At 70.6% G+C, this 113,823-nt stretch carries 97 protein-coding genes, 19 pseudogenes and 2 riboswitches (1 of these 118 only partly in view); of the genes and pseudogenes, 55 read left to right on the plus strand and 61 right to left on the minus strand.

Annotated elements, in window-relative coordinates; genetic code table 11:
* Positions 1-172: 172 nt before the first annotated feature.
* Positions 173-553 carry a winged helix-turn-helix transcriptional regulator gene (locus tag IE271_RS18815; RefSeq protein ID WP_190191519.1) on the minus strand — a complete coding sequence of 127 codons (381 nt, stop codon included), beginning with the start codon at positions 551-553 and terminating at the stop codon, positions 173-175.
* Positions 554-642: 89 nt separating this feature from the next.
* On the opposite strand from IE271_RS18815, the gene IE271_RS18820 reads away from it, so the two are divergent.
* Together IE271_RS18820 and IE271_RS18825 are read left to right on the plus strand one after the other, a co-directional pair.
* The gene (locus IE271_RS18820; protein ID WP_190191520.1) at positions 643-2,214 is read left to right on the plus strand and encodes an MFS transporter; all 1,572 of its coding nucleotides are present in this window, start codon (positions 643-645) and stop codon (positions 2,212-2,214) included.
* Between the two features lie 166 nt (positions 2,215-2,380).
* A pseudogene (locus IE271_RS18825) lies at positions 2,381-2,791 on the plus strand (Tn3 family transposase); the annotation flags it as partial.
* On the opposite strand, the pseudogene IE271_RS43970 reads toward IE271_RS18825, so the two are convergent.
* The 3 genes and pseudogenes from IE271_RS43970 to IE271_RS18840 form a co-directional block, all read right to left on the minus strand.
* Positions 2,786-2,896 (minus strand): annotated as a pseudogene (locus IE271_RS43970) (hypothetical protein); the annotation flags it as partial. The pseudogenes IE271_RS18825 and IE271_RS43970 sit on opposite strands and share 6 nt — an antisense overlap.
* A gap of 350 nt (positions 2,897-3,246) precedes the next feature.
* The gene (locus tag IE271_RS18835; RefSeq protein WP_190191620.1) at positions 3,247-3,615 is read right to left on the minus strand and encodes a VOC family protein; all 369 of its coding nucleotides are present in this window, start codon (positions 3,613-3,615) and stop codon (positions 3,247-3,249) included.
* A gap of 39 nt (positions 3,616-3,654) precedes the next feature.
* A complete protein-coding gene (locus IE271_RS18840; protein WP_190191521.1) occupies positions 3,655-4,428 on the minus strand; it encodes an oxidoreductase in 774 nt (257 codons plus the stop codon).
* Between the two features lie 80 nt (positions 4,429-4,508).
* Between IE271_RS18840 and IE271_RS18845 the strand changes: the two genes are divergently transcribed.
* Entirely contained in the window at positions 4,509-5,087 is a 579-nt protein-coding gene (locus IE271_RS18845; protein WP_190191522.1) for a TetR/AcrR family transcriptional regulator, read from the plus strand.
* Between the two features lie 377 nt (positions 5,088-5,464).
* Here IE271_RS18845 and IE271_RS18850 read toward each other — a convergent pair.
* Positions 5,465-6,081, minus strand: a pseudogene (locus IE271_RS18850) (IS256 family transposase); the annotation flags it as partial.
* Positions 6,082-6,356: 275 nt separating this feature from the next.
* On the minus strand, positions 6,357-6,920 hold the full coding sequence (locus tag IE271_RS18855; protein WP_190191523.1) for a TetR/AcrR family transcriptional regulator: 564 nt from the start codon (positions 6,918-6,920) through the stop codon (positions 6,357-6,359).
* Positions 6,921-7,058: 138 nt separating this feature from the next.
* Between IE271_RS18855 and IE271_RS18860 the strand changes: the two genes are divergently transcribed.
* The 3 genes from IE271_RS18860 (at position 7,059) to IE271_RS18870 (ending at position 9,740) form a co-directional block, all read left to right on the plus strand.
* Positions 7,059-7,784 (plus strand): SDR family oxidoreductase, encoded by a 726-nt coding sequence (locus IE271_RS18860; protein ID WP_190191524.1) that lies wholly within the window; start codon positions 7,059-7,061, stop codon positions 7,782-7,784.
* Between the two features lie 69 nt (positions 7,785-7,853).
* Positions 7,854-8,924: an aldo/keto reductase gene (locus IE271_RS18865; protein ID WP_190191525.1), complete on the plus strand. Its 1,071-nt coding sequence runs from the start codon at positions 7,854-7,856 to the stop codon at positions 8,922-8,924.
* A 69-nt stretch (positions 8,925-8,993) separates the two neighbouring features.
* The gene (locus IE271_RS18870) at positions 8,994-9,740 is read left to right on the plus strand and encodes an SDR family oxidoreductase (protein WP_190191621.1); all 747 of its coding nucleotides are present in this window, start codon (positions 8,994-8,996) and stop codon (positions 9,738-9,740) included.
* 318 nt (positions 9,741-10,058) lie between these two features.
* Here IE271_RS18870 and IE271_RS18875 read toward each other — a convergent pair whose 3' ends face one another.
* The 8 genes and pseudogenes from IE271_RS18875 to IE271_RS18910 all read right to left on the minus strand — a co-directional run bounded on the left by IE271_RS18875 (position 10,059) and on the right by IE271_RS18910 (position 17,630).
* Complete coding sequence (locus tag IE271_RS18875; protein WP_229919416.1) at positions 10,059-10,607, minus strand: Tn3 family transposase; 549 nt, start codon at positions 10,605-10,607, stop codon at positions 10,059-10,061.
* 34 nt (positions 10,608-10,641) lie between these two features.
* Positions 10,642-11,085, minus strand: a pseudogene (locus IE271_RS18880) (transposase); the annotation flags it as partial.
* Positions 11,058-12,677, minus strand: a complete 1,620-nt coding sequence (locus IE271_RS18885; protein WP_308435188.1) for an FG-GAP and VCBS repeat-containing protein — start codon at positions 12,675-12,677, stop codon at positions 11,058-11,060. The gene IE271_RS18885 and the pseudogene IE271_RS18880, both read right to left, overlap by 28 nt.
* Complete coding sequence (locus IE271_RS18890; protein ID WP_190191527.1) at positions 12,613-13,893, minus strand: phospholipase D-like domain-containing protein; 1,281 nt, start codon at positions 13,891-13,893, stop codon at positions 12,613-12,615. The genes IE271_RS18885 and IE271_RS18890 overlap by 65 nt, the downstream gene beginning before the upstream one ends.
* A gap of 145 nt (positions 13,894-14,038) precedes the next feature.
* Positions 14,039-16,243 carry a trypsin-like serine protease gene (locus tag IE271_RS18895; protein WP_190191528.1) on the minus strand — a complete coding sequence of 735 codons (2,205 nt, stop codon included), beginning with the start codon at positions 16,241-16,243 and terminating at the stop codon, positions 14,039-14,041.
* A 92-nt stretch (positions 16,244-16,335) separates the two neighbouring features.
* Positions 16,336-16,881, minus strand: coding sequence for a trypsin-like serine protease (locus tag IE271_RS18900; RefSeq protein WP_229919417.1), 546 nt, complete (start codon positions 16,879-16,881; stop codon positions 16,336-16,338).
* Between the two features lie 90 nt (positions 16,882-16,971).
* Positions 16,972-17,178: a hypothetical protein gene (locus IE271_RS18905; RefSeq protein ID WP_190191529.1), complete on the minus strand. Its 207-nt coding sequence runs from the start codon at positions 17,176-17,178 to the stop codon at positions 16,972-16,974.
* A gap of 41 nt (positions 17,179-17,219) precedes the next feature.
* The gene (locus IE271_RS18910) at positions 17,220-17,630 is read right to left on the minus strand and encodes a hypothetical protein (protein WP_229919418.1); all 411 of its coding nucleotides are present in this window, start codon (positions 17,628-17,630) and stop codon (positions 17,220-17,222) included.
* Positions 17,631-18,090: 460 nt separating this feature from the next.
* On the opposite strand from IE271_RS18910, the gene IE271_RS18915 reads away from it, so the two are divergent.
* Entirely contained in the window at positions 18,091-18,474 is a 384-nt protein-coding gene (locus IE271_RS18915) for a hypothetical protein (RefSeq protein WP_190191530.1), read from the plus strand.
* Positions 18,475-18,982: 508 nt separating this feature from the next.
* On the opposite strand, the pseudogene IE271_RS18920 reads toward IE271_RS18915, so the two are convergent.
* Positions 18,983-19,126: pseudogene (locus IE271_RS18920) on the minus strand (transposase); the annotation flags it as partial.
* On the opposite strand from IE271_RS18920, the pseudogene IE271_RS44350 reads away from it, so the two are divergent.
* A pseudogene (locus tag IE271_RS44350) lies at positions 19,112-19,762 on the plus strand (IS30 family transposase); the annotation flags it as partial. The pseudogenes IE271_RS18920 and IE271_RS44350 overlap by 15 nt on opposite strands.
* A gap of 343 nt (positions 19,763-20,105) precedes the next feature.
* Here the strand turns inward: IE271_RS44350 and IE271_RS18930 are convergent.
* From IE271_RS18930 to IE271_RS18965, 9 genes and pseudogenes are all read right to left on the minus strand, one after another.
* Positions 20,106-20,522 carry a nuclear transport factor 2 family protein gene (locus IE271_RS18930; RefSeq protein ID WP_190191531.1) on the minus strand — a complete coding sequence of 139 codons (417 nt, stop codon included), beginning with the start codon at positions 20,520-20,522 and terminating at the stop codon, positions 20,106-20,108.
* 47 nt (positions 20,523-20,569) lie between these two features.
* Complete coding sequence (locus tag IE271_RS42110) at positions 20,570-20,785, minus strand: NAD(P)-binding domain-containing protein (RefSeq protein WP_229919419.1); 216 nt, start codon at positions 20,783-20,785, stop codon at positions 20,570-20,572.
* Positions 20,715-21,179: an NAD(P)-binding domain-containing protein gene (locus tag IE271_RS18935; protein WP_229919420.1), complete on the minus strand. Its 465-nt coding sequence runs from the start codon at positions 21,177-21,179 to the stop codon at positions 20,715-20,717. The genes IE271_RS42110 and IE271_RS18935 overlap by 71 nt, the downstream gene beginning before the upstream one ends.
* Before the next feature lie 32 nt (positions 21,180-21,211).
* Positions 21,212-22,210, minus strand: a complete 999-nt coding sequence (locus IE271_RS18940; protein WP_190191532.1) for an alcohol dehydrogenase catalytic domain-containing protein — start codon at positions 22,208-22,210, stop codon at positions 21,212-21,214.
* A gap of 106 nt (positions 22,211-22,316) precedes the next feature.
* The gene (locus IE271_RS18945) at positions 22,317-23,069 is read right to left on the minus strand and encodes an SDR family NAD(P)-dependent oxidoreductase (protein WP_190191533.1); all 753 of its coding nucleotides are present in this window, start codon (positions 23,067-23,069) and stop codon (positions 22,317-22,319) included.
* A gap of 94 nt (positions 23,070-23,163) precedes the next feature.
* Positions 23,164-23,595 carry an Rrf2 family transcriptional regulator gene (locus tag IE271_RS18950; protein ID WP_190191534.1) on the minus strand — a complete coding sequence of 144 codons (432 nt, stop codon included), beginning with the start codon at positions 23,593-23,595 and terminating at the stop codon, positions 23,164-23,166.
* A 295-nt stretch (positions 23,596-23,890) separates the two neighbouring features.
* Positions 23,891-24,685 carry a Tn3 family transposase gene (locus tag IE271_RS18955; protein ID WP_268256207.1) on the minus strand — a complete coding sequence of 265 codons (795 nt, stop codon included), beginning with the start codon at positions 24,683-24,685 and terminating at the stop codon, positions 23,891-23,893.
* A gap of 73 nt (positions 24,686-24,758) precedes the next feature.
* Positions 24,759-25,235, minus strand: a pseudogene (locus IE271_RS18960) (DUF4158 domain-containing protein); the annotation flags it as partial.
* 911 nt (positions 25,236-26,146) lie between these two features.
* Complete coding sequence (locus IE271_RS18965; RefSeq protein WP_190191536.1) at positions 26,147-26,329, minus strand: hypothetical protein; 183 nt, start codon at positions 26,327-26,329, stop codon at positions 26,147-26,149.
* Positions 26,330-27,270: 941 nt separating this feature from the next.
* Here IE271_RS18965 and IE271_RS18970 point away from each other — a divergent pair.
* Complete coding sequence (locus tag IE271_RS18970; RefSeq protein WP_190191537.1) at positions 27,271-28,155, plus strand: MEDS and STAS domain-containing protein; 885 nt, start codon at positions 27,271-27,273, stop codon at positions 28,153-28,155.
* Complete coding sequence (locus IE271_RS18975; RefSeq protein ID WP_190191538.1) at positions 28,152-28,574, plus strand: ATP-binding protein; 423 nt, start codon at positions 28,152-28,154, stop codon at positions 28,572-28,574. Before IE271_RS18970 ends, IE271_RS18975 begins: the two co-directional genes overlap by 4 nt.
* Before the next feature lie 266 nt (positions 28,575-28,840).
* On the opposite strand, the gene IE271_RS18980 is transcribed toward IE271_RS18975, so the two are convergent.
* Both IE271_RS18980 and uvrA read right to left on the minus strand, forming a co-directional pair.
* On the minus strand, positions 28,841-29,020 hold the full coding sequence (locus IE271_RS18980; protein WP_229919421.1) for a hypothetical protein: 180 nt from the start codon (positions 29,018-29,020) through the stop codon (positions 28,841-28,843).
* A 193-nt stretch (positions 29,021-29,213) separates the two neighbouring features.
* Positions 29,214-31,682, minus strand: a complete 2,469-nt coding sequence (gene uvrA, locus IE271_RS18985) for an excinuclease ABC subunit UvrA (RefSeq protein WP_190191539.1) — start codon at positions 31,680-31,682, stop codon at positions 29,214-29,216.
* 692 nt (positions 31,683-32,374) lie between these two features.
* Here uvrA and IE271_RS18990 point away from each other — a divergent pair.
* The 4 genes from IE271_RS18990 (at position 32,375) to IE271_RS19005 (ending at position 37,467) form a co-directional block, all read left to right on the plus strand.
* The gene (locus tag IE271_RS18990) at positions 32,375-33,493 is read left to right on the plus strand and encodes a hypothetical protein (protein WP_190191540.1); all 1,119 of its coding nucleotides are present in this window, start codon (positions 32,375-32,377) and stop codon (positions 33,491-33,493) included.
* A 292-nt stretch (positions 33,494-33,785) separates the two neighbouring features.
* On the plus strand, positions 33,786-34,961 hold the full coding sequence (locus tag IE271_RS18995; protein ID WP_190191541.1) for a glutathione-independent formaldehyde dehydrogenase: 1,176 nt from the start codon (positions 33,786-33,788) through the stop codon (positions 34,959-34,961).
* Between the two features lie 395 nt (positions 34,962-35,356).
* Complete coding sequence (locus IE271_RS19000; RefSeq protein ID WP_190191542.1) at positions 35,357-36,295, plus strand: SRPBCC family protein; 939 nt, start codon at positions 35,357-35,359, stop codon at positions 36,293-36,295.
* Positions 36,292-37,467, plus strand: a complete 1,176-nt coding sequence (locus tag IE271_RS19005; protein ID WP_190191543.1) for a zinc-dependent alcohol dehydrogenase — start codon at positions 36,292-36,294, stop codon at positions 37,465-37,467. The genes IE271_RS19000 and IE271_RS19005 overlap by 4 nt, the downstream gene beginning before the upstream one ends.
* A gap of 216 nt (positions 37,468-37,683) precedes the next feature.
* Here the strand turns inward: IE271_RS19005 and IE271_RS19010 are convergent, their stop codons facing one another.
* On the minus strand, positions 37,684-41,379 hold the full coding sequence (locus IE271_RS19010) for a terpene synthase family protein (RefSeq protein ID WP_190191544.1): 3,696 nt from the start codon (positions 41,377-41,379) through the stop codon (positions 37,684-37,686).
* Positions 41,380-41,558: 179 nt separating this feature from the next.
* Here IE271_RS19010 and IE271_RS44355 point away from each other — a divergent pair.
* The 4 genes and pseudogenes from IE271_RS44355 to IE271_RS19025 form a co-directional block, all read left to right on the plus strand.
* A pseudogene (locus IE271_RS44355) lies at positions 41,559-42,026 on the plus strand (HalD/BesD family halogenase); the annotation flags it as partial.
* Positions 42,027-42,045: 19 nt separating this feature from the next.
* A pseudogene (locus IE271_RS44360) lies at positions 42,046-42,288 on the plus strand (IS701 family transposase); the annotation flags it as partial.
* 190 nt (positions 42,289-42,478) lie between these two features.
* Positions 42,479-42,784: a transposase gene (locus IE271_RS43975; RefSeq protein ID WP_373308794.1), complete on the plus strand. Its 306-nt coding sequence runs from the start codon at positions 42,479-42,481 to the stop codon at positions 42,782-42,784.
* On the plus strand, positions 42,687-42,974 hold the full coding sequence (locus IE271_RS19025; protein WP_190191547.1) for a transposase: 288 nt from the start codon (positions 42,687-42,689) through the stop codon (positions 42,972-42,974). The genes IE271_RS43975 and IE271_RS19025 overlap by 98 nt, the downstream gene beginning before the upstream one ends.
* Here the strand turns inward: IE271_RS19025 and IE271_RS19030 are convergent.
* Positions 42,931-43,467 (minus strand): annotated as a pseudogene (locus tag IE271_RS19030) (hypothetical protein). The gene IE271_RS19025 and the pseudogene IE271_RS19030 sit on opposite strands and share 44 nt — an antisense overlap.
* A 111-nt stretch (positions 43,468-43,578) precedes the next feature.
* The gene (locus tag IE271_RS19035; protein ID WP_190191548.1) at positions 43,579-44,385 is read right to left on the minus strand and encodes an NADPH-dependent F420 reductase; all 807 of its coding nucleotides are present in this window, start codon (positions 44,383-44,385) and stop codon (positions 43,579-43,581) included.
* A 79-nt stretch (positions 44,386-44,464) separates the two neighbouring features.
* Between IE271_RS19035 and IE271_RS19040 the strand changes: the two genes are divergently transcribed.
* The gene (locus IE271_RS19040) at positions 44,465-45,313 is read left to right on the plus strand and encodes a LysR family transcriptional regulator (protein WP_190191624.1); all 849 of its coding nucleotides are present in this window, start codon (positions 44,465-44,467) and stop codon (positions 45,311-45,313) included.
* A 41-nt stretch (positions 45,314-45,354) separates the two neighbouring features.
* On the opposite strand, the gene IE271_RS19045 is transcribed toward IE271_RS19040, so the two are convergent.
* Positions 45,355-46,260, minus strand: a complete 906-nt coding sequence (locus tag IE271_RS19045) for an oxidoreductase (protein WP_190191549.1) — start codon at positions 46,258-46,260, stop codon at positions 45,355-45,357.
* Between the two features lie 137 nt (positions 46,261-46,397).
* On the opposite strand from IE271_RS19045, the gene IE271_RS19050 reads away from it, so the two are divergent.
* Complete coding sequence (locus tag IE271_RS19050) at positions 46,398-47,297, plus strand: helix-turn-helix transcriptional regulator (RefSeq protein WP_190191550.1); 900 nt, start codon at positions 46,398-46,400, stop codon at positions 47,295-47,297.
* A 94-nt stretch (positions 47,298-47,391) separates the two neighbouring features.
* Here IE271_RS19050 and IE271_RS43355 read toward each other — a convergent pair.
* The 3 genes and pseudogenes from IE271_RS43355 to IE271_RS19060 all read right to left on the minus strand — a co-directional run.
* A pseudogene (locus IE271_RS43355) lies at positions 47,392-47,808 on the minus strand (helix-turn-helix domain-containing protein); the annotation flags it as partial.
* 203 nt (positions 47,809-48,011) lie between these two features.
* The gene (locus tag IE271_RS19055) at positions 48,012-49,094 is read right to left on the minus strand and encodes an SDR family oxidoreductase (protein ID WP_190191551.1); all 1,083 of its coding nucleotides are present in this window, start codon (positions 49,092-49,094) and stop codon (positions 48,012-48,014) included.
* A 304-nt stretch (positions 49,095-49,398) separates the two neighbouring features.
* A complete protein-coding gene (locus tag IE271_RS19060; RefSeq protein WP_190191552.1) occupies positions 49,399-50,502 on the minus strand; it encodes an alkene reductase in 1,104 nt (367 codons plus the stop codon).
* 238 nt (positions 50,503-50,740) lie between these two features.
* On the opposite strand from IE271_RS19060, the gene IE271_RS19065 reads away from it, so the two are divergent.
* The 3 genes from IE271_RS19065 to IE271_RS19075 all read left to right on the plus strand — a co-directional run bounded on the left by IE271_RS19065 (position 50,741) and on the right by IE271_RS19075 (position 52,076).
* On the plus strand, positions 50,741-51,118 hold the full coding sequence (locus IE271_RS19065) for a MerR family transcriptional regulator (RefSeq protein WP_190191553.1): 378 nt from the start codon (positions 50,741-50,743) through the stop codon (positions 51,116-51,118).
* Between the two features lie 410 nt (positions 51,119-51,528).
* Positions 51,529-51,813: a hypothetical protein gene (locus IE271_RS19070; protein WP_373308791.1), complete on the plus strand. Its 285-nt coding sequence runs from the start codon at positions 51,529-51,531 to the stop codon at positions 51,811-51,813.
* The gene (locus tag IE271_RS19075) at positions 51,810-52,076 is read left to right on the plus strand and encodes a hypothetical protein (protein ID WP_190191554.1); all 267 of its coding nucleotides are present in this window, start codon (positions 51,810-51,812) and stop codon (positions 52,074-52,076) included. The genes IE271_RS19070 and IE271_RS19075 overlap by 4 nt, the downstream gene beginning before the upstream one ends.
* A gap of 438 nt (positions 52,077-52,514) precedes the next feature.
* Here the strand turns inward: IE271_RS19075 and IE271_RS19080 are convergent, their stop codons facing one another.
* From IE271_RS19080 to IE271_RS19090, 3 genes are all read right to left on the minus strand, one after another.
* Complete coding sequence (locus tag IE271_RS19080; protein WP_190191555.1) at positions 52,515-52,925, minus strand: arsenate reductase ArsC; 411 nt, start codon at positions 52,923-52,925, stop codon at positions 52,515-52,517.
* Complete coding sequence (gene arsB, locus IE271_RS19085) at positions 52,918-53,934, minus strand: ACR3 family arsenite efflux transporter (protein WP_229919435.1); 1,017 nt, start codon at positions 53,932-53,934, stop codon at positions 52,918-52,920. The genes IE271_RS19080 and arsB overlap by 8 nt, the downstream gene beginning before the upstream one ends.
* Before the next feature lie 80 nt (positions 53,935-54,014).
* On the minus strand, positions 54,015-54,422 hold the full coding sequence (locus IE271_RS19090) for an ArsR/SmtB family transcription factor (RefSeq protein ID WP_190191557.1): 408 nt from the start codon (positions 54,420-54,422) through the stop codon (positions 54,015-54,017).
* A gap of 81 nt (positions 54,423-54,503) precedes the next feature.
* On the opposite strand from IE271_RS19090, the gene IE271_RS19095 reads away from it, so the two are divergent.
* On the plus strand, positions 54,504-54,998 hold the full coding sequence (locus IE271_RS19095; RefSeq protein ID WP_190191558.1) for an ArsI/CadI family heavy metal resistance metalloenzyme: 495 nt from the start codon (positions 54,504-54,506) through the stop codon (positions 54,996-54,998).
* Positions 54,999-56,282: 1,284 nt separating this feature from the next.
* Here the strand turns inward: IE271_RS19095 and IE271_RS19100 are convergent.
* Positions 56,283-57,269 carry a ferric reductase-like transmembrane domain-containing protein gene (locus tag IE271_RS19100; protein WP_190191559.1) on the minus strand — a complete coding sequence of 329 codons (987 nt, stop codon included), beginning with the start codon at positions 57,267-57,269 and terminating at the stop codon, positions 56,283-56,285.
* A 381-nt stretch (positions 57,270-57,650) separates the two neighbouring features.
* Positions 57,651-57,803: riboswitch (cobalamin riboswitch) on the plus strand.
* A 113-nt stretch (positions 57,804-57,916) separates the two neighbouring features.
* Between IE271_RS19100 and IE271_RS44365 the strand changes: the two are divergent.
* From IE271_RS44365 to IE271_RS19125, 6 genes and pseudogenes are all read left to right on the plus strand, one after another.
* Positions 57,917-58,396: pseudogene (locus IE271_RS44365) on the plus strand (hypothetical protein); the annotation flags it as partial.
* A gap of 61 nt (positions 58,397-58,457) precedes the next feature.
* Positions 58,458-58,943 (plus strand): hypothetical protein, encoded by a 486-nt coding sequence (locus IE271_RS42125; RefSeq protein ID WP_229919437.1) that lies wholly within the window; start codon positions 58,458-58,460, stop codon positions 58,941-58,943.
* Complete coding sequence (locus IE271_RS19110; protein WP_190191560.1) at positions 58,940-59,962, plus strand: cysteine synthase family protein; 1,023 nt, start codon at positions 58,940-58,942, stop codon at positions 59,960-59,962. Before IE271_RS42125 ends, IE271_RS19110 begins: the two co-directional genes overlap by 4 nt.
* Positions 59,959-61,230, plus strand: coding sequence for an ATP-grasp domain-containing protein (locus tag IE271_RS19115; protein WP_190191561.1), 1,272 nt, complete (start codon positions 59,959-59,961; stop codon positions 61,228-61,230). The genes IE271_RS19110 and IE271_RS19115 overlap by 4 nt, the downstream gene beginning before the upstream one ends.
* Complete coding sequence (locus IE271_RS19120) at positions 61,223-62,485, plus strand: MFS transporter (RefSeq protein ID WP_190191562.1); 1,263 nt, start codon at positions 61,223-61,225, stop codon at positions 62,483-62,485. Before IE271_RS19115 ends, IE271_RS19120 begins: the two co-directional genes overlap by 8 nt.
* Positions 62,454-63,203 (plus strand): class I SAM-dependent methyltransferase, encoded by a 750-nt coding sequence (locus IE271_RS19125; RefSeq protein ID WP_190191563.1) that lies wholly within the window; start codon positions 62,454-62,456, stop codon positions 63,201-63,203. The genes IE271_RS19120 and IE271_RS19125 overlap by 32 nt, the downstream gene beginning before the upstream one ends.
* Before the next feature lie 97 nt (positions 63,204-63,300).
* Positions 63,301-63,413, plus strand: a riboswitch (cobalamin riboswitch).
* Positions 63,414-63,707: 294 nt separating this feature from the next.
* Here IE271_RS19125 and IE271_RS19130 read toward each other — a convergent pair.
* A pseudogene (locus tag IE271_RS19130) lies at positions 63,708-63,968 on the minus strand (STAS domain-containing protein); the annotation flags it as partial.
* Positions 63,969-64,689: 721 nt separating this feature from the next.
* Between IE271_RS19130 and IE271_RS19135 the strand changes: the two are divergent.
* From IE271_RS19135 to IE271_RS19160, 6 genes are all read left to right on the plus strand, one after another.
* Positions 64,690-65,007 (plus strand): STAS domain-containing protein, encoded by a 318-nt coding sequence (locus IE271_RS19135; protein ID WP_190191565.1) that lies wholly within the window; start codon positions 64,690-64,692, stop codon positions 65,005-65,007.
* A 211-nt stretch (positions 65,008-65,218) separates the two neighbouring features.
* Entirely contained in the window at positions 65,219-65,329 is a 111-nt protein-coding gene (locus tag IE271_RS19140; RefSeq protein WP_190191566.1) for a keywimysin-related RiPP, read from the plus strand.
* Between the two features lie 34 nt (positions 65,330-65,363).
* Entirely contained in the window at positions 65,364-67,226 is a 1,863-nt protein-coding gene (locus tag IE271_RS19145) for a lasso peptide isopeptide bond-forming cyclase (protein ID WP_190191567.1), read from the plus strand.
* A 35-nt stretch (positions 67,227-67,261) separates the two neighbouring features.
* Complete coding sequence (locus tag IE271_RS19150) at positions 67,262-67,516, plus strand: lasso peptide biosynthesis PqqD family chaperone (protein ID WP_190191568.1); 255 nt, start codon at positions 67,262-67,264, stop codon at positions 67,514-67,516.
* A complete protein-coding gene (locus tag IE271_RS19155) occupies positions 67,513-67,938 on the plus strand; it encodes a lasso peptide biosynthesis B2 protein (RefSeq protein ID WP_190191569.1) in 426 nt (141 codons plus the stop codon). Before IE271_RS19150 ends, IE271_RS19155 begins: the two co-directional genes overlap by 4 nt.
* Positions 67,939-68,006: 68 nt before the next feature.
* On the plus strand, positions 68,007-69,917 hold the full coding sequence (locus tag IE271_RS19160) for an ABC transporter ATP-binding protein (protein WP_229919424.1): 1,911 nt from the start codon (positions 68,007-68,009) through the stop codon (positions 69,915-69,917).
* 247 nt (positions 69,918-70,164) lie between these two features.
* On the opposite strand, the pseudogene IE271_RS19165 reads toward IE271_RS19160, so the two are convergent.
* The 3 genes and pseudogenes from IE271_RS19165 to IE271_RS19175 all read right to left on the minus strand — a co-directional run.
* Positions 70,165-70,506, minus strand: a pseudogene (locus tag IE271_RS19165) (transposase); the annotation flags it as partial.
* Between the two features lie 78 nt (positions 70,507-70,584).
* Positions 70,585-70,950, minus strand: a complete 366-nt coding sequence (locus tag IE271_RS19170; RefSeq protein ID WP_190191571.1) for an STAS domain-containing protein — start codon at positions 70,948-70,950, stop codon at positions 70,585-70,587.
* A gap of 375 nt (positions 70,951-71,325) precedes the next feature.
* A complete protein-coding gene (locus tag IE271_RS19175; protein WP_190191572.1) occupies positions 71,326-71,670 on the minus strand; it encodes an STAS domain-containing protein in 345 nt (114 codons plus the stop codon).
* A 575-nt stretch (positions 71,671-72,245) separates the two neighbouring features.
* On the opposite strand from IE271_RS19175, the pseudogene IE271_RS19180 reads away from it, so the two are divergent.
* Positions 72,246-73,011: pseudogene (locus IE271_RS19180) on the plus strand (transposase).
* 69 nt (positions 73,012-73,080) lie between these two features.
* Here IE271_RS19180 and IE271_RS19185 read toward each other — a convergent pair.
* Both IE271_RS19185 and IE271_RS19190 read right to left on the minus strand, forming a co-directional pair.
* Positions 73,081-73,515 (minus strand): VOC family protein, encoded by a 435-nt coding sequence (locus IE271_RS19185; RefSeq protein WP_190191573.1) that lies wholly within the window; start codon positions 73,513-73,515, stop codon positions 73,081-73,083.
* A gap of 471 nt (positions 73,516-73,986) precedes the next feature.
* Positions 73,987-74,343 carry an STAS domain-containing protein gene (locus IE271_RS19190; RefSeq protein WP_190191574.1) on the minus strand — a complete coding sequence of 119 codons (357 nt, stop codon included), beginning with the start codon at positions 74,341-74,343 and terminating at the stop codon, positions 73,987-73,989.
* 1,664 nt (positions 74,344-76,007) lie between these two features.
* Between IE271_RS19190 and IE271_RS19195 the strand changes: the two genes are divergently transcribed.
* Complete coding sequence (locus tag IE271_RS19195) at positions 76,008-76,973, plus strand: helix-turn-helix transcriptional regulator (RefSeq protein WP_190191575.1); 966 nt, start codon at positions 76,008-76,010, stop codon at positions 76,971-76,973.
* Between the two features lie 814 nt (positions 76,974-77,787).
* A complete protein-coding gene (locus tag IE271_RS19200; RefSeq protein WP_190191576.1) occupies positions 77,788-78,540 on the plus strand; it encodes a GAF and ANTAR domain-containing protein in 753 nt (250 codons plus the stop codon).
* A 476-nt stretch (positions 78,541-79,016) separates the two neighbouring features.
* Here the strand turns inward: IE271_RS19200 and IE271_RS19205 are convergent, their stop codons facing one another.
* Complete coding sequence (locus tag IE271_RS19205; protein ID WP_190191577.1) at positions 79,017-79,787, minus strand: calcium-binding protein; 771 nt, start codon at positions 79,785-79,787, stop codon at positions 79,017-79,019.
* A 299-nt stretch (positions 79,788-80,086) separates the two neighbouring features.
* Here IE271_RS19205 and IE271_RS19210 point away from each other — a divergent pair, with 299 nt between their 5' ends.
* Positions 80,087-80,308 (plus strand): hypothetical protein, encoded by a 222-nt coding sequence (locus IE271_RS19210; protein ID WP_190191578.1) that lies wholly within the window; start codon positions 80,087-80,089, stop codon positions 80,306-80,308.
* A 460-nt stretch (positions 80,309-80,768) separates the two neighbouring features.
* A complete protein-coding gene (locus IE271_RS19215) occupies positions 80,769-81,443 on the plus strand; it encodes a lytic polysaccharide monooxygenase auxiliary activity family 9 protein (RefSeq protein ID WP_491591096.1) in 675 nt (224 codons plus the stop codon).
* A gap of 522 nt (positions 81,444-81,965) precedes the next feature.
* Here IE271_RS19215 and IE271_RS43980 read toward each other — a convergent pair.
* Positions 81,966-82,151, minus strand: a pseudogene (locus IE271_RS43980) (transposase); the annotation flags it as partial.
* Between the two features lie 26 nt (positions 82,152-82,177).
* Positions 82,178-82,867: a nitroreductase gene (locus IE271_RS19230; RefSeq protein ID WP_190191580.1), complete on the minus strand. Its 690-nt coding sequence runs from the start codon at positions 82,865-82,867 to the stop codon at positions 82,178-82,180.
* Between the two features lie 110 nt (positions 82,868-82,977).
* Here IE271_RS19230 and IE271_RS19235 point away from each other — a divergent pair, with 110 nt between their 5' ends.
* Positions 82,978-83,565 carry a TetR/AcrR family transcriptional regulator gene (locus tag IE271_RS19235; protein WP_190191581.1) on the plus strand — a complete coding sequence of 196 codons (588 nt, stop codon included), beginning with the start codon at positions 82,978-82,980 and terminating at the stop codon, positions 83,563-83,565.
* Positions 83,566-84,165: 600 nt separating this feature from the next.
* Here IE271_RS19235 and IE271_RS19240 read toward each other — a convergent pair.
* Positions 84,166-84,798: a TetR/AcrR family transcriptional regulator gene (locus IE271_RS19240; protein ID WP_190191582.1), complete on the minus strand. Its 633-nt coding sequence runs from the start codon at positions 84,796-84,798 to the stop codon at positions 84,166-84,168.
* A 32-nt stretch (positions 84,799-84,830) separates the two neighbouring features.
* Here IE271_RS19240 and IE271_RS19245 point away from each other — a divergent pair, with 32 nt between their 5' ends.
* Positions 84,831-85,505: an SDR family NAD(P)-dependent oxidoreductase gene (locus IE271_RS19245; RefSeq protein ID WP_190191583.1), complete on the plus strand. Its 675-nt coding sequence runs from the start codon at positions 84,831-84,833 to the stop codon at positions 85,503-85,505.
* 167 nt (positions 85,506-85,672) lie between these two features.
* Here the strand turns inward: IE271_RS19245 and IE271_RS19250 are convergent, their stop codons facing one another.
* Complete coding sequence (locus tag IE271_RS19250) at positions 85,673-86,365, minus strand: MFS transporter (RefSeq protein WP_308435189.1); 693 nt, start codon at positions 86,363-86,365, stop codon at positions 85,673-85,675.
* A 26-nt stretch (positions 86,366-86,391) separates the two neighbouring features.
* Between IE271_RS19250 and IE271_RS19255 the strand changes: the two are divergent.
* Positions 86,392-87,287, plus strand: a pseudogene (locus IE271_RS19255) (aminoglycoside phosphotransferase family protein); the annotation flags it as partial.
* Between the two features lie 118 nt (positions 87,288-87,405).
* Here IE271_RS19255 and IE271_RS19260 read toward each other — a convergent pair.
* The 5 genes from IE271_RS19260 to IE271_RS19280 form a co-directional block, all read right to left on the minus strand.
* Positions 87,406-88,068 (minus strand): class I SAM-dependent methyltransferase, encoded by a 663-nt coding sequence (locus IE271_RS19260; RefSeq protein WP_190191585.1) that lies wholly within the window; start codon positions 88,066-88,068, stop codon positions 87,406-87,408.
* Between the two features lie 75 nt (positions 88,069-88,143).
* Positions 88,144-90,525: a beta-xylosidase/alpha-l-arabinosidase gene (locus IE271_RS19265; RefSeq protein ID WP_190191586.1), complete on the minus strand. Its 2,382-nt coding sequence runs from the start codon at positions 90,523-90,525 to the stop codon at positions 88,144-88,146.
* A gap of 107 nt (positions 90,526-90,632) precedes the next feature.
* Complete coding sequence (locus IE271_RS19270; RefSeq protein ID WP_190191587.1) at positions 90,633-91,529, minus strand: carbohydrate ABC transporter permease; 897 nt, start codon at positions 91,527-91,529, stop codon at positions 90,633-90,635.
* A 1-nt stretch (position 91,530) separates the two neighbouring features.
* Positions 91,531-92,433 carry a carbohydrate ABC transporter permease gene (locus tag IE271_RS19275; RefSeq protein ID WP_190191588.1) on the minus strand — a complete coding sequence of 301 codons (903 nt, stop codon included), beginning with the start codon at positions 92,431-92,433 and terminating at the stop codon, positions 91,531-91,533.
* The gene (locus IE271_RS19280; protein WP_190191589.1) at positions 92,430-93,740 is read right to left on the minus strand and encodes an extracellular solute-binding protein; all 1,311 of its coding nucleotides are present in this window, start codon (positions 93,738-93,740) and stop codon (positions 92,430-92,432) included. The genes IE271_RS19275 and IE271_RS19280 overlap by 4 nt, the downstream gene beginning before the upstream one ends.
* A 761-nt stretch (positions 93,741-94,501) precedes the next feature.
* Between IE271_RS19280 and IE271_RS19285 the strand changes: the two genes are divergently transcribed.
* Entirely contained in the window at positions 94,502-95,527 is a 1,026-nt protein-coding gene (locus IE271_RS19285) for a LacI family DNA-binding transcriptional regulator (RefSeq protein ID WP_190191590.1), read from the plus strand.
* A gap of 325 nt (positions 95,528-95,852) precedes the next feature.
* On the opposite strand, the gene IE271_RS19290 is transcribed toward IE271_RS19285, so the two are convergent.
* Complete coding sequence (locus IE271_RS19290; protein WP_190191627.1) at positions 95,853-96,230, minus strand: VOC family protein; 378 nt, start codon at positions 96,228-96,230, stop codon at positions 95,853-95,855.
* A gap of 155 nt (positions 96,231-96,385) precedes the next feature.
* Between IE271_RS19290 and IE271_RS19295 the strand changes: the two genes are divergently transcribed.
* The 3 genes from IE271_RS19295 (at position 96,386) to IE271_RS43595 (ending at position 99,061) form a co-directional block, all read left to right on the plus strand.
* Entirely contained in the window at positions 96,386-97,426 is a 1,041-nt protein-coding gene (locus IE271_RS19295) for a family 78 glycoside hydrolase catalytic domain (protein ID WP_229919425.1), read from the plus strand.
* Positions 97,427-97,712: 286 nt separating this feature from the next.
* Positions 97,713-98,534, plus strand: coding sequence for an ANTAR domain-containing protein (locus tag IE271_RS19300; protein WP_190191592.1), 822 nt, complete (start codon positions 97,713-97,715; stop codon positions 98,532-98,534).
* 350 nt (positions 98,535-98,884) lie between these two features.
* Positions 98,885-99,061, plus strand: a complete 177-nt coding sequence (locus IE271_RS43595; RefSeq protein WP_190191593.1) for a hypothetical protein — start codon at positions 98,885-98,887, stop codon at positions 99,059-99,061.
* A 324-nt stretch (positions 99,062-99,385) separates the two neighbouring features.
* Here the strand turns inward: IE271_RS43595 and IE271_RS19310 are convergent.
* Positions 99,386-99,778: pseudogene (locus IE271_RS19310) on the minus strand (transposase family protein); the annotation flags it as partial.
* Between the two features lie 227 nt (positions 99,779-100,005).
* Here IE271_RS19310 and IE271_RS19315 point away from each other — a divergent pair.
* Complete coding sequence (locus IE271_RS19315; protein WP_229919426.1) at positions 100,006-100,422, plus strand: hypothetical protein; 417 nt, start codon at positions 100,006-100,008, stop codon at positions 100,420-100,422.
* Positions 100,423-100,963: 541 nt separating this feature from the next.
* Positions 100,964-101,371, plus strand: a complete 408-nt coding sequence (locus IE271_RS19320) for an excalibur calcium-binding domain-containing protein (protein WP_229919427.1) — start codon at positions 100,964-100,966, stop codon at positions 101,369-101,371.
* A 133-nt stretch (positions 101,372-101,504) separates the two neighbouring features.
* Here the strand turns inward: IE271_RS19320 and IE271_RS19325 are convergent, their stop codons facing one another.
* The 4 genes from IE271_RS19325 to IE271_RS19340 all read right to left on the minus strand — a co-directional run bounded on the left by IE271_RS19325 (position 101,505) and on the right by IE271_RS19340 (position 107,484).
* Positions 101,505-101,726, minus strand: a complete 222-nt coding sequence (locus tag IE271_RS19325; protein ID WP_190191597.1) for a hypothetical protein — start codon at positions 101,724-101,726, stop codon at positions 101,505-101,507.
* Positions 101,727-101,790: 64 nt separating this feature from the next.
* The gene (locus IE271_RS19330; protein WP_190191598.1) at positions 101,791-105,408 is read right to left on the minus strand and encodes a WD40 repeat domain-containing protein; all 3,618 of its coding nucleotides are present in this window, start codon (positions 105,406-105,408) and stop codon (positions 101,791-101,793) included.
* A gap of 69 nt (positions 105,409-105,477) precedes the next feature.
* On the minus strand, positions 105,478-105,894 hold the full coding sequence (locus IE271_RS19335; protein WP_190191599.1) for a hypothetical protein: 417 nt from the start codon (positions 105,892-105,894) through the stop codon (positions 105,478-105,480).
* A gap of 189 nt (positions 105,895-106,083) precedes the next feature.
* On the minus strand, positions 106,084-107,484 hold the full coding sequence (locus IE271_RS19340; RefSeq protein ID WP_190191600.1) for an MFS transporter: 1,401 nt from the start codon (positions 107,482-107,484) through the stop codon (positions 106,084-106,086).
* Between the two features lie 257 nt (positions 107,485-107,741).
* Here IE271_RS19340 and IE271_RS19345 point away from each other — a divergent pair, with 257 nt between their 5' ends.
* The 3 genes and pseudogenes from IE271_RS19345 (at position 107,742) to IE271_RS19355 (ending at position 109,820) form a co-directional block, all read left to right on the plus strand.
* The gene (locus IE271_RS19345) at positions 107,742-108,626 is read left to right on the plus strand and encodes a PaaX family transcriptional regulator (RefSeq protein ID WP_229919428.1); all 885 of its coding nucleotides are present in this window, start codon (positions 107,742-107,744) and stop codon (positions 108,624-108,626) included.
* Positions 108,627-108,916: 290 nt separating this feature from the next.
* Positions 108,917-109,271, plus strand: a pseudogene (locus tag IE271_RS19350) (fibronectin type III-like domain-contianing protein); the annotation flags it as partial.
* A gap of 30 nt (positions 109,272-109,301) precedes the next feature.
* Positions 109,302-109,820: a hypothetical protein gene (locus IE271_RS19355; protein WP_190191601.1), complete on the plus strand. Its 519-nt coding sequence runs from the start codon at positions 109,302-109,304 to the stop codon at positions 109,818-109,820.
* 228 nt (positions 109,821-110,048) lie between these two features.
* On the opposite strand, the gene IE271_RS19360 is transcribed toward IE271_RS19355, so the two are convergent.
* A complete protein-coding gene (locus IE271_RS19360; protein ID WP_190191602.1) occupies positions 110,049-110,345 on the minus strand; it encodes a hypothetical protein in 297 nt (98 codons plus the stop codon).
* On the minus strand, positions 110,342-111,811 hold the full coding sequence (locus tag IE271_RS19365; protein ID WP_190191603.1) for an FAD-dependent monooxygenase: 1,470 nt from the start codon (positions 111,809-111,811) through the stop codon (positions 110,342-110,344). Before IE271_RS19365 ends, IE271_RS19360 begins: the two co-directional genes overlap by 4 nt.
* A 66-nt stretch (positions 111,812-111,877) precedes the next feature.
* Between IE271_RS19365 and IE271_RS19370 the strand changes: the two genes are divergently transcribed.
* On the plus strand, positions 111,878-112,501 hold the full coding sequence (locus IE271_RS19370) for a TetR/AcrR family transcriptional regulator C-terminal domain-containing protein (protein WP_190191604.1): 624 nt from the start codon (positions 111,878-111,880) through the stop codon (positions 112,499-112,501).
* Positions 112,502-113,430: 929 nt separating this feature from the next.
* Positions 113,431-113,823 carry the 5' portion of a class I SAM-dependent methyltransferase gene (locus IE271_RS19375; RefSeq protein WP_190191605.1) on the plus strand. 357 nt of this gene lie beyond the right edge of the window, so only the first 393 of its 750 coding nucleotides appear in the window; the start codon lies at positions 113,431-113,433; its stop codon lies beyond the right edge, outside the window.

Raw genomic sequence — 113,823 nt, forward strand, 5'->3', positions numbered from 1 at the left:
TCCACCATCCACACCGGCACCGCACCCCGCGCCATGGCCACCCTCCGCAACCTCGCCATCGGCCTGCTCAAAACCCTCGGCGCCGACAACATCGCCAAAACCACCCGGGCAATCCGCGACCAACCCGAACGAGCCCCCCCCCACTCCTGGGCATCATCAACAACCTCGACGCTCAGGGAACTTGATCAAGCCCTGGGGGAGGGCCGGGCGGCGACTGCGGACGGCGCACCGTCTCCTGGTACCAACGGCCCCACTTGTCCAGCTGTTCCGTAATGGAGTCCAGGCTGTGTCCGACGTCGGTCAGCGCGTACTCGACCCGCGGCGGAACCTCCCGGTAGACGGTCCGCGTCACCAGACCGTCGGCCTCCAACTCCCTCAGCTGCCGAGTCAGCATGCGCTGGGTGATGGCCGGCATGGCGCGCCGGAGCTCGCCGAAGCGACGCTTCCCCGGAACCAACTGCTTCAGGATGGCCAGTTTCCACCGGCCTCCCAGAACCTCCATGGCGAACTCGATCGCGCAGTAATCCGGCGCTTCTTCGATGCTGGAACGCACAACTGACCTCCATTGGTATACCGAATGACAGTAGGGGACACGAAAGACCGTACTTGTGACTCGTGTCGATACTTACCGAAACTGAGACCATGTTGAACAGGGATGCGTCCGCGCCGCTGCGCGCGCCGCGCAAGGCGGAGCAGCCGGCCGCCGCGCCACGGCGGCGGTGGCTGGTCCTGGCCGTGGTGTCCGGCAGTCTGCTGCTGTGCGGTATCGACCTCACCGTGCTGCACGTCGCCGTGCCGAGCATGAGCCGCGATCTGCGGCCCAGCGCCGCGCAGCTGCTCTGGATCGTCGACGTGTACTCGCTGGCGCTCGCCGCACTGCTCGTCACCTGCGGGACACTGGGGGACCGCATCGGGCGCCGCCGCATGGTGCTGAGCGGCTTCGCCGTCTTCGGCCTCGCCTCGGCGGCGTGCGCCTTCGCGACATCGACCGGGCAGCTCATCGCCGCGCGCGCGGCACTCGGCGTCGCCGCGGCGATGATCATGGCGTCGACGGTGGCGATCATCAGGGTGGTGTTCACGGACGACCGTGAGCGGGCTCTCGCCATCGGCGTGTGGACCGCCGCCCACAGCGTAGGGGCGACGATCGGACCACTGCTCGGCGGACTGGTCGCCGAGGAGTGGGGCTGGGGCGCGGTCTTCCTGGTCAACGTGCCCGTCATCGTCGTCATCCTGGCCGTCGGAGCCCGCGTCATCCCGGAATCGAAGAACCCTGTGCCACGCCGCTGGGACCTGACCAGCGTGGCACTGTCCGTCACCGGCCTGGCCGGTGTGGTCTACGCGCTCAAGCAGGCCGGCGAGCACGCGGGCGTGAACACCTCGATCCTCGGCACGGCCTTCGGCGGGGCCGCACTGCTGTACGCCTTCGTCCACCGTCAGCGGCGCCTCGCGGAGCCGCTGCTCGACTTCTCCCTTTTCACCGAGCGCCGCTTCACCACCGCCACCTTGTGCGTCATCGGCTGCTTCGGCAGCTACGTCGCCCTGTTGTTCTTCCTCACCCAATGGCTGCAACAGGTGGGCGCCTACTCGCCGCTCCTCGCCGGCCTGTCGCTGATGCCCCTGGCCGCCGCGAACGCCGTCGGCGCGGTCACCGCGCCCCGGGCGGCGAACCAGTGGGGCAACCGCAAGGCGCTCACCGCAGCGCTGTCCCTCTTCGCCCTCGCGTACGCGGCCATCGCCGTCCTCAGCGACACCACCCGCTACGACCTGCTCCTCCTGCCGCTGCTCGCTGCGGGATACGGCGCCGGCATCGTCATGACCCTGGGGGCCGACGCCATCATGAGCGCCGCGGAGCCCGACCGCTCCGGCGAAGCCGCCGCCATCCAGGAGACATCCTTCGAACTCGGCGCCGGCCTCGGCATCGCCGTCCTCGGCACCGCCCTGACCGTTGTCTACCGCACCAGCCTGCCGCCGGTGCCGGGCCTGTCACCGGGCCGGCGAGCCGACGCCAAGGAGTCGTTCGCCGCAGCCGAGGATGTCACGGCACACCTGCCCTCCCCGACCGCTGACACTGTGCTGCACGCCGCACGGCAGGCCTACGATCACGGCTTCACCGCCGTCGCCGTCATCGCGGCAGTCGGCCTGACCGCCACAGCCCTCCTGACCGCCGTGCTGCTCCGCCCGCGCGAGGCTGGGCAGCACGCCACCGGAAAGTGACGAGCGCACCGCCGGCCCCGCGCGTACCAGGCCCCGATGAGGACCCGGGCCGGGGTCTGCTCCTGGTGGAGGAGCTGGCCGTCCGGTGGGGCTGTGACCGCCTGGGCGCCCACGTCCGGCCATGGGGCAAACGCACCTGGGCGGTGCTGGAAGCCAAGCAAGCGGCGGCGGCACCGGTGGGTACGGTCCGCTGGAGCCACCGGCCTGCAACAAGGCCAACCTGAACAAGGTGGTCACCCAGTGGCCGGACATGCTGCGGGTGGCCGGGTCCCTGGTCACCGGGCAGGTGCGGGCGTACGACCTGCTGCGGATGTCCGGCCGCGAGGGACGACCCACACCTCTCGGTACCGCGTTCGCCGAGTACGGGCGGATCGCCAAGACCCTGCACCTGCTGCGCGTGGTCGACCCGGTCGACGACACCTACCGACGGCCGATGAACCTGCAGCTCACCGTGCAGGAGTCCCGCCACAAGCTCGCCCGGGACATTCGCCACGGCAAGCGCGGGCAGATCATGCAGGCATACCGGACGGGGAGCCCGGCGGACCGCTTCGGCATGGACGGGAGAGCCGTCACGGCACACCACCTGGATGTCCGGATGCCCGCGCAGCCACTCCTCCAGGGTCGCAGTCTCACGATCGGGCAGGACATCGATGCGTTCCCGGGTGCGGGCGTCGACGAGGATCGTGCCGTAACGGTGCCTGCGCGCCGGAGCGAAGTCGTCCGCCCCACGGCCTCGGGGACCTCCCTCTTCGGCAGGGGAATGTCCATCAGCACGCGCAGGGCCGTGTGCCGCGACATCCTTACGGGCAACACCGTCAGCACCCGCACCGCCGCCCGGCCGGCCGGCTCCTTGACCAGCGCAGACAGCTCTGAAAACACCATGTCCACAGGGAGTTCACGAGCAACATGATCATCCATGATGCTCGTCACGCTCGGTTACCACCGGATGTGCGCCAGACCCGTTTAGTTGACACTCCCACGCCGACCTTTCGGCAGGCGTCGGCGAAGGCCCGGCTGCAGTACGGGGCGGCTTCAGGTCGCCCGTAGGCAGAAGGGGTGTCCCGCCGGGCTGGCGTAGACGCGGCTGCTGGTGCGGGTCTCGGGCGTGATTTGCTCAGTGGGCCGCAGTCGGGTGGCGCCGGAGTCGGTGGCCGTGCGGTCGGCGGTCGCGAGGTCTTCGACGTCGAAGTCGAGGTGTATCTGCTGGGAGGTGCCGTCCGGCCAGCTCGGAGCGACGTGTTCGGGGGCGGACTGGACGACGATGACCGGGAGATCGGGGGCCTGGATGAAGTGATGGGTCGGCGTGCGGGTGATCGAGCCGCCGAGCAGCCGGTGCCAGAAGGCGCTCTCCGCCTCGATCTCGGCAGCGTCGATGATCACGGAACTCAGGGTGATGGATATGGCGATGGTCCTGTTCTGGGCGCTGGTACTGGTCGGTGTTCAGACGGTCGGAATGATGCCGCCGTCGACGCGGAACTGCGCTCCGGTGATCCACTTCGCGCGGCCGGAGGCGAGGAAGGCGATCATCTCGGCGACGTCCTCGGGGTCCCCGGGGCGGCCCATGGGGACCTTGAGGTGGTCCACGATCTGTTGCGTGACCTCCTCGACGGTGACGCCCTGCTGGTCGGCCATGTGCTGGAGGTGGGCGGTGGCACCCTCGGTGGCGACGAAGCCGGGAAGGACACACACCACGCGCACTCCGTGCTCGCCGACCTCGGTGGCCAGTTCGCGGCTGTAGGCGTTGAGCGCGGCCTTGGCGGCGGCGTAGGACGCCTCCGTGCGCTGGGGCAGTTGGCTGGCGATCGAGGAGACGTGCACGACGACGCCGGAGCCCCGCTCGACCATCCCCGGCACCAGGACCCGGTCCAGGCGCACGGCGCTGAGGAGGTTCATCTCCAGGTCCGCCCGCCAGGACGCGTCGGACCGGCTCAGGGTCGGCGCCGGGGCGCTCGCCGCGCCGGCATTGTTCACGAGCACGTCCACTCCGCCCACCTGGTCGACGACTCGGCGGCCGAGTTCGGCCACCCCCTCCGGTGTCGAGAGGTCCGCCGGGATGAAGGCGGCGCCGCTGTCCTCCGTGGGCCGGCTGCGGGAGGCCGTCAGCACGGTCGCACCTGCGGCGACGAAGCGGCGCACGGTCGCCGCGCCCAAGCCCCGGCTGCCGCCGGTGACCAGCACTCGCAAGCCGTCCAGGCCCTCGTCGATGTTCGGCATGGGGTATCTCCTCCGTAAGATGAACCTGACTCCGGAAACAGTACACATAAACGGAACCGGACTCACCTTATGGAGGTTCCTTGCCGTCATCACGCCCACTGCGCGCCGACGCGCGACGCAACCGCGAAGCACTGCTGTCCGCAGCCCGCCAAGCGTTCCTCGGCGGCGACACCGACGCGCACGTGGAGGACATCGCCCGCAGCGCCGGCGTCGCCGTGGGCACGCTCTACCGCCACTTCGAGACCCGCGATGCGCTGATCAAGGAGGTCTACCGCAAGGAGGTCGACGACCTGTGCGCCGCGCCCGGCGACCTGCTGAACCAGTACGCCCCGGAGGAGGCACTGCGGCGCTTCCTGCTGCTGCTCGTGGACCACGCCGCTGTGGGCAAGGGGATGTCCGTCGCACTGGAGAACATCATGGCGACGGACTCACCGGTCTTCGACGACGCACGCACCCGCATGGCGGACGCCCTCTCCCTGCTGCTCGACGCGGGCAACGCGGCCGGCACCGTCCGCGGCGACGTCACCGGCCCCACCCTGCTGCGAGCCCTGGGCGGCATCTGCGCCATGCGCGTGTCCGAGGGATGGCTCGACGAAGCCCGGCAGATCACCAGCCTCCTCCTCGACGGCCTGCGCCACAAAGCCCCGCGCGGAAGCTGAATCGACCGCTGCCCCACCGTCCGCCGCGGCAGTTCAACGGCGGGCGGCGGCCTTGACGGCGCGGCAGTCGGGACAGCGGCAGCGCCCGTAGCGGTAGGCCATGGCGGTGCCGTGCTCGAGGTCGGGATCGCGGCCGGCTTGCAGGGCAAGGTCCAGGGCGTGGGCCCAGGCGGGTGCGTGGGGGCCCCGTAGCTGCGGGCGCGGTTGACGGTGATGCCCAGGCACCGACTCTGCGGAAGGTCCCGCACTCGCGTCATGTACTCGGCCTGCGACAGACCACCGACAAACTCCGTCATCACATGCCTCCCCAGGTCTTCGGGGGACGACGTCCGTCACCCCTCACGGAGAGTGTCGTCCCAACCCAGGGCCTACTATGAGTACTTCGCGCCCTCACCTCCGTCACCGGCCCAGATGCCCAAGATGTCGCGGGTACCCTCCACGGTCACCGCCATCACGACACAGACCGGGCGGTTGGCAACCTGCCCGTCCCTGATCCTGACGTTGATGGCATCGACGAACAAACCCGGATAAACACGGTCCAGCGGACGGCTCTGCCACTCCGCCATGCCCTCCACCACCTTCTCCGTGATGGTGGAAAGGGTCTGCTTGGACACCTCGGCGCCATGGACCTCGGCCAGATGCGCCGCGATCTCCCCGTGCGTGAGGCCCTTCACGGACAGCGACAGCACCATCTCGTCGACGCCGGTCAGCCGGCGCTGCCGCTTCTTGACGCTTCTCACGGCTCGAAGCCGCCCTCGGTGTCCCGCGGCACCCTCACCTGAACCGGGCCGACATCGGTCAGCACGGTCATGGCCCGGGTGCCGTTGCGACTGTTGCCACTGTTCTTCCCGGCCGGATCGTGCTTCTCGTAGCTGACATGGTCGGTGATCTCGCCCGCGAAGACGGACTCCAGCACCCGCTTGGTCAGCATCTGCAACAGCCCGCCCTCACCGGTCAGCCGCAGCCCCGCGCTCCGGGCCCGGTCGACCAGCATCGCGACGAACTGCTCGTCCGACGCGCCGCCGGCACCGCCTCACCAACCGGCCCTCCCGCAGGCCGGTGTTCGGCCATCGACTTGCCCACTTGGCGTCTCTCCCTCGATCAGCAGATCCGCCGTTGATCAGACACTCCCTCGCGAGGCGGGGAACGAGCCGGACGTAGGCAACCATCCCGACGGTCCTCACCAAGGTCTGGGGCGTCACGACCGCCGCGGCCGCAGCCATGCCGTCCGGCGTAGGCCGACGCCTCGCCGAACCGCTGGCGTATCGCTTAGCGGAGCCTGAGTCCGTCGACGACGACGTCCAGCATTCGGTTCAGCTGGGGGCGCTGCTCGGGTGCGCCGGCCACGGAGAGCAAACCGGCGAGGATGCCGCCTACCTCGACCGGGTCGATGTCGCTGCGCAGTTCTCCTGCTGTGGCGCCGGCCTCGAGCACCATCGCCAGGACCTGCTGGACCTCGTCGCAGACCGGTCCGGTGCCGAAGCGGCCGGAAGCGCTCATGGCGACCAGGGCCTCGCAGATGCCGCGTCGTTCACCGGCCCAGTCGGCGAATCGGAGCATCCACGCGTGGAGGGCCTGCGCGGGCGGCTTGGTGGCCAGCAGGGTGCGCGCATCTTCGCGCAAGGGCCGGATCTGGTCCCGGTACACCTCTTCGACCAGATCCTCTCGGGTGGGGAAGTGCCGGTACAGGGTGGCGTTCCCCACTCCCGCGCGCTTGGCGATCGCGTCCAGCGAGATCGCGCGTCCGGACGCGAAGGCTTCGGCGGCCGTGGCGATCAGCCGCTCGCGGTTGCGCTGCGCGTCGGTTCGCAGGGTGCTGCGTGGAGGTGTCATGACCGTCGCAATCGTGAGTGTCGGATGAGGCTCGGGAACGATTCGGGGATGTCCCCGGTTCAGTGTACGGTGAGAGAAACGGGGAGTTCCCCGATTACGGGTGGTCTCACCCGTCGCTTCAGCGACGAAAGGTTTGCCATGCCTACAGCCCTCATCACCGGGGGAACGACCGGGATCGGCAGAGCGACGGCCGAGCTGCTGCACGCCCGCGGCTACCAGATCGCGGTCACCGGACAGAATCCCGATTCCCTCGCACGAGCAAGATCCGAGCTCCCCGACGACGTGCTCGTCGTCCGATCCGACGGGCGCGTGCTCTCCGACACCGACGCCCTGATGTCAGCGGTGTCGGCGCGGTTCGGATCGCTGGACCTGCTCTTCCTCAACGCCGGGATCTTCCGTCCGGCACCGGTTGCCGAGGTGACGGAGGAATCGTTCGACGAGCACGCCGACCTCAACTTCAAGGGCCAGTACTTCACCCTCCAAAAGGCCCTTCCCCTCATGAACGACGGCGGCTCGATCGTGCTGACCGTCGGCATCGGATCCCGTCGCGGCACCCCTGGCGCCACGGTGGGGGCGGCGACACGCGGCGCGCTGCTGGCCATGCTGCCCTCGCTCGCGCTCGAACTGGCCCCGCGCAGGATTCGCGTCAACGCCGTGAGCCCCGGGGTCACCGACACCCCGCTGCTCAACAAGCTGGGGGTGCCCGAGAGCGGCCGGGACGCCATGCGCTCGAAGATCCCCTTCGAGCGCTTCGGATCCAGCCAGGAGGTCGCGGAAGCAGTCGCCTTCCTCGCCTCGGACGCCGCCGGCTACATCACCGGCCAGGACATCACCGTGGCCGGCGGCTACGGGCTCGGCGCCTGAAGCCCGGGCGAGCCGACCACCGATCCGCACCTCTCGAACGCCACGAACCGCACCTCACAGGAGAACACGATGGCACTCACTCTCGACACTTATCGGCTGCTGGGCCGTTCCGGACTCCGGGTCTCACCGCTGGCGCTGGGCACGGCGACCTTCGGCACCGAGTGGGGCTGGGGCGCCGAGCGCGACGAGGCGCGCAAGCTCTTCGACCGCTACACCGAGCTCGGCGGCAACTTCTTCGACACCGCCAGCACCTACACCAACGGCAGCTCCGAGCGGCTGCTCGGCGAATTCGCCCGCGCCAACCGCGACAAGATGGTGCTGGCGACGAAGTACTCGACGCTGCGCCAGCCCGGTGACCCGAATTCCGGGGGTACCCACCGCAAGAGCATGCTGGCGTCGGTGGAAGCCAGTCTGCGGCAGCTGAACACCGACTACATCGATCTGCTCTACGTGAACGTATGGGACTTCAGGACGCCGGTGGAGGAGATCCTGCGGGGCCTGGACGACCTGGTGAGGCAGGGCAAGGTGCTGTACGTGGCGATCTCCAGCGCCCCGGCCTGGCAGGTGTCGCGCATGCAGGCAATCGCCGACCTGCGCGGCTGGTCGCCACTGGTCGCACTGGAGACCGAGTACAGCCTGATCGAGCGCACCGCGGAGCGTGACCTGATCCCGATGGCACGCGAGATGGGACTCGGCGTGGTCCCCTTCTCCCCGTTGGGCGGCGGGGTGCTCACCGGCAAGTACAGCCGGGAGGACCAGAACCAGGCGGGCTCCGTTGCCGGCGAAACCGCCAGCAACCGCAAGAGCCTCAACGTCGCCCTGGGATGGGTCACCGACCGCAACCTCGCCATTGCCGATGCGGTGAAGGAGGTGGCCTCGGAGCTGGGCCGCACACCCGCCCAGGTCGCACTGGCCTGGACCCTGAACGCCCCGGGCGTGACGGCACCCATCATCGGCGCCCGCACCATCGCGCAGCTGGAGGACAACCTGGGCGCCCTGCAGGTCGACCTCACTCCTTCCCAGTTGGCCCGCCTCGACGAGGTCAGCGCCATCGACCTCGGCAATCCGCACGACCTGCTCGCCAGCGATCACATCCGCACGGTCACCGCAGGCGACATGAGGATCGAAACCCTCGGCTGATTCGCTTCATGAACGGCGACATCCAGATATATCGACATGTTTTTGATGATGGAACGGAGCAACCTCGGTATGGGTAGGTACAGCGACAAGAACGCGGTGATCACGGGTGGCAGCAGCGGCATGGGGCTCGCGCTGGCGGAGCTGCTGGTGCAAGGCGGAGCCCGCGTGGTGATCACCGGCCGTTCTCAGGTCAAGCTCGACGCGGCACGCGAGCGGCTCGGCGGGAATGCCGTGGCCGTCCGGGCGGATGTGGCCTCACTGTCCGACCTGGATATGCTCGCCGGCCGTGTAAAGAGCGAGCTCGGCTCGATCGAGGCCTTGTTCGTCAACGCCGGCATCTCACCCCTCACGCCCCTCGAGTCGACGACCGAGGACGTGTACGACGAGCTGTTCGCGATCAACGTCAAGGGCGCCTTCTTCACTGTGCAGAAGCTCGCTCCGCTGCTGAGCGCGAACGCCGGCATCGTCCTCACCACCTCGATCGCGAACGTCATCGGCATGGTGGACACCAGCGTCTATGCGGCCGGCAAGGCGGCGCTGCGCTCGATGGCCCGCAGCTTCTCCCGCGAGCTGCTTCCGCGGGGAATCCGTGTCAATGCGATCAGCCCGGGTCCCATCGACTCGGGGATCCTGGAGACGATGAACTTGTCCAAAGAGGCCGCCGACCAGTTCAGGGCGGAACGGACCGCGAGCAACCCCATGAAGCGCTACGGCACCGTCGAAGAGTTCGCCAAGGCGGCCGCATTCCTCGCCTTCGATGCCACGTACACCACCGGCGTCGAGCTGGCCGTGGACGGCGGCGAAACCCAGCTCTGAGCTCGTCTGCCGTCCCGCCAAGGGCGTAAGGCCCGCTACCACGGCGGTTTCGGGGGCGCTGCAACACGTGGTCGTGTCGTTCAGGCCGCGAGCAGTTCATGCAGGCGCTCGGCTGGGGTTTCCCGGCCGAGCGTTTTGCGTGGGCGGCCATCGAGTTCGGCGGCGACGGCGTCAAGGTGCTCGCACCAGGAGGTTGTCGCGGCCCACGAAACACGCCGACTGAACCTTCCCCCGTGAAGTGGACACCTGTTCGTGTCGTCATGCGGCGAGGGTGCTGGTGACCAGATGCTGTTCGTAGGCGATCGGAACCCCAGCTCCTCACCCCAGGGCCGCCGCCGGTCCACCCTCGGGCGCGCGCGGCCCGGGCACGGCGTCCCGGGCGGTCAGGTCCGGGTCGAGGCGTCTGTTCGTGTCCAGCTCGAACCGGCCGTAGGGATTCACATGGGTCCAGAACAGCGGGGGGAGCGCCCGCCGGTCCGCGCCGGTGAGGGTGCCAGCCCACCTCGGATCGGCGAGGACCTGCTGCATCAGCAGCGTGTTGACATGGACCGGGGCGGACTGGAGCAGATGCAGCGCGAGCATCGATACCTCCTGGGACTCCTTGTCCTGTCCGGCCAGGTCGCCGTCCTTGCCGTAGAAGAGGTCCTTGTTCGCGGAGTTCCAGTCCTCCACGCCCTGCAGGCCCTCGTGGATCTCCTGGCGCAGTTCGACGTCGGCGAGGTAGTCGCAAACGAACGCCGTACGCACCGCCCGGCTCAGCTCCTCGATCGCCTGGTAGGTGGGGTGCTTGGGGCCACCGCGGGTGAAGCGGCGCAGGACCTGCTCGGCTTCGGCGGTGCCCGGGCGCAGGGCGGTGGTGTACTCCACGATCTGGTCGTACTGCTGGCGGATCAGATCCCAGTCACTGGCCTTTTTGCCGTGGTGTCGTCAAGGTGAGACCGGTTCCGGCGAGGCAGCCGTTGATGGCGTCGCTGCGGTACTGGATCTGGCGGAGGCCGTGTCGGAGGCTACGCATCAGCTGCTCGGGATCGGTGAAGGCGGTGTCGGCCTGGCTGCTGCGCCGCAGCAGGGACCAGATTCCCTCGACGGGGTTCAGACCGGGTGCGTAGGCCGGCAGGAAGTAGTGGGTGATCCAGGCACGGGAATCGATGGACTTCCGCAGCCGGGTGTCTTTGTGCACGTTCAGATGATCCCGGACGAGCACGATCGGGGCACCGAGCTGTTGATGGGCGGCGATCAGCAGATCGCGGTACCCGCTCCAGGTGAAACTGCGTCTGCCACCTCGTCCGTGGTCGGCGTGCCGCTTCGGCCGGCAGATCACACGAGAGCGCTCGCCCTGCTTGTAGCCAGTGCGAGTACAGTGCCAAGTCGAGCGCCGGAGGTGGTGCCGATGGTGGTGCGGCCGTAGTAGACCCCGCTGGCCAGGTTGTAGACGCCGGCCGCGCTGTCGATCTGGAGGATGCTGCCGTCGCCGTCGTTCTCACCGCTGATGCCGATGGCCAGGTCGGGCCCGCCGGTGCCGGTGAGATCGGTGAGGACGACGTCGGAGCCGAATCGGTCGCCGGGCTCGCCGACGCCGGGGGTGGCACCGGTGTCCTGGGAGAGCAGGACGCTGCCGGTACCGGTCAGCCCGTCGCGTGTACCGGTCCCTGACAGCAGCAGGGCCATGCCGACGTCGGCGCCGTTGACGGTGTCCTCGCCGGGCAGGCCGGTGAGGACATCCATCCTGCCGTCGCCATTGAAGTCGGCGACGGCGACCGCGGATCCCATGGCGTCGCCGGCTTCGGCTGCGCCGGGGACTTCGGGGCTGTCCTGGTGAACAGTGCGCGCGGTCGCGGCGTCCAGAGCGATCTCGGTGGAGGCGCGGGCACGGCCGTACACCACGGTGACCTGACCGCCGGCATGCGCCTTGGACTCCGCGGTCGCGGCCTGGCCGATGACCAGGTCGTCGCGGCCGTCACCGTCGAGGTCGCCGACGGCGAGGGAGCGTCCGCCGGGGGTCTCCAGGAGCCGGCCGCTCTGCAGGCCGTACGGCGATCCGTGCTCGACCATGACGTACGACTTGCCCAGGTGGTCGCGGAAGTTGATCGCGACATCGTCGTAGCCGTCACCGTCGAAGTCGGCGCTGACGGCGGCGGTGTGGTCGATGGCGCCGTCGGAGAGCAGCATGGTGCTGCGGGTCCCGTCGTCGGCGCGGATCGTCTGGAAGCCCTGGCCGCCGTCGCCCTCGCCGACCGCGAGGATGTCGCCCTTGCCGTCGTCGTCGAAGTCGCCGACGGTCACGGCGGCGCCGACGCCGACTCCGGCCGGGGTGGACGGTGAGGTGGTGGTGAAGGAGAAGCCCTCGGTCATGCCGCTGGCGCCGTCCAGTACCGTGATCGCGCCGCGGTCGGCGTGGCCGCTGGTGTCGTCCTCGCCGGGGGCGCCGATGACCAGGTCGAGTCGGCCGTCACCGTCGATGTCGCCGGTGGCGGTTGCGGCGCCGAAGCGGTCGCCGGTCTCGTCGGCGCCGGGCACGCCGGGCGAGTCCTGAGTGAGGGTCTTGCGGGCAGCCGCGTTCGGACCGCTCGCGCTGCCGGGGAGCACGGTGACCCTGCCCGTGCTCGAGTCGTCCTGCGGTACGCCGACGACCAGGTCGGTACTGCCGTCGGCGTCGAAGTCGGGCCGGGAGGCGGCGGGGGCGCTGTCGGCGGCCTGGGCGGCGGGCACACCGCCGGCCGCGGTCAGTGCCACGGCTCCCGCCGCCAGCCACGTGCGGAACCGACCGGGGAGTGCGGTACGGGTGTGCCTGCCCATGGATAAGCGTCCCTCCTGATGATGCGGATGGTTCGGCGCGGGTGGTCCGCCGCCCGTCGGGCGGCGGACCACCCGGTCACGGAGCGGCGAGGGTACCCTGCTCGCGGGTGGCGACGGAGCCCCGGCACTCGGGGGTGTCATCGGCGATGCCGGGCCGCGCGGCGCCGAAGATGTCGGCGAAGCGGGCGGCGTACGCGTCGTGCACCGCGTCGTCGTCGATCTTCAGCAGCGCTTCGTCGTTCCGACGCAGCGCGGGGTTGCTGTAGTTGTGGCTGCCGGTCCACACGAGCTTGTCCGGCTTGCTCAGGTACGCGCCCTCGATCAGCAGGAACTTGGAGTGGATGAGCCTGCGGCTGTTGGTCGGGTCGGTGTCGTCCTCGTGGTTCTCGCAGCGGACGGCAGGGCCACCGCTGTAATGAAGCGTCTTCCAGACGGTGGCGCCGGCCGAGGAGTAGACGATCGAGACGCCGCAGCCCTGGGAGCGCAAGGCGGCGAGTTTCGTGGCGACGGCGGTGCGGGTGAACAGGAACATGCCGAGGCGGATCTCGGTGGTGCGCCGGACGCCGTCGGCGTCGGTGTACGTGCAGCCGGTGATGTTGTCGAGGATGCCGACCACGGTGTCCGTGCTCGCGGTGGTACCGGCCCGCGGGAAGAAGTACGGCTTGTACGGGCCGGAGGTGGGCTGGGTGGTGTAGGTCCAGGAGTCCCAGTCCATGCCGGCGAGCTTGGCGAAGTACGCGCTGTAGGAGGCGTGCAGGACCGGGTCGGCGGCGACGTAGGCGTCGTTGTACATCTTCGTCCAGCTGGCGGTGGTGAAGTTGGAGGATGTCTGCACCACCACGTCCTTGACGCCGCCGGTGTCGGAGAAGAGCCAGAACTTGTTGTGGTTGATGGAGTCGCCGAGCGCGGGATCACCGAGGCAGGACTTGCCGACAGGACACATCCCGGCGAACGAGGGCCGGCTGCGGTCGGTGCCCAGGGCGGTGGCGAGAATGCTGTAGGTGGTGGACTCGGGCCTGCTGCTGACGCTGCCCTCGTCGAGCATGACCTGCACGTCGACCTGGCGTTCGGTGTGCGCGGCGACCAGGGCACGGGCGACTTCGGCGTCCCAGAACTGGTAGACGGTCACCTTGATGTCCGAGCCCGGTGCGGCGTCGGCGATGAGGCCGAGGATGCGCAGCCGTATCGCCTGCTGTTCCTCCACCGCGCCGTCGGGCTGGTTGAACACCCAGCCGGTCCGGTTGGTGGCCGCCCATGCCGGCGGGGCGGTGCCGCCCAGCAGGCCGGCGAAGGCGAGCAGCAGGGTCGTCGCGGCGAGCGCGACGGGACGGACGAGGCGGTGCAGCGCGCCGGACATGTGGTCTCCTGGGTGGTGCGGGGGTGGGTGTCGACGGGGAGTCGGGCCGGTGAAGCCCGGAGGGCTCCCGAAGGTGTTCCGGGAGCCCCGTGCCGACCGGCCGACGACCTGCGGGAAGTGGCTGGTGGCCGACGGTCGTGCCGGCTCAGCGCGCGGCGTGGCCGAAAGCGGTGCCCGTCGCGGGCAGGCCGCCGGCGCCGGGCTGGTAGGTGGTCACCGTTTTGTCGGTGCCGCCGGGAACGACGTTGCCGACCGGCAGGGCGTGCAGGGCGCCGTAGGTGCTGGGCCCGTAGGGCATGCCGGCGTACAGATGGGTGCCGGTGAAGTGGATGCTCTGTCCCAGACGGCTGCCCGCGGCGGGGGCCCCGGGGATGCCGTCGCCGTCGCCGGCTTCGATCCACAGGTCGTTGTCACCGGCCGCACCCAGCATCGAGAAGACGTGGATCGCACCGGACTCGGCTGCGGTACCGATCGCCTCGCCCGGGGTGCCCACGGCGACCAGCAGGGTGGCGGTGGTGGCGACGTTGCGCGGAGCGGTGTTGATCGCGGTCAGGCTCTCGCCCATCCGGTCCCCGGTCTCCGAGGTGCCCGAGACCATGCCCTCCCCGTCGCGCTGACGCAGTTCACGCAGGTAGTCCCAGGTGCTGTCGGAGTTGATCCGAACCAGGATCGCACGGCCGGCGTCGGCCTTGTCGGCGCCGTTGACGGCGGTGGTCTCACCGGGCGAACCGATCGCCAGCATCGAGGAGTCGGCGGTGGCCGAACCGGTGGCGCGGTAGGCGGTCATGGCCAGGGCGGCGCCGAACTCGTCGCCCGCCTCGGCGGCACCGGTCACCGCGCTGTCGTCCTGGTCGATGCCTCCGATGGAGGTGGGCCGGCCGTCCGCGTCCAGGGTGTGGCTGAAGAGGGCCACTGTGCCGGAGTCGGCCGCGGTGCCGACGGCCTCGCCGGGCTCGCCGATGGCGAAGAAGTTCTCGTCGCCCGCGACGGCGGCACCGAACTCGTCGCCGGCCTCGACCACTCCGGGCACTCCGGTGGGCAGGTCCTGGTGGAGGGTGCGGCTGGTGTCGCCGCAGACGTAGAAGGCCATTCCGCCCTCGGCCTCGGTGCCGACGGACTCGCCCGGTACGCCGATGAGGATCCAGGGGCGGCCTGCGGCCGTGGTGCCGGCCGCGAGGGTCTGGCCCATGCGGTCGCCGGCCTCGGAGGCCGAGGCGAGGATCGAACCGGTGCCCGCGCCCTGCTCCAGGTGCTTGTTCTTCACCGCACCGGTTCTCAGTCCGCTGCGGCCTCCGAAGAGCACGTCGGCCATGCCCGCGTTCGCGGCGCCGTCCAGGGCCTCTCCCGGGGCGGCGACCACCAGGTCGGTGTAGCCGTCCTCGTTGTAGTCGACGGTGGCCGGCGCCTCGCCGAAGCCGTCGTTCGCCTCGGCCGCGCCGGGCGCCCAGTCCAGGTCCTGGTCGATCTGGGCGGTGCCCTTGCCGCCGCCGTACACGATCCGCACCAGGCCGGCACCGGCGTCCCCGCCCGCACTCGCCTCGGGATCGGCGACGGCGATGTCCTCGACACCGTCACCGTTGAAGTCGGTGATCGCGGGGGCGCCGGCCTCGGAGTCGATCCAGGGCTTCAGGTCGTCGACCCGGGCGGTGACGCCCGCGGTGCTGGTCCGGGTGGCCTCGGTGCCGAAGCAACCGCCTTGCAAGGACTGGCTGTTGAGGGCGACCAGCTGGACGGTGGAGCCGGTGCCGCGAAGGACCGGACCGTCGGAGTCACCCATGCTCGCGGCGGCGTCCTTGCCGGTGACGGCAGCCGTGGTGGCGGCGGCCGAGTCCACGGTGTAGGTGCCGGTGTGCAGGCTCAGCGGCACCCATTCGTCCTTGGTACGGCCGTAGCCCGCGAACGTCAGCTCCTCCCCGGCGGTGGGTGCGGTGGTGGCCAGGGTGGCGGGCGCGACATCGGTGACCGGCCGGTTCATGCGGGCCAGGACCACATCGCGGTCGGTGCGCGGCACCAGTTCCACGACCTGACGCACCGCGCCGGAGGCGCTGGCCGGATCGGTACGGCCGGTGGTGGCGGTGACCGTCTCCTTGGGCGCACCGGCGTCGACGGCGAGGCTCGTCGCCGGGTCGGCGGCGAAGCAGCTCGTGGCGGTGAGCAGCCATGCGGCGTCGACCAGGACACCGGAGCAGCCCCGTTCGTGGTCACCGATGATCAGCTGTGCGGTGTGGGCGTACGTGGTGCCGGCGGCTGGGGCGACGGCTTGGGCGGGTAGGACGGTGAACGCACTGGTGGCAAGCGTTGCGGCGAGCAGGGTGCTCGTCAGCGCAGCGCGCGGGCGTAGGTGAGGCACGGTGGTGTTCCCTGGTGGTTCAGTGGTGCGTGAGTGGTTTGAGGGGCTATTGAGCTGCTGAGCCCGAACAGCCCGAAGCACGCTTCAGCGGATCAGCCGATGGTGGGCCACATGGCGGAGCGGGTACCGACCGTGCCCCGGCCGTCGCCACCGATGCGCCCGTAGCCGGCAATGGTCAGTTCCTCACCGGTGACGGGCGCATCGGTGGCGACGGCAACGGGGGTGATGCCGGTGACCGGCCGGTCCAGGCGGGCCAGTGTCAGGTCCCGGTCGGTACGGGGATCCAGTTGGGTGACCTTGCGTACCTGCCCGGTGGTGGAGGTGAGGTCGGTGCGGCCGATGGTGGCGGTGGTGACGAGCTTCGGCGCTCCGGCGCCGAGGGCGGTCGGGTTGTTCGGGTCGTCGGCGAAGCAACTGGAGGCGGTCAGCAGCCATTGACTGTCCACGAGCACGGCCGAGCAGGCACGCATGGTGTCGTCCGCGCCGATGACGAGGCGGGCGGTGAAGGAGCGGGATCGGGCCGTGGCGCCAGGCCCGGTGACCGCCTGAGCCGACAGCGGGGGCAGAGCGGCCGCACAGGTGAGCGTCATGATCGTCAGACTGCTGGTCAGCGCTCTGCGGCGACGTGGAGAGGGCACAGTTGTTCCTGTTTCAGACAGAGGCGAGTGAGCGCATGCGGCGGGACTTGCCGTGAACCGGCGGAAGGCCTTGCGCCAGAGGAGGGTTGATCAGTCCGGGACGTGCGGTTTGACGAGTACCGTCGGATCGCCGGACTCGCCGCAGCCAGTGGAGCCGTCGGCAGGCGCGTTGACGACGGTGGCCTTCAGGGGAGAGAACGCGATCCAGATGCCGTAAGCCCTGGAGATCTCGACTGCGAGGAAGGCAAGCTCGGCCGTGATGTCGAAACGGACATCCTGTTGCCCGCTCCAGCTCATGATCCAGACGTCGTGGACGCCGTCGTCGGAGATCGATGCGCCTAGCCGGTGACGCGGATTTCGACCAGTACGGACCGGGCGCCGCCCACGGTGCCTTCACCCACGCTCCTGTAACCGCCCTCGGCGATGTCGACCGTGGTGGTCTCGCCGTTCGCGGTGAGGTCGGCGCTGATGGGATGCTCCCCCGTCTCCAGGGCGAAGACTCGTGGCAATTCGAGCGTCAGGTAGCCGCTTGGGGCGGTGGCCCGGAAACAGTAGTTGCCCTTCCGGCCGACCGTGTCGTCCTTGACCGTGTGGATCTTGATTTGGTCGGTCGTGGCGTCGCAGTCCGCCAGCAGGACGTGTCCGTCCCCCTTCTTCAGCTTGACGCCCTCGGTGGCCGGGATGTCGGCGGCGCCGGGGTAGCCGAATTGCTCCACTATGTAGGGCGGTGCATTTGTGGAAGTTCTCACAGAGGAATCGTCGGCGGCGGCAAGTGGAATTCCGGCGGCTGCACCGAGTGCGGCAACGACTCCGAAAGCAAGAAGGATCCGGGTGCGGGAAAACACCGCACACTCCTTTCGGGCGCGACAGTCTCGTATCGAAATGCCGCCCCCCGTTGAGCAACGGAATGCAAAGACGACCCACACCGTAACCTCACGGATGCTCACAGTCAACACACAACTTCCATGACGACCACGCAAGTTGGGCCGGAGATAGGCGCAGGCAGGAGGGTATGCAGCGCAAAAGCGCAAGGCGATCGCGAAGAATGAACAAATCGAATGAAACGTGCAATAAGGTCTTCTTGCGGCCATCCGGGCACCTTATTCACCATCGCGACTGCGAGGGTTATGCCCACCCCCTCAGATATTCGACGGCGAGCCGTATTCGACCGTCGACAACCGAAGATAGGTAGCCAGTGAATCCAATAATGTGGCGCTCAATGGCCGGGTGTACGACGGGTTCACCGGACGAGGCGGTCAGTCCATCGCCTACTACCCGACGACTACTTACCTGCTGGGATTCGACCAAGCCCGCGGCGGCAGCCTGCTGCACGGATTCAACGAATGGCTCACCGTACGCAAAGGTAAGCACAGCAGCGCTTCCTGGGTGGCGGAAGTTCCCAAAGAAGCCGTTCCTGACTTCAGCTTTCAGAGTTGGCTGCAGCTCAACCGTTTGACACCGGAGCAGAATGAGCGGGCCATGGAATGCCTTTACTCGCTGCTGACCGGTTTCTTGCGCGTCAGGGACAATGAACAAATAATGGCAGAGGTGTATCTGAAATACCAGTCACTGTCCCTGAACGCCGCCGATTGAGCTTCTTTGGTGAACGTTTTCCATTCTGATCAGCCGGCGAGTTCGAGGGCGACGACGGCCCGGAAATACGGCGGCGATCCGGGGGTGCTGCAGCGGAGATTTCGCAGGATTCTGCAGCCTTTCCGGACGGTCATGGCACGCTCGCCGAGGCTGCGGTTCTCTGCATGGTCACGGTTGTGGTGCCGGCGTCAGCCGCGCAGGGTCATTGCATGAAGCGATCTCCCGGCATCTGCGTCTGATAAGCCGTCGTATCGCATTTCAGTCGTAGTTGCTGCCGCGGAACGCAGTGCAGGCACGGGAACGGGTCATTATGCGAGTGTCCACCTCCCGTGAACACAGAGCGAGCCCGTGCCTGCCCCGCCATCCGCCCCCTCACGCCCTCCGTTTCGGGACATCCGACCCCATGCCGGCGCCGACGACAGGGAGAAATCTTCGGCAATCCATGCGGTCACTTCCCACCAGTTCGAACAGGGGTATGGCTCGTGCTCAGGTTCGATGACTGATCGTTTCAGAATGAGGTGCGGAGGCGGCTCAAGCAGATGCTGCTGCAGGCGAGTCGGAGCAGGGCCTGGTGGAGGTCGGCGCGTGTCTCGTAGCGGATGCGCAGGCGTTTGAACTGGTGGGGCCAGGCGAAGGTGCGCTCTACGACCCACGCCGGTGCCAGGCGATCGACCGCAGCCTCGCCCAGCGGCTACGGTCAGGAAGACCCATGCGCCGTCCGAAGATCGCCCGTCGGCCCACCGGGCGGGGCATTATCCGCGGCATGGTGCCCATCACCGCCCGCCCCGCCGAGGTCGAGGACCGCAAGGGCTCCCGGCCACTGGGAGGGCGACCTCGTGATGGGCACCCGCCCCTCGGCGGTCGCCACGCTCGTCGAGCGCACCAGCCGCTACACGGCCATCGTCGCGCTGCCCGACGGCATCAAGGCCGAGCAGGTCGCGCCGCACCTCACCAGAAGTCTCCTCGGCATCCCGCCCCAGTTGCGGCGCACGCTCACCTGGGACCGGGGCCGGGAGATGGCCGAGCACCAGGCCATCACCGCCGCAACCGGAATGCCGGTCTACCTCTGCAAGCCGCGCAGCCCGTGGCAGCGAGGCACCAACGAGAACACCAACCGGCTGCTTCGGCAGTACCTGCCCAAGGGCGCGGACCTCCGCACGTTCAGCCAGGCCGACCTGGACGCCATCGCCCACGAGCTCAACCATCGTCCGCGTAAGACTCACGGCTATCGCACTCCGGCAGAGGTCTACGCTGACTCCTGAACAGCGGTGATGCGCTGGCCGCTTGAGCTCGCCATCGTTTGCGAACACCATTCAGCCAGGCGAGGAGGCCGGAGACCGGCGGAACACGGTGGGGGGCGAAAGTTCGTGGGCGCCGGTCAAGTTCCCAGCGCGGCGGGCCCGGCGGGCGGCACGCTGGTCGACATGGCGACACCGGCCGATGGCCTGGCGACGCTGGGGGACCTGGTCGGCAGTCATCGCCGAAGGCCGACGGCCCCAACGTGCTGACCGGCAGCAATTGGCTGGGGGCGAGTTCTGCTCTCCGTTTCGGCTTCGGCTGTGTCTCGGCTGACCCTGTGCGTACATGTCCGGCCGGGCCGTCCCGGGCCGCGGGCCCTGAGTGCCCTCCGCTCAGCCGGCGTTGAACGCCTCGGCGACGGTCAGTGTGTCCTCGTACAGGTGCATGCGAACGATTCGGCCGTCCTCGACCGCCAGGTGCATGGCCACCGGTGTGGTGAACTCCTTGCCGCTGGCCACGGCGGTGTGCGTGAAGACCGCCAGCAGCACCACGTCACCACCGTCGACGATGAAGCGCTCCAGCACGACCTTGCTCTGGCCGTGCGCGAAGTGCGGCCACATGGTGGTGAAGTACGGCGCGACCTCCTCCCGGCGGGTACGGCGCCCGGTCCAGGGCAGTGCGTCGCTGCCGGGGACGTGCCAGTCGATCTCCTCGGAGAACAGTTCCTGGATGCCGTCGGGGTCCTGCCTGCCGAGGCGCTCCAGGAACTTCTCGGCCACGGTCCGCGAGGTCTGAGTATCTGGTGCCATCGTTCTTGTCCTTTGTCTCTTCGTCTCTTGAGGGTGTCGGTCGGGCCTCAGCCCTGGAACAGGAAGTGCTTGCCGCTCAGCGGCCCGCCGAGCTGCATGAGCGCCCCGCCTTCGCGCAGCGCGCCAAGGTCGACCGGCGCGAACCCGAATTCGGTCAGCAGCCGTGTGAAGGGGGTCTTGGCGCTCTCGTCGTCACTGGCGAGGAAGACGACCTGGTTGCCGTCCTGGTGCCGGGGATCGGGAGCCGTATAGGTGGCGAACACGGCGTTGGGCCTTGATCAGCGTGGCGCCGGGCAGTTGCTGGGCGACCCACTCGCTGCCGGTCAGCGGCGAGACGTCGGCGAAGCCGCGGTAGGGGTCGGACCGGGCGAACTGGTTGGTCGTGTCGACCACCACTCGGCCCGTCCAGTCCCCGAGCCGCCGCCCGACCGCGGGGACCGCGCCGAACGGGACGGCGAGCAGGACCAGGTCGGCCGCCGCCGCTTCTTCGAACGTGGCCGCCGAGGCGCCGGGCCCGATGGCTGCGACGGCGTCGCCGAGTGTGCTGGGGCCGCGGCTGTTGCTGACCAGCACCGGGTGCCCGGCGCGTGCCGCGTGGGCGGCCACGGCTTGTGCTGGTGCTCCCGCACCGATGGTGCCGATGGTCTTGGATTCCATGCGGTCACTGCTCCCCTGCGGTCCAGGCTTGGTCAGTTCAGCTTGAGCAGTACGGTGCCGGTGCCGCTGGTCCGCGCCGCCGAGATGGCGCTCGGCAGCTCGTCGAGCGGGTAGGCGGCATGAACGGCGAGAAGGTGTGGATGCTGCGCGGCGATCTGGAGGGCGGCCCGCCGATCGGCGGCCCGGATATCCCCAGGGCGGGTCGCCCAGCGCGTGATGCTCACCGCGCGGACCTTCAGTTCCCGCATGAGCAGCTCCAACGTCGAGAGCGTCCACGGCTGCGCGGCTAGATCGCCCCAGACGACCAGCGTCCCGCCATCGTCGACAAAGGGCAGGATCTCCCGCACGAAGGGACCGCCGTGCGCATCGGCGATGACCGGCACCGGCCTCCCGCCGACCGCCCCCTCCAGCTCGCGCTGCCAGCCGCCGCTTCCGGAGACCACGACGGGCACGTCCGGCCAGTTTGTGCGGACCGTTGACGCAGCACGGTCGCTGCGGACGACGGCGACAACGGGCCAGCCACGGTCGCGGGCCTGCTGAACGATGAGCTTGCCGACGGCGGACGCGGCCCCCGACACGAGGAGTGGAGAATCGCTCGGCGCTGCCGCGGCAGCCCTCAGCTCATCGACCGCACGGAGCACGTCACGAGAGGTGATGGTGTTGACGAGCAGGACGCTCGCCATTTCGTCGCTGAGGGAGTCCGGGACGGCTACGGCGGCCTCGGCCGGCACGGTGATGTACTCGGACCATGCGCCCGGGGCCGGAAAGACCGCTACCCGATCGCCGACACGAAGCGCCTGCACCGATGGACCCATCGCAGTCACCACGCCCGCCGCCTCGGTGCCCAGCCTGCGCCCCGCGGATCCGTCCGGCAGGCCGGTCTCCGTCGCGACCAGATCGCCGCGGTGGACCGGGGAGATGCTGACACGCACTTGGATTTCGCCGGCCCGAGGGGCCGGCGCCTCCGGCCGGTCCTCGATGTGTGCGACGGCTGCCGCATCGCCCGCCCGGTAGTGGACCACGCTCTTCATGACGCACTCCTTGTTGTGTTGAAGCCGTTGCCCTGGCGAGACGGTCGCGAGTACGCGGCTCGGAGGCCCTGGAGCGTCGATGCGTCCCGCCTCGCCGATTCGCCGCCTAGAGCTGTGTGACGCCGCCGTCGACGAGCAGTTCCGCGCCGGTGGTGAAACTGCTTTGGTCGCTGGCCAGGTAGAGGGCGGCAGCGGCGATCTCGTCGGGACGGCCGAAGCGGCCGAGCGGGGTCGGCGGGGCGGGCTCGGCCGCGGTGGGCCGATCGTCGCGCGGAAAAGCGGCGATGAGCTCGGCCAGGCCAGGGGTCTCGACAGGGCCGGGGGTAAGAGCGTTGACGCGGATTCCGCGGCCGGCCAGCTCAGCGGCCCAGGTGCGTGCGAGGCTGCGGACCGCGGCCTTGGAGGCGGCGTAAACGCCCAGGCCCGGGGTGGCCAGCAGGGCAGAGTTGGAAGAGATCAGCGTCACCGAGGCGCCGGCCGTCAGCAGCGGCAGCGCCTTCTGCACAGTGAAGACCGTGCCCTTGAAATTGATCGAGGCAGTGCGGTCGTACTCTTCCTCGGTGATCGTGCCGAGCGGGCTGTATTCCCCGACCCCGGCGTTGGCCACCACAATGTCCAGGCGGCCGCTGCGGTTCGTGATCTCGGCGAAGACCCGGTCGAGGTCGCCGAGATCGGAGGCATCGGCCTGGATGGCGATGCCTAGGGCTCCGACCTGTGCGACGGCGGCGTCGAGCTCGGTCTTGCGGCGCCCGGTCAGGTAGACGGTGGCGCCCTCGGCGGCGAAACGGCGGGCGATCGCCAGGCCGATGCCGCTGGAGGCGCCGGTGACGAGGGCGGTCTTGTCGTCCAGTTGTCCCATGAGATTCTCCCATTTCTTAGTGTAACTGTTTTGGTTACATCGGTGGCCGTGAAATGCGACCCCCCCTTGATCAGGGGAAGTCGACGGTTCGAGGTCAGGCAGCTTTCAAGACGTCCCGCAGCACGTCCTCCAGCGTGGTCTTGGCCAGCTCCCTGCGCAGGGCTGCCTCCACATCGTCGTACACGGCGGTCATCGCCGGCCCGATGCCGTGGCCCACGACGCACTCGGGGTTCGGTGTCGCGCGATGCAGGGCGAAGACCGGTCCCGGTTCGATCGCCTGGTAGACGTCGAGCAGGGTGATCGCCGCCAGGTCCCGCGCGAGCATCCAGCCCGCCCCCGCCCCCCGCCGTGAATCGGCCAGGCCGGCCTTGCGCAGCTCGCCCAGCAGGCGACGGATCACCACGGGGTTGGTGTTGACGCTCGTCGCGATCTGCTCGGAGGTGGCGACCTCGTGGCCACGCCGCTGATACAGCCCGATCCATGTCAGGGTGTGCGCCGCGATGGTCAGTCTGCTGTTGGCACTCACGTCGGACTCCACCTCCCTCGCCCCTCGACTTTAGTCGTAACTATAGCTATTACAACCCTACGCGGCAAGTCCTGCGGAGCCGGCTGGACCGGCCTCGTCAAGGAGCACGCCACCCGCGAGCACACCATCGCCGAGTTCTTCTCCGTCAAGCCGGGCCACCGTCCATCGACTCTGGAACGCACCCACGGCCAGCACCATACAGAAGCCGAACGGCGGTAGGGCCCCGCCAACCTACCGGCGGGTCCGGTGTCCCCTGGTCTCTGAGCCAGTAGGACTCCAGGGCCGACTCTCCTGGTCATGCCGTCTGGCCGTAGCCGTCCGGGGCGGGCGGGTCGTTGCCTCGGAGCGGGCTGAAGTCGACGTCCAGGTGCGGGTCGTACGCCTCGGGCTGAATGCCGAGTTCGTGGGTGGAGTACTCGCCGAAGCGGCGGATGTGCTCGGTCAAGTACGGCGAGATGTGGGCGAGGTCCTCAGGGTCGATGATGTAGCCCTCCTCCTGGAGCTGGCGCACGACCTCGGCGATGTCGAGGGCGTTGTGGAAGATCACCGCGTTCGTGAGCAGGGCGTTGAACTTCGCGGTCCTCTCCTGCTCGACGGGGTCGTTGTCGGTGATGACGCCGCCGTTGCCGAAGCCGATCCACTGGGAGAAGCCGTCGAATGCTTCGGCCTTGTTCGTGGCGGCGGTCACCCGCCGGCGCAGCGGGGCGTCCGAGAGGTAGCGCAGCAGCTGGACGGTGCGGATGATGCGGCCGACCTCCCGGAAGACCGTGTAGGTCGCATTCTTGCGTGAGCCCGCCCGCAGGCGCCGCAGCAGCAGCGTGGAGGAGATGGCACCCTCGCGCACGGAAACGGCCACCCGCATCAGGTGCCGGAACTGAGACTCGATCAGGTCGAAGTCGATGACGTTGCGGCCCGGCTCCCCGAACAGGGCGTCGATGTGCACGTATTCGGCTCTCTTCGTGGGCCGGTAGAAGGTCAGGTCCTTCCAGTTCCTGATCCTGGGCATCAGGTCGAAGCCCAGCAGGTGCGCGAGCGCGAAGACAGGGAAGCTCTGGCCCTGCGCGTCCGCGCGCACGGTGGTCGGTTTCAGCTCGGAGGTTGCGGATTGAGGCGTTCACCTCGGTGCGGACCTTCGCCGCGAGCGCGTCCGGCGCGGTGAAGCCCAACAGCTCCAGCCCGGCTTCGACGACCTTCTCCAGCGCGATGTTGATCAGGTCCGCCGGGCGGTTCTTCGAGACGGCCTCGCTCCGCACCACCGCCTCGGCGATCTTCCGGGCCCGCGCCTTGTCGTACGACAGGCCCGTTCGCTGCCGTACGGCGGTCCGCTGCCGCTCCGCCGTACGGTTCGCGGCTCCCGGCATGGTGCCCTCCGGCAGGTCCAACGCCCGGCGGACGAAGCCGACGACCGTGTCGGGGATCTCGTCCAGCTTCGGGAAGCACCCCATTCGCTGGTACGACTTCAACATCAGAAGCTGGGCCAGCAGATGCTCATCGCCGTCGGTACGGGCAGTAGCCCACTCAACCTCGTCACGGCTCGGCGCGAGGAACGGATGCAGCTCATGCGCGGTGATCAGCCGCTCGAACCGCGGATACGCGGTCCGCTCGATCGAGGTCACACCCCACCGCGCCCCGGACGACATCCAACGTCACCACCAACGACGCCGAGCCGAACGGGTGACGGACGGACCCGCTCAGGCGTTCAAGATCATCCCGCGGCGGGTTTCTGGCGTATCCGGGTCATGCCCCTCACCGGCCTGCCCGCCCTCAAGCCCATCGCCACCGACGCCACCACCCGCCCGGACACCGCCTGCCCTCCCCACCACGCCACACAGACCAGGCGGGAAACCGGCGACACCACCCGACGGCCACACCAGGAAGACACCAAGCCCGAAACACCGGCACCGCCAGCCCGACACCGCCGCGTGCCCGCCGGGGACGTTCCGCTGCCGCCCAATCGCAACGCCTGCCGCAACAGCCTGTCGCGCGTCAGCCAGTCCGGGCACCGGGCAGCTGCCCGCCCCTCCCCGGCTCCAGCACCCGGAGGCCTCGCCGACGCGCAACGGGCCGCAGGCTTCGTCCCCGAAGCCGCCCCGCACTCCCGCACCCACCTCATTTTCAGTGGCCGAGAAGGGCGGCACAGGGGACGTCATACCGTCCACCGAGGCGAACAGATGGCCTGACCTGCGGCGACTCCCGAGCCTGTCGCGCCGGGGGTTACCGGTTGTTTGATCCGTTGTCGTGCCGGGCGACGGGAGGGTGCGCAGCGGCCGAAGAGCCAGCCCCAAAGCCGGGGTCGCCGCCTCAGGACCCCGGCCGGCTCTCGGACACACGTGGCGCAGCGGTCGCCGACCTGCAGGCCGGGGCCGGAGCAGGGGCGGGCGCCACGTCTGGGGCAGGGCCAGGCGGTGGCCTCGCGGCGCCGGCGGACGGCTCGAGCACGCTGACGATCGGCGGCGGCAGGCGGCCAGGTCATCGGGGTCGGCAAGGGCGGCGGTGAGGGTTTCCCAGTCCTTGTGGCCGTAGCGCCACCAGATCGACCCGTGCGGGCCTTTCACGGCCAGCAGGCCGAGGGGCGGGGTACGGCCCTCGAAGTCGCGGTAGCCATGGTGCCCCCGCCCTTCTCTTCTGGGCGCACCTCGCTGTGCCAGGTGCGCTTCCAGTGGTGCCGGCAGAGCCGGTTGAGGTGGCTGGTCCGGTTCAGCAGCGCCTTCTCGCCGACGCTCCTGGTGAACACGACCGCGACCGGGGATACGCAGGCCGCTGTCCGCGGCCGGGGGCCGCGTACGGCCAGAAGGCGTGCCACAGCGCCGGGCCCGCAAGGCTCCGGCTGCGGGCCGGGCGCTGGAGAAGGCCGCTCTTGTGCGTCAGGACCTACGACCTCCCGGTGCCATTGTCGACCTCGATGAACGGCAGCTCGGGGCTGGCGCCTGGCGGAACGTGGACGAGGTCGACGTGTGGCGAGCCGCGCGCGAGGCGAACGTCTCGGCGACGGGCAGGGCGACCTCGGTGGTCCAGGCGGCCAGTGAAGCCGGTCCCGACAGGCGTCCCTCGAGGACCGGCGGCACAGCGGCCGGGGTGCGGGAGCCGGGCAGAGGCGGCTCCGGCGCCGTCTGCGCAGGAAGGCTGCGAGAGTGCCGGCGGCTTCCCGGGCCTGTGCGGTGCCGGAGGCGGCAGCGCACTTGGCGGTGCCGCCCGTCTCGCGTGGGAGACGGGCCAGCGCGCGGACGCGGTCGCCGGTCCGGCCCGCATCAGGTGCCGCAGGGGGTGCGCGACCAGGCGGCGGTCCCGGCCTGTGAGCCGGCCAGACGCATTCAGCTGTCCGCCCACTGCCCCTTTGCCCCACGTCGCCGGACAGGTCCAGCCGGGCGATCACCGGCCGGCCAGTTGCACTTGTGCCTCCCCAACGGCATCGCAAGACACCGCAAGTTCGCAAGGAGCCCGGCATCGTGCCGGAACGGAAGGAGCCTGACGGCCGGTGGCGGCCGGGCGCGGGCAGAAACGGTCCGGTGAGCCGCATAAGCAGTCGCTGAGCGAGCCGTCCGGGGTGGCGATGTGGCAATTGCCTTCGGTATGGGCATCTTTGCCGGGCCGTGCGCCGGGGCTGGCTAACCTCCTTGAGTGCAGTGGCTGTCCCGCCCGTTTCCAAGAGGTGCGGGGATGAGGAAGGCAGGGATCATGCCGGTTGCAGTCGATGCCCACACCAGGGCGGTTGAGGCCATGGGCCTGGGCGATCACGCTTTCGCGCACTACGGCGACGACGACGTCCGCTGGGAGGTGCCGGCCGCCTTCACCCAGCTCGGGCTCGCCCGAGGGGACAAAGTGATCGCCATGGCGGATCCGGCCGTCCCCCACGCGCAGGTCCTCGAGCGGCTGGCCACCTGGTCGCCGGCGGCCGAGGAGGCGGTGTCCCGGGGCCATCTGGAGATCACCAGCATGCGTGCGCTCATCCATCCCCAGCGGCGCTTCACCGCCCAGCGCCAGATCAGCCGCCTGCGCGAGGAGACCGTACGCGCCCGCCGCGAGGGCTACACCGGGCTGCGCTCGGTCATCGACATGGCCTGGGTGGGAGACCTGGACATGGACGTCGAGGGAGTGATGCACCGCGAGACGCACGCGGACGCCCTCTTCACCGACCGCCACTACGCCGAGATCTGCACCTACGACCGCCGCCGCTTCACACCGAAGGTGCTGGAGGCGATGCGCGTCGGCCACCCCGTGGTCCTGCTGGAGCGGCCCGGCGAGTTGGCCGTCCACCACAGCGTCAACGGCCTGCACCTGATCGGCGACGCCGACCTGGCGACCGCCGCACGGTTCCAGGCCGCCGTGCGCGAGGCACTGACCGGTGCGACGGGAGACGGCTTCCTGCAACTGGACCTGTCGCGCGTGTGCTTTTTGTCCATGACCTGCGCACGCGCCCTGGTCCACCTGCTCACGGACGCCGCAGAACACCGGCGCGTGGAAGTCCACTGTTCGCCCTTCCACGCGCGCCTGCTGCACAAGCTGGGCGCGGGGAGCCTGACGCAGGTCGCCCTGCCCCCTTCAGAAGGACGCGCGCGGTGACCGCCACCTCAAAGACCTATGCCTTCTTCGACAACGGCCCGCTTCAGATCGCCTTCACCGCCCCCTCGCTGTCCTACCTACGGGCCCAGGTCCGCGCATGGACCGCCGAGGCCGGGCTGCCCTGGGAGCGCTGCGAGGAGTTCGTACTCGCCGTCGACGAAATAGCGGCCAACGCCGTCCTGCACGGCGGCGGCCACGGCATATTGACGATGCATCAACACCACGGCACCCTGCACTGCCAGGTGGCCGACCAGGGCCCGGGCTTCACCGACAGCGCCGCCGCGCCCGCCTGCAGCACAGAGACCGCCGAGAACGGGCGCGGCCTGTGGATGGTCCAGCAGCTGACCGACCACCTGGACATCACCACCAACATCCGAGGCACCACCGTCACCATCACCGTCACCCTCCCCACCTCCTGACCACACCCGTGCCGGCCGGTCCGGACACACTCGCCCCCGGCCCTCCCCGCACTCGGGACAGCCGCCGGCCAGGGCCGACCGTGGTGATCGCGCCGGTGCAGCTCATCGCGCTCCGCAGGGGCGGTCACCGTGCCCCTCGTGCACCCACAGACCGTACAGAGCGGCATCAGCGGGCAGGCCACGACCAGGACGCGCCGGGAACTGTCCGGACACGCACCGAAGACCACGGGTGCCGACAGCGATCACGGTCCGTTGTCCTGCGGGGCTTACTCCTTCGGTCCCGACTTTCCCGGCTGCTCACCGGTGCTGCCGGGCGGGGGCAGCACCACCCCGGCATCACTGATGCCCAACAAGTCCATGCAGTGCTCGGTGACCCGATAGAGGAACTCCACCGGATCGAAGCCGGCGACCAGCACATCGGCCGGACCGATCAACGCGGCCGTCACACGCCGCTCACGCGGAAGGGTGGGCTCTTTCCCCCGGCAGATCAGAGGCAGGGGCAGGCATGGTCAAGGCGCTTTCCGCATCGCCGGTGTCAGCGACCGCAACCGGAGACGCGCGCACGGGGACTGGGTGGAAACCACCCGCCCGCCGGGTCGCGCCGCAGGTGTCCGGGGATTCGCGATCGCGGTTCTGCCGTCAGGAGCGCGCGAGCCGGGCCGCGAGATAGGGTGCGGTGGCGCTGCGGCGGGCCCTCGCCACCTTGGCCGGTGGGCCCGCCGCGACGACCCGGCCGCCCGCGTCGCCGCCGCCCGGACCGAGGTCGATGACCCAGTCGGCGGTGGCGATCGTGTCCAGGTCGTGCTCGACGAGGACGACCGTGTTGCCGGCGTCGACGAGCCGGTGCAGCTGTCGCAGCAGTAGCACGATGTCGGCGGGGTGCAGCCCTGCCGTCGGCTCGTCGAGCAGGTAGAGCGCGTGCCCGCGGCGGGCTCGCTGCAGTTCGGTGGCCAGTTTGATGCGTTGCGCCTCACCGCCGCTGAGTTCCGTCGCGGGCTGGCCCAGCCGCAGGTATCCCAGTCCCACCTCGCGCAACGTCTCCAGACTGCGGGAGGCGGCCGGGACGGCGGAGAGGAACCCGGCGGCGGCGTCGACGGACAGCGCCAGAACTTCCGCGATGTTCTTGCCGCGGTGGGTGACTTCCAGCGTTTCGGCGTTGTACCGGGCGCCTTCGCAGGTCGGGCACGGCGCGTAGGTGCCGGGCAGGAACAGCAGTTCCACCGCGACGAATCCTTCGCCCTGGCAGGTCTCGCACCGGCCCTCGGGCACGTTGAAGGAGAACCGCCCGGCCGAGTAGCCGCGCGCCCTGGCTTCGTCCGTCGCCGCGTACAGCTTGCGCACCGCGTCGAACATCCCGGTGTAGGTGGCCAGGTTGGAACGGGGAGTTCGGCCGATGGGCCGTTGGTCGACCCGGACCAGCCGGTCGAACGACTCGACCCCCGAGGCGTCCTGGACGTCGACCTCCAGCCGCACCTCGTCGGGCTCCTGGGGTGCGAGTCCGAGGTGGCCGCGGACGACCTCGGCGAGCACCTGCGTCACCAGCGTCGACTTTCCGGAGCCGGACACGCCCGTCACCGCCGTCAGTACGCGGAGCGGTACGTCGACGGACACGTCGTGCAGATTGTGGCGGGAGACGCCGCGCAGGCGCAGCCAGCCGTGCGGTGTGCGCGGGCGGTGATCGAGCGGCTGGGCGCGCCCGGACAGGTACTGGCTCGTGGCCGACTCCCCGACCCGCTCAAGACCGGCGACCGGGCCGCTGTACAGCACGCGCCCGCCGCCGTCGCCCGCACCGGGGCCGATGTCGACGACCCAGTCCGCCCGCCGTACGACGTCCATGTCGTGCTCCACGACGAACAGTGAGTTGCCCGCCGCCTTGAGGCGGTCCAGCACGTCCAGCAGCGGTTCCGCGTCAGCCGGGTGCAGACCCGCGGAGGGTTCGTCGAGGACGTAGACGACGCCGAACAGCCCCGAGCGCAGCTGGGTGGCGATCCGCAGGCGCTGCGCCTCGCCGGGCGACAGGGTCGTCGAGCGGCGCCCGAGGCTGAGATATCCGAGGCCCAGGTCGAGCAGTACCTCGACCCGCGCGACCAGATCGCGGCAGATCCGGACCGCGACCTCGGTCGTCTCCCCGGATCGGGCGGTCGACGTGGTGGCGTCGGCCTCGGACCGCCCCGCGACGGGCCGCAGCAGCGCCACGACCTCGGTGAGCGGCATCGCGTTGATCTCGGCGACGGACCGTCCGGCGAAGGTCACCGCGAGCGCCTCGGGTCGCAGTCCGCTGCCGTGACAGGCGGGGCAGGGCACACTCCTGACGAACCGGAGCGCCCGTTCGCGCATCCTCTCGCTCCTGGAGTCGGCGAGGACGTGCATGACGTGCTTGCGGGCGCTCCAGAACTTGCCCTGGTAGCCGTAGTCGACGCGGTCCTCCTCCGGCTCGATGTACACGGAGGGCTGCTCGTCCGTGTACAGCAGCCAGTCCCGGTCCTTCTTCCTGAGCCTGCGCCACGGCCGGTCGATGTCGATCCCCAGGCCGCTCACGACACTGCGCAGGTTGGCGCCCTGCCAGGCGCCCGGCCAGGCGGCGATCGCCCCCTCGCGGATGCTCAGCGAGGGGTCCGGGACGAGCAGGTCCTCGGCGACGTCGTGCACGACGCCCAGTCCGTGGCACTCCGGGCAGGCGCCGGCCGCGGTGTTGGGAGAGAACGACTCGGCTTCCAGCCTTGCGGCCCGGGGCGGGTAGGTGCCGGCGCGGGAGTACAGCATGCGCAGCAGATTGGACAACGTGGTGATGGTACCAACCGTCGAGCGCGAGCTGGGCGATCCGCGTCGCTGCTGTAGGGCCACGGCCGGTGGCAGTCCGGTGATTTCCTGCACGTGCGGTGCGCCGACCTGCTGCAACAGCCTGCGGGCGTACGGTGCTACGGACTCGAAGTAGCGCCGCTGGGCCTCCGCGTAGAGCGTGCCGAACGCGAGCGAGGACTTGCCCGAACCGGAGACTCCGGTGAAGGCGACCATCGCGTCCCGCGGAACGTCGACATCGATGTTCCGCAGGTTGTTCTCACCGGCGCCCCGGACATGCACGAATGGGTCGGTCGCGTCCTTGTTCACCGTTCCTGATTACCTGATCGCGTCGGGAACCGCACGACAGGCGCCGTCACCGGGCCCCGCTCCCACGAGCGCTGTTCGGGAGTGCTTCGCCCTTGATCCGTATGTGGACGTGAAGGGAAGTGTGTTCCCGGGCCTCACTCTCTGCCCCTGAGGAGGATCGTTCGGCTGAAGCCTTGTGGAGCCTCCGCCCTTATGGAGCCCGCGCCGCGGGGCGACCGCCCTTCGCGCCCCCTCTCGATCCGCCCCGGCTGGGGATCCCCCCGTACCAGTCGGGGCCTTCGCCTGCCCCGTGCCGGCGTGCTTCGGCGACCGCGGTGGTCCGCCTCCCGGTGGCGCACTCGCCCGGCGGCTCAGCCCCAGGTCGCGAGCAAACGCACATGGCGGCCATGACCGAGGGGGTCGAGGGCTGCCGGCACGGCACCGTCGAGCCGCTGCTCCCGGGCCCGACATCGAAGCGAGGCGGCCGGTGGCGCGGTGTGCGGTGCCGCCCGGGGTGGCGCGGAGGTGGTGTTCGTGGTGGCGCACCCGACCGTGTGGCCCAGTGGTGGGGCAGGTCCTGCACGGGAAGCACGAGGAGATCTGACCGTACCGCCTGCACCGGTCGGCGGGAGCCAGGGTGTCACGCGGCGTCGGCGTTGCCTCGGGGCATCCTGTGGGCACTCGCGATCGGGGGCAGCCGACGAGAAGGAGCCATGCGGGTGTCGTCACAGGACGTTACGGTCATGGCCCTCCTGGCGGATCCGGACGCGCCGACGCAGATCGCTCAGCGCGTGGCCCGGATGCTTCCTGCCCGGCTCGCCGGCACGTCGGGCCGGGGGCGGCGGTTCGACGTCGAGGTGGTCAGTGAGCCCTTCACCGCGGGGACCGAGGACCTGCCCACGCTGACGCGCCGGATCGTGGAGCGCAGGAGTGCGGAGAACGGGGACGTCGTCGTGGCCCTCACCGACCTTCCGCTGCGCGCCCATGGGCGCAAGCTCGTCATGGATCTCAGTCATGAACACGGCTTGGCGCTGCTGTCCCTCCCGTCGCTGGGGAGCCTGCGTCTTCGCAGGAGGGCTCTGCGGGCGGTCGAGGAAGCCGTGCTCAGCCTGGCGGGCCCGCGAGCCACTGAGGCCGGGGAGCCTTCGCAGCATCAGCCGCTGGGACGTTTCACCGGTCGTCTTGCGCCTGTTCACCCGGGCCCGATCGGCGAGGAGGAGACCGCTGATGTGCGGTACGTCGTCACCGGGCCGCGCGGTTACCTGAGGGTGCTCGGCGGTATGGTCCGCGCCAACCGGCCGTGGCGGTTGGTGCCGGGCTTGTCGAAAGCCCTGGCGGCCGCACTGGCCACGGGGGCTGTCGCCACCGTGAACTCCACCGTGTGGAGTCTGGCCGCATCCCTGAGCACGCCACGCCTCGTGATCGCCACGGTCGGATCTGTCGCAATCATGATCAGCTGGCTGATCATAGATGCGGAGTTGTGGCATCGATCAGCAGAGGGCTCGCCGGAGGCGAGGAAGAGAGCGGCTCTCTACAACGCCTCGACGATCGCGACCGTGGGTATCGGGGTGCTCGTCTGCTACGTGGGTTTGATGGTCATCAACTGGGTGTGGGCGCTGTTCATCCTCAATGACCGCGTGTTTGCTTCCATGACGCGAACTCCGTTGCACGCCGAGGAGTACTTGACGCTGGCCTGGTTCGTCGCTTCGGTCGCCACCGTGGGCGGCGCGCTGGGATCAGGCTTGGAGAGCGACGAGGCGATCCGGGCGGCTGCCTGCTCCAAGCGCGAACAGGAACGTCGCCGCATGCTGCAGGACGACCACGACGAGTAGCTGATGGCGTGAGTCGCAGACGCGTCCGCGGTCGGCGGCCGGCCGGGGGCGAAAAATCCGCGGACCGAGCGGTGTGCGGTTGTTTCGCCTCGGAGGCAGGCGGGGACTCGGACGCCACGCCGCCGGGCCGGCCGGCAGCGGCACCGATATTCCATCAGACCCGGGTGGACAGCCCGCCAAGGCGTGCCGGAGCCACAGACTTCCGCCGTACCAGCTTCCGAAAGCCGGTCTCTTCGTACCGTCTTCCACACCACCGTGTCGCGGTCATGCCGTGACACTAGGAGAAGCCGTCATGAAAGCAGCAGTCTACGAAGGACCGCGAACGGTTACCGTGAAGGACGTACCGGACGCGAAGATCGAGCACCCCTGCGACATCATCGTCAAGATCACCGCCACCAATATCTGCGGTTCGGACCTGCACATGTACGAGGGCCGCACCTCGTTCGAGTCCGGCCGCACCCTGGGACACGAGAACATGGGCCAGGTCGTGGAGGTCGGCTCGGCCGTCCGCAAGGTCCAGGTGGGCGAGTATGTGGTCCTGCCCTTCAACATCGCCTGCGGCTTCTGCAAGCAGTGCGAGCGGGGTCTGACCAACTACTGCCTGACCATGCAGCCGGAACCGGACCTCGCGGGAGCCGCCTACGGATTCGCCGACATGGGCCCCTACCAGGGCGGCCAGGCGGAGCTGCTGCGCGTGCCCTACGGCGATTTCAACGCGCTGCGTCTGGGCGAGGACGCCGCCGAGCGGCAGACCGACTATGTGATGCTCGCCGACATCTTCCCCACCGGCTATCACGCCACCGAGATGGCCCACGTCAAACCGGGTGACCAGACCATCGTCTTCGGGGCCGGTCCCGTCGGCCTGATGGCGGCCTACTCCGCCCTGCTCAAGGGCGCCGGCCGTGTCTGGGTGGCCGACCACCAGCCCGACCGGCTGCGCAAGGCCGAGGAGATCGGGGCCATCCCGATCAACACCGCCGAGCAGGAGCCGGCGGAGGTCGTCAAGGAAGCCACCCTCGGCCTGGGCGCCGACAACGGCTGCGAATGCGTCGGCTACCAGGCACACGACCCCCAGGGACGCGAGGACGCCGGTCTCACGCTCAACGGACTGATCGACTCGGTCAGGTTCACGGGCGACATCGGTGTGGTGGGCGTGTTCCTGCCCCAGGACCCCGGCGGCGCGGAGGCACAGGGGGAGCTGGAGGCACAGGGCAAGGTCCCGATCGACTTCGGGAAGATGTGGTTCAAGGGCCAGCGCATGGGCACCGGGCAGGCGCCGGTGAAGAAGTACAACCGTGCGCTGCGGGATCTGATCGCCGGCGGGAAGGCGAAGCCGAGCTTCATCGTCTCCCACGAGTTCGGCCTGGACGAGGCCCCCACCGCCTACGAGCACTTCGACGCCCGTGACGAGGGCTGGACCAAAGTGGTCCTGCACCCCGACGGACACGGCAACGGCCACAAGCAGTAGGAAACCCCGGAGCGGCCGTCCGCCCGCCGCCCCGGACCGGTCCGGGAGAGCGGGCGGCGATCGGCCCCGGCTCCGGCCGGGGCCGGACGGGCGTCGTCGCCCGCACTGCGGTCGAACCACCAACGGTGCTCGCCCGCGTCCGGTCCGTCAAGCCGTACTCGACAGGCCGAATCCCAACCCGCTCTTGAGGTCGACCCGTGGGTGCGGCGGTGAGGACGCTTGTGGAGCCCACGGCGCGCGTCACGTCCACGCCGCGACCGGACGGCCGCGCCGCTTCGGTGACGGATCCGAGGGTTGAAGGCGCCCCACGCGGAAACTCCGGCATGGTCCGCCATACGTGCTTCGCCTTCCCCCTCACGTGGCCCGTCTTCCCCTCACCGCACGCGGGAGCACCCATGAAGACAGACACCCCCTCCACCTCTCCCCTCCAGCACGACCGGCTCGTGCGTGGCCTGGGCTGGGCCAGCGCGCTTCTGGGCGTGCCCCAGGTCGTCGCCCCGGTCGGCTTCGCCCGGGCCCTGGGCGTGGACGACACCTTCCGGCACCGCTCGGCCACGACCGCCGTCGGCGTGCGCGAGCTGGCGGCGGCGACCGGGCTGCTGGGGCGGCCTCGTCCCGCCTGGCTGTGGGGCCGCGTCGGCGGCGACCTCATGGACCTGACGATGCTGGCCCGGGCCCTGAAGAACCACGACGGCCGCGGCCTGGGCCGCACCGTCGCCGCGACCGCCGCGGTCACCGCCATCACGGCCACGGACGTCTACGCGGCCGTGACCCGCACCCACAGGAGCACCCCCATGGAACTGACCGCGGCCACCACCGTCACCGCACCCCCGGACGAGGTCTACGCCCTCTGGAGCGATCTGGAGCGGCTGCCGGACTTCATGGCGCACCTGGACGAGGTGCGCGTCACCGGAGCGCGCACCAGTCACTGGCGGGCGAACGCGCCGTTCGGCAAGGCGGTCGAATGGGACGCCGAGACCACGCAGGACGTTCCCGGCCGGCTGATCGCCTGGCGGTCGGTGGACGGTGCCGACATCGACAACTCCGGCGAGGTCCGCTTCGTGCCCGCCCCCGGTGGCCGGGGCACGGAGATTCGGGTGACCCTGCGTTACGACCTGCCCGGCGGGGCGCTCGGCAAGGCCGCGGCGCGCTACTTCGGCGAGGAACCGCACCAGCAGCTGGACGACGACCTGCGCCGCTTCAAGCAGATCGCGGAGACCGGCGAGGTCGTCCGCTCCGAGGGCGCACCCGGCGGCAAGCGGGCCCGCGGGGAATTCCCGCAGCACCCGGCCCGGCCGCTGACCGAGAACGAACTGAAGGAGGCCCTGGCATGAAGGCGAACTGCTGGACGGGACGCAACTCGGTCGAGGTGCAGGACGTGCCCGATCCCTCGATCCTCAACAGTCGCGACGCCATCGTGAAGATCACCTCGACGGCGATCTGCGGCTCCGACCTCCACCTGCTCGACGGCTACGTCCCCACCATGGAAAAGGGCGACATCATGGGCCACGAGTTCATGGGGGAGATCGTCGAGGTCGGCCCCGGCATCAGCGACGGCACACTACGCGTCGGCGACCGGGTCGTCGTGCCCTTCCCCATCGCCTGCGGCGCCTGCGCGTCCTGCCGCGCGCAGCTGTACTCGTGCTGCGAGAACACCAACCCCAATGCCGGCATCTCGGAAAAGCTCTTCGGCCACCCCACCAGCGGCATCTACGGCTACTCACACCTCACCGGCGGCTTCGCCGGCGGCCAGGCCGAATACGCCCGGGTGGCATTCGCCGACGTCAACGCCCTCAAAATCGAGTCGGACCTCAGCGACGAGCAGGTGCTGTTCCTGTCCGACATCCTGCCCACCGGGTACATGGGCGCCGACATGTGCGACATCCAGGAAGGCGACGTCGTCGCCGTCTGGGGTGCCGGGCCGGTCGGCCAGTTCGCCATGGACAGCGCCCGCGTCCTGGGCGCGGAAAAGGTCATCGCCATCGACAAGGAGACCTACCGTCTCGACATGGCCGCCGCCCAGGGCTACACGACCGTCAACTTCGAGGACGTGGACGTACGGTCGGCACTGCTGGAACTCACCGGCGGCCGCGGCCCCGACAAGTGCATCGACGCGGTCGGCCTGGAAGCCACCCACGGCGCCTCCCACGTCCACCTCTACGACCGCGCCAAGCAGGCGGTCCGCTCCGAGACCGACCGGCCACACGTTCTGCGCCAGGCCATCGTGTCCTGCCGCAGCGGCGGCACAGTGTCGGTCATCGGCGTCTACGGCGGGCTGATCGACAAGTTCCCGGCGGGCGCCTGGATGAACAGGTCCCTGACCCTGCGCACCGGACAGTGCCACGTGCAGAGGTACATGCAACCGCTGCTGGGCCTGATCGAACAAGGCACGATCGACCCCACCCGGATCATCACCCACCGCCTGCCCCTGACCGAGGCACCAACCGGCTACGACCTGTTCAAGAACAAGAAGGACCACTGCGAAAAAGTCGTCCTCACACCGTGAGAACCGCGCCGGCACTCCGAACCGGTCGACCAGCCGTCCGACCATCATCGGCACCGGTAGGGTCAGCGCGGTCGTCACACCGACCAGGACACCGATCGTCGCCAGGTCCAGGTGGGTGGCCCTCAGGAAGTACAGCATCGACAGGGGCAGATACAGGCCCGTGCCCGCGGAGTCGACCGCCACTGCCACCTACGGCCGCGTGGTGGGTGCTGGCGCTCATCGGCCGGTCGGCCGGCCTGTGACCGCTTGGGGGAAGGTGAACAGCTGCTCCGGGTCGTGGGCGGCCTTGACGCGTTGCATCTTCGGGTAATTCTCACCGTGGTAGGCCGCCTGCCAGTCGGCGAGTTCGGGGTCCATGCCGTTGGTGTAGCCGCCGGTGCCGAGGTGGGGCTGCATGGTGGCGTGGATGTCGCGTAGCCAGTGAAGTCGGCGATCGACGTGCGCGCGATCGGTGAACTGGTGCCAGTAGGAGTGGTATTGCACGACGCCGACGGCTGCCCGGTGCGGAAAGGCCGTGGCGTTCGGGGGCCGGTCGCTGACAGCGCCGCCGAGGGCGTCGATGAGCAGACCGCCGGCTCCGCCCACGCCGGTGAACTGGTGCAGGTGATCGAGGGATGCCGCCATCTGGGCTGCTGATGCCGGACCGAGTGGTTCGCGCACGATGTGCGACTTGGCGGCGAAGGCGACCCGCGGTCCCCAGGTGCCGCCGCCCCAGCGGTCCGTCTCGTTGGCGGCCCGTGCGTAGTCGCAGGGGACGATCATCCGGTCGGTTTCGGGTCTGCCCACTGCGGCGACCAGCCGGTCCAGCACCGGATCGAGGTCGCTGGGCGTGCCGATGAAGGTTCCGGTCACAGTGGGCTGCGAAGGCGTGCCGGAGTCACTGAGCTGCTCGAAGGCACAGGTCACCGTACGTGGTGTGGCCGGGTCGGCGTTGAAGAGCGTCCAGCCGCGCAGTACCGCCGCGGTATCGGCGGTGGACCAGCTGACCAGGAACCTGGCGTAGGTGAGGCCGCGAATGTCTTCGGTGCCGAACTCGAACGCGGTGACCGCGCCGTAGTTGCCTCCGCCTCCCCCGCACAGAGCCCAGAACAGGTCGTCGTCCGGGGACGGTGAGTCGGCGCGCACCCGGCGGATGCGGCCGTCGGCGGTGACGATCTCGACTTCTTCCAGATGGTCGCAGGCCAGGCCCCAGGCTCGGGTGAACGCGGACAGTCCGCCGCCGAGGGTGACCCCGGCCAGTCCGATGGTGGGGCACCGGCCCAGCGGCAGGCCGGCTCCGGCGGCGGCCAGCGCCTGGTGGGCCTGCCGGCCCTTGACACCGGCGCCGAACCGCGCCCGTCCGTCGCCGACGGTGCTGGAGTTGAGGGAGCTGGTGTCCAGGACGAGTCCAGGGCCGGTGGAGTATCCGGCGTAGCTGTGCCCGCCGGAGCGCAGTGCCAACGGAACACGGCTCATGCGGGCGAAGTTGACGCATTCGACCACGTCGTGGGCATCGGCCGGGTAGGCGATCGCCTGCGGACGGATGCCATCGAAACGTTGGTTGACCAGCAGGCGGGCTTGTTCGTAGGCGGCATGCTCGGGCCGGAGCAGCACACCGCGCAGGCTCGCCTCCAGTGCCGGCCAGTTCGCGGTGGAAGCGCTGGGGGCGGTACGGCGGGCCGGGATGGCCGGCAGTCGGGCGCTGCGCAGGGCGGAGAGGGTGTGGAGGTCGGTGAGCACCGGGTAGTCGAACGGCAGCGGCCGGGGGCCGACCTGATCGGGCGCAGAGGTGAATCCGCCATCGGTGTCCTGCTGCTTCAGCAGGTACGTGACCGCTCGGCCGAGGGCGAGCTGCTCGCTGTGCCGGGCGAGCACAGGGACGGCCTGGGCGGTGGAGAGCACGTCGCTGGGGTCGCCGGGAAGTTGGCCCCAGCCGCCGTCGGTGTGCTGCGTCGCGACGAGGCGCGCCACTGACCGGGCGGTGGCAGCGGCGATCCGGGCAGCGAAACCGGTGCTGGGCGCGGGGACCGCGTCCAGGGCGTCCAGGGCGCGCAGGATGGCGCTGGACTCGCTGACCGTCCAACTGCGCTCGAACGTGCCGTCGGACAGCTGGGCGTTGAGCACGAATTCGAGTGCACCAGCCAGAAGGCGCTGGTGCTGGTGCGCCCGGGGGGCCAGAGCGAGGATCGCACCGGCGGTCATGTCCAGGTCCGGGGCGTCGCCGCGGACCCAGGTGGGGAATGCGCCGTCCGGGCCGACGATGCCGGTCAGGTACCGGGTCGCCCTTGCCAGGGGTTCACGGTAGCGGTCGGGGTCGATGGCGTGCAGGAACTCCATGCAGCGGGCGGTGGTGTCCACGTCGGTCTGCTGCATGCCGGTGGCGAACGGCCAGCCCCCGTCCGGGGCCTGCCAGGACGCCACGAGATCAGCCATCCGGGGCACGAACCGTGCCAAGGTGTCCTCACCGGTGAAGGCAAGGCCCGCCACGGCGGTCAGCCACACGTCCTGGCTGTCCAGGAACGGCATACCGTCGTCGGCGTTGACGGCCAGGCACAAACGCAGCAGACCGTCCTCGAGGACGGGGCTGCCGGGCCGGAACGTGCGCAGCGCGTGCAGGCCCAGCAGGTAGGTGGTGGCGCTGGCCTCCCACAGCACCCGGTTGCGGCCCGCCGACATCAGCGACACCAGACGGCTCCGCTCCGCCTCGGTGACCATGTGCGGGCGGCCGCAGGCGTGCGCGTGAATGATACGAGTCGACAGCACGTGCACGTCGGTGAAGGTCGTGATGCCCTCCGGACCCACCGGAGCGGGAGCATCGCTGTCGTCCAGGGCCGAGCCACACAGCAGATGCAGCACCGTGTTCAGCATGACCGCCTTGAGCCGCCCGCGCCCGGCAGTGCCGCTACCGACCGACATGGGCAGACCGGCGGCTTCGTCCAGCGCGCGATCGGCCATGCCCGCCGGGTCGAGGCAGGCGTCGATCAGCAGGGCATCCAGCCTGCTCGCCCCGGGCCGGCGCCGGCGCAGGAAGCCGGTGAGCCCAGCCTGCTCACCGGGCTCAGCTCCTTGGGCACGCAGCAGGGCCAGCAGCAGAGTGGTCTCCAGCACGCGGCTGCCGCACCGGTCGTCCACATGGCCGGCCGCATCCACAGCGACGGCCAAGTGCTGCGCCAGCGCACGAACGCCGCGCTCGGGAACATCGGCGGTGATGCAGCCGCCTGCGGGGTTGCGGTGGGTCTCTCGTTGCCAGGCAAGACAGCCGTCCCGTACGCGACGGATGATCGCGGCCCGCCCGCCGTGCGCGGCCCGGTCGAAGTCGTCCATGCGCTCGGCCAGCATGTCCCGGGCCAGTGCCGCGGCCCGGGAGGGGCTGCACCGGTGGTGGCGGGCGAGCACGCTGATGAGATTCTCCGTGCCCTCGTCCACCTCCCGCGGCGCGGAACGCAGGTCGTTGGCCCAGGCGATGATGTCGGCGGCCGCCTCCCGCAGTCCGTCGAGCCCGTCCGCTGCGGGCAAGGCCCGCTCCACCACGGCGCACACCGGCAGCACCGTGATGGTGCGGCGGCGCAAAGCCAGGTAGTCGTCGAGTCCGAGGCGTTCGCCACGGGCGCGCAGCCGGATCTCGGTGACTGTGGCGTCGGCGAAGTCCCGGTACAGCGCGAGGAAGCGCTGCCTCCAGGCCGGTCGGGCCGCGATTCTGGTGCGCTCCCACAGATCGGCGAGTGCCCGTACCGCCGGCGGGGCCGACACCGGGTACCTTGTTCCGTCCGCGGCGCTGAGCACGTCCAAAAGCCGGTCCAGCACATCCCGGGCCTGCTGCGGTGACTGGCCGTGCCGGTCAAAGCCGTCGTCGACCGAAGCGATGAAGGCGCTCCACTGCGCGACCAGCACCAGCTCCGCCTGGACAGCCTGAGGAGCCAGCCAGCCGGCCATCCTCCCGTGCCCCATCCGCGCCAGCCGCCGCGTCTCCTCCCCACCAGTCACAAGGCCGTGGCGTGCCGCCCAAGAACGCACCTCGCGTTCGGCATGCACCCACTGGGAACTGCATACCGTGACCACGTGCCCATTCAGGCAGGCATCGATACCTGGGCGGTCGACAGACCCGGTGAGCAGTGTCTGGCTCATGCCCCACTGACGGCTCATGGCACCACCGGCGCGAGGAGCGCGCCCGTCCTTCGCACCCCGTCGTCGGCGACGTCACCGTCATACACCGAGAAGCCAAAGGGCGGTACTCGCTCTCGCATCTCATCCTCCATGCCGTCCGTTCGCGGCATGCGCCGCTCACCCCAGGACACCCTGACCAGGCCCGCCGGGGTCCAGGCCGCAGCGGTAAACCACCCCTCCGTGCGAATTCACCCCCTCGGCGGTCATGGCATTGCCCGGGAGTCCCGACTGATCCCCCGCCTTATGAGGACCAGGGGCTGCTGTTGCTCGTCGGCCTTGCCGTCGGTGAACGCGTCGTCGCCGTCCCGGACGCGCTGGAGCGGCACGTACTGAACATCCTGCACCGCGAGGGCGACACCCACGGCGCCCATACCGACGACTACCCCTGCGCCCTCGTCCTGTTCCTCGAGGCTCCGCACCACCCGCTGGACGGTGGCCTCGCCGAGTCCACGTCCACCGGCCGACCTGACCGAGATCGCCCGCCTCCACGGCCTGCGGCCATGGATCGAGCAGAGCTGACAACAGATCAAGGACGAACTCGGCTGAGCCGACTTCCAAGTCCGCTCCAACCGTGCCATCGGCCGCCACCAGACCCTGGTCAACTGCGCCTTCTCCTTCTGCTGGGACCAGTGGTTCACCCCGCCCGGCCCCCTGGACGCCATCGCGCCGGGCCCCTGCACCCATCCGCTGAGGGTGAAGGGGTTCGCCCACCGGCGGGTGAGGAACGACGAGGGGGACGCCGCCGACCCGGCGGATCTGTTGCGGCTGGGACGGCTGCCGAAAGCATGGCCTGGCCCGGGAGTTCCACGACCGGCTGCACGGACAGGTGCGCGAAACGCTGGGCCGCGACGCGGCACCGACGGCCGGTGTGATCGACTCGCAGTCGGTCAAGGCGGACGCCGTCGTCGCAACGGACAGCCGCGGCTTCGACGGCGGCAAGCTCATCAACGGCCGCAAGCGGCACGTCCTGGTCGACACGCTCGGCCTGCTGCTGGACGTGAGGGTCACCGCCGCGTACACCGGTGACCGCACCGCGGCCCACGTGCTGCACGGGCAGGTCCGACATGCACCACCAGATGGAACTCCTCTGGGCCGACAGCGGCTACACCGGCGGCTTCGCCGCCCACTGCCTGGCCACGCTCGCGCTGGTCCTGCCGATCGTGAAACGCAGTGACGACATGCGCGGCTTCGTGGTGCTGTCCAAGCGGTGGATCGTCGAGCGGTTCTTCGCCCACCTGATGCGCATCCGCCCTCTGGTGCGCGACTTCGAACGCCGCACCGCCAGTGCCGAGGCGATGGTCTACTGGTCGATGACCCTGCTCATGACGCGCCGTCCTGCCCGGCCACACCCTGAGCGAGGGTGAACCGACCCGGCCGCCACTCGGCCGGCCAGCCCCACGAGATCAGGCGTTTCACCTTCGACCGCAGTGCCTCAACCGAGGCCGGCACCGCGTCCAGGCCGAACGCCACGGCCAACTCCTGCCAGGTCAGCGGCGCTTGGCAGAGCCGATGCCGGTCCGCGAGCGCGGTGAGGATGCGCTGATAGTCCACCGACAGCACCGATCAGACCAGCCCCTCACGCCGCATCGGTACCTGCGACTTCGGTTTCGCGGCCTGCTCAGGCATCGAGCGCGTGCCCTCGGCCTGCGGGCCGGAGGCGGCCTCTTGACCAGCGGCCATGCCCATGTCCGGAGCCAGGACGGCGCCCACCTGCCTGCGGGCAGTCGCCCACTCCTGCCATTCCTGCTCGGCCGCGGACAGTTCGGCCTGGAGGCGGTCTGCTTCCTCACGCACCCCGTCGACTCGACGGCGAGCGGCGAGTTCGCGCTGTTCCAGCAGTCCGACAACCGACGGCATCCGCGAGCTCCCGGGAGCGATGACACGACACGTCACCACTCCCGCCAAACCACCAACCCCATGCCTGACCAGCGAAAACTCCGCCTACAGATTCGGAACGGCAACAGCCGCTTACATCCGGAAACCTGCGGGTCCGCGTACTGCGGCCACAGCGAGTTCCTTGATGCGGGCGGCCGGGACGGGGATGCCGGTGGCCTGCTGGGCCCAGGCCACGAATTCCTGCGGAGCGAGACCTGACGGCGGCTGCCCGATGTACGGAAGGGCGTACAGGGGGGTGTTGGGTTCGCTGCGCCAGCTCTCGGCCAGTGTGCCGAGGTCCACGGTGTCGAAGCCGAGAACGTCCAGCAGGTCGGCCACCTCCTTCTTGGCGTTCGCGTCGTCCCCGGACAGCGGCAGCGCGGTGCGGTCACCGGCTCCGGCAGGGCGGAACAGCTCCAGCAGCTGCTTGGGGCCGATATTGTGCAGTGCCTTCACCACCCGGCTGTCTGCGAGGTGGCGCTGCACCAGTTCACTGGAGGTCAGCTCGTTGCTGTCGAGCTGTGGAACCGAGAAGCCTGGATACAGCGCGTAGTTCATCGGGTCGATCACGGTCTTGCCGGAAAGCTCGGCTCGGGGCAGCCGCTCGTGGGCTGCCAGCGGCACGGCGGCGAGGACCACATCACCGGCGCTCGCCGCTTCGGCCGCGGTGGCCGCGCGGGCCCGACCACCGAGTCGTGCGACCGGACCGGCCAGCGTCTCGGGACCGCGGGAGTTGCTCAGGACGACGTGCAGGCCCGCGTCGACGGCACGGCGGGCCACCGCGACGCCCACCATGCCGGTTCCGATGATTCCCAGGGTCATTTGGCTCATGCGTGTTCTCCGTTCAGGTCTCTCCGCCCCGCGGCGGTCGGCGAAGCGGCCGCTGCGGAGGGCTCGCACCCATCCCAGCGGTGACGGCCCGGGCGAACAAGGACCAAGGCCCTCCAGCAGCGATCACAAAATGTGATAGATCAGAGTGATGGAACTGAGGGCACTGCACTACTTCGTGACCGTCGCCGAGGAACTGCACTTCGGGCGGGCGGCACAACGGCTGAGCATCGTGCAGTCAGCAGTGAGCCAGCAGATCACCCGACTCGAACGCGAACTCGGGGTGCGGCTGCTGGAGCGCACCTCGCGGCGAGTGCGCCTCACCGCGGCCGGTGAACGAGTGTTGGCCGCAGCCCGGGAGACCCTCGCCGCGGCGGCCCGAGTGCAGGTAGTGGCCGGTGAAGGCGCCGCGGTCCTGCGGATCGGGACGGCCTCCTGTGCCACCTGGCGCCTTGACCGCGCGTTGGACCGCCTGCGCGTGAGTGAACGCCCTGCCGAGCCGAAGCTGATCGATCTCCCGGTGAGCGCGCGCTTGGCCGCCGTCCGCAACGGCGAGCTGGACCTGGCGCTGGTACGGGGCGCGATCGCCTCGTCATCCATGACGGTGGTGCGTGCTTGGTCCGAGCCGGTGCACGCGGTGCTCGCGCGCGATCACCCTGCCGCCGGCAGGCCGGCGGTCAGCCTGCATCACCTTGATCCACGCGGACTGCGGCTCCCCGCCCGTGACAGCGACCCGCCACTGCACGACGCGTTCCTCGCCGCCCTGCCCGTGGCCCCGCTGCGCCCGCCCGCCGGAGACCTGTCCAACGTGCTGTTCGAGGTGGGCCGCGACCCCGGGGGCTGGACACTGATGCCGGCCGAGCAGCTCACCGGGTCCCGTTCCGAGCGGTTGATCCATGTACCGTTCGATCCGCCCGTGGCCGTCGACGGCCACGTCGTCACCTCACTGGCCACCCCGAAGCCGTGCGTGACATCGTACGTGGCCGCATTCGCGGACTGATGCCCAGAAGTCGACGACCGACGGGCGTCCCGGTCCCGGGATCACAGGTAGCTGACTCCGGTCAGTTCTTCGGCCGCTGCCCAGAGTCGTTCGCCGACGGCCGGGTCGGCCGCCTCCCGGCTGAGCCGGGCCTCGGTGACCCGGCCCCGTGTCTCGAAGAGTCCGGCCGGCCCGAAGAACTGGCCGCCGCGCACACCGGGCGCGGTCGCGGCCCGCAACTGCGGCAGCGTGCCCTGCTCCACCGGCTGGGTGGCAAGCAGACCGAGCCGCGCGACCACTCGCCCGAGTCGGCCGCGGTGTTCCCAGGCACGCGGCGTCAGGTTGGTGCGGGTGAGGCCGGGGTGGGCCAGCACGCTGATGACCGGCGATCGGGCGGCGCGCAGCCGGCGGTCCAACTCGACGCCGAAGACCGTGGTGGCGAGCTTGGACCGGCCGTAGGCGGATGGGGCCCGGTAGCCGCGCTCGGACATCAGGTCGTCGAAGTCCAGGTGCGCGCTTTTGTGGGTGATCGAGCTGAGGCTGACCACACGGGCTTCCGGCGCTGCGGCCAGCGCGCCGAGCAGCAGGCCGGTCAGCGCGAAGTGGCCCAGCATGTTGGTGGCGAACTGCAGCTCGAAGCCGTCGGCGGAGGTGCGGCGCGGGCCGAGCAGGACCACGCCGGCGTTGTTGACCAGCAGATCGACGACCGGGTGATCGGAGACCAGCCCGGTGGCGAAGGCATGTACCGAGTCGAGACGGGCCAGGTCCAGTTCGCGCACCTCGACGTCGCCGCCGATCCGGCGGGCGGCCTCTGCACCGGCGGCGGTGTTACGGACGGCGAGCACCACGTGGGCGCCGTGGCGGGCCAGCTCGGCCGCGGTGACCAGGCCGAGACCCGAATTCGCTCCGGTGACGACGGCGATCCGGCCGTGCTGGTCGGGGATGCTGTCGGCGTTCCATCCGGTCATGCGCTGCTCCTGGTGGTCGTAGGCGTCGTGCGGTGGAGCAACGACGCTAGGAGCACAGCGGGCGGGTTCGCTGGTTCGCGGTTGCCTAGGTCTGCGAGACCTACCTTGAACGCGCGGAGCGGCGGCATACTTGCGGCATGGCCCATCCGTACGCTCGTGAGCTCGGTGATTTCCTGCGCGCCCGGCGCGGCAGGCTGCACCCTGGTGACGTCGGCCTGGAGCCGGGCGGCCGGCGTAAGGTCACCGGGCTGCGACGCGAGGAGGTGGCGCTGCTGGCCGGGCTGAGCACCGACTACTACCAGCGGATGGAGCAGGGGCGGGAGGTACGTCCGTCCGACGGAGTCCTGGACGCGCTCGCCGATGCGCTCGTCCTCGACGACGAGGAGCGCCAGCACCTGTTCACCCTGGCCCACGCCGTCCGCCGGCCCGTGCTCGCCCGAGTGGAGCGCGGTCTGGAGCAGGTGCCGGAGAACACACGGCGGCTGCTGCGGGTGTTGGACACCCCGGCCGTCGTACTCGGCAGGCACCTGGACCTGCTCGCCTGGAACCCGATGGCGGAGGCGCTGCTCGGCAGCCCGGCCGGCCACCCGTCGCACCGGCTCAACATGCTCCTGCTGATGTTCGACGACACGCCGACCGGCGAGCGGAGCTGTCCGGACTGGGAGCGGCAGGCTCTGGACTACATAGGCATGATGCGCACCGCCGTCGCCGCCGACCCCACGCATCCGCGAGCCACCGCGGTCGTCGGTGAACTGAGCATCCGCAGCGCCGAATTCCGGCGGTTGTGGGCCCGGCACGATGTAGGCACGTCGGTCAGCGGCACCAAGACCTTCCACGTCCCCGGGGTCGGCGACATCGTTCTGGACTGGGACACCTATCCGCTGCCCGGTACGCCCGGCCCGGTCATGCTGGTCTGGACGGCTGAGCCGGGCAGCGTCGACGCGGACCGGCTGCACCTCCTGGCATCACTGCACGCGACCCGCTCGACACCCGCCGACAGACGTTGCTCCAACGGCACGCCTGATGCCCCGCGCTGAAGCCCACAACCAGGGGGCGTTCACCAGGCTCCTGTCGTGCCGCCCGCCCACGGACCGCGCTGCGGCACACCAGGCCCCGCCGGATCCGCGACACCGTCGAGTGCGACAGCCCCGTCTCCATCGCCATCGCCCGCGTCGACCAGTGCGTGGCGTTCTTCGGCTTGCTCTCCCGTGTCCGCTTCACCACCGCGGCGACCTGCTCGTCACCCACCGACCGCGGACCGCCCGGACGCGGCAGGTCACCCAGCCCTGCCATGCGCTCACGCACAGAACGCGCCCGCCACTCGCCGACCGCGCGCTCCTCCGCCCCGACCTGACGCGCCACCTCCCGATGGGTGATGCCCGCAGCGCGAGCCAGGACGATCCGGCAGCGCAGAGCCGGCGCGTGCGGCGTCGCTCCGCGCCGGACCAGATCCTCAAGCCGTTCACACTCTTGAGCAGTCAGTACCAGTTCGGTCTTGGGCCGTCCCGTCCGAGCCGTGCATCGGCTCCACTCTTGAATCGGAATCATGACTCGGAAGACCAGGTCTGCGTGAGGGCGGGCACGCTCCGGCCGAACGGCCGCCACTCCTGCGGGCCGTGTGAGGCCGGCCGGAGGCGGCCGGTGTGGAAGCCGGCGAGCCCTGCGGGTCCGGACGGGACGGGGAACCAGCCGCAGACCGTCCTGTCCGTCCCATCCGTCCCGGGTTCGGCGGCCCGCCGGCACGAGAGGAGTCAGGCGGGGATCACCTTCTGGTTGCGCAGTGTCTCGAAGAGGGCCGCGAAGGAGGTGAGGGTGTCGACGTAGTGGGCGAACCCGGCGCCGCGGCTGCGGCTCATGTCGGTGAAGCACTCCACCGGGCGGTTGAGATCGCTGTCGGTGTGCCACCACGACGCGACTCGGGTGAGATCGGCCTCGACGAGTCCCTCGCGTTCGGCGAGGCGACGCCACAGATCCTCCTTCCCCGCCATCTGCTCCTCCAGCGGGCGCGGCCGGCCGGCGTAGCCCTCGGGCTCCACGCCGAGCAGCTGCGCGATCCGCGGCCACATCCAGCGCCACCGGAAGACGTCACCGTTGGCGGCGTTGTACGCCTGGCTGGGCAGACCCTCGGTGGTGGCGGCCCAGACCATCTGGCGGGCCAGCAGACCGGCGTCGGTCATGTCGGTGACGCCGTTCCACTGCACCTCGTTGCCGGGAAAGGCGAAGGGCCGGCCCTCGGCCCGGCACAGCGCCGCCTGCGCGGCCAGGGTCTGCCCCATGTTCATGGCGTTGCCGACCGCGTAGCCGATGATGGTGTGCGAGCGGTGCACGCTCCAGGAGAACCCGTGCCGCTCGGCGGCCGCCCACAGCTCGTCCTCCTGGGCGTAGTAGAAGTTCGGGGCGTCCAGGCGGGGCTCGTCCTCGTGGAACGGTGTGTCCCGCGTCGTGCCGGTGCCGTACGCCTCGAACGGGCCCAGGTAGTGCTTGAGGCCGGTGACGAGCGCGACGTGCCGCACTGTTCCCGCGTGGCCGGCCGTGTCCAGGACGTTGCGCACCATGGCCGCGTTGACGGTGATGTTCTCCGCCTCGGTCGGCCGGCGGCTCCACGCCGTGACGAAGACATGGGTGGGGGCCGTGTCGGCCAGGGCCGCCTGCACCGACTGCGGATCGGTCAGGTCCGCACGCAGCATCGTCACACCGTCCTGGGCGGCGGTCTCCCGCCGGGAGAGACTGGTGGTGGGCCAGCCCTTCGCGACCAGTTCCCGGCACAGGGCCCGGCCGGCGATCCCGGTACCGCCGACCACCAGGGCGCTGCGCCGGTGTACTGCTGTGTTCATGCCTCTCCTTGCTGTCTTCCTCTGCGCGGGCCGGCCGACGGGCGGCCGGGCGCGAAAGGTCGTCTTGTCATCGTCGGGCCGGAACGCACCAGGCACGGCGCGCCACGCTGCGCGCCACGGCCGGTGCGGCCGCGGGTGCGGGGTCCGGCTGCACGGGCCGCCTCCCTCGGCGCCGGTCAGGCGTGACCGGCCCTGTGCTGCCGCACGGTCCAGGCCGGACGCCGCTCCCCCGGCACGGTGACCGGGTGAGCACCGGGCCGCAGGCCGGTTCGGCGCTCGCCTCGCCCCCTCCGGTCAGCGGTCGCTAAGCCTTCAGGAACGGATAGTCGACGTAGCCGTGGTCGTCACCGCCGTAGAACGTCGCGCGGTCCGCCTCGTTCAGCTCGGCTCCCTCGGCCAGGCGCGCGGGCAGGTCGGGGTTGGCGATGAAGGCGCGGCCGAAGGCCACGGCGTCGACGGTGCCGCTCTCCACGGCACGCAGGGCCGTCTCCCGGTCGTAGCCGCCCGCCGCGATCAGGTGCCCCGGGTAGCGCTTGCGGACCCAGGCGCTGTCGATGCTGTCGGCCGGGCGCTGCCCGGCTGCCGAGTCGTCGCCCACGATGCCCGGCTCGACCAGGTGCAGGTAGGCGAGGTCGCGCTGGGCGAGCGCGTCGAGGACGTGGGTGAACAGCGCGACCGGGTCGGAGTCGCTCATGTCCTGGAAGGTGCTGCTCGGGGAGAGACGGACACCGACGCGGTCCGCCCCGAAGGCGTCGATCAGCGCGTCGACCGCCTCCAGGAGCAGGCGCGCTCGGTTCTCGATGCTGCCGCCGTGGCGGTCGGTGCGCCGGTTGGCGCTGTCCTGGAGGAACTGGTCGATCAGGTAGCCGTTGGCGGCGTGCAGTTCGACGCCGTCGAAACCGGCGGCCGCCGCGTTCCTGGCGGCCCTGCCGTACTGGTCGACGATCGCCGGGATCTCCTCGGTGGCCAGCGCGCGGGGCGTCACGTACGGTGTGCGGCCGTTGCGGGCGAAGGTGAGGCCGTCGATGCCGATGGCGGAGGGGCCGACGGGGTCCTTGCCGTCGGGCTGGAGGCTGGGGTGCGAGGCACGCCCGGTGTGCCACAGCTGCGTGACGACGGCCGCGCCGGCCTCGTGCACCGCGTCGGTGACGGGCTTCCACGCCTGGACCTGTTCGTCGGTCCACAGTCCGGGGATGCCGGGGTTGCCGACGGCCTCGGGCGAGATGGCGGTGCCCTCGGTCACGATGAGTCCGGCCGAGGCGCGCTGGGCGTAGTAGAGCCTGGCGGAAGGCCCGGGGCGGCCGTCCGCCAGGGCACGGCTGCGGGTCAGCGGCGGCATCACGATGCGGTTGGACAGGGACAGGGCCCCGAGCTGGACGGGATCGAACAGGGAGGGGCGGTCGGACATGCGTTCACTCCGGAAGAGCTGAGGTGGTGCGCCGGACGCGGTGACCGGCCGGCTCTCCCGACGCTAAACGTTCACGTTGACGTGAAGGTCAAGCGTGGTGTGCATCGCCTCCCGCGCCCGGTCGCATCGCTCCGGCCGGCCGCGCCGTGCCGTCCGTCCGCGCACGGCGCGCACGTACACTCCGATGCGTATGTGAAGCCTGGCCCGGCGGGCCGGCACCAGCGGAAGAGTGCACGCCATGAAAATCGGTGAACTGGCACGCCGCACCGGCGTGACCACCAGAACCCTGCGCTACTACGAGGAGCAGGGCCTGCTGCATCCCGAGCGACAGGCCAACGGCTACCGCTCCTACCCCGAGTCCGCCGTACTGCGGGTCGAGCAGGTGCGCGACCTCCTCGCCGCAGGCCTGTCCACCCGTGTCATCCGGGTCGTCGTCCCCTGCTTCGAGGGCTCCGGCCCCCGGCTCCGGCCGCAGGTCGACGCGGAACTCGCCGCCAACCTCGCCCGCGAGGTGGAGCAGATGAACGTCCGCATCGATGCCCTCACCCGCAACCGCGACGCCGTCTGCCGCTTCCTTCGCAGAGCCACCCCGGCCGCCCCCACCGGAAAGGAGTAGCCGCCAGAGGTGGGGACCTGTCCCCGAGTGGTGGACACCTCCGGTTCCGGTCCCGGTGGGGGTCGGGCAGGAGGCGTCGTTTGGATAGTTATCAAATCAACCGTTCAGTCCTGGCTTTCGAAGGCGTGAGACCGCAAGGATGCCTTCAAAAGCAAGACTTCCGTTGGTGTTACGGCCGAGCAGCTCCGTATGCAGGCTCCCTGTCCGTACAACGCCGTTGGCGTGTGCTGCCGTTTCCGTAATTGCGTAGAGCTACGGGGCGGCCACGCAGAACGGGTAGGGGAGGGAGCCCGGCGCCGTAGGGGCGAACGAGGGCTGGCGGGGAAGGCGGCAGGGCCCTCACCGGGGTCTTTCCCCCATGGCGCGCCGCCGGGGGTAGCGTCGTAGACAGCGACGAGGAGGAGGTCACCGTGACTGCACAGCCCGGCACCGGCCCGTTCGCCCCGCCGATGCGGACGCTCGCCGAGCTGCGCGAGGCACTGTCCACGTGGGGCTTTCCCGGTGACCGGCAGCAGTTCGAGGCGGAACTCGACGCGATCGAGCTGGACGACCTGACCCGGGTGCGCGAGATCACCCAGGCATACCGGCACCGCGTCCTCATCCGCTACAGCCCCGGCGGCATGGCCGCCCTGGCCCGTCCCACCCAGGACGTCGAAGCGGAGCTGCGCCGCAAGCTCGCCGAGGCCGCCCGGTGAGCCACGCGTTCCTCAGCGATCCCGCCGAGAAGATCCTGACGGAGCTCAGCCGCCCCGAGCGGGCCGCCGCCGAGAGCGTCCGCCGCGCGCTGGAAGAAAACCCCGCGCAGGGGCGCGGCCTGCCGGGCACCGATCCGCACAGCCCGACCCGGGTCGTGGAGCTGCTGCCCGAGCAGACCGGCGGGCGCGGCATCAGCGTCGTGTACCGCTACAGCCAGGACCTGGACGCCGCCCTCGTCCTCTGGCTGATCGCCGGGCCGTAGGCATGCTCCCGCCGTCCACCCGCCCGGTGGACGGCGCACAGGCGCTGCGGTGCGCGACGCGCAGCCCCGGATGCGGCCACCAGCCGGATGCGGCCACCAGTACGTCCGGGCCCTGATCGACGTCGAGCCGTCGAGGTCGACGCTCACCTGGTAGGCGGTCCGGCCGCCCGGCCAGTCCTGCCGCGCCCCGACGGTGTGGCGCAGCGCCGGCGTCCGTGCGGTCTCTCGGCTTCCCGACAGTGCACGACCTGCGCATCTATCGCTTGGTGACCGCGGTAGCGCACCGGAACTCTCACGCAAGGACAGTGCCTGCACCCACCAAAGCAGCCGCTGACCAGCGCCACGGCACGAAGCTCCACTGTCTTTCACATCACCGTCATGAAACCGAGAGATCGCAGCTGGACCCTGTGGCACGCCACTGGCAGAGCCGTGTGGTCGTCATCGAATGCCGAGCTCGAGCATCAGGGCTCGGATGCGCTGTTCGATGTCGTCGCGGATGGGGCGGACGGCGTCGATGCCCTGTCCGGCCGGGTCCTTCAGTTGCCAGTCGAGGTAGCGCTTGCCGGGGAAGACAGGGCAGGCATCACCGCAGCCCATGGTGATGACGACGTCGGAGGCCTCGACGGCTTCGACGGTGAGCACCTTGGGCACTTCGGCCGAGATGTCGATGCCGGCCTCGCTCATGGCGCCGACGACGGCCGGGTTGACGGCGCCGGCGGGGGCGGAACCGGCGGAGCGGACCCGGACGCGGTCGCCGGCGAGGTGGGTGAGGAAGGCGGCGGCCATCTGGGAGCGTCCGGCGTTGTGGACGCAGACGAACAGCACGGACGGCACGGAGGTGTCAGGCATGCGCGGGGTCTTCCTGGAGCGCGGGGGCAGTGGTGGGGGTGGGGAAGTGGCGGCGGGCGCGGAGAGCGACGTGCACGAGGCCGATCAGGACGGGGACTTCGATGAGGGGGCCGACGACGCCGGCCAGGGCCTGGCCGCTGGTCGCGCCGAAGGTGGCGATGCAGACGGCGATGGCCAGCTCGAAGTTGTTGCCCGCGGCCGTAAAAGCCAGTGTGGTGGTGCGCGGGTGGTCCAGGCCCGCCGCGCGGCCCAGGACCATGGATCCGGCCCACATCAGTGCGAAGTACGCCAGCAGGGGCAGAGCGATGCGGGCGACGTCCAGGGGCTTGGAGGTGATGGCGTCGCCCTGGAGGGCGAAGAGGACGACGATGGTGAACAGCAGCCCGTACAGGGCGAACGGGCCGATACGCGGAATGAGCTCGGTCTCGTACCAGGCGCGGCCACGGATCTTTTCGCCGAGGCGGCGGGTGAGGTAGCCGGCGGCCAGGGGGATGCCGAGGAAGATCAGCACACTGCGGGCGATCTCCCACACCGACACCTCCAGCGCGGTCTGTTCCAGGCCGAGCCAGCCGGGCAGCACGCTCAGGTAGAACCAGCCGAGCGCGGCGAAGGCGATCACCTGGAAGACGGAGTTCAGGGCGATCAGCACGGCGGCGGCTTCGCGGTGGCCGCAGGCCAGGTCGTTCCAGATGATGACCATGGCGATGCATCGGGCCAGTCCGACGATGATCAGCCCGGTGCGGTATTCGGGCAGGTCGGGCAGGAGCAGCCAGGCCAGGGCGAACATCAGGGCCGGGCCGATGATCCAGTTCAGGACCAGGGAGAGCGGCAGCAGGCGCCGGTCGCGGGTGACGGTGGTGAGGCGGTCGTAGCGGACCTTGGCCAGCACCGGGTACATCATCACCAGCAGGCCCAGCGCGATCGGCAGGGACACCCCCGTCACCGTCACCCGCGCCAGGGCGTCGCCCAGGCCTGGGACCAGGCGGCCCAGCCCGAGGCCGGCGGCCATCGCCGCGCAGATCCACAGGGCGAGGTAGCGGTCGAGGAACGACAGGCGGCCCGCGACGTTCCGCTCCGATGCGGGTGCGGTCACGAGGCGGCTCCGGCCGGTGCAGTGCGCTCGGGCAGTGGTTCGCCGGCGGGGCGGGTGAGGAGGGCGGCCAGGCGGTCGGTCATCTCCGGGATCAGCCGGTAGTAGACCCAGGTGCCGCGCCGCTCGGAGTCGATCAGCCCGGCCTGGCGCAGGAGCTTGAGATGGTGGGAGATCGTGGGCTGGGACAGGTCGAAGGCCGGGGTCAGGTCGCACACGCAGACCTCGCCGCCCGCCCTGGAGGCGATCATCGACAGCAGGCGCAGCCGTACCGGGTCCCCGAGCGCCTTGAACACCTTCGCCAGGGTTTCGGCCTGCCCCTCGTGCAGCGGCGCGGTCAGCAGCCCCGGGCAGCACGCGGCGGTCCCGCCGTCCTGGCCCAGCACCACAAGCTCTTGATTCGACATGCGTCTATGTTGACAGGCTTCGATCCAAGCCGCAATGCTGCATCGACAGACGTCAATGCAATCCGGATGGGAGTCCTCGTCATGTCCCGTGCCCAGCTCGCCCTGCGCGTCAGCGACCTCGAAGCGTCGGTCACCTTCTACTCCAGGCTGTTCGGCACCGAACCGGCCAAGCGGCGCGAGGGGTACGCCAACTTCGCCCTCACCGAGCCCCCGCTCAAACTCGTCCTCATCGAGGGCGAGCCCGGACAGGACACCCGCCTGGACCACCTCGGCGTCGAGGTCGACTCCACCGAACAGGTCGAGGCGGCCACCAGCCGTCTGAAGGACGCGGGACTGGCCACCTTCGAGGAGAACGACACCTCCTGCTGCTACGCCCTGCAGGACAAGGTCTGGGTCCACGGCCCCGGCCAGGAACCCTGGGAGGTCTACGTCGTCAAGGCCGACGCCGACACCCTCGGCAAGAGCGCCACGAGCACCGGCGACGCAGGCGCCGGCGCCTGCTGCGCCTCCACCGACACCCCCCGCACCGAGAAGCAGGCCACCCCCGCGGCCGCGGATTGCGCCTGCGGCAGCTGAACCCCGCGCAGTCCGCCTCTCCACCGGCGCCCCTCCCCCGCCGGTGCTCGGCGCCTCTCCCCCGCCGGTGCTCGGCGCCCCGCGCGGAGGTCTGGCCGACGCGCAGTGAGCACCCGACGCGCCCGATCCCCGTCGGCACCGCCCCTGCCCGCCCGATCCGGCCACCACACACCACCAGATACGGACAGCGGGGCCGGCCGAGAGGATGTCGGCTTTCCGCACCGCACCGAAATAGCCAGATGACCTGCAGAAACGCCCGGACGACGGGAAGGGCGAGCGCAGGGCCCTGCCCAGGCCGTACTACAGGAGGTCCGTCGGGAGGACGTCTCACCCGTGTCCGTGGCCGACCGCGGGCACGGAGCGGGCACCGCCCCAGCCGGGAGCCGGACCGACACCCGCGACGTCGCGGCCGAGACCGAGGTTCTGAGCCGTGCCGGCGAAAGAGCCAGCCGGAAACATCCTGCGCAAGCCGAGGGAACCGCCTCCCCGTCCAGGCGCCCGGTGGCGGCTCCGCGACGCCTCGCCTCCCCCAAACACGGAGGCTTCACCGACGCGCCGGAAGAGCCTTGCGCGCCCCGACCACCAGAACGGAAGACTCCCGGGGGCCGCTGCCCGCCCGGCCCGTCCCCCACCTCGCACTCCAGCCGGGCAGCAGGGGGCGCACGAGGGGTGCCAGGATTTCGACCACGCCTCAGAATGGGCCCTGAACTGCAGTTGTGCTTGATCCACTCGGTGGGGAAGCGCAACAGCTGTCGCAACCAGATCATCGGCGCGGCCCGGCCGGGTCACCCGTACGGATGGTGGCAGTCAACTTCCGGTAGTGGGAGGCTCCGAGGGCTTCGTTGAAGGCTCCGGGGTCCGGGCGCATGGTGCGGCCGGGTCCATGCCGTGCGCGGGAGCCTGTTCCCACCTCGTGTGCCTCCTGCGTACGGCACAGATCCGGTGACCTGCTCCGGGACGCGGCGCGCAAGAGGGCGGCGTCCACTGCGGGGCGGTCCGGATGACGTAGTGGACACCGTGGTACCCGGCGCATGGTGTTCATGGTCGTGCGGCGCAAGCGTGGAGACAGCGTCCGGGACGCCTCGGTCGGCCCTCACCGCTCTGCGGTATGCGGGAGGCCCCGCCTTGAGACCGAGGTCGCGGACTCGGCCCGTCCGACGGTGCGGGCCGGGTTCGCGGGCCTTTGGAGTCGGATTTCGCAGTGCCCGCCTGGCACGTTTCGCAGTGCCCGCGTGGCACGTTCCGTGGAGAGATGCGCACTCCTGCCCACACCGCGCCGAAGAATCAGTCCGATTCCTTGGGGTGCGGGCTGCTCGCGGGCGTCTCGGCCGGACGGTCCCGGCCGCCGTCGTGCCCGGACGCGACCACGACGAGGAGACCGACGACGACGGCCGCGGCAGCCACCCTGCCCGCGGCCCGCAGTACCCAGCCCGGCACGGAGCCGCCCGCCCGCCGGCCCGGCACGCCCAGCCGCTCCGCCCGCCGGGCCGGCCTCAGCAACCGGAGCAGCAGCAGGACCGCGACCGGAAGTTGCAGCAGCCACAGGACGGTGCGGGGCCACTCGCCGTACCAGACGTTGGTGCCGTACAACAGCGTGTGCCACACGCTCAGCACGTACACGACGATCACGAACCGGTGCAGTCGGCGCCAGGTGTTCGCGCCGATGCGGTGCCGGACGTAGAACAGCAGCCCGAGCGGGATGGCCAGGTAGAGGGCGCCCTGGCCGATCGGGATGGCGATCCGGCCGGTCCCGGAGTCGTACCAGCCGGGGACGAAGGAGTCGGCGAAGCCGGCCCACAGCCGTCCCGCCCATGCCAACTTGTCCTCGTAGCGGACCAGTTCCGCCGCGAACATCAGCGCGTGCGCGAACATCAGGGCCATCGTCGTCAGGCTGGTGGTGCGGTGCCAGCGCTCCAAGGTCTGCCGGGAGGCCGGCAGCCGGGCAGGGCGCTGACCGGACAGCAGCAGCCCGAGCATGACCGTGCCCCACGCCCACAGCAGTCCCGACCAGCCGAACGCCTGGCTGAGCAGGTACATCCAGTACGTGCCGGCATCGTCCATGAACGGCATGACCGCGACCGTCGCCGAGGAACCCGACTCCATACGCGCCCACAGGAACGCGAACACCGCCGCCGTGACGGCGACCGCCGCGGTCGCGTCGGGCAGTGCGGACCGCAGGTCGGCCCGCAGGCGGATCGGCTCGGCCGATCTCCGGTCGCGCGAGGACGGTGCGGCCGTGCCGCCCTCGTCGGGCGTCGCGTCGGGAAGCATGCCGGGCCTCCTGGGCACTGGTCACCCGCGTTCGGTGCGGACGAGATACCGATGCACCAGTGTGTCCGGAAGGAATCGGTGTTGCAGAGGCTCGATCAAGCCAGAGCGGAGGGGCGATCAGGCCGGACGCCCGCTGCCTCCGCGTGCCGGAGCAAGCAGCGAATGTCCGAGCTTCACGGCGCCCGGATCGAGGTGACGCACGAAAGGCACGGCGGTCCACGTCACACCCGACATCTCTCTCGCGTGCGGCACTTCAGCCATCCACCACATCAGGACAACCCGTGAACAACCTCTGTCGTAACGTCACAGGTGCCCCTAGCCTGAGGAACGCAGTCGGTTCGCGTCCGGCGCCCCACCGGACGTGCGACGGCGCGACGCAAGAGGGAACCCGGTGCGCATCCGGGACTGTCCCGCAGCGGTGAGTGGGAGCGAACGCCGTCAACGCACCGGGCTCGTCAGGGCCGGGGAAGCGACGGTGGTAGGTGCCCGCAGGGCCTGGACTCTCGGCGGACGTGCCCACGAGTCCGAAGACCTGCCCCTGCGCCCGTGCGGGCAGGTGCGGGTTGTGCACGGTGACCTCGCGGACCGGGTTGGCGGTACGGACGACGGCACGGCGTGCGTGCGGCCGCGTCTCCTTCCTGGTCGGCATGCGGTGCTGGAGACCGACAGGAGGACGTGTCCGTGATCACGCGAGCCCTCGCCGTCCGCACCAGAACGCGGCCTGCCCGCGCCCGGGGCGAGCGGAACGGGCTGTGCTGACGCTCGCCGGAGAGCTCCGCGCGGCACCCGACCCGCCGGGCCGCACCGTGTCCGGTGTCTGCCACGGCACCCTGGGCGAGCTCTACCAGGGTCCTCTGCGGGCGGCCCCTGATCCGGACATCGCAGTGGTGTCCTTCCCTGTCGACCGGCATTCGTGGGTGTACTTCACCCGGAGCACCCGGGACATCCGGAGCACACGAGGCACCCTAGGCACCCGGGAAGCGCACGCGCCGGGCCCGCCGCCTCTCGGGGAGAAGTCGGCGACAGCGGCCCGGCTGTTCCTGGAGCACTTCGGGCTCGCCCTGCCGCCGGGCCGCTGGACCACCCACTCCGACCTGCGGGTGGGGGTGGGCATGGCCAGTTCGACCGCCGACATCGTGGCGACGCTGCGCTGCCTGTTCCGGCTCTTCCGCCTGCCGTACGACACGGATGTGGCGGGCCGACAGCGTGTTCCTCGACGAGTTCGCGCTCCACCTCAGCGGCCGGCACCGGGTGGTGCGGCGGCTGGGGACGGACATCGGCTTCCACACCGCCCACGTCACCGAGCCCGGCACGGTGGACACCGCCGCCGTCACCGGCCTGCTGCTGGCGCACTACCGACGGTACGGCGAGGAGTACGAACGGTGCCTGGCCGACCTCCTGAAGGGTTTCGCCTCCGGTGACCCGGCCGTCGTCGCCCGGGCGGCCACCACCAGCGCCGTCCTGTCCCAGCGGGTGCTGCCCAAGTCGACGTTCGACAGTGTGCTGGCGCACCGCGAGCGGTTCGGGGCCGACGGTGTCTTCGTCGCCCACACCGGCTCCCTGATCGGCTACCTCTTCCGCCGCCGTCCCGGCGCCGGAGTCAAGTCCGACCTGTCCGCGTTCTTCCACTCGCTCGGCCACCAGTGCTCATTCGCCCAAGGAGGCTACGGGTGATCCACCCCCACATCGCCGACGCCCTGAAGGTCCCCGACCTGGTCCGGCTCACCGACGGCCTGGTTCTGCTGCGCTTCGAGTCGATGAAGATCTACTCGGCGCTCGCCGCCGTCCGCCGTCTGCTCGACCGGGGCACGGTCCGCCCGGGACAGACCCTGATCGACAGCTCCAGCGGCATCTACGCCTACGCCCTGGCACTGGCCTGCCACCGGTACGGCATGCGGTGCCACATCGTGGCGTCCACCACCGTCGACACCACCACCCGCGCCCAGCTGGAGATCCTCGGCGCCACCGTCGAACAGGTCGCACCGTCGCAGAACCTCGGACTCGACCAGGAGTTACGGGTGCGGCGGGTGAAGGAGATCCTCGCCGAACGCCCCGACTGCCACTGGATGCGGCAGTACCATGACGACGTCCACTACCTCGGCTACCACGAGGTCGCCGACCGCATCACCGCCGCGTTCCCCGGCCGCCCGCTGACCGTGGTCGGCGGAGTGGGTTCCGGAGCCTCGACCGGGGGCGTCGTGGAACGTCTGAGAGCCACCGACCCCTCGGTGCGGCTGGTGGGAGTGCAGCCGTTCGGCAGCGTCACCTTCGGCAGCCAGGACCACCACGACCCGGAGGCGATCATCGCCGGCATCGGGTCGTCGATCGTCTTCGACAACGTCCGCCACCACCTCTACGACGCCGTGCACTGGCTGGACTTCACCCACGCCATGTCCGGCACGGTCGCCCTGCTGCGCGAGCACGCCGTCTTCGCCGGGCTGTCCACCGGCGCCGGGTACCTGGCCGCGACGTACGAGGCCCGCGGCCACCCCGACCGGCTGCATCTGGTGATCGGCGCCGACACCGGGCACCGCTACGTGGACCGCGTCTTCGCCCGCCACGCGGAAGCCCTCGACCCGGCGGCGCTCAAGCCCGTCGAGGTCGCCGCGCCCGAGGAGATGACCATGCCCTGGTCCAGGATGGCCTGGCAACGCGCCGCCTGCCCCGCGCGCTGGAAGGAGCGAGCGGCGTGAGCGTCGTCTGCCTGGAGTCCCTCACCTTCGGCCTCGGACACCTGGTCCGCGCCGCCGACGCGCTCGGCGAGCGGCTGGTCCTGCTGACCCGCGATCCCGCCTACTACGCGTACGAGCTGGACCGGTCGCCCGCGGGCGCCGTCGACGTCGTCGAGACCGACACCTTCGACGTGGAGCGGGTGGCGGACGCGTTGCACCGCGTCCCGGACCTGCGCGGTCTGATCAGCTCCACCGACACCTGGACACTGGTCGGAGCTGATCTCACCGCCCGGTTCGGGCTGCCCGGGCTCGATGCCGCCGTTCTGCGGCTGACCCGTGACAAGGCCGCCGTGCGCAACCGGCTGCACGATGCCGGGCTTACGCGCGGGCGGGCCGTCGAGCCCACCGACACCGGGACCGAGGCCGGGACAGGGCTGCGGGAGCTGCTGCTCAAGGAGGTCGGACTGCCCGCGATCCTCAAGGACACGGCGGGCACCGGCAGCCAGAACGTCTGGCTGGTGCGCGACGAGACCGAACTGGACACGGCCCTTGCCGAGGCGGCCGGGCGGGACCTGAAGGGGCGGCTGTTCGCCGAGCCCTACTTCAGCGGTCCGGTGTACAGCGCCGAGACCCTCACCTGGGCGGGCGGCACCCGGCTGCTGGGCGTCTCCAGCCGGCTGATGTCGCCCGAGCCGCACTTCCGGGAGGAGATCACCGCCTTCCCCGTGGCCTTCCCGGAAGCGCGGCGGGCCTCGCTGGAACGGTGGCTCGGCCAGGTGCTCGCGGCCATCGGCTACACCGACCGCTTCGCGCACGTGGAGTTCGTGCTGACCGCCGACGGCCCGGAAGTCGTGGAGATCAACCCCCGGATCGGCGGCGCCCTGGTGGGCGAGGGCCTGTGCCGGGCGCTCGGCGTCAACGTGTACGAGGCGATGATCGAGGCCGCGCTGGGCCGCCGCCCCGGTCTGATGGACGCGGACCTGCCCGGTGGCCCGGCCGTCGCCTTCGTCCTCGGCTATCCGGCCGCGCCGGGCGTGTTCACCGGGGTCGCCGGGCTCGACCGGCTGGCGGACATGCCGGGCTCCCCGGCCTGGTACCCGGTCAAGCAGCCCGGCGACCGCATCGAGCACCTGGACGACAGCCGCGGGTACGCGGGCATCGTCTACGCGGAGGCCGAGACCGCCGAACTCGCCACCCACCGCGCGGTGGCCGCCGCCAACGCCGTCCGCGTACGCACCGAGCCGTTCCCGGTCCCCGGGCCGGCGGGCCGGGAAGCGTCCGGTGGGTGAACGCGCCGGGGAGAGCGTGCGGTTGCGGGCGGCGCTGGCCACCCTCGACGGTCCGCTGCGCTTCCTGCTCCTCAGCTCGTTCCTGATCCCGCTCGGCAGCTTCATGATCCTGCCGTTCATGTCGGTGTTCCTGCACGAACGGCTCGGCATGGGGCTCGGCACGGTCGGTGTCGTGCTCGCCCTGGCGTCGCTCGTGCAGTTCTCCGGCGGCATCGCGGGCGGGGCACTCGCGGAGCGGATCGGGCTGCGCCGCACGATGCTGTGGGCGCTCGTCGTGCGCACGGCCGGGTTCGTCGGGCTGCTGCTGGCCCTGCGCTGGCCTCCCCTGGCGGTCGGTGCCCTGATCCTCACCTGCTGCGGCGCCGCACTGTACCTGCCCGCCAACAAGGCGTACCTGGTGCACGGCGTGGACGACGAACGCCGCCCGGCGTTCCTGTCGGCCGGCAACGCGGCGCTCAACGCGGGCATGGCAGTGGGCCCGCTGGTCGCCGGACCGTTCGTGCTGTCCTCGCCCGGCTGGCTGTTCCTGGCCGTCACGGCACTGTTCGCCCTGGTCACCGCAGGCCACGCACGGCTTCCCGCAGCGGCCGACCAGCGGCGACCGGACCCGCGGGAATCCCGGCAGGGCCTCATGGCCGGTGTGGCGGTGCTGCCGTTCGCCGCCACCGTGCTGGCCTTCTACCTGTACTTCCACTTCCAGCACTACCTGGCCGTGTACGCCGTCGAGCGGGCCTCCAGCGCGTTCTACAGCCTGGTGCTGCTGCTCTGCTTCACCCTGGTCATCGTCGTCCAGCCCCTCGCGTCCGACCGGATCCGGCGCATGCGGTACGCGGCGGCCCTCGCTGTCGGTTTCACGGGTCTCGCGGCCGGTCTGGCCGTGCTGGCCGTCGGCACCCGGCCGGCCCTCCTGGCCGGCGGCGCACTGATCACCCTCGGCGACATCGTGCTGTTCCTCAAGAGCGATCTGGAGGCGCTGCGCCGCAGCTCACGCTCCGATGCCGTCGTCTTCGGTCAGCAGCGGCTGGCCGCCGGGCTCGGCGCCGGCGCGAGCGGGCTGCTGGGCGGGCAGCTCTACGGCCTCACCGAACGCGCCGGGAACACCGGCTGGTTCTGGCTGCTGGCCGCCGCCCAGTGCGTGCTGCTTCCCCCCGTGCTGCTGACGCTGCGCGGCCGCACGGCACCCCTCCCCCACAGCGACCACGACAAAGGAGCGCTGCCTACCCATGACAAGGACGGGCGGATTCCAGGACGATGACTTCTGGACCGAGTTCCACGACTTCCTGTTCTCCGAGCAGCGCCACGCCCAGGCCGCGGAACTGCTCGACACCTCACCCCTGCTGTCCTTCCCGCCCGGATCGCGGGTGCTGGACCTGTGCTGCGGTCCCGGGGTGTTCACCGTGCCCCTCGCCCGCCACGGCCACGACGTGACCGGGGTGGACCTGAGCCCGGCCATGCTGGACCGGGCCCGGAAACGGTCGGCCGACGCCGGCGCCGAGGTCACGTATGTACGGGCCGACGCACGCGAGTACGAGGCGCCGGGCCGCTTCGACGTCGTCCTCAATCTGTTCACCTCGTTCGGGTACTTCGAGGACCCCGCCGACAACGCCCGCGTGCTGCGCACCCTGCACACCTGCCTGGCGCCCGGCGGCACCCTCGTCCTGGACCTCGCCGGCAAGGAACTGCTGGCCCGCAGGGTCACCCCGCCCAAGGTGGTGCGGCGCGGCGACGACCTGATGGTGCAGACCGACACCGTGCTGGACGACTGGGCGCGGCTGCGCAGCGACTGGGTGCTGGTCCGGGGCGAGCGGGTGACCAGAGCCACACTGGTGTGGTTCGTGTACAGCGCCGTGGAGTTGCGGGCGATGGTGGAGGAGGCGGGTTTCGGCCGGGTGGAGGTGTTCGGCGGCTTCGACGGCCGCCCTTACGACGAGGACGCCGAGCGCCTGGTCCTGCGGGCGGTCCGCGAGGAGTGACGGGAGCGCAGGAGGTGTACGGCCGGACGAGCAGGCCCTTTCGCCCTCGCTCCGGGGGGCCGTGCCATCACCGGGTCATCACCGCGACGGGAGACAGGAAGCCGGGGCGATTCCGGCACGGTCCCGCCACTGTGACCGGGGAGTGCACCCCTTTTGCACGCCACTGCGCGCCGCGCGGGAAGGTCGACCAGGGCTTCAAGAACCGGGGGATCGCCCACGGCGCAGGAGGAAGCCGCCCGAGCCCTGACCGACGACCTGCGAGAACAGATCGACGAACTGCAGGCGCGGCGGCGGCCGGAACGCGGGCGAGCGGCCGGCCGGGTGTCCGTACAGGCAAGACCGTACGGACACTCCCGTCAGGACGGGCGTCAAGTCCGCGCGCTTACCGCCGCCTTGGCCGTCGCCCGCGATCACCGCTCGGACGCTGTGGCGACCGGGGCCAGCCGGTGTCTTCGGCACGGCCCCTTGCCCGCTTCGCCCGCATGCCGCGAACAAGGGCGAGGCTCAGGCCGTGAGCGCCTGCTGCAGGGTGGGATAGCAGCCGATGACGGCCTCCAGGCCGCTGAGCCCGACGACCCGCTGCACGGTCGCCCGCACCCCGGCCGGACGCACCCAACCGGACGCGGACCTGACGGCGCAGTGCAGCCTGACCAGGGCGTTGATGCCGGAGGAAGCCATGAAGCCGACCCACCTGCAGTCGACCACCACCCGCACGGGATACTGCCTGCGGTCGACGGTGAGCACCTGGCGCAGCCGCCCGGCGGTGTGCGGGTCGGCCTCGCCCTACAGACGCAGGACAGTGATGCTGTCGCGGAAGGCGCGGATCACGGAGAGCCGACTGGGACCCGCCGCACCACAGGAGTCGCCCACCGGTGCCTTCTGGATGATCAGCAGCAGATTCCTCCTACGCCCCCTTGCGAAGGGGGCGGCCTTTCGACCCTAGGGGCGCTGCGCGCACCCGGTCCACCCGAACGCATGATGCCCCACCGAACGCCCGGGCGCACCGCCCCACCATGGGGCGCACAGCCGAAGCGAGCGCAACCGACGCCGCATGACGCGCCCCGCCGCTGGGCCGCTGAACACCGAGGCCGCGCCCGCGGAAGTCCTCCCCCGGCTCGGCACCCGGCCCGGATGAGGGCCCGGACCCGCAGCCTCGGGCCCACACCACCCGCTCGGCCCGACCGGGCCCGGGGCCCCTCGTCTCCCACGCACGGCCGGGAAGAGCGACCGCCTTTCCCCGCCCGGCCGCACCCTCTTGCCGGCTCGCCGACATCATGACCACAGCGCTGCCCCGGCCCAGCCGCCCAGAGAACCGCTCGCAGGGTGCCAGCAGCCGGACGCCGTACGTCCGAAAAGGGACCACCGGCGTACATCACCTTCCCGGCGCAGACGAGACCCCGTCCCAAACACGCCTCTCGCCCCTGCTCACCCACCGGCCGCTGGAGAGGAACCGCGGCAGGCACTCCCTACCGCGCCACCGCGCACTGTGATTGATCCGAGCGAGGTCACCATGGACTCCACCGGCCTCAACGCCCTCGTCATCGGCTACCGCGCCACCCGCGGCACGCCCGGCTGGATCCGCCTCGCCCAGGCCCGGCCCTGCGTGCTGCGCGTCCTTCGCCTCTCCGGCCCGGACGCCTTCATCGACTGCTACCCCACCCGGGGAGCAGGCGGACCGTCCGTCACTGCCGAGCCGGGATCCACGTGCTTACCGGCTCTCGTCCCGCGGTCGGTGTGCGCCCCGTCGGCTCCCCTCTGCCTCCGGCCGGGCCTCTGCGTCTCCGTCAGCCTCTTTCCCACGTAGAAACGTTTCTCTGGCGCGCTCTGCAAACAAGTGCAATGCACACCGACGGTGACAGACGCCCGTAGATCAACCGAACACAACCCCAATATCCCCTTTTCCTAGATTATATGACTTTTTCCATACGCCTTGTTGTCCCATCGCGGTATCCGGCTAGCTGATGGGGCCAACCCGCCCTCGCCGGGTGGACGGTCAACTCGAAGGAGAACAGGTCATGAAGAAGGCATACGAAGCGCCGACCCTGGTCCGTCTGGGTTCCTTCCGCAAGGAGACCGGGCTCCTGCGCAGCTCGGGCAACGACCGGCTCATCCTGAGCAAGAACTGAGCAGGCGGCGAACGACGGTCCTTGACGTAACGTCATGACTGATCTGCACGCACGTGCAGGGACGGGCCCCGGCGACGCGCACTTCGCGGTCTTCACCGACCGTGCGGACGCGGCCGCCGTGGCCCGCTCCTTCGCCCGCCCCGGCACGCGCACCCTCGCCCACGCTTCGGGCCGGCCCTGGCTCGTAGGTCACTGGGCCGACCAGGAGATCGTCAGCGCACATGCCGGCTCCGCCGCCTTGGCCGTCATCGGCTGCGCCCCCGTCGCAGCCGCCGAACTGCAGCGGGTGGCCGGCTCCCTGCGCGACCTCGCCACCCTGGATGCGTGGGCACGCTCCCTGCCGGGCAGCTTCCACCTCGTTGCCGCCCTGGACGGACGGATCCGGGTACAGGGCACGGCCTCGGGCCTCCGGCTGGTCTTCCACGCCCTGCTCGACGGCACGGCAGTGGCCTCGACGCGCGCGGACGTGCTCGCCGCCGCCCTCGATGTCCAGCCCGCGCCGGAGCGGCTGGCCGTACGGCTGCTGTGGCCCGTCCCCCATCCCCTGCTCGACGAACCCCTGTGGCCCGGTGTCACCGCCGTCGCCCCGCACAATGCACTGATCGTCGCGCCGGACGGACGCGGTGTGCGCCACTCCCCGTGGTGGACCCCGCCGGAACCGGTCCTCCCGCTGCGCACCGGCGCCCCCCGAGTCCGTGAAGTCCTCGCCGAGGCCGTCGACGCCCGCACCCGGCACGGCGGCGTGGTCAGCTGCGACCTGTCCGGCGGGCTGGACTCCACCTCCGTCTGCTTCCTCGCCGACCGGTCCCCGGCCCGCGTCGTCGCCTCCACCTGGCCCGGACGCGACCCCGCCGACACCGACCTGTATTGGGCGAAGCGGGCCGCCGCGGCCGTGCCGGACGTCGAGCACGTCGTCTGGGACGCCGAGGACTCGCCCCTCGTCTACACCGGCCTGCTCGGCATCGACGACGTACTGGACGAGCCGACCATCGGCGTCATGGACCGCGCGCGGGTCCTGCACCACCTGCCGGCCATGGCCGAGCGCGGCAGCCGAGTACATCTGACGGGCATCGGCGGCGACCACGTGGCCTGGTGCTCGGAGGCCTACTACCACCGGCTCGCCCGACGACGCCCACTGTTCGCCCTGCGGCAGCTACGCGGCTTCAAGGCGTTGTGGCAATGGCCGCTGCTCCCCCTGCTGAGCGTCCTGGCCGACTCCCGGCCCTACGGCACCTGGCTGGCGGACGCAGAGCACCGACTGCGCGACCCGCTGCCCCCCGCGGTGGTCAACAGCCTCGGCTGGGGCATGAGCCCACGCCTGTTCACGTGGGTGACCCGGGATGCGGAGCACATGGCCCGCACGGCGCTGCGCGCGACCGGCCGAAGGGCGCAGCCCCTGCATCCCGACCGGGGACTGCACGCCGACCTGGAACAGATCCGCGACTGCACGCGCATCATCCGGCAGTGGGATCACATGGCGGCCCGCTGCGGACTGCCCATGGCCTCACCGTTCCTGGACGACCAGGTCATCACAACCTGCCTCGCCGTCCGCCCCGAGGAACGCGTCTCGCCCTGGCGGTACAAGCCCCTGCTGACCGAGGCCATGCGCGGCGTCGTGCCCGACGACTGCCTGCGGCGCACCACCAAGGCAGCCGCCGCCATGGACGCGGCCGACGGGCTGCGCCGGCACCGCGGCGACCTCATGGAACTGTGGGAGGACTCCCGCCTGGCGCGGCTGGGACTGGTAGACGCTGAAGCTCTGCGCCGCCTCGCCGAACGCCCCGCCACCCGCGACCTGCGGCAGGCCGTCCTGTACTCGACGATCGCCGTCGAGGTGTGGCTGCGGGCGCTCGACCGCAGGATGCACAGCATGACAACGCATGACGCACCGACGTGATGCGGATCCGTCGGACCACAGAAGGGAAAGTTTCCATGGCCTTGCGATTCGGTGCCGACGTCTGCACCGCGAAGACCGGCTACGGCACCGTCCTCCTCGACCAGCGCTCCGGCGCGTACTGGGAGTTGAACCCCACCGCGACCCTGGTGGTCGACATCCTGCTGACGGGGGGTGACGAGGCGGCCGCCGCGACGGCCGTCACGGAGGCGTTCGACGTGGACGCCGACCGGGCACGGGCCGATGTGGACGCCCTGGTGGAACAGCTGCGCGCCGGAGGGCTGGCCGTATGACCACGCCCAGCGCCCTGGAACGGCCGACCGGAGTTGCCCTCGGCCGCCGGCTCGCCGCCCGCCTGGTCCTGGCCCCGGCCGTCCTGCTCTCCTTGCTGCCGCCCCGCCGTATCCGTACCGCCCTGGAGCTGCTCCGCCAGGGTGCCGGGCCGGCCACGGTGGCACAAGCCCAGCGCGCCCGCGACGCCGTGTGCGCGGTGAGCCTGCGCTGCGCCGGCCCCAAGGGCTGCCTGCCGCGCTCCCTCGCTGCCGCTTTGCTGTGCCGCCTCGGCGGCACCTGGCCGACCTGGTGCACGGGGGCCAGCGTCGTACCGCCCTTCACCGCCCACGCCTGGATCGAGGTGCAGGACCGGCCGGTGGGCGAAACCCTGCCCGACGACTACTTCGTCCGACTGATGTCGATCGGCCCGGCCGCCTCCTGATGACACGCCGTGAGCAGACGCAGGAAGAGGGCCGGGCCGGTAAGCGGGCACAGATCAGGAACGGCGGGGTGGCCGAGAACGCCGGGCAGGTCCGGGACAGCGGCTCGACCAGGACCAGTGAGCTGAAGCAGTCCCATGACGACAAGCGCATCAAACCCGGCGGGTTTGAGCAGGTCGAAGAGGGTGAGCGCGCCGGCAGACGTACTGGACCCTCCACCTGGGCCGCGGTTGTCGCCGTCCACCGGCTCACCGCCCGGCACCGGGGTGCAATCGCATGGGCCACCCTGTTGACTCTGGCGGCGTCCGCGCTGGGGCTCGCCCAGCCGCTGCTGGCCAAAAAGGTGGTGGACGCAAGCGGCGGTCAGCACCCGCTGTGGCCTCCGCTGCTGCTGCTTGCCGCGCTGTTCGCCGCCGAGGCCGCCACCGGCGCCCTCGGCCGGTTCCTGCTGGAACGCACGGGCGAGGGCGTCGTACGACAGCTGCGCCACGGCCTGGTAGAACGACTACTGCGCCTGGAGATGCGGGAGTACGACCGGCAGCGCGACGGTGATCTGGTCGCCCGCGTCACCTCCGACACCACCCTGTTGCGCGAGGTGGTCGCCCAGGCGCTCGTGGATCTGGTCACCGGGGCGCTGATCGCCCTCGGCGCGCTGACCCTGATGGCCTGGCTCGATCCCCTGCTACTGCTCCTGGTCACGGCGACCGTCCTGGCGGCGGCAGCCGTGGTGACCCTGCTGCTGCACGGGATCCGCACCGCCTCCGAGCGCGTGCAGACGTCCGTCGGCGCCGTCGCCGCCGACCTCGAACGTGCCCTCGGAGCCCTGCCCATGGTCCGCGTGCACCGGGCGGAGGACCGCGAGGCGGCGCGCATCGGCGTCCGCGTCGAGGACGCCTACACCGCCGGGGTGCGCACTGCGAAACTGGCCGCGGTGATGAGCTCGGCCGTCGAACTGGCCGTACAGGGGTCCTTCCTCCTCGTCCTCGTCATCGGCGGGCTGCGCGTGCACCGTCATGGCCACTCCCTCGGCGACCTGGTCGCGTTCCTGCTGTATGCCTCCTACCTCGTCATCCCCCTGTCCTCGGTCTTCCGTGCCGCCGGTCTGATCCAGCGGGGCATGGGTGCTCACCTGCGCGTCCAGCAGGCACTGAGCCTCCCCGTAGAGCCCGCCGCCCCGGCCGTGCCCGTCGCTCCTCCGCCTCCGGTCCCGGGCGAGCCCGCCCTCGCGCTGTGCGACGTCCACTTCGCCCACCGGCCGGGCCGGCCAGTCCTGCGCGGAGTCTCCTTCACCGTGCCCCAGCGGCAGCAGGTCGCCCTCGTCGGCCTCTCCGGAGCAGGCAAGAGCACGGTGTTCGCGCTGGTCGCCCGGTTCTACGAGCCCGACGCCGGGCTCCTCCGCTTCCATGGGCGGTCCGCCACGGAACTCGGCCGCGACGCCTGCCGCGCGCAGTTCGCGATCGTGGACCAGAACAGCCATGTCGTCCGGGGAACGCTCTTCGACAACATCACCTACGGCCGGCCGAACGCCACGGCCGAGGAAATGGACCGGGTGGTCCGGCTGGCCCGGCTGGAACAGGTGGCCGAGCGGCTGCCCGGGGGTCTGCACGGCGCCGTCGGAGAACGCGGCGCCACGCTCTCGGGCGGCGAGCGCCAGCGCGTCGCCCTGGCCCGCGCCCTGCTCACCCGCCCCGCGCTACTGCTGCTCGACGAGCCCACTTCCCACCTCGACGCCCTCAACGAGGCAGCGCTCGCAGCGGCTTTGAAGGACGTCAGCCGGGAGTGCGCCGTCCTGGTCATCGCCCACCGGATCTCCACGGTCCAGCACGCCGACCGGATCATCGTCCTGGACGAAGGGCGTATCACCGCGTGCGGACGCCACGAAGAACTGCTCACCACCAGTGCGGTCTACCGGCAGCTGGCGGCGGCCCAGATGCTCCGGCCCGCGGAGCCGTCCGCCACGGCATCATCCACCACTCGTTGACCACACAGAACCAAGAGGTCCGCCCCACCGGGTCCCCCTGAATCCGAGCTCGGACGGCAGAAGCCGTGGACCTCCCCAGGTCACGGCTTCACCGTCCCCGCTCATGCCACGAAAAATCGTGGACCGAGGAAGCCGCCCAGCGGATCACCACCCTCAAGCAGCGGACTGCAAGCTCACGGGCCGACAACCACACTCTCGACGAGCGGCTCAAGGCAGCCCGATCCGACTTTCGCTTTTACTGATCGTTTCAGAATGAGGTGCGGGGGCGCCTCACGCGGATGGTGCTGCAGGCGAGTTGGAACAGACCTTGGTGGAGGTCGGCGCGTGTCGCGTAGCGGATGCGCAGGCGTTTGAACTGGTGGAGCCAGGCGAAGGTGCGCTCGACGACCCAGCGGGTCCTGCCCGGTCCGGAGCCGTGCACGGTGCCCCGGCGAGCGATCTCCGGCACGATGCCGCGGGAGCGGAGCAGGCGCCGGTAGGTGTCGTAGTCGTGGCCGCGGTCGGCGAACAGGCGCCGGGGCGTCGGCGGGACCGGCCGCGCAGGCAGCAGCGGGGTTATGCGTTCCCACAGGTCATCAGGCACAAGCTCAGCAGACTCCCGGCAGATCATGCCGATGCATGACTCAACTGCCAAGCCACCACACCGGTCCCATTTCGAAACGATCAGTTAGACGGTGAGCGCGTGATGCACGGTGGGGTAGCAGTCGAAGACGGCGTCCAGGCCGGACAGCTCGATGAGGCGCTGCACGGCGGGTTGTATGCCGGACAGGCGGATCCAGCCCGGCTTGTCGCGGGTGGCGTCGTGGAGGTCGAGCAGGGCGTGCAGGCCGCTGGAGTCCATGAAGGTCACCCGCTTCAGGTCGATCACCATGCGGGCCGGGAGGTCGTCCCGGTCGGCGGTGAGGACCTGGCGCAGCCGGCGGGCGGTGTGCAGGTCGATCTCGCCCTCAAGGCTCAGGATGACGGTGGTGCCGGTGGTGGTGCGAAGGGCCGAGAGCCGGCTCGGCTCGCTCGCACCGTCGTGGTCGGTCACGCGGTGCCTCTGCGGTCGGAGGAAGGAGCCGCGCTCGCTTGGTGTGCATACGCGGCCCTTACGACCGTAGAGGCGCCGTCCGCGTGTGGTCCAGCGGTACGCGGCATATATGCGCCACCGTCCGCGGTGGCCCATCCCGTGGGTCCATGCCCGCGCTGGGGGCGCGCATCCCAGGCGTGCGAGGGGGGTGCGAGCGGCGATGGCGTGACTGGCCCTCGTGAGCGGGTGTTGGGCACGGGGCTGCACATGAGGGGTCATCTCATGGTCACGGCAGACACGCGGCCGGGCGAGGGTCCGCACACCGATGCCCGCTCCCGGGCCCTCGCCCCTTTCTCCGCCGACCGCCGCACCCGCCCATGACCGTGCTGGCGGACGTCACCGCTGGTAGAACGGGAGCCGCTTGTCCAGGTGCGCACCCTCGAACGCGACCTGCGCCATGGTGCTCACCTCCGCGAGAGCGACGCTGATCCCCGCCGTCCGGAACCCCGCGCACATCCCCCACAACGTGAATGCCGCATCATGGCCGCAGTAGGAGACATCCGACAGGTCCAGCACCACCTGCCGCTCCCGTCCCTTCTTCTCCTGCGCCAACTGCACAACCGTCTCGGTCAGCAGCTGCACCTCATCCAGCCCCAGCTCACCGACCACCCCCAGCCACACCGCGTCATCCCCCACCCTCACCTCACGCAGCACCAGCTCACACCCCGAACGCTGGACCATGCCCGCCCCCTCTTCTTCGATCAGACTCCATGGACCTCGGCACCCCTCCCCGACCCCGGCTCCTTCGAGCCCGGCACCCCCACCCGGCCCTCTGTCAGCCGACCGTCCCCATCCCCTCGGGCCGGCCATCGGCCGCACAGTGGCCAGGCCGCGACCGTTGATGTCCCGGCTGTTCCATACCACTACGCCGCCACCATGACAAGCCGCCCTGACGTGCGGAGGGCTCGCTGCCCTCTTCTGTCTTCTGCGCGCGACAGACCCCGAGGACCCGCCCTGGAGTGTCCTGGTGGAGAGGGTGCGGCGTCCACGGCAGGGCGGTTTGGACGCCGTAGCCGACACGGTCGTGTTCCGCGGGTGGTGTTCACGGCCGCGGAGCGGGAGCGTGAAGGCGGTGAGGTCGCCTCGGCCGGCCTTCGCTCGCGTCGCGGCTCGCGGGAGGCCACATGTCTCGGGCCGAGGATGCGGGTCCGGCCCGCAAGGCGCGCGGGCCGGACCCGCGATGGGCATCCCCTGCCAGACACCCTGTGCCCAAGGACTGTCCCGTAACTGCTGGTCATGGACGAGATGATCTTGTCATGTCCGGTGTGATCACGGCGTCGGAGCCCTCCTGGACAGCTCCGTTCACCGGGCTGGGCCCACGTCAGTTAGACAGGCTCATGACTGCTTTGCAGCGTGAGGGCGCAGATCCGGTCCGCCGGGGACGACCGTGAAGCCTGCCGCTGGAGGACCGGGTGCTGCTGGTCGCCGCGTACTGGCGCACGAATCTCACCCCGCGCCGGCCGGCCCCGTTGTTCGGGGTGTCGAAGTCGGACGCCGACCGTGTCATCGGCCACCTCGGGCCGTCGCTCGCACTCCGGCGACGCAGAAGCTTCCGCAAGGACGCCGTGCTGATCGTGGACGGCACCCCTGTCCCGACCCGGGACCACACCATCGCCGAGCAGTCGAAGAACTACCGGTACTCCACCAACCACCAGGTCGTCATCGACGCCGGCTCCCGACTCGTCGTCGCCGTCGGCCGCTGCCCGGCAACCGCAACGATTGCAAGGCGTGGGAATTTTCCGGTGCGAAGGCCGCCGTGGCCGGGGCACGGCCATCGCGGACGGCGGCTATCGGGGCACCGGTCTGCTCATTCCGCACCGCCGTGAACGCGGCCAGACCGAACTGCCGGCTTGGAAAGAGGGGCACCACCCCTCCCATCGCAAGGTCCAAGCCCGCGTCGAGCACGTCTTCGCGCGGATGAAGGCATGGAAGATCCTTCGCGACTGCCGTCAGAAAGGCGACGGCGTTCACCCCGCCACGCTCGGCATCGCCCGGCTGCACAACCTCGCCCTCGCGGGGTAACTCCCGACCTGTACGAGACCAGAGAGGCCCAAGGGAGGGGGCTCCCCGCCTCCCCGGCTCAAAGGATGTTCAGTCGATACAGAACTCGTTGCCCTCGATGTCCAGCATCGGGATGCACGACTCGTTTTCCTCATCGGCATACAGCGTTTGCACGTGGGTCGCACCAAGCGCGACCAGTCGTGCGCACTCGGCTTCGAGCGCGGCGAGGCGCTCGTCTCCCACGAGCCCGGTACCGACCCGGACATCGAGATGCACCCGATTCTTGACGACCTTGCCTTCAGGGACGCGCTGGAAGTACAGGCGCGGGCCCACGCCTGAGGGATCACTGCAGGAGAACCATGATCCCTGCTTCTCAAGAGGCAGGGTGCGGTTGAAATCGTCCCAGGTGGTGAACCCCTCGGGTGGCGGCGGCATGACGTATCCCAGCACTTCACACCAGAAGCGGGCGAGGCGCTCGGGCTCTGCGCAGTCAAAGGTGACTTGGAACTTCTTGATCTCTGACATCGGTGCACCGTACCGCGTACCAGGGGGTCCCGCCGCTCATTTCTCCAGGCGGATCCGCCCGCCACCCGTCGCATCCTGGGCTGCCTCGGACACCAAATGATCAAACCGAACAGTCCGGAAGAACGACTCGACCGTGGCGGCGGAGCGCCCCACTGGTCCCCAGGATCCAGTCCTGACCAACCGCCTTCAGACCAATACCAGTTGCGGGAGAACCCTTAGGTGCGGTGGCCGAACAGTCGCCGCGGCCGTGCGGCCGCTTCCGTCTCGTCCTGCGCAGCCTGGATCTCGGTCGGCTTTCGGGCGCACGTGGTGCAGCGCTCGCCGGCCTTCAGGCCCGGGGCGGAGTAGAGGCGGGTGCCGCATCCGGGCAGGGCAAGGCGCTGGCCTCGCGGCGCCGGCGGGCGGCCTCTTCTTCGGCCGCCCGCTGCTCGCGGATCTCCTGAGCGCGCAGGCGGTCGGGGCCGCGCGGGCTCACGCGGTGAGCGCGTGGTCCACCGTGGGGTAGCAGTCGAAGAAGGTGTCCAGGCCCCTGAGCTCGAAGATCTGCTGGAGGGCGGGCGGTATGCCCGCCAGGCGCAGCCACCCGGCCACGTGGCGGACGGTGCGGTGCAGATCGGCCAGGGCGGCAAAGCCGCTGGTGTCGACGAAGGCGACCTTCTCGAGGTCGACCACCACGCGGGCGAGGAGGCCGGCCGGGTCGGCGACGACGGCCCGGCGCAGCACGGTGACCGTCCGGACCGTCAGCTCGCCCTGCAGACTGAGCACGGTGATCGTGCCGGCGAAGGTGCGGGCCACGCAGAGCTGTCCGGCATCCTCTGCTCCGTGCATGTGACTCACGCTCGCCTCCGCAACACTCGGCGGACCGTCTCCGTCTGCGCCCCGCCCCAGGGGACGCTTCCTGGACCCTATGCACGGTGCAGGCACATGGCCTATGCCTTGTGCCGCATACGGCACAAACGACTGGCGTATCCGCTGGGGTGCCGGGTTCTGCGTCCTTCGTACCGCTCTTGAGCGGCGATGACCGGCTGCAGCGCCGCCCGTTGCCGCCCCGGCCCTGGTCTGACCCCGGCCCTGGCCTGAGATGCCAGTGCCGGCGGCGGCGCCGGATTCGCGCCCAGCCCCGGGCCGGCTGTCCACGCGTAGCGCTTTCGCATGGCGTAGCCGAAGCACGCAGCACCCCGGGGTGGTGTTCCTGCGGACGCGGCGTGACAGTGGAGCGGACGCTCCGGATCCGCCCTCGCGGCTGGTGCTCACTCGCTCGATGACCGCGAGACCTGCATGGCGGATCCGGGGCGGCCCGGTCCGTACAACGGTGGCGGGCCGGGCCACCACGACCGCCGCTTTCACGGACCGGGCCGCCTGCCCGCCGGTGACCCGAGCCTTGCGAGACATACGGTCAGGGCCGAAGCGGAGTCCGGGTCGTGATCGGTCGGGCCCGCTGCTGCGTCCGCCCGGCCGCTGTCCCGTATCACAACAGCACCCCGGCGCACGCTCCGTACGGCCGAAGGCCGCCCCCCACGTGGCCGGCGTCGCTACCGTGGCGCGCCCCACGTCCTGCTGCTCCACGCTCCCGGACGGACGCGGGGAGCAGCACAGCGACCTTCTCCAACCGATATTCGTGCACCGCAGTAGGTGATGACCGTGACAGCTGCACCACACCGGCCGACGTGGGCCGTGACCGCGCCGTCCGTCTCCAAGGCACTGCACGCGGCGCAGCAGCGCGCGCGGCAGATGCGCAAGGAGGCCGAGGCGGTGAGGGCCCGGGCCCGGCAGGCGCGACAGACAGCCCGGCAGATGCGTGCCATCGCCCACGCGCTGCGCGCGGCCGGTGCCGTCGAGTGGCTCCAAAGCCGTCGCCGTGACGCTTCGCCCCGGGTGCGGGAGCGTCCGACAACCGACTCTTCCTGTCAGATCCTGGTGCCGGTCGCAGCAGCCGACGAGTTCGGCGCCCTCGGCGCTCTGGTCCGCTTTCACGCCCTTACGGATAAGGCGTCGCGGGCGAACGACACAGGTGCCGGGAGCCGCCCGGCAAAGGGCAGGGCGCGCCGTCACTCGGGCGGTTCCGAAGCGCGTGCCGAAGGGCCTGTCGGGCCGCGTGAAGGAGAGTAGCGTGGAAGCACCGGTGCGGCCCGCCCGCCGGGCATGGGACGGACCGGCGAAGTGGAGGCGGCCGTGTCCACATCCCGTGCGCTGCTGGGTGAAGAGCCCGGCCCGGTGATCGCCGGCTCCGGCTTGGTACAGGTGAAGACGGCTGCGCAGCGTCCGACCACCCGGACCCGCCCTATGCAGCGGAAGAATCCCGGTACGCAGATGGGCCGGGCGCGGGCGGTCGGTCCGCTGCGCAGGCCGGAGTTCGTCTCCGCGGCTTTCGAGCGCAGTCCACGCCGTCCGCGCACCACTGCACTGTCCCGTCCGGCGGCACGCCGTCCTTGCCGGGCCTGCCTGCGGCCGCCTCCTGCTCCACCTGCGCATTGCGCCCGAGGGGGATCGTGATGGAGGCACTCGACTTCGACAGCGACGATCTGGAGCTCACCGAGCAGGTCCTGAGCAAGGCCTACACGCGGATGCGGATCGGCAGCGACGGCGGGCCCACCCGGGCCCGCGTCACGCGCGATGTGCTGGGGCCGGTCGGTATCGACCAGCTCGAGTTCACCTACAACGTGGGGCACCACGCGGACGTCATGGGCAAGATCTGCGTGTGCAGCGTGCAGAGCGGCACCATCGTCCGGCAGTACTTCCCCGACGGGGACGAAGGCACCTTCGGTCCCGGCGACGTGTTCCTGTACACCCCGCACGACCAGTCCTACGCGGGCGTCGTCCACCGCTCGCGCTACAACCTCATCATGCTCGATCCGGACCTGCTGACCAGGGTGGCCGCCGGCCTTCCCGGGCGCAGGCCCGGACCGGTGCGCCTGACCGGTGACCGGCCGGTCTCACCGGCCGCCGCCCGGCGTCTGCGGGACGTCAACGCCTGTCTGCGCGATGCCATCCGCACCGACCGGACCATGTGCGAACACCAACTGCTCGTCTCCACCGCCGCCCAGTACATGGCCGCCAACGTGCTGCACACATTCCCCAACACCGCACTCACCGACCCCACCATCGAAGACCGTCACGACGCCCACCCCGCCACCGTGCGCCGCGCCGTCGCCTTCATCGACGCACACGCCCACACAGATGTAAGCGTGGCCGACATCGCCGAGGCCACCCACGTCAGCATCCGCACCCTGCAATACGCCTTCCGCCGCCACCTGGACACCACCCCCATGAGCTACCTGCGCCGGGTCCGCCTCGCCCACGCCCACGCCGACCTGCTGGCCGCCGACCCCTCCACCGGCATCACGGTCACCGCGATCGCGACCCGGTGGGGCTTCCTCCAGTCCGGCCGGTTCGCCGCCGCCTACCGCACCGCCTACGGACGCCCCCCGCACCAGACCCTCCTCGAAGACGGACCGTAAAGGTCTGCCCACCGGCCCGGCCGGGCGGACCCGCACCACCGCCACGCGGCCGTTCCCGCCCCTGCCGGACCCGCCGCTCACCGAGGTACTGCGTCCGGCTCTGCCTTTCGCCCCCCTGACAGGCACGCTTGCGGCGGATCCTGCACCCGGTGCCGGGAGCCGGCCATGACGGACCGGTCCGCTGCCGCCGGCACGGCCAAGGCGCAAACGGTGCCTCGCGGACATGCGAACCGCCGCACACCACTGGTGAGCACGTCATTCCACGGCTGCCGCGCGGCCCCGGAAAGCCCGTTTCGACCTCCCGCAAACCCATTCTGCGCATGAAGCGTTTCAGCGTCTTGCACCGGCCCCTCGAGAGCCGGCAGGAAGCCGGGATTGCACCCCGGCCCTTCTTCCCGCCGCATCGCCGTGAAGAGGCCCGGCCGCCCGCTGACCGGCCACCACGGCATCAAGAGCCCATTGACGTCCGACAAGCCCCCGTGGAGCGCGGAGTTCTGCGTTTTCTGCACGCTCGACGCCGTGAACCACGTTTTCTGCATATCGCAGTCGTCCGCGGCCGGTCTTCACTGAACGGTGTGCAGCAGACACCGGAGGTCGTCCCACCTGCCGGAAAGCCCGACGCCGTGCGTGGACTCATACGGCTCGCAGCACGGCATCGGCCACACACCTCGAAAGAAACGCGCGGCCGGCGAGCAACCCCAACCCCAAGCCCACGAGCCGGCAGGCGGCGCTGGCGCCCCAGGCATCACGCCGGTTGCAGTAGGTCTCAGCGTAAAGCGGGGGTGCGGACTTCGCGGACCGAAGGGAACTGCCGATGCCCACTACAGAACGTGAAACGCTGGTCGCCGAAGCCGTGATCGACCTGACCGTCCACGCGGGCGGCCGCGATTTCCTGGACGTCCTGCACGATCTCACCGCGCACCTGGTCACCCTGCTGGACGTGCGCGCAGTCGGGATGACGATCCTCGACGAAGCGGGACGTCTTGACTACCTCACCGCCTCCGACGAGATGTGCAGGCGGCTGGAGGAAGACCAGCTCGAACTGGGCGAAGGCCCCTGCGTGGACAGCACACGCACGGGTACCGTCCTGCCCCGGGTCGCGCTGGGGCCGGGAACTCCCGGCCTGCGGCGCTGGCCCCGCTTCACTCCCCGGGCGCTGTGCGCCGGCATCCTCAGCGTCGCCGCCGTGCCGCTGCACGTGAGCGACAACATGCTCGTCGCCGTCAACCTGATGAGCGCCACCTCCGGCGCACCGACCGAGCAGGACCTGCGCCTGGCGCAGTTGCTGGCCGACGCCACCGGGGCCCGGCTGCAGCAGCGGCAGGTACTGCGCGCCCGGGACGAGATCTGCGATCAGATGGAGACGGCCCTGGACACCCGCATCGTGATCGAACAGGCCAAGGGCGCACTGGCCGCCCGCCTGGGCGTCGACGTGGAAGAGGCATTCATCCGGCTGCGCTCCCACGCCCGCGCCCGGCAGCAGACGCTCGGCGACCTCGCCACGCACGTCACGCGCGGAGCCGTCCCCTCCGGACTCGGCACGGTACCCCGACGTGCCGGTCCCTGACGAAAACGCTGCTTCGGGCGGCCCGCCGCCCGGCGACAGCCTCGTGCCTCTTGTGACCCGCGCCGCCCGGACGGGCAGCGGCCTGCGCGCCGTCCCCGCCGGAACCGCACACGAACCGGGTCTGGACGCCTTCACCGTGAGCGCGGTCCGCAACGGCCTGCCGGAACTGGTGTGGTGCGATCCAGCCGAAGGTCTGGGCCCCCAACTGGGACCTCGCCGCAGGTACGCAACCGCAGCGGGATCGCGCCCTTCTCGTGCGCGGACTCGATCCTCCTCTCCCACTCCGGGTGCTGGTCGGTCGTCCCGTGCGAGAGCAGCAGGAAGCTGCCGCCGGGTCACCTCGTGTCGGGCGGGGACCTGCCGTCTACGGCGTTCGCGGCTGACGCGGCTCGGGTGGCGGGTCGCCGACGGCGGTGGCTCGGCGCCCGCGACGCTGTCCGCGCCGCGGGCCAGGGCCTTCGGGCACGGAGGCGCACTTACGGGAGGACGATGTCGCGGCCGGGTCCGCCTTCGAGGGCGTCCTCTCCAAGGCCACCGCAGACGAGGTCGTCGCCGCCTTCGCCGTCCAGGGTGTCGTTGCCGGGACCGCCGAGGAGGATGTCGCGGCCGTCCCCGCCCATGGCGTGGTCGTCGCCGGGGCCGGCGTGCACGGTGTCGTCACCGCCGTAGCCCTCGATCATGTCGTCGCCGCGGCCGCCCCACATCTGCTGGTTGCTGCTGTCACCCATCAGGTGGTCCGTGCCGTCGCCGCCGTGCAGGGCGGCGGGTCCCATGACCATGTCGTTCCCCGCGCCGCCCAGCACCGTGCGTGCGGTGTGGGCGTGCAGTTCGTCGTCGCCGGGGCCGCCGCTGACGGTGCCGACCCCGGGGGTGAAGGCGGCGATCGTGTCGTCGCCGTCGCCGAGGAGGACGTCGATCCTGTCGGGCCGGGGGCCGTCGGCGGGAAGTTCGCAGACGACGGAGGTGGTGTCCTCGGCTCTGGAGTACGCACAGTGGTCGCCCGGTTCGAGCGGGACCACGTCGCTGAAGCCGATCCGCCGGATCCCGTCGCTGGTGTACATGGAGAATATGTTGAGGTTGTTGGCCTGCCCCGCAGCGGCGGTGAAGACGATCGACTGAGTCGCCCAGTCGGCTCCGACTCGGGCCTTCGCCTCGGTGGCGGTGGCGGCGGCTGCCGGGCCGACGGCGAGGCCGGCGCTCAGCAGGGTTACGGCGACCGCGCTGACGGCGGCTCGGTTTCGGTTCACGAGACCTCATCTCGGTGGAGTGACGGTGGACCGACCTGCTCGGCGTGGTGCTGCCGGGGACCGGACGGACCCGGTCGTGAAGGCAGTCTCCCCTGCCGGCCCGGATCCGCAAGACCGCGAGTCGCCGCGGCGTCACGGTAAGCCGGTGTTCTTCCGGATGTGCTGGTTGGGCTCCTTTGGTCAGGCATGTTCCCGGTATCGCCGTGGCAGGGTTCGCCAGCTCGTACCCGGCTCAGCGAGGAGACGGCCGACGCAGGCGATGGTCGGGATTGCCGGAGGAGCGGAAGGCGGCTGCCCAGGTGCGGGCGGAGGAGCTTCACATCCAGGCGGCACGCATCGCGGTCCGCCTCGCCGATGCGGAAGCGGTGTGGGAGCGTCGGGTGATCGACCGGGAAGAGCTCGTCCAGGCCCTGGCCGCTCCCGACAGGGCGACAGTGCCCCCTGCGGGTGCGCGGGCGGTATCGGCGGTGGTCGAGGAGGTCCTTGGCGCGGGGGCTGTCATGGAACGAATCCGGGCGTGATCAGCCACGCCTCTTCTCCAAGGCCTGGCCGACGGTCCACCGGGCAGTGTTCCGGCACCTGGTCCGCGAGCGTCTTGGGGCCGCGGCGGCCCAGGTGAGGTGGAGCGCGCCGAGGCTGCTCCGCGTCGCCGGCGGCTTCCCTCGCTACGGCATCCGTGCTCCAGTGCCGTCGGTTCGGATCCGAGGAGTACGCACGTTCCCGCTGCGTGCCCTCGGCCGCGTTCCCCACCCGCTGCGCCCTGCCGCGAACGCCCCACCCCGGCATCGCCCCGCACACCAGGCCAAGCCGCATTCTCGCTTCCGGCCCGGGGCACGTACCGACTCCCGGCTCACGGCAGATTCCCTGCTCGCAACCCATTCCTGTGATCAACTCCGCTTGTTTCATTGACATTTCACTCAGAAGACCTACCGTTGGGAGCGCTCCCATCACAGCCTTGAAACTGGAAGGAGTTCCCCCCACATGCGCAATCAGAGTCCGTTAACCGGGCGTTCGCGGTCGTCCCTGCGCCGGCCTCTCCAGGCGCTCGTCATGCTGTTCGCCGTGGTTGTCGGCGCACTTGCCTGGTCGGCCCCCGCCCAGGCTCACGGCACCATCGTCAACCCCGCCTCCCGCGCGTACCAGTGCTGGAAGACGTGGGGCAGCAACCACACCAACCCGGCCATGCAGACCCAGGACCCCATGTGCTGGCAGGCCTTCCAGGCCAACTCCGACACCATGTGGAACTGGATGAGCGCACTCCGCGACGGCCTCGGTGGCCAGTTCCAGGCGCGGACCCCCGACGGGACGCTCTGCAGCAACAACCTCTCGAGGAACGCCAGCCTGGACAAGCCCGGGCAGTGGAAGACGACCAACATCAGCAACAACTTCACGGTCCAGCTGCACGACCAGGCGTCCCACGGTGCCGACTACTTCAAGGTCTACGTGAGCAAGCAGGGCTTCAACCCCAAGACCCAGACCCTGGGCTGGGGCAACCTCGACTTCATCACGCAGACCGGCCGCTACGCCCCGGCACAGGACATCACGTTCCCCGTCCAGACCTCCGGCTACACCGGACACCACATCCTGTTCGTGATCTGGCAGGCCTCGCACCTCGACCAGGCCTACATGTGGTGCAGCGACGTGAACTTCGGCTGAGCCGGAAAGCGCCGCACACCGCACCGGCCCCGGCCGGGCGCCGGTGACCGCCGCCCGGCCGACCCAGCTCCGTCGGGGCAGGGGACCCATGTGGTCACCCTGCCCCGGCGGGGCTTCCCGCGCTCCTACGGCCCGTCTTCGAACGGACCTCGCCCGGAGCAGGAACGAGGCGAGAGAGCCCTGCTTCGTAGAGAGTGGCGGTCTTGCCGTACCTGATCGCGACGCCTCGGAAGCCCTTGAGCCGGTCGAAACAGCGCTCGACAGTGTCGCGCCTGCGGCAGACGTCACGGTCGATCGCGGGCGGTCTGCCGCCGCGACGTCCTCTGCGGCGGCGTGCCGGCGGGCGCGGATGGGGGTGGAGCCGATCCGGACCAGCCAGTCGTTGTCCCCGAAGGCGTCCGCCCGGGCCTGGTTCTCCTGCAGGGCCCGCCGGGTGAAGACCCGGTCGAGCGCACAGCGGCGACGGGGGCGCCCCCGCGCGGGCGAAGCCGAGCGTGGGGGGAGGGTGGGGACCCTCTTCCACGACCCGAACCGTTCGGGCAGGTCACGCCAGGAGATCCCGGTCCGGATCTTGTGGACCATGCCGTCGGTCACCCGGCGGTCCGCCACCCGCGGCCGGCCCGTCGCGGCCCGCGGGATCAGCGGAGCGAGTAACTCCCATTCCTGATCGGTGATTCCATGTCGGCGGACCACCCCACCATGATCCACCGGTCGGCGATCTCCGAAGACGGGTCCTAGCCGTGGAAGGTCGTGACCTCTTCGAGCGCAGCCCGCCCGGTCGCGACGTGGTTCACCGGCGCGGCCTCGTCGGCGTAGCCGAAGGAGATGCCCACGAGCAGTCGCCCTGCGGTGACCGCGAGTTCGGCGCGGACCGTGTCGGCGTAGAAGCTCAGCAGCCCCTGCGGGCAGCTCGCCACGCCGTACGCGGTCATCGCCAGGAGCAGCGTCTGCATGTAGGCGCCGACGTCGGCGGCCAGCCGGGGCCCGCCGTCCCCGGTGACGAACAGGAACGCGGCGTGCGGCGCGCCGTAGAAGCGCAGGCTCTGCGCGTCGTAGGTTGCCCGCGCTTCGTGATCGTCGGGGTCGATGCCCAGCGCTCCGTACAGACGGGCGCCGAACGCCGCCCGGCGCGCCTGGTGCACCTGTGCGTACATGTCCTCGGAATACGGGAAGTCGGCCGAGGTGCGGTGTGCGGCGTGGGCCGCCTGCAAGGCGTCCGCCAGGCGCTCGCGCGCGGCACCGCTGACCACCTCCACCCGCCACGGCTGCGCGTTGGAGTTGGACGGCGTGGCGCCGGCCAGCGAGAAGATCGCGCGCATCGTGTCCTCGGGCACGGCGTCGGGACGGAACGCGCGGGTCGCGTGACGGCCGCGTATCAGCTTCTCCGCGCAGTCGCTCAGCTCGGTGGGGACCAGCAGGCTCATGAGACACTCCTCGACAGCAAACGATGTAAACGAACCCGTTTACCTTGCGGGTGTGCCGGGACCCTAGCAGACGCCGCCCGCCGAGGTAAACGCAGTCGTATACTTGGCGCATGAGCGCGACGACCACGACCTCCGGGGGGCGCGGGCGCGGCGGACGGGAACGCATCCTGGCAGCCGCCGCCCGGCTGTTCGCGGTCCAGGGGATCAACGCGACCGGCATGGAGCAGGTCGCGGAGGCGGCACCGGTGTCCAAGCGGACGCTCTACGCGCATTTCCGGACCAAGAGCGACCTGGTGATCGCCCACCTCCAGCATCTCGCCTCGTCGGGGGCGACCCTGGAGACCGTGCTGACCCGCGAGGACATCCCTGCGCGGGAGCGGATCCTCGGGCTGTTCGACCAGCCCGCGCCGGACGCGGCACCGGTGCGCGGATGCCCGTTCATCGATGCCGCGGCGGAGTTTCCCGATCCGGACAGCGCGGTCCACTCCTACGCCCGCGAGCAGAAACTGCGGATGGTGGGGCTGGTCACCGCACTGGTGACGGAGCTGGGCTGCCGCGAGCCGGCCGCACTCGCCGAACAGCTGGTCACCCTCGCGGACGGGGCGGCCAGCCGGGCCATGGTGCTGGACGAAGCGGACTACGGCCGGCACGCACGGACGGCAGCGGAGACCCTCCTCGCGCACGCCCTCGCGGGGTGACCCATCGGCCTCCGGCCGCAGCCCCTCCCCCTCGCCCGCCGCTGTCCGCCCGTTCGCGGATGCCCGTCTTCACGGCACGCGGCCGGTGCCCATACCGCTCCGGGAGCCGGGCCGTCCGAAGGAGGAGGGCCCGGGTCCCGGTCGGCCTTCCGGTGAGGCCCGCCACCCAGGCGGCGTCCGCCGGGTCGGTGACCCCGAACAGGCCGGAGGGCGGCGGCATCCCGGGCAGCGGCGGAACCCGCCGGCCGCTGCCGGACGCGGTGGCGAGGCCGGTCAGGGCCCGGGTCGCGGGCTGGACATCGGCCGCGCTCCCGTCGTCCTGCGAGACCATGGCGTCGAGGCGGACCAGGTGTGCGAGTCGACACTCCCGCGTCCGAGGTCCTTGCCCCGGACGACGACGTTCCCGGCCTACGTCGACAGGCGCCCGCCGTCGGCGGGGTGGGCCCGGACGAGCCGCAGGCGGCGCTGCCGGCCCGCCTCCCAGGCGGTACACCGCACAGGGTCGATGCCGTTCAGACGTCGGCACCGCTCGATGGAACTCCGGGCGGCAGCTTTGGCAGGACAGGGTGGTGCGCTGCCGGATTCGCGCATCGGGCTCGTTCAGCTGGTCGAGGCAGGGGAGACAGGACCACTCGGTCCGCGCCGTGTCCGTCTTCCGCCCGGGGTGGCGACGGCGAGGCCGGTGACGACGACGTCGGTCAGGGTGTCCAGGTAGGCCTCGTCCACGGGTGGTGCGCCGGGGATGAGCAGCCGGAGCAGCAGGGGGGAGATCAGCAGGTCCGTGCCGAGTTCGCGGTCCAGTGCGGTGGGTAGTTCGCCGCGGTCCACGGCGCGTCGCAGGATGGCGGCGGCGGCCTCCCGGCGGGGTGCGAGGACGGCGATGCGCAGCGATTCGGCGAGTGCGGGGTTGCGCGCGGACTCGCCCAGGAGGTCTGCGGCGATCCGGACGACCCGGGGGTCGGCGCTGTGGGTGGTGGCCACGTCGAAGAAGCCGCGGACGTCGCCGGGCAGGGTGCCGGTGTCGGGCGCCGTGGGCACCTCCTGGCGCACCAGGCGGGTCACCAGGTCCAGGAGCATGGCCTCCTTGGACGTCCACCGCCGGTAGAGAGCGGCCTTGCCGACGCCGGCGCGCTTGGCGACCGCGTCCATGGCCAGGCGGCTCCAGCCTGCCGCCGCCAGTTCGAGGAGCGGCTCGGGCCCAGCTACCAGACACCTGCAATCCGCAGGTCTCATCCCCCAACGGATCTCCCAGCAGAGGATTGCCCGTGCCCAGCATCGCCATCGTCGGAGCCGGCCCCGGTATGGGCCTGGCCATCGCCCGTACCTTCGGCGCCCGCGGCTTCGACGTCGCCCTGATCGCCCGCGACAGCGACAAACTCAACGACCTGACCGCCCGACTCGAGGCCGAGAACATCACCGCCGCCGGCTTCCCCGCGGACGTATGCGACCATGACGCGCTCACCCGGGCGCTCAAGGACGCCGCCATCCGCTTCGACGGCACAGACGTCCTGGAGTACTCCCCCGCCGGCAGCCTGCACTCCACGACACTCACCGCTCCGTCCGAGACCGACCCCTCCGACGTGCAGTGGGCGATGCAGCTCCTGCTCTACGGGGCCATCGCCGCCACCCGGGCCGTGCTGCCCGCCATGCGCGAGGCGAAAGCGGGCACCCTGCTCTACACCAACGGCGCCGGCTCCCTCGACCCCAACCCCATGCTCGGCAACCTCAACGCGGCCCAGGCCGCACTGCGCAACTGGGTTCTCGCCCTGCACAAGGAACTGACCGGCACCGGCGTCCAGGCCGCACACGCCGCGATCGGCGTCTGGGTCGGCACGGACGGCCCGCCCGGAGTACCGGCGGCCCCGGCCGAGGAAGTCGCCCCCCTCTACTGGGAGCTGCACACCCGGCGCGACGAAGCCGAACGCGTCTTCACCGTCTGACGCGCGCGTCCTACGGTGCCGGGGCCGATCTCCGCCGTACTCGCGGAGATCGGCCCCGGCACCATGGGACAACCGACGGAGAACACCGGATACTCGTCCTGGCCGAAATGAAAGCCCAGCCGCAATTCGTCTGCCTGGGGCGGGCATCTCGTCCCAGACGTCACGTCTCACTCGTCCGATGTCGTCATGGCCTGCGGGCGACGTCGCCCGCACAGCAGCACCGCGCAGGCCGTCATGGTCAAGAGCCCGCCGGAGAGGAACGCGGCCCGTACGCCGGCGAGCGGCAGGAGCAGGCCTCCGAGCGCGGCGCCGGCCGCGATACCGATGTTGTAGGCAGCGGAGTTCGCCGCGAGGGCGGTGTCGGTACGGCCCGGTGCGCAGTGCAGCATCTCGTTCTGGGTGGCCATGAACACCGGCCCGAGGGCGCCGCCCACCAGTACCAGGAACAGTACCGCCGCCACCGGGTGGGTACCGGCCGCATACAGACCGAGCATGCCTGCGGCCCGTGTGGCCACGGCTGTGGCCAGGACCGCGTGCGGGAAGCGGTCGATCAGTGCCCCGGTGATGGCCACCCCGGCCGGACAGGCGACACCGAACGCCCCGAGCAGGGTGTCGACCCTGCTCGGGGAGAATCCGCTCACGTCGCCCAGCAGCTTCACGAGGTAGGTGAAACCCGCGGACGCTCCGGTGGCGGACGGGGCGACGGCCGTGAGCACGGTCGCGAACCGGCGGGCGTCGGGAGCGGTTCCGTAGGCGGCGCGTGCCTCGTGCGGACGTGAGGTCGGCAGGTACGCGGCGGGGGAAATCCGGTCGGCAGGAGACCTGCGACGCGCTGTGATGGCCCCGACCGCCTGCCGCACGGGCGAGCCGGCTCCAGGAGCTGCTCCTGGCAACCGAGAGAACCGTGGACATCCGCCCCGCGATCGATGCCGCGCTGGTCAGGCGCCTGGTCGATACGCAGTTCCCACAGTGGGCCGGGCTGCCCCTGGAGTTGCTCGACCCGGCCGGCTCGGACCATGTGACCTACCGGTTGGGTGAGGAGTCGTCCGTCCGGCTGCCCCGCCGTGCCGGTGCCCTCGGGCAGGCGCGGAAGGAGTCCGAGTGGCTGCCGCGGCTCGCCCCTCACCTGCCGCCGGCCGTCCCCGTGCCGGTGGGGGTGGGGGAGCCCGACTTCGGTTATCCGTGACCGTGGGCGGTCTCCTGCTGGCTGGACGGCGAGGTGGCGACTGTCGAGGCACTGGCGGATTCGTCCGAGGCCGCCGTCGAACTGGCCGGGTTCCTGACCGCTCTCCAACGGTTCGCGCCCGGAGAGATTCCGGCCCGGGGCGCCCGCGGGGATCTCACCGCCGGGCCGCTGGTCGCACGGGACCGGGCGACGCGGACCGCCATCGCGGAGATCGACGGCGTGTTCGACGCTGCGGCCATGACCGACCTGTGGGAAGCGGCGATCAGTGCCCCCGGACGGGACGGTCCTGCGGTTCGGTTCCACGGCGACTTCCACACCGGCAACCTGCTGACCGTCGACGGCCGCCTCAGCGCGGTCATCGACTTCGGCGGGCTCGGCATCGGCGACCCGGCCTGCGACCTGGTGATCGCCTTCACCTGCTGTCGGCGGGGAGCCGGGCCGCTTTCCGCGCCGCGCTCGGAACGGACGACGCCACCTGGATCCGGGGCCACGGCTGGGCGCTGGCCACGGCCCCGAACGCCTGCACCTACTGCGCCGCCGTCAACCCCCGGGTCGCCGCGCAGACCACCCGTCAGATCACCGAGGCCCTCATCGGCCAGGTCAGCGGGGCGAAGGCATACCACTCCACGGGGTGCGCGGGTCGTGTTCCCGGGGGAGCGCTCGACGGTTTGGCGGGACACCGTGGGAAGGGATTGTTCAAGCGGTTCGCGGGGGTCATGTCGGACAGCGCTCGGCGGGGGCGTCGTAGACCAGGCTGTAGCGCCAGAAGAGGCGGCGCCGGATCCGGGCGCCGGGCAGTTCCCGCGCGGCGGCAGCCCGGATGTCCGCCAGGGTCTCGCGCGCAGCGGTGGTGGGCGCCGTCATGTGCAGGGGCAGTGCGGCGGCGCGGGCCGGATGCTTGACGAGGCCCATGACCGGGTTCGCGAGCAGGGCGAGCAGGGAGACGAGCAGATCGACGCGTCCGGCCTCCCGGTAGCAGCCGATGACCACGAGGCGTCCGCCCGGAGTGAGACAGTGGCGCAGTTCCCGCAGGGTGGGCTCCAGCGGCAGGTGGTGCAGGACGGCGACCAGGGTGACGGCGTCGAAGCGCCGGTGCGGGTCGCGCCCGGCGAAGTCGGCCTCCACGACGGTGACCGCGGGATCGTCGGCGAAGCGCTTCGCCGCGGCGCGCGCCATCCCGGGGTCGGGTTCGAGCCCGGTGACGGTGACCGCCCGGCGACGCAGAAGCGCGACAAGATTCCCCGCGCCGCATCCGATGTCCAGGACGTGGCGGGCTTCGGACGCGGCCACCCGGCCGGCGATCCAGGGGCCGTAACGGTCGTTGTGGCTCCAGGGGTGCCGCTGATGGAAACGGTGGAGGCAGGAAAGGAACGCCATGGGCGTCACGGTAGACAGCAGGGGCGTCTCAGCGGATTCCCGGAAGTGCCCGGTCCGGATCACCGCACGCCCGGTTCACGCCCGGGCGGCCGACTCCTGCACCACCGTGGCGTGCAGGCGCCGCGTGTGGTCCACGTGGCGCTCGGCTCCGGTCAGCGCGACCCTGGCCGTCAGGCGCAAATCCGCGCTGGAGGCGGCCAGCCGCACCTCCAGCTCGCCCGGTTCGACGACGCGCCGGCCGTCGCGTCCGGTGAAGGAGGCGAGGTCGGCCGGGACCGTGACACGCAGGCGCCGGGCCTCGCCCGGCTCCAGTTCGACCCGGGCGTAGCCGACGAGGCGTTGCACCGGCTGGACGACGGAGGCGACCGGGTCGTGCAGATAGACCTGGACGACCTCGGTGCCGGACCGCCCGCCCGTATTGCGGACGGTGAAGGCGAGGGTGAACTCGCCGTCGGTCGAAGCCTCCTGGACGTCCACGGCCAGGTCCGTCCAGTCGAACCGCGTGTAGGACAGGCCGTGGCCGAAGGCGAACGCGGGGGTCGGGTCGACGCAGGACACCTTGTTGGCGTGAGCGAGCCGCGCTCCGAGGTACGTGGCCGGCTGGGAGCCCGGCCCGCGCGGCACGCTGACGGGGAGACGTCCGGAGGGGTTGGTACGGCCGCTGAGCACCCCGGCGATCGCGTGCGTGCCCTCCTCACCCGGGAAGAAGGACTGCACGATCGCGGCGGACTCCTCCACGGCGCGGCCGAGGGCGTACGGTCGTCCCGCGAGCAGCACGGTGACCACGGGTGTCTCCAGGTCGAGCAGGGTGTCGAGCAGTTGTTGCTGCGCGCCGGGCAGCGCAAGCGTCTCGACGTCGCAGCCCTCGCCGCTGGTGCCCCGCCCGAAGAGCCCGGCGCGGTCGCCGAGCACCACCAGGGCGACGTCGGCCTCGCATGCCACCCGGACGGCCTCGCGGATGCCGGAGGTATCCCCGTCGTCGATTCCGGTGCCGCGGGCGAGAACGATCTCTGCGTCGGGGAACTCGGCGGCGAGCGTGTCGCGCAGCGTGGGCAGTTCGATGCCGAGTGGGGTTCCGGGGTGGCGGACGCCGATGTGCTGGGGGAAGGAGTAGCAGCCCAGTACGGCAGTGGGCTCGTCGGCGTTGGGACCGAGCAGGGCGATGCGGCGTGGCCTGACGAGCGGCAGGGTGCCGTCGTTGCTCAGCAGCACGACCGCCTTCTCGGCGACCGTGCGGGCCAGTGCGCGGTTCTCCGGTCCGTCCAGGTCGACCCGGCCGCGCAGCGCGGCCGGGTCGTCGAGGTCCGCCCCGTCGAGCGCGGCCGGCACGGGGTTCCAGTCCGGGTCGAGCAGGCCGAGCAGCACCTTCTGGGTGAGTGTCCGGCGCAGGGCGCGATCGACCAGCGCCTCCGGAACGCGGCCGTCGGCGACGGCCTCGGTCAGGGGCACGCCGTACGTCTTGACATTGGGCAGTTCGACGTCGACGCCCGCGCGCAGCGCCGTGCCGGCGGCGTCGGCCCAGTCGTCCGCGATGCCGTGCAGGGTCTTGAGGAAGGCGATGGCGAAGTAGTCGGCGACGACGGTGCCGTCGAAGCCCCATGTGTCGCGCAGCAGCCCGGTGAGCAGGTCCTCGTCGGCCGCGGAGGGCATGCCGTCGGTGTCGGTGTAGGCGTTCATCACCGACCGGGCACCGCCTTCGCGGATCGCCATCTCGAAGGGAGGCAGCAGGACGTCGGCGCGCTCACGCGGGCCCACCGAGGAGGGAGCGAGGTTACGGCCGGCGCGCGAGGCCGAGTAGCCGGCGAAGTGCTTGAGGGTGGCGACGATCCCGGCGGACTCCAGGCCCTGCACGTAGGCCGTCCCGATGGTGCCGACGAGGTACGGGTCCTCGCCGATGGTCTCCTCGACCCGGCCCCAGCGGGCGTCGCGCACGACGTCCAGGACGGGCGCGAGTCCCTGGTGGACACCGACGGCACGCATGTCGCGGCCGATGGCGGCGGCCATGCGCCGCACCGTGTCCGGATCGAAGGTGGCGCCCCAGGACAGCGGAACGGGGTAGGCCGTCGCCCCCCAGGCGGCGAAGCCGGCCAGACACTCGTCATGGGCGAGAGCGGGGATGCCGAACCGGTTCGTGGCGGCGATCCGGGCCTGGGTGCGGGCCAGGGAGAGCGCCCCCAGGGCGGGGTCGACCGGGACCGTGCCGAAGGGCCGCGTCAGTTGGCCCAGTCCGGTGGGCAGGAGCGCGTCGAGATCGACGGCCTCCTCCATCTCGTGCTGATGGGGGGCGACTTCACCGCCCTGGTCGGAGGCGCCCACCCACACTCCGTACAGCTGGGCGGTCTTCTCCTGAAGGGTCATCGCGTCGATCAGCGCGTCGACCCTCTCGGTGACGGAAACGGTGGGGTCGTTCCAGGGGGCGGTTCCGGGGGTGTTCTCAACGGCCACGTCGGCGTTCACTTTCCTCCCACGCCCAGCGGACCCTCGACCGGGGCGCGACGGGCGAACAGGTAGACGGCAGGACTCGAGGCGGGACAGGTCGGCCACGGCGTCAACGTCAGCGCCGGTCAGCGGCTGAATCCGGCGGTCAGACCGCTCAGCAGTTGACGGCGGCCGAACGCGTACAGCACGAGGACGGGCAGTGTGGTGAGGACGACGGCGGCGAGAACGGCGGGGACGTTGACCCCGTACTGGCCCTGGAAGGTCCACAGTGCGAGCGGCAGGGTCCGGCGGCCGGGACTCTGGGTGAGGACCAGCGGCAGCAGGAATCCGTTCCAGATGGTCAGCGCGTTGAAGATGGTCACGGTGAGGATGGCCGGCCGGGTGAGCGGTGCCGCCAGCCGCCACAGGGTCGTCCATTCGGTGGCGCCGTCGACCCGCATCGAGTCGAACAGCTCCTTGGGCACGTCGCGGATGAAGTTGGCGAGCACCAGCACGGACAGCGGGATGGCGAAGGCGATCGCCGGGAGGATCAGCGCCGGCAGACTGTCGTACAGACGCAGTCTGATGATGATCAGGTAGACCGGGATCACCGTCGCCTGCAGGGGGATGGCCAGGCCCATGAGGAACAGCCCGTTCATGGCGCGAAGGACCCGCATGCGCCAGCCGCGGACGATCGCGTAGGCCGCCATGAAGGAGAACAGGACCGCCGGCACCACGGCGCCGGCGGTGACCACGACGCTGTTCACGAAATAGCGGAGGAAATCGGACTCGACGACCAGCCGGTAGTTCTCCAGTGTCGGGTCGCCCGAAGGCACCAGCGGGTTGCTCGCGTAGTAGCGGCTCTGGGCCTTGAAGCTGGTGATGAGGGTCCAGTACAGGGGCACGGCGACGACGACGAACCAGAGCCATCCGGCCACGCCGCCGGCCCAGTTGCGCCGGCGGGCCGCCTGACGGGAGTGGCGTTGCCGCTCGCGGAGGGTGCCCTTCTGCGGTCGTCGCGTCTCGGTCGGCGTGATGGTCACGTCAGGCCCCCTCGAGTTGGCTCGCGCCGGCGTCCCGGCCTCCGAGACGGCGCAGCAGCAGGGCGAGGGCCAGACCCACCAGGACGAGGATGACCGCCATGGCGCTGGCCGGTCCCATCAGGCTGGCCTGGAATCCCCGTTTGTACATGTCCAGTGCGAGGACCCGGGTGGCGTCGCCGGGTCCGCCCTCGGTCAGGATGAAGATGAGGTCGAAGAAGGTCAGCGACCCGACCACCATCAGGGTGGACGAGGTGATGATGGTGTATCTCAGCTGAGGCAGCGTGATGCTGAAGAACTGCCGGATCCGTCCGGCTCCGTCCAGCTGCGCCGCCTCGTACAGGGACTTCGGAATCTGCTGGACCCCACCCTGGTAGATCAGGGAGTGGAACGGCACGAACTGCCAGGAGACGACGAAGACGACGACCCCGAACGCGAGCCCGGGCCGCCCCAGCCAGTCCTGGCTGAGCACCTGGATCTTCAGCCCGGCGCCGAGCCCGAAGTTGGGGTCCAGCAGGGCCTTGTACGCGATGGCGATCGCCGCGGAGCTGAGCGTCACCGGGACGAAGTACACCACGCTCAGCACCGCACGGTAGCGCTGGCGGCCTGCCAGGAACGTGCCGATCAGGATGCTCAGCGGCGTCTGGACGGCCCAGGACACGGCCATCACCAGGAACGTCACCCAGAGGGCGTGCGGCAGCCCCGGGTCGGTGAGCACCGCACGCCAGCTGGTCAGCCCCGACGGCTGGATGGCGCCGATCCCGTCCCACGTGGTGAAGCTCAGCGCGAAGACACCGACGAGCGGAATCACGGCGAAGCCGACGAAGACCACCAGCGCCGGTGTCGCCAGCCACGGCAGGATGCTGCGTGGTTCGCGACGCGGCGGACGGCCGGTGAGCGCGCTCATTTGCCCGTGACCGCGTTGAGGTTGCGGGCGAACTGCTCCGGTGAGACGGACAGCTGGAACAACTTGACGATGTTGTCCAGCAGGGTCTCGGCGGCCGTCGGGCTGAGCGCCTGGTCCCAGGACTGGGTGAACACCTCGGCCTTGCTGGCGAGGTCGTAGGTGAACCGCAGGAAGTCCGCGCTCTCGGAGGCGGCCAGCAGCTTCTCCGTACCCAGCCGGATCGGGACCGACCCGTTGCCGATCCACTTCTTCACCTCGTCGTCCTGGAGGACGCCTGTGGCGAAGAAGTCCTTGGCGACCTTCTTCTGCTCGGCACTGGCCTTCGAGGAGATGGAGAGGTACTGGGCGGGGTTGCCGACGGCGCCGCTCGGATCGCCCTTGCCGCCCTCCACGGGTGGGAAGTTCATGAAGCCCAGCGCGCCGCTGGGGACGAAGTCCCCGCCGTCGGTCTTCTGGATGCCGTACGACCAGGCCCCCTGCAGCATCATCGCGGCCCGTCCGGTGTACAGGAGCGCCTGGTCGGCGTTGGAGTCCGCGGTGATCGAGGAGAAGCCCTTGACGAACCCGCCGGCTTCGACCAGCTCCTGCACCTTGGTCAGCGCGGTGATGGCGTCCGGGTGGGACCAGGCGTTCTTCTCGCCCTCGACGATGGCCTGGAACAGCTCGGGACCGCCGATGCGGTCGAACAGGAACTCCAGCCACATCATGTTCGTCCACCGGGACTGGCCACCGAGGGAGAACGGTGCTATGCCCTTGGCGTTGAACCGGGGCACCAGCGCCATGATGTCCTCCCAGGACTGCGGTGGTTCCACACCGACCTGGTCGAAGACCTTTCTGTTGTAGTAGAGGATGATCGGCTGCACGGTCTCGCACGGCATCGCGTAGATCTTGCCGTCGACGGTCGCCGCGCCGAACGAGGACGGGAACAGCCGCTTCCTGACCTCGGAGTGCTCGTCGAACCACGAGGTGAGGTCCTCGACCTGGCCCGCTTCCGCATAGGTGCGCAGCGTCCCGCCGCCCCAGCCCCAGATGATGGTGGGCGCCTGCCCCGCACCGATGGCGGTCTTGATCTTCGTCTTGTACGCGTCGTTCTGGAAGGTGGTGTCCGCGATCCGCTCGTCCGGGCGGGCCTTGTTGAACGCGTCCACAGCTCCGGCTCTGACACCTTCCTGCGGCTGGCCGTTCAGGTACCAGTACGTGGCCCCGTTGCCGCTCTTGCCGGGGCCGGACGAGCCGCAGGCCGCCAGTGCCGCGGAGACCGGCACGCCGGCGGCCAGGCCGAGGAGGGTACGTCGGGAGAGCGCCATGTCTTTTCTCCGCACTCGAGAGCCATCTGCTTCTCGTGAGTCAGGGTGAAAGGTTTTCGGAATAGCGTTCTTCGAGCTCCGTCCGTGCAAGCTAGATTTCGACCTGACACCCTGTCAAGGTACGTGCAGACACGTTGTAGGTCTGCAGCTAGCTGCATAGTCTTGAGCTGCGACGGCTCTTAAAGACCCCACCGAGGGCCGAAATGTTTTCGAAAGGGTTCGACTGAAGGTGGAAACCCATGTGCTGACCGCGACTGACACACTGTCGGTTCAGGTCATGCCACGCCGACAAGGCCCGGCACCGCCCATGCCGGACCGGGGCGTTGTTCTCCTGACCGGGATGGCGGTGGCGGACGAGGCCGCGCGCTCCGGCCGCCGCCGGCCCGGTCCGGGCGTTCATGCCCGGCCACAGGGCGCGGCAGCGATCGTCCCGACCGGCCGAAGCCTGCCCCACCGGACTGCGGGTGCGGATCCCTTACCGTCCGGGCGCTCGGGCAGGGCGGCCCGGCAGCCGGTCCGCTGCGCACGGGTACGGCTGGAGCCGGACGCAAGCCCACGCACACGGGGCGGCGCGCATGCCGCTCGGACCGCGTTCGCCGGACGGATCGCGCAGATCGTCGGACGTGCCGAGGTCGAAAGGACCGTCGGCCCTCCGCGGACGGGCTCGGTACCGGGTTGCCGTAAGGTTGACCGGTTCCACCTGCGTTGCCGGCCCGACCGGCGGCTCACCGCACCGGTGGACGTACAGCTGGGAGGAACCGATGCGAGCGAACGCCAGGCGCACCACTTTGTCGGACATCGCCCAAGCGGCCGGGGTCTCCGTGGCGACCGTGTCCAAAGTGGTCAACGGTCGCGGTGACGTGGCGCCGCAGACCCGTGCCCGGGTGCAGGAGCTCCTGCATCAGCACCACTATCTCGCGCCCGTGTTCCGCCACACCGAGGCCGTCGTCAGCCCGACCATCGAGGTGCAGTTCGCGGACGGCCTCAAGTCGTACGTGGCCGAGACGCTGGAAGGCATCATCGACTCCGCCGCCGAATCGGGGGCCTCGGTGGTGATCAGCAAGGCGTCCCGTGCCCCGCACTGGGCCCGGGACCTGGTCTCGGCCGGGCGCCGTGCCGTCATCGCGGTCACCAGCGTGTACACCACAGCGCACCTGAAGGAACTGGCCCGGTCCGGGCTGCCGTTGGTCGTGCTGGACCCACTGCACCTGCCGGACAGCCGGATCTACAGCGTCGGGGCGACCAACTTCGCCGGCGGCCTGGCCGCGACCCGGCACCTGCTCTCCCTGGGCCACCGCCGCGTCGCCTATCTCGGCGGACCGGCCACGGCCGTATGCAACCAGGCACGCATGCACGGCTACCGCGCCGCCATGGAGGCGGAAGGAGCACAGGTACCCGACGCCTATGTCCGGCCCGGAGAATTCACGTACGAGACCGGGTTGCTCGGCGCCGCGGCGCTGCTGGACCTGCGGGAGCCACCGACGGCGGTCTTCGCAGGCAACGACGAGATCGCCGTCGGTGTCATCGAGACCGCCCGCGCCCGAGGTCTGCGCGTCCCCGAAGACATGAGCGTGGTCGGCTTCGACGACACAAGCCTCGCCCGGATGGCCTCACCGCCACTCACCACCGTGCGCCAGCCACTGCGGGAGATGGGCGGCGCCGCCCTGCGCACCGCCCTCCGGCTGGCCAACGGCGAGAAGGTCGAGTCCCACCACATCGAACTCGCCACCGAACTCGTAGTGCGCGCCTCGACGGCACCGCCTCGCGAAGCGACTCCGGCGCCTTAGCACTCCAGCCGCACTTCGATATCCGGCCTGGTCAGCGGCCTGCCGGTGCGGAGTGTAGCGGGGTGTCGGGTGCTCGGGAGGGGCTGTGCCATCGTGTTCCGGCGCAGGGGAAGCCGCGTCGTTCGTAGCGGCTCTGGCGGGCGCGAGCCTGGTGGCGGCGTCTCCATCGGAACCGGTTCAGGGCGTGGATGTGAGGTGTGAGTGTGGGGTGGTGCGGGGGGCGGTGCCATCAGACGGCGGATTTCGGCCGGTGTGGGGTCCACGAAGTCGGGTGCGTCGTCCTCGCTGCCCCGGCCAACGGTGACCCCACCCTGCGGTGTCCCGGTCAGTCCCGGACGAGACAGAACGGGTGCCCCGCGGGATCCGCGAAGATGCGCCAACTCCGCTTTCCGTCACCCATATCGAGCAGTGTGGCGCCCCGTTCAAGAACCTCTTCCTGGGCTTGGTCCAGGTCCTTGACTCCCAGGTCCATGTGGAACTGCTGAGGCCGAGCGGGATCCGGCCACCGCGGCGGCCGATGATCTTCCACCCGCTGGAAGGCCAGCACGAGCCCACTGTCGGTGTGGAGCGTTGCCCAGCCGTCGCCGAGCGACCACCGCGGATCCGGCTGGTTCACCACACCGCCGAGAAGCGACTGGTAGAACCGGGACAGCTCAAAGACATCCGTACAGTCCAGCACCACGCACTGCAGCTTGGCGATCACGAGGGCATCGTAGAGCAGCACCGCCCACCGGGCTATGACGAGCGGGATCACGATCTACAGCTGGATTGTGCTGCTTCTCGGATCGTGTTCGGAGCCAGTGGGAGCGTCGACCAAGCCGAGCCGCCCGCCGCCGCGACGGCTCGCCCGTCGGCCGGGTGGCCGCCGGCATCGCCCCGCCGCCCAACCTGACCACCGAACCGGTCTGGCGCGCGGCCGAACCGGTCAAGATCGCCGACCGCTTCCGCCCCGTCTCCGTCACCCAGCCCCGGCCGGGCGTGCGGGTCTTCGACTTCGGCCAGAACTTCGCCGGCCGGCCCCAGCCGACCCTGGACGGCAAGGTCCCCGCCGGCACCACCGTCAAGCTGCTCCCGGCGGAGTCCCTCAACGCGGACGGTACCGTCAACCAGGCCTTCATCATGGGCGGCGGCAGCCGCGGCACCGACATCTTCGCCTCCTACACCACCCACGGCTCCGCCGAAGGCGAGACCTGGCACCCCGAACTGAACTACTTCGGCATGCAGTGGGTGCAGGTGACCGGCCTGCCCGCGGGATACCAGCCCACCCCCAAGACCGTCACCGGACTGCAGTTGCACGCGGACACCCCCGCCGCCGGCCGCATGAAGACCTCCAACGACCGCATCAACCGCATCCACCAAATGTCGCGGTACCCGATCGTGATCACCACGATGTCCGCGTTCACGGACTGTCCCGGCCGTGAGAAGCTCGCCTACCCCGCGGACTACCTGCAGCCCTTCGACTTCCTGCACCGCCACTTCGGCTGCGCCGCCTACCTGCGCACCATCGAGCGCCACCTGACGGAGGGCCAGTCCGAGGCCGGCGACGACATCGGCAACGTCGCCCTGAAGGCGCCCGTGTACGACTGGGGATGCACCGGCCGGTTCAGAGACGGGATCAACTGGGGCAACGGCGTCATCCTCACCCCGTGGTTCCTCTACAAGGTCTACGGCGACACCCACACCATGGCCCACTACTACCCGCGGATGCAGGCGTTCTTGAACTACATCCGGACCGGGAAGGCCGGCACCGGAGCCGACGCCCACATCATGGACGCGGCCCCGGCCGACTGGATCGGCGCCGAACTGGGCCGCTACACCAGCCGATCCACAAGGTCCCCTCCGGGACCTACACCTTCACCGGGCGCGGTGTGCACGCAGCGGGATGAAGCCCTTCCATGACAACGCGCCCGCAGGGAGCCCCGGCCCCTGCGGGCGCGCCGCCCGCGCTGCACGAAGGACGGATCATCGGCCGCAGGCACACGCGGCCGGGACAGCCCTGGAGCCTGATGGGGCATCCTGCGTCCGGCTGCCGTCCCGCGGGTCGCGCCGACCACGTGCCACGGCGGCGAACGGTGCCCATACGGGGACGGCCACGGTTGTACCCGTGCCGACCGTCCTGCCAAAGTTGATAACTGACATCAAATACACGTCATGAACAGCAGGTAAAGGGATGGAGGAGCGGCACATGCACAACCGTGCGCAGCAGTGGTGGAAGGATCTGGACGAGGGGTTCGAGCGGTTCTTCCGCACCGCGCCCGTCGCGCTGCTGGTCCTGGACGATGCGCTGGTGGTGCGGGAGGCCAACGCCGCCTACCTGTCCGCAACGGGCCGCAAGCACAGGCAGTTGGTCGGCCGGTACGTCTTCGACGTCTTTCCCGACAACCCTCATGCCCCCGGCGTGAACAGCGTGGCCACCTTCAAGGCATCCTTCGAGCGGGTCCTTCAGCACGGCGGACGGGACGTCTTACCCGTGCACCGCTACGACATCCCCTCCCCCCGCAGCACCACCGGCTTCGTCGAGCGCTACTGGAGCCCGCTCAGCGTGCCCCTGCACGACAAGGACAAAAACGTCACCGGCATCCTGCACCGGGTGGAGGACGCCACCGCCCTGCACCGCCTCCTGGAGACGGTCAGCACCGCCTACGAGCAGACGGAGACACCAGTGCGCGACCGGGAGGCCCAGCGACTGTACGCGGAGTATGCGGCCGGAGCCGAACGGGACCGCGCCCGCCTGGCCCGGATGGAGGCCAAGGTGGAGCAGCTGCAGAGCGCCCTGGCCTCACGCGCCGTGATCGACCAAGCCGTCGGTGTCATCATCGCCCAGCGCCACCTGGACCCCGACGACGCCTTCCAGGTCCTTGTGGAGCTCTCCCAGCGCACCAACACCAAACTGCGCGACGTCGCCACCGCCCTCGTCCACCGCACCACCGCCGCGCCCGCGGCTCCACCGGCGCCCTCCCCAGCCGCCACGGACACCACCCGCCCGGGCCAGACGGCCGGCCGCTGAGGCCACCGGTGCCCGCTGCCCGAGGCAGCACCCCACCCGATGCGGGCAGCCGCCGGCCGACGGCTGCCCGCCGCCGTCATGTGCGGCGTGTACGGAGTGCGACTGTGCAACCGCCTGCATGATCCAGGCGAGAACCGAGGCGCCGGGGCGGCGGCCACCGTAAGCACGGCCACGCCAGCACGACCAGCCGCAACCGGTCCAGCCGACCCGCGCCGTCACGGCCCGCACCACTCGGCCCGGGCGGCTGGTCGCCCGGCGCGTCGAACCATTGCCGCCGCCCGCGGCCCGGCGGGCCGCAGGGATCGAGCAGCGGCACGCCCAGGGGGCTGGCGACAGGGCCGGCGACCGGCATGCTGTCGCAGGAACGGCGCGAGCGACTGGAGGAGATCGATCCCTCCTGGTGCCCCGCCTGGCAGGTGGAATGGCAGCGCGGCTTCCATCTGGTGCGCCGGCATCTGCACGACGGCGGCCCGCTGCCCACCGAGCCGGGCAGTGCCGTGCGCCAGGGCGAGGACCTCGGCCGCTGAGTCCGTGCACAGCATCTGGGCTCCGAGGATCCCGCCGGCGGCCAGCAGCGGATGCTGGAGAACGTCCTCGGCACCGAACCCGCCGGGGAGGAGGAGAGGCCGCGGCCGCGCGGCAGTTCTACGAGCGCGAGGGACACCCGCGCGTGCCGCGCAAGCACGTCGAATCGATCACTGTCGGGCACGCTGATCCGCCTGGACATCGACCACCCGCCCAGCGGAGCCGTCCCCGGGCCGGTCCGGCTGTGGTGGTCGGCACCGACGCCACCCCGGCCGGCATCGACCGCATGTGAGAGGTCATATTCCCCCGATGTTTCATCCTGGAATTCACGTTTGATCCCGTGGTGCCGGGTCGCGCCAGGAGACGGTGGCCTCGCCGGTGAGGCGGCGGACCACCAGGTCGGTCATGGCCAGGTGGGTCATGGCTTCGGAGCGGGCGGACAGGGTCTCGTAATCGCGGGCCAGGCGGCGGTGGAACATCAGCCGGCCCAGCGTCCGCTTCACCGCCCACCTGCGGGGCAGTTGAGCGAATCCGCGCCGGTCGGCAGGGCGTCGGACGATTTCCATGTCGATGCCAAGGATGGCGGCGTGCTCGATCAGCTGCTGGCGGCAACCGCCACTCGCCCAGGCCTTGCGCACGCCTGGGTGAGTGACAGCCACCTGGTCGAGCAGGTGAGCGCCGGCGACGGAGTCCTGAGCACCGGCCGTGGTGACTAGCAAGAGGGACGACGCCACGGTGACGGTCAGCTCTCTCACCCGTCGCGGCGGTGCCGTCGTCCACATCGTCAGTCCGACAGCGGACGGCAGGACTGTCCTCCCCGACAATGATGACAATGATGGGGACGGCCGCCACGAGGAGGAAGCCGGACAGCACCTCTGTACCCCGTCGGTTCCTCACCCATCGTGCTTCCTCCTTGCAAGAAGGGGACATAGTGGTACTGCCTTTGATGGGCATGCTGATGTTGATCGGTCTGGCTACGGCGGTGGCGAGCATCGTGACCGTTGTTCTGATGCTGAGATATCCACCTGTGTCCGCTTCCAGACTCTGCGCGGTTCTCGTTCTGGTCTCCGGCTCTTTGGCCGTAGCCGTGTACTGCTACGGCTGGTTCTCCGTCTTGCTGGGAGGGCCGTTCCCCCAGTCGTGCGGAGACGGGACCGCCTCCGATGCCGAGTTGGTGCGCATCGAGCAGGAAGCCTGGCCTCTTCGCAGCGCCTGCGTCTACGCCGACGGTGCAACGGTGGAGCACGTCTCCATGTCGATCAGCGTGCTCGTCTGCCTGCTGGCAGGCCTTGCCATCGTCCTGGCATGTGCCAGCGCAGTGCTGCACCGGCGAGTCCGATCATCCCCCGTGCATCTGCGGTAGCGACCTCGCGCAGCTGCTGCTCGCTGCCGCAGGCGGTCCGGGCGCCGAAGACGTGAGCCGTGCAGTCCGGGGCAGCGCAACGGTGAGGTCGCGCATCCGGGCGTCGTGGCTGAAGCCGGGCGCGGTGGTGAAGCCGAACCGCGCTCGGGTATACATCACGGGCTCGCCCATGGTCGCCACGGGGCGCTTCAGGTTCGGTCCGAGCGGGTGGATGCGGCCATGGCGGTCTTTCGCCTGCGGGCGGCGGCCTTGGCGGCACGGCAGTCCGGGCAGCGGCCGAAGCGGTAGCCATGGCCGTGCCGTTCATGAGGCCGGGCCGCGGCCTGGCTCTCAGGTCCGTGGCGAGGGCTTGGCGGCCGTAGCCGCGGGCGGGAACAGGACGTCGGCCAGCTCACGTCGGCAGGCCCGGTCCGGAAAGCGGCGCCGCACCCGGCACTCCCATCACCCCCAGTGTTGTCGTACGGCTGGCCGCAGCATGCGATTGCCCAGCAGGATGGGACGACACGACCCCGTGTGGCATGTGCGTCGGCGATGGACGGCTATGAGGTCGCCTGGGCGAACCGCGTCCGTCCTCCTCGGGCTGTCCCCTCTATTTGTCGCCCTCGGTGGAATCGTGAGCAGGTGCGATCCGGTCGGCAAAGAACCGCAGCCCACCACCACGAGCAGCTCCCTGCCGTCCACGAGCAGTCCTCCTTCGTCGTCCTCCTCGCCCGTCCTTCCCGAGCGGCCGACGGCTGCCGCGGAGACATCGACACAGCCGCCCCACCGTTACGGAAACCGTCACCAACACAACCGCCTGCCCGATCAACGACGAGTTCCGCGACCTCGGGGCCTCTACGACAACTGCGACGATGCGCGGGCTACCGGAGTTGCGCCACTGCGCAGAGGTGACCCCGGCTACGCACTGCATCCGGATCGCGACAGGGGCGGCGTGGCCTGCGGGCCCTGATGCAGTGTCTTATGGCGGTGAGAAAGGCCCACTACCCGCGTGCGGTGCGTTCTGAACCGTGCACGCGCTTCTCCTGGACCGTGCGCGTGGTCAGGAGAATCGCCTGGCCGACTGGCCAGCATCCGGGATGACATCACTTGCCCATGATCCATACAAGATGTTCGGCGAGTGCCTCTTCCTCTGCGGTATCGGGCGTGCGCGTGCAGGTGCACAGCAGGCGCTGTCGGTACCCGACCCGGACGGAGATCGGGGTGGGCCCCTCCAGACAGAACGTCTCGTATCCGCAGACGGGGCAGGTGCCAAGGTCGTGGCCGTCCGGGTTGTGCGTGGGGTTGCAGGCGTTGGGGTTCACCACGTGCTCGGCGCGTCGCGCGACTTCTTACCGATTCGTTCGAAGTACGTCACGCTGCACGCCGGGGTCAGGTGCCGCAGGGCGGCGCGTAGGAGAGATCGGGGATGTACTGCGCCCACTCCGCCCGGGTGATCGGCATGCCCGCCCGCGCGCAGACGTAGTTCTCCGCCTTCGCGACGTCCAGGCCGGACAGGACGACGCGGCCGTAGCCGTCGGCGGTGGCGAGCGTATCGCCTTTGGGGCTGAATCGGACGTCGTTCGCGTAGGCGGTGCCCGTGCTGATCACCGCCCGGAGCGCGGGATCGGACGGCTTCGCGATGTCCCACAGCCGTACCGAGGAGTCGAGGGAAGCGGTCGCGAGCAACCTCCCGTCGGGATTGAAATCAACCCCGGCGACCACATTGCTATGCCCGCGCAGCGTTGCTACAGGGCTCGGCCGAGCGGGCCGGACCAAGTCCCACAGACGCGTGGTGCCGTCGTTGGACGAGGTGGCGAGCAGCCTTCCTTCGTGGTCGAACTTTGCGTCCGTCAGCGAGTTGTTGTGCGCGCGCACTACCGCCAGCCGCTTGGGTTCGGCCACGTCGGCGATGTCCCAGACGATGACCGCCCCGGTACCCGAGCCGACGACGATCGTCCGGCCGTCCGGCGCGAACGCCGTGATGTTGATCCAGTTGTCGGGCGGCCCCAAACGCGACACCTCTTGCGGGTGTCGCGGCCGCGACACGTCCCACAGGATCGTCCACCCGTCCCGTCCGGTGGTGGCCACCAGCCGGCCGTCCGGGCCGAACGTCACCGACTGGACGGCGTTGGCGTGGCCGCGCAGCCGCGAGAGCACGACAGGGTGCGCCGGATCGGCGATGTCCCACAGCACGGCGGTGGAGTCCCAGGAGGAGGTCGCAAGGTGCCGGCCGTCCGGCGCGAACACGATGCCACTGATGTCTTTGCGATGCCCTTTCAACGTGGCGAGCGACAGGGCGCGGGCCGGATCGGTCGCGTCCCACAGTGTGGCGGTGCCGTCGCTGCCGGCGGAGGCCAGCAGCCGTCCGTCGGGCGCGTAGGCGACTTTGGTGACATAGCTCGCGGATGTCGTGAGCAGTGCCCGGTCTGCGACGTGCGCCGGTGAGGAGACGTCCCACGCCCTGACGGTGCCGTCGGCGGACGATGTGGCGAGGACCCGGCCGTCGGGCCTGAAGGCCACGCCCGTGACGCTATTGGCGAACCCCGTCATGCTCGACAGAGGCCGCGGTGCCCGCAGGTCGGTGACGTTCCAGAGCCTCGCGGTCGTGTCGGCCGATGCCGTGGCCAGTGTCCGGCCGTCCGGACTGAACGTCGCGTCGTAGACGAGGGCTGTGTGCCCCCGTACCGTCCCGAGGCGGCGTTCGTGCCCTGCGGCGCTCACGTCCCACAGCCCAATGGTCGTGTCCTCCGACGCGGTGGCGAGGACCCGTCCGTCCGGTGAGAAGGCGACGCTTGTGAGGGAACTGGTGTGCCCGTTCAGGACGGCCCTGCTCTTCGGATGTTTCGGGATGCTGACGTCCCACAGTTCGGCGCGGCCGCCGCGCGAGGAGACGGCCATCGTCCGGCTGTCGGGACTGAACCTGACGGCGGGGAAGCCGGTGACCGCGGTGACCTTGGCGAGGAGGCGCGGCCGGGCGCGGTCGGCGATGTTCCAGATGCCGACCTTCCCGTCGTCCGACGCGGTGGCGAGGAGAGCGCCGGCGGGTGCGAACGCGACTGAGCGGACCCGCTCACGGTGGCCTTTCATCGACGCCAGGGTCCGGGGCGCGGCAGGATCGGTGACGTCCCAGAGGCGGGTTGTGGCGTCGTTCGACGCCGTCGCCACGGTGCGGCCGTCCGGGCCGAAGGCCACGCCGATCACGCTGCCCGTGTGTCCCTTGAGCACGCCGAGGTTCTTCGGGTGAGCCGGGTCGCTGACGTCCCACAGCCGGGCCGTCGCGTCGCTGGAGGCGCTCGCGAGGACCCGGCCGTCGCGCCGGAAGGCGACCAGTTCGACGGGCCCGGTGTGTCCGAGCAGGCGGGCGCCCACCGACCGCGACAACATGGACAGCAGCGCGCCGCGCGCCTCGGGCGTCGGGGCGATCCGGTAGGCCGCGAGGCCGAGCTGCGCCGCGAGCGAGGAGTCGTTGATCTTTTCCGAGGCGTCGGCGGCCTGCCGGGAGATGGCCGCGTCGCGCTGGCGGGTCACCTGCCCGTTCTGCAGGACGGCGAGGACGCCCGCGCCCGCAGCGAGCAAGAAGAGCACCGTCAGTGTCGCGATGACCTCGCGGACCACCCGGGTGCGGCGCCGGGCGCGGTAGGCGCTGGCGGCGACGAAGCCGTGCTCGGTGGACGTCAGTTCGGCGCCCTTCGGTCCCCGCTCCAGTTCGGTGGCCGCGGCGAGGCGGCTGTCGGTGTACAGGTAGGCGGCGTCCTCGCCGCTGGCGCGCCAGGTCGCGGCGTCCTCGGCGAGGCGCTGGCGGACGAGCAGCTCGGCGCGGTCCGTCTCGATCCACTCGTGCAGCGTCGGCCAGCTGTGGATGAGCACCTCGTGGGTGATCTCGACGTCGTCCCTGTGCTCGTCCTGCTCGCGGGTGAGCAGCCGCTCCCGGGTGAAGGCGTCGATCACCGCGTCCGCCGCCCGCTGGTCGAGGCCGGTGCCGACGAGGTCGTCGCGGGACAGCCGCCTGCGGCTGTCCTCGGTGTTCTCACCGACCCTGACCAGTCGCAGGAACAGGGCCCGGGCGATGACCCGGCCGTCTTCGTCGAGCCCTCGGTAGACCCGTTCGGCGGTGTCGGCGATGGCGGACTCGATGCCGCCGGTGCTCTCGTAGCCCTCGACGGTGAGGGTCGAGCCGTGCCGCACCTGCCAGCTCCGTCGCAGGGCGTAGGCCAGGTACGGAAGCCGGCCCGCCAGATAGCCGCCCCGGCCGCCGCCCTCCGCGCCGAGGTCGCGCAGCAGGATTTCGACCAGCCCGGGCTCGATCTCCAGATCGACGTCCTGGGCCGGATAGACGATCGCTTCGCGAAGCTGCTCGGCCGTCATCGCCGTGACCACCAGCGCGCGGTCGATGGGCTCGGCAAGCTGTGGGTACTCCAGGCAGGCGGCGTAGAAGTCCGCGCGCAGCCCTACCACGACCAGCCTGGGGGGCGACCCGTCGGACGCGGCGGCGAGCCGGGTGAGCCGGTCGATGAAGACCTGCCGTTCCCCTTCGTCGGGACACAGCGTGAACAGCTCCTCGAACTGGTCGACCACGACGATGGTCCGGACGGCGGCGTCGGCGTCCGGGCCCAGCGCCGCATCGAGCGCGTCCGGCGCGGTGGCCGTCGGGGTGAGCAGGACCTGCCGCCACGAGGCCGATTCCGGCAGGGCCCCGTGTGCGAGCCGGGCGAGGAGCCCGGCGCGAAGCAGCGATGACTTGCCCGCCCCCGACGGACCGATCACGATCTGCACGCCGCCGGTGCACAGCCTGCGGTCCATGGCGTCGACGAGGTCGCTCGTCAGCGCCTCCCGGCCGCAGAACCAGCGCGCCTGGTCGCGCCCGAAGGACGCCAGCCCCGGGTAGGGGCACTCGGCGTCCTCGCCGCCTTCGCTGTACGTCCGGGAGCGCGTCCGCTGCCCGTAGTGGAAGACCTGGTCGCGGCCCGCCTGGTAGACGCGCCCCTGGCCGGATGCCTGCGCGTTCAAGCGCGCACGCCCCGCCGGGCCCTCTTCCGCAGGCGGTTTTCCCCGGTCCCGTTTCTCTGCCATCGGACGTCATTCCCCGTCGATGTGCTGGTCCCTGCCCGCCTGGTAGATACGGGCGTGATCGTGGGCCTCCGTCTGGCCGAACAGCGCGGTCACCCGGTCGCGCTCGCCCGCGCCGAGCCTCGGAACGAGATCTTTCTCCACAACCGTGCGCAGGTCGCCGGCCAGGTCCGGGCACTCGCGCAAAAGATGGTCGAGCCGCATCCGCCAGAAACCGACGAGGGCCTGCTCGGTGTCGGTGTCGGTGGTGCGCCGCGACTCCAGCGCCACGCTCCGCGCCCGTTCCAGCTCACTGCCGACGGCCTCGGACTCCTCTGGTCTGCCCTTGCGCCAGAGGCCGACCAGCGCACCCCGCGCCGCCTCCCACGCGTCACCCGTCATCGCGGTCACCAGGGCCGTCCCTGCGGCCAGCACCACCGGATCCATGCTCGCCCCCTTGCACGAACGGGGTGCGGCCAACGTACTGCCACGCCCCGGTCGCGGCCAATGGCCTGCCGAGCACAGCCTTTCAGGCGAACGTCATCGACAGCTTCGGCCCGGCCCCGCCGCTCCGGTACAGCCGGACGAAACAGCGACCGGCGCGGCACCCGATGCGCGCGACGGGCTCCTGACCGCTCATGGCCGTGGGCGTCCTTGCTGTGCGGGCGGTGCGGCGGGTGCGGCGGGTGCGGGCAAAAATGGTCCGGTCGGGTCGTCAGCGGACAGAGTGGCCAGGTCGTTGCCACTGGTTTCTCCGAGTACGGCGACGCAGACGACCGTCACCAGGCAGAAAGCTGCGATGATCGACGAAATGATCAGTGTGGCGTGATCACCCGCATCGGCCTGCACTTCGGTGAAGATCAGCGGCGCGAAGCCCGCGCCGAGGCCGGCCATCTGATATCCGAGGGAGGCGCCCGTGTAGCGGCTGCGGGTGGTGAACAGTTCCGTGTACAGCGCGGCGAGTGGTCCGTACATCAGCGGATGCAACAGCGACTGTCCGACCACGAGCGACAGCACGAGCAGGACCGTACTGCCCGTGTCGACCAGGGGGAACAGTGCGAACGAGTAGGCGGCCACCAGCAGCGCGCCCGCGATCACGACCGGGCGCCGGCCCAGCCGGTCGGAGAGCGCCGACCAGCCCACGATGCCGGCCACCGCGAGCGTGGAGGAGACCGCCAGACCGTTGAGCACCGTCTGCCGCTCGAAGCCGTCCTGCACGGCGTAGGAGATGAGGTACGTGGTCAGCGTGCCCTGGACGACGAACGCGGACAGGCCGACCCCGATGCTCAGCAGCAGCGCCCGGGGGTGGTTGCGTATGACGTCCCACAACGGGAAGGACCGGCGCGGTGCCGCCTCCACGCGCTCCTCGGCCTCGGCGAAGACCGGGGTTTCGGCCACCCGCAGCCGGACGAACAGGCCGATGGCCAGCAGCACCAGGCTGAACAGGAAGGGGATGCGCCAGCCCCAGGACAGGAAGGCGTCTTCCCCGACGGCGGTGGCCGTTCCTGAGAGGGCGACGGTGGAAGCCGCCATGCCGAAGGGCGCCCCGGCGTTCGTGAAGCTGGCCCACAGCCCACGCCGCCGGGAGGCGTGTTCGGCGGAGATGAGCACGGCACCGCCCCACTCACCGCCCACCGCGACGCCCTGCACGATGCGCAGCACCACCAGGGCGACCGGCGCCAGGCTGCCGGCCTGGTCGTAGGTGGGCAGGACTCCGATGAGGAAGCTGGCGACGCCCATCACGGACATCGTCAGCACCAGCATCCGCTTGCGGCCGATCCGGTCCCCGAAGTGGCCGAAGACGACACCGCCCAGCGGCCTGGCCAGGTAGCCCGTGGCGAAGGTGCTGAAACTGGCGAGGGTAGCGGCGACGGGACTGAGGTCGGAGAAGAAGACGTCGGCGAAGACCACCGCGGAGGCGGTGGAGTACAGGAGGAAGTCGTAGTACTCAATGACACTCCCGAGGAAGCTGGAGGTCACCGCCCGGCGCAACTGCACCGGATCGTGCGCTGCTTGTCGGGGAGAAACAGCCTGCATCTGGTGAGCTCCCTTGCTCTGGCCGAGACGGGTCGGTCGTGCGATACCGGTGGCTTCCTTTGCGGGTGACATGGATGCCGGTACGGCCCAGGGGCATCCACGGACGGCGACGGCGCAGGCGCCCGGCGGTGTCCGGCCGCGGTCGGTGCGGACCCCCACCGGGTCGACGACCCGGACAGTCCACACCGAAGTCGGGCGGTTTTTTTCCCTGCGTCGTGATTGTGACCAACGTTGGCCGCCTCGTCTACCCTCGTGGCGTGACGGTCGAAAACGAAGTCGGGTCCACCGCGGCGGCTTCCGTGCGCCCGCAATCGTTGATGTTCAGCTTCTTCGGCATCTACGTGCTGGGCCGCGAAACCGCGGTCTACTCCGGGAGCATCATCGATGTCTTCGCGCGCCTGGGAGTGTCGGAGGAAGCGGTGCGCTCCACCCTCGCCCGTATGACCAAACGCAATCTGCTGACCCGGTACCGCAAGGGACGCAAGGCGTACTTCGGGCTCACGCCACGCGCCGTGCAAGTGCTGGAAGACGGACGTCGGCGGGTCCAGGACACCGGAGCGATCAACAGAGACTGGGACGGCACCTGGACCCTGGTCGCATTCACACTGCCCAACGACCGAGGCAGCGCGCGCCATGACCTGCGTTCGCGGCTGGCCTGGGCCGGTTTCGCGCCCCTCCAGGGCGGCCTGTGGATCGCGGCGGGCACCAGGGACGTAGCGGCCGACCTCGCCCCCCTCGAGCTGGGCGATCACCTGACTACGCTGCAGGCCCGGCCTCTGGGACCGACCGAATCCGCCGATCTGGTCCGGCGGGCCTTCGACGTCGGGGAGATAGCCGCCCGCTACGAGGCGTTCTTGAAGCGGTGGGACACCAGCACGCCCCCGGCCGCGGACGACGACCTCGCCTGCCAGGTCTCACTGCACACCGACTGGCTCCAACTCGTCCGCCAAGACCCGCACCTTCCCGCCGAGCACCTGCCACAGCGGTGGCCGGCCATCCGCGCCGAGCAGGTCTTCCGCCTGCTGGACCGGAAGATCGCGCCGGGTGCTCGGGCATCGGCGTCGGCGCTGCTGGAGGAGATCGACCTGTGTACTCACACGGACGGCAGCGTGACGTCCTGCCCCGTGCCGTCTTCGGCGTAGAGGCAGGGGTTCCTCTCCTGGCCGGGGGGGCGGGGCTGGTGGAGCGGCACATGTCGGGGTCGTAGGACCGGTCGTCCGACGAGCCGTTCCTGGCGTGCGCTGCTGGGCGTCGTTGACCGTGCAGGTGGTGCCGCGCGGGCAGCCCTCGGCCGGTGCCCCGAGAGGTGAGGTCGCCGACCTGGCCGAAGCAGTACTGCCAGGACTCGCTGAGCGTTGCGCCCTTGGTCCCGGCTGCGTAGGAGAAGCGGCCAGCACTGTCGTACGGCTCTGTGCGTGGGGTCCGACACCGCGTGTCGCTCACCGTCCGCAACACGGGCGCGCGCGGGCGCGGAGGTCGTCCAGCTCCCCCTGCACGACCTGGTGGCGAGCGTCACGCGCCCGGACGTCCGCTTGATCGGCTGCCAGCACGTGGAGCCGGCTCCGGGCGCGGCACGACGGGTGACGTTCCGCTTCCGCCCGGATCTCTCGGCGTTCACCGACCGTTCAGGTCGACGGGTGGTCGAGCCGGGCGCTCTGGAACTACGGTTGGCCGCGTCCAGCGCGGACGTACGCCATACGGCACGGCTGCCTCCCACAGGTCCGGTACGGGTGCTCGACCCGGACCGGCGGCTGCGGTGCGAGGCGGAGGCCGCCCCGGTGTCCTGACCCTCCGCGTCGGCCACGGGGGGATTGCGCATGGAACGGTACGTGTCCTGGCAGCTGCGGACGGTCTTCACGATGCTGGCCGTCGCCGTCGTCGGTACGGCGGTGACCGCGGCGGTCCGCGGACTGCCGCCGGTCTCCGCGGGAGGCGGCATGTTCGTCGCCGTCGTCGTCGCCCTTCAGGTCCTGCGGCTGCTGCGCCTGCTGCTTCCTGTCCGGCAGTCCTGGCTGGTGCGGAAGTTGGACGACGCCGCCGCCCTGCCGGACAAAAGCCCGGTCGACGACGGCTCTGCACTGCGGCGGCGCCCGGTCCTGCCGGACATGTTCCTCTCCTTCCTGGTGATCTTCCTGGCCCCGGCCCTGCTGTGGTGGCCGTGGTGGTGCGCTGTGGTGCCCTTCTGGCTGACGGTGGACTGGCTGGGCGAAGCCGTTCTGATCGCCCTGTGGGAGCGCCGCAGCGGCAAGAACCTGTGGCGGGGGAAGAACTCCGCGGACCTGTACGTCACTCCCCGTCCACCGACTCCAGCCGCCACCGATGCACCGCCCACGTGATCCGTTCCGGCTCCGGCAGTTCCGGCACCTCGGCGTCGTAGACGCCGTCCCACCGGATGATGACCGGGACGCGGTCCTGCGGGGCGCGGGGCACGGAAGCCGGCAAGCGTCCTCTGTGCCGTGCCTGCCGGTCGCACCCGCCCCCGTAACGGGCGACGGAGGATTCCGTCGCCCGTCCTGCTCGAGAGCAGGCCCTGTGGACTCCGGCATGACGCTGCTCAGGTTGAATCAGCGATGTCCGGGCGGTCGTGACGAGTGGTGATCCCTGCGGTACGACGGCTTTATGCGGTATGCGCAAGGGGGCGGGCTGACGCCCGCGGAGCAGGGAGAACGGGAGGCCGTGCGGCTGGAGGCGGCCAGGTGGTGCGAGGCCGGGGCGGACACGGCGCGGATCGCGGCCGAGTTGCGGGTGACGGACCGGTCGGTGCGTCGGTGGCCGGTGGTGACGACGAGTTGGCTGATGAGGCCGGGTGCGGGGGGCAGGGCGGGCGGGTCGGTGCGCTGGACGGTCAGGGGGCGGCTCACTTCCGGTGCGTGGTGGCGAGGGCCGCGGTGAGGCTGCCGGCGAGGGCGGTGTCGTCGTGCTCGGCACTCGCCCAGGCGATGTGGCCGTCGGGACGGACGAGGGCGGCGCGGACCCCGGCGAACTCGGCCGGGGGCTGGTACGGGGTGGCGGTGTGGACGTGCAGTCCCGTGCGGGCGTACGCGGCGAGGCGGTCGCTGCCGGTGAGGTCCAGCAGGAGGTGGCGGTCGGCGCGCAGCAGCGCGAACAGGCCGGTGTCGCCGAGGGTGAGGTCGGGGGCGCGGGTGCCGGTCAGCGGGTGCGCGCCCGGGGTGGTGGGCGGGTAGATGACGGCGAGGGAGCTGACCTGGGCGGCCAGGCGGTCGTTGAGGTCGGGCAGGGTGGTGATCAGCCGGGCGAGCAGACCGCGCAGGTCCAGGCCCTCGGGGGTGAAGGCGGTCATCAGGGCGACCTGGGCCCGGCTGGTGGCGGTCAGGTCGGCGCCGACGGGGTGGCGTTCGGCATGGTAGGTGTCCAGCAGGCCCTCGGGGGCCCAGCCGCCCAGGGTGGCGGCGAGCTTCCAGGCGAGGTTGGCGGCGTCCTGGATGCCGACGTTCATGCCGACGCCGCCGGCTGGGAAGTGCTGGTGGGCGGCGTCACCGGCGAGGAAGACGCGGCCCTTGCGGTACCGGTCGGCCAGGCGGGTGGCGTTGCCGTAGCGGGAGAGCCAGACCGGGTCGCGCAGGCCGAAGTCGGTGCCCGCCATGGCGATGACGTTCTCGCGCAGCTCCTCCAGGGTGAGGTCGCCGGGCCAGGTGGTGGTCAGGTCGCGGGGCGTGATGCCGGCCAGGCGGTGCAGGCCGCCGGGCATGGGGACGGCCATGAGGGTTCCGGCCGGGCCGAAGGAGCTGTAGCCGGGAGCGGGCGGCTCGTCGAGACGGACGTCGCCGAGCCAGCCCAGCACGGTGGAAGGGGTGCCGGGGTAGCCGATGCCGGCCGCGGTGCGCACGGTGCTGCGGGCGCCGTCGCAGCCGACCAGGTAGGCCGCCTGGAGGGTGGTGGGCCCGTGCGGTCCGGCGATCCGGACGGCGATGTGGTCGGGGTGCTCGGTGAAGCCGGTCACCTCGTATCCGCGCAGGATGTCCGCGCCCAGGTCGAGGGCCTGGCCCTCCAGCAGTGCCTCGGTGCGCTCCTGGGGCAGGGCGAGGGTGTAGGGGAAGGGGCTGGGCAGGCGGCGGAAGTCCAGGCGGGAGTCGAGGACGCCGAAGTGCCCGCCGGGCAGCGGCATGCCCTCGCTGACGAAGGGCTCGTGCACACCGCGGGAGGCGAAGGTCTCGATGGTGCGCGGGTGCACGGTCAGCGCGCGGGAGCGGGAGTCGCGTTCGAGGCGGGGCTCGATCACGGCGACGGTGACGCCGGCGCGGCGCAGTTCGCCGGCCAGCCACAGGCCCACAGGCCCGGCACCTGCAACGACAGCTTGGTAATTCATGGTCTTTCTCTTTCTCGACATGTTCTTGGTCAGTGACCAATGGTTGGCATGCAGTAAACTAGGTCAGTGACCAAGAAACAAGTCGGGGAAGACGTCACGAACCAGCTCACCCGCACCGCCGTGATCGACGCCGCCCTCCACGTCCTGGACGAGCGCGGACTGGACGGTCTCTCCACCCGGGCGGTCGCCGACCACCTCGGCGTACGGATGAACACCGTGCTGTGGCACGTGAAGACCAAGGCCCGGATGCTGGAACTGATGGCCGACGCCGTCGCCGCCGACATCCGCTACGACGACCTGCCCGACGTCCCTCTGGAGCGCGTCCGCGAACTCGCCGCCCGCTACCGGCGCACCCTGCTCGCCCACCGCGACGGCGCCGCCCTGGTCACCGGCACCTACCCGGCCGAACCGCACACCCTGCGCTTCGCCGACCACCTCGTCCACGCGCTCCTGCAAGCAGGCGCCGACGAACAGCAGGCGGCCTGGACGGTCTGGACCATCACCTACTTCGCCCTCGGCCTGACCCAGGAGGAACAAGCCGCCCCCGAGGAGAGCGACGACAGACTCGCCCAGGCCGTCGACCCCGGCACGCACCCTGCGCTGCACCGGGTCCTGCCCCACCTCCGGCAGAACTTCGAGGAGCGCTTCACCTTCGGCCTGGAGGCGATCCTCTCCCGCATCCCCGCATGACAGCGCGCCCTCCCAAGGGATTCCAGCAGCCGCGTCGGCAACGGGCCGCACACCTCGCCGGTGCGTCGACGAAGCCGCTCAGGACGACCAGTGGCGCCCGACGGATGCCGGCCTCTCACCCGGCGTGTTTGGCCACCACCCACGAAGTCGCGAACGCCTGCGAGACGCCGCCCGGTGAAACGCGCAGCCGGTCCGAAGCCGGACGCCTCCCCTCCGCCAAAGTCACCGGCCGGCGACGCGGCATCCCCACCGAGCCCGCCACCGGGACGTGAGCACGGGGCACTTGCGGCCGCTGCGCATCGCGGCACACGTCGCCCCCGTCACCCCGATCGCCCTGTCGACCACCCCTGCCACGACCCACTGGCGACGTGCGGTCCGTTGCCGCAAAGCGTTCGCGCCACGTCGCCGCGGCCCCTGGCACCCCGCAGGTGCCGAGCCGCCATCGACCGCCTCGCCTTCCCCGCCACCCGGCCCCATGCCGAGGGGACCTGCGATCGGGGCGACGCGCTCCGCCCTTCGCAAGTGATCCCGGACACGGCAGAGCGACACATTTATTGAATATGACTTTCATTACATGTAGTGTCGGCCGGACTTCGGGCGCCGACATGTCGGATCCACTCCTCTCAAGGCGGGAGTGGCCAGGCGATCCGCCCCGCAAGCGGCGAGTACCGCCGGATGCAGTCCGGCCGCGTGGACCCGCGAGGAGGGACGGACGCCCCGGCCACCACGGGTGCACGGCCCCACGACCCGCGCAAGCAGCGGCCGGCATCGGGCGATGCCTGGCCTGCGATGCGGGCGCGACCGTCCGGTGCGGCGGATCGGACTGCGCCCGCCCGCAACGCCGGTTGCGCTCCCGGCCACGGCAGGCCGAAGCGCCAGTACGCGCCCGCCCAGCGGCGGGCGTCCTGACACCCAACCTTGGAGTGGTGATGAGCGACCCCTACGAGCGGTCCGCGGAGTATCTCGACATCATGATCGCCGACGCTTGGCGGCCACTGGCTCCGGCCCTGGCGGACGTATTGACCGGCGTGAAGGCGAAGACCGGAGCGGTGGTGGATCTCGGCGCCGGATCCGGGCGGGGGGTACGCGTCATCTGCGACGCGCTCCCCCGGACGCCGGTCCTGGCCGTCGAGCCCTCCGTCGCCATGCGCGCCGTCCTGCTGGCGCGCCTCCACGACGATCCCGAACTGCGCCGACGGGTCACGGTGACGGCCGGCGACTGCGCGAGTTTCGACTGGCCCGACGGCGTGCGCGCCGTGGTGGCGCTGAACATGCTGGGGCACCTGCCTCCCCCGCAGAGGCGCGCGCTGTGGGCCCGCGCC

It is taken from the genome of Streptomyces minutiscleroticus (genome assembly GCF_014650875.1).
GTDB lineage: Bacteria > Actinomycetota > Actinomycetes > Streptomycetales > Streptomycetaceae > Streptomyces > Streptomyces minutiscleroticus.

What these genes read in the sequence shown, in the direction of transcription:
- IE271_RS18820 (WP_190191520.1), top strand. Translation starts at nt 643, where the DNA reads ATGTTGAACAGGGATGCGTCCGCGCCGCTGCGCGCGCCGCGCAAGGCG.
- IE271_RS18840 (WP_190191521.1), bottom strand. Translation starts at nt 4,428, where the DNA reads ATGCCGAACATCGACGAGGGCCTGGACGGCTTGCGAGTGCTGGTCACC.
- IE271_RS18855 (WP_190191523.1), bottom strand. Translation starts at nt 6,920, where the DNA reads ATGACACCTCCACGCAGCACCCTGCGAACCGACGCGCAGCGCAACCGC.
- IE271_RS18860 (WP_190191524.1), top strand. Translation starts at nt 7,059, where the DNA reads ATGCCTACAGCCCTCATCACCGGGGGAACGACCGGGATCGGCAGAGCG.
- IE271_RS18865 (WP_190191525.1), top strand. Translation starts at nt 7,854, where the DNA reads ATGGCACTCACTCTCGACACTTATCGGCTGCTGGGCCGTTCCGGACTC.
- IE271_RS18870 (WP_190191621.1), top strand. Translation starts at nt 8,994, where the DNA reads ATGGGTAGGTACAGCGACAAGAACGCGGTGATCACGGGTGGCAGCAGC.
- IE271_RS18885 (WP_308435188.1), bottom strand. Translation starts at nt 12,677, where the DNA reads ATGACACCCCCGAGTGCCGGGGCTCCGTCGCCACCCGCGAGCAGGGTA.
- IE271_RS18890 (WP_190191527.1), bottom strand. Translation starts at nt 13,893, where the DNA reads ATGTCCGGCGCGCTGCACCGCCTCGTCCGTCCCGTCGCGCTCGCCGCG.
- IE271_RS18905 (WP_190191529.1), bottom strand. Translation starts at nt 17,178, where the DNA reads ATGAGCTGGAGCGGGCAACAGGATGTCCGTTTCGACATCACGGCCGAG.
- IE271_RS18930 (WP_190191531.1), bottom strand. Translation starts at nt 20,522, where the DNA reads ATGGCACCAGATACTCAGACCTCGCGGACCGTGGCCGAGAAGTTCCTG.
- IE271_RS18935 (WP_229919420.1), bottom strand. Translation starts at nt 21,179, where the DNA reads ATGGAATCCAAGACCATCGGCACCATCGGTGCGGGAGCACCAGCACAA.
- IE271_RS18940 (WP_190191532.1), bottom strand. Translation starts at nt 22,210, where the DNA reads ATGAAGAGCGTGGTCCACTACCGGGCGGGCGATGCGGCAGCCGTCGCA.
- IE271_RS18945 (WP_190191533.1), bottom strand. Translation starts at nt 23,069, where the DNA reads ATGGGACAACTGGACGACAAGACCGCCCTCGTCACCGGCGCCTCCAGC.
- IE271_RS18970 (WP_190191537.1), top strand. Translation starts at nt 27,271, where the DNA reads ATGCCGGTTGCAGTCGATGCCCACACCAGGGCGGTTGAGGCCATGGGC.
- IE271_RS18990 (WP_190191540.1), top strand. Translation starts at nt 32,375, where the DNA reads ATGCGGGTGTCGTCACAGGACGTTACGGTCATGGCCCTCCTGGCGGAT.
- IE271_RS18995 (WP_190191541.1), top strand. Translation starts at nt 33,786, where the DNA reads ATGAAAGCAGCAGTCTACGAAGGACCGCGAACGGTTACCGTGAAGGAC.
- IE271_RS19000 (WP_190191542.1), top strand. Translation starts at nt 35,357, where the DNA reads ATGAAGACAGACACCCCCTCCACCTCTCCCCTCCAGCACGACCGGCTC.
- IE271_RS19005 (WP_190191543.1), top strand. Translation starts at nt 36,292, where the DNA reads ATGAAGGCGAACTGCTGGACGGGACGCAACTCGGTCGAGGTGCAGGAC.
- IE271_RS19010 (WP_190191544.1), bottom strand. Translation starts at nt 41,379, where the DNA reads ATGGCCGGCTGGCTGGCTCCTCAGGCTGTCCAGGCGGAGCTGGTGCTG.
- IE271_RS19025 (WP_190191547.1), top strand. Translation starts at nt 42,687, where the DNA reads ATGGAACTCCTCTGGGCCGACAGCGGCTACACCGGCGGCTTCGCCGCC.
- IE271_RS19040 (WP_190191624.1), top strand. Translation starts at nt 44,465, where the DNA reads ATGGAACTGAGGGCACTGCACTACTTCGTGACCGTCGCCGAGGAACTG.
- IE271_RS19045 (WP_190191549.1), bottom strand. Translation starts at nt 46,260, where the DNA reads ATGACCGGATGGAACGCCGACAGCATCCCCGACCAGCACGGCCGGATC.
- IE271_RS19050 (WP_190191550.1), top strand. Translation starts at nt 46,398, where the DNA reads ATGGCCCATCCGTACGCTCGTGAGCTCGGTGATTTCCTGCGCGCCCGG.
- IE271_RS19055 (WP_190191551.1), bottom strand. Translation starts at nt 49,094, where the DNA reads ATGAACACAGCAGTACACCGGCGCAGCGCCCTGGTGGTCGGCGGTACC.
- IE271_RS19060 (WP_190191552.1), bottom strand. Translation starts at nt 50,502, where the DNA reads ATGTCCGACCGCCCCTCCCTGTTCGATCCCGTCCAGCTCGGGGCCCTG.
- IE271_RS19065 (WP_190191553.1), top strand. Translation starts at nt 50,741, where the DNA reads ATGAAAATCGGTGAACTGGCACGCCGCACCGGCGTGACCACCAGAACC.
- IE271_RS19080 (WP_190191555.1), bottom strand. Translation starts at nt 52,925, where the DNA reads ATGCCTGACACCTCCGTGCCGTCCGTGCTGTTCGTCTGCGTCCACAAC.
- arsB (WP_229919435.1), bottom strand. Translation starts at nt 53,934, where the DNA reads ATGGCCGCCGGCCTCGGGCTGGGCCGCCTGGTCCCAGGCCTGGGCGAC.
- IE271_RS19090 (WP_190191557.1), bottom strand. Translation starts at nt 54,422, where the DNA reads ATGTCGAATCAAGAGCTTGTGGTGCTGGGCCAGGACGGCGGGACCGCC.
- IE271_RS19095 (WP_190191558.1), top strand. Translation starts at nt 54,504, where the DNA reads ATGTCCCGTGCCCAGCTCGCCCTGCGCGTCAGCGACCTCGAAGCGTCG.
- IE271_RS19100 (WP_190191559.1), bottom strand. Translation starts at nt 57,269, where the DNA reads ATGCTTCCCGACGCGACGCCCGACGAGGGCGGCACGGCCGCACCGTCC.
- IE271_RS42125 (WP_229919437.1), top strand. Translation starts at nt 58,458, where the DNA reads ATGTGGCGGGCCGACAGCGTGTTCCTCGACGAGTTCGCGCTCCACCTC.
- IE271_RS19125 (WP_190191563.1), top strand. Translation starts at nt 62,454, where the DNA reads ATGACAAGGACGGGCGGATTCCAGGACGATGACTTCTGGACCGAGTTC.
- IE271_RS19140 (WP_190191566.1), top strand. Translation starts at nt 65,219, where the DNA reads ATGAAGAAGGCATACGAAGCGCCGACCCTGGTCCGTCTGGGTTCCTTC.
- IE271_RS19145 (WP_190191567.1), top strand. Translation starts at nt 65,364, where the DNA reads ATGACTGATCTGCACGCACGTGCAGGGACGGGCCCCGGCGACGCGCAC.
- IE271_RS19150 (WP_190191568.1), top strand. Translation starts at nt 67,262, where the DNA reads ATGGCCTTGCGATTCGGTGCCGACGTCTGCACCGCGAAGACCGGCTAC.
- IE271_RS19155 (WP_190191569.1), top strand. Translation starts at nt 67,513, where the DNA reads ATGACCACGCCCAGCGCCCTGGAACGGCCGACCGGAGTTGCCCTCGGC.
- IE271_RS19175 (WP_190191572.1), bottom strand. Translation starts at nt 71,670, where the DNA reads ATGGTCCAGCGTTCGGGGTGTGAGCTGGTGCTGCGTGAGGTGAGGGTG.
- IE271_RS19185 (WP_190191573.1), bottom strand. Translation starts at nt 73,515, where the DNA reads ATGTCAGAGATCAAGAAGTTCCAAGTCACCTTTGACTGCGCAGAGCCC.
- IE271_RS19190 (WP_190191574.1), bottom strand. Translation starts at nt 74,343, where the DNA reads ATGCACGGAGCAGAGGATGCCGGACAGCTCTGCGTGGCCCGCACCTTC.
- IE271_RS19195 (WP_190191575.1), top strand. Translation starts at nt 76,008, where the DNA reads ATGGAGGCACTCGACTTCGACAGCGACGATCTGGAGCTCACCGAGCAG.
- IE271_RS19200 (WP_190191576.1), top strand. Translation starts at nt 77,788, where the DNA reads ATGCCCACTACAGAACGTGAAACGCTGGTCGCCGAAGCCGTGATCGAC.
- IE271_RS19215 (WP_491591096.1), top strand. Translation starts at nt 80,769, where the DNA reads ATGCGCAATCAGAGTCCGTTAACCGGGCGTTCGCGGTCGTCCCTGCGC.
- IE271_RS19230 (WP_190191580.1), bottom strand. Translation starts at nt 82,867, where the DNA reads ATGAGCCTGCTGGTCCCCACCGAGCTGAGCGACTGCGCGGAGAAGCTG.
- IE271_RS19235 (WP_190191581.1), top strand. Translation starts at nt 82,978, where the DNA reads ATGAGCGCGACGACCACGACCTCCGGGGGGCGCGGGCGCGGCGGACGG.
- IE271_RS19240 (WP_190191582.1), bottom strand. Translation starts at nt 84,798, where the DNA reads ATGAGACCTGCGGATTGCAGGTGTCTGGTAGCTGGGCCCGAGCCGCTC.
- IE271_RS19260 (WP_190191585.1), bottom strand. Translation starts at nt 88,068, where the DNA reads ATGGCGTTCCTTTCCTGCCTCCACCGTTTCCATCAGCGGCACCCCTGG.
- IE271_RS19275 (WP_190191588.1), bottom strand. Translation starts at nt 92,433, where the DNA reads ATGAGCGCGCTCACCGGCCGTCCGCCGCGTCGCGAACCACGCAGCATC.
- IE271_RS19280 (WP_190191589.1), bottom strand. Translation starts at nt 93,740, where the DNA reads ATGGCGCTCTCCCGACGTACCCTCCTCGGCCTGGCCGCCGGCGTGCCG.
- IE271_RS19285 (WP_190191590.1), top strand. Translation starts at nt 94,502, where the DNA reads ATGCGAGCGAACGCCAGGCGCACCACTTTGTCGGACATCGCCCAAGCG.
- IE271_RS19300 (WP_190191592.1), top strand. Translation starts at nt 97,713, where the DNA reads ATGCACAACCGTGCGCAGCAGTGGTGGAAGGATCTGGACGAGGGGTTC.
- IE271_RS43595 (WP_190191593.1), top strand. Translation starts at nt 98,885, where the DNA reads ATGCTGTCGCAGGAACGGCGCGAGCGACTGGAGGAGATCGATCCCTCC.
- IE271_RS19315 (WP_229919426.1), top strand. Translation starts at nt 100,006, where the DNA reads ATGGGCATGCTGATGTTGATCGGTCTGGCTACGGCGGTGGCGAGCATC.
- IE271_RS19320 (WP_229919427.1), top strand. Translation starts at nt 100,964, where the DNA reads ATGAGGTCGCCTGGGCGAACCGCGTCCGTCCTCCTCGGGCTGTCCCCT.
- IE271_RS19335 (WP_190191599.1), bottom strand. Translation starts at nt 105,894, where the DNA reads ATGGATCCGGTGGTGCTGGCCGCAGGGACGGCCCTGGTGACCGCGATG.
- IE271_RS19340 (WP_190191600.1), bottom strand. Translation starts at nt 107,484, where the DNA reads ATGCAGGCTGTTTCTCCCCGACAAGCAGCGCACGATCCGGTGCAGTTG.
- IE271_RS19355 (WP_190191601.1), top strand. Translation starts at nt 109,302, where the DNA reads ATGGAACGGTACGTGTCCTGGCAGCTGCGGACGGTCTTCACGATGCTG.
- IE271_RS19365 (WP_190191603.1), bottom strand. Translation starts at nt 111,811, where the DNA reads ATGAATTACCAAGCTGTCGTTGCAGGTGCCGGGCCTGTGGGCCTGTGG.